This window comes from Methanobrevibacter ruminantium M1 (genome assembly GCF_000024185.1).
Taxonomy (GTDB): Archaea; Methanobacteriota; Methanobacteria; order Methanobacteriales; family Methanobacteriaceae; genus Methanobrevibacter; species Methanobrevibacter ruminantium.
Window position 1 is genome coordinate 825,172 of sequence record NC_013790.1, and the last position, 115,343, is coordinate 940,514.

Genomic DNA, 115,343 nt, shown 5'->3' on the forward strand with positions numbered 1-115,343 from the left:
AAACTTATAAAATGTTTAAACAGAATCTTAAACTCAAGGAATATGGTTAAAAGAAGAGGAAAAAAAACTTTTATTGTTGATGCGACCCCAGTGGACGTAGATATTAATTTCCACAGAAATAAAAAGACTAAAGAACATCTGGAAAAAATTAATCTCAAATGGAGTTATTCATCCTCTAAAGGTTATTATATTGGATTTAAAGCAACTGTTGTATTAGATTATGATTCTATGAATCCTGTTTGTATTTTAGTCCACTCTGGAGCTCCAAACGATGCAAAACTTTTCGAAGAAATTTTAGAAAACCTTCAAAAAAGACGAATAATCAGAAAAGGAGACACATTAATCTTTGATAAAGGATATTACAGCTAAAAAAACTATCAAATCGGAATCAGCAAATACAAAATCATTCCTTTTATTTTTCCAAAAGAAAAATTCAGCAGAACCCGATTGGATGACATTTTAACTTATCCACTAGCCGTATTTAACAAAACAAAGAGAATAATGAAAGAAAAAAGATTATACAACAGTTTAAAAATGGAATTAATGAAAAAAAAATAGATTCATGGGAAAAATTTAAACCAATAAGGGGCAAAATAGAAGATTTTTTCAAATTATTAAAACAAGGCTTGAATATGAGAGAAATCCACAAATATACTCCAAAATCAGTAGAAAAAACCGTTTATCTAAATGTATTTTTGGGAGCACTGATTATATCACAAGGATTTTACTCAAAAACGACCATACAACAATTATCTGAAAACTAAAATCGTCAGGCCCCTAAATAATTGTCTTGATTTGTTATAGGAATATCTTTTCTCTTTAATTTCTCTTTTTTTACCAACATTTTTTTATTTTTAGGCTTCTTTTAGTTTTTTCTATTTTTTTATTATTTTTTGCAGTTGAGGAAATAGTTGTGATGGGGTTAAATAGCCTATGAAAAATAGTTTGTATGCTTTATGGTGGAGTTCTATGAATAAAATAGTATCTTCACTTTTAATGGTGGTAAAAAATAAAATAAAATAAAATGTTTTTTATTCAGTTTTTTTTAACTAAATAATTTAAAAGACTTTTTTAAAGCTTTTCAATAAACATTTTATTATTATACTCATAAGCAAAAGCTTCCTGTTCCAATATTTTATTGTTCTTTTTAAACCATTTTTTAAATATTCTGTCTGGAAACTCCTGATTTTCTTTTGCTAAGCGTTCAGTTGATACAAAGATGCTTATTAAAATCTCTGTTAAGAATCTATATTTATAATATGTTTCTATATTTGTCATATATAGACTGTCATATCCGTTTTGATAGAATTCGTCTATTAATTCATCAAGAATGTCATCCATATCAATAGGGATTAATTCTTCATCTTTGTATTTATAAAGTGGAACATGAAAAACATATTTCTTATTTAATTCTATCATTTCTCCACACTCCTAAAATTTAAGCATTTTTTTTACTTTTAAGTTTTAATTAATTTTAAATCTTTTTTTAAACTTATATAAATATTATTATTCTTTTATTAATTTGTTTAAGTGTTTTCTTGATTTTATTGGTGAAATCTTATTTTTTTTTAAGAATTTTTTATGATTTTTTGATGAAATCTATTTTGAGTATTTTGTTTTTTTTTAAGGTCTAATTTATTTATTAAGTTATTTTCTTTACTTAAGCATTATTGTTCATCATCAATAACAGTAAAGCCTGTTTTCAAGTTCTTTAACTCTTCATCGCTTAAAGGCTCGCTCTTTGCACGAACGTCCATGATTTTGCTCTGTCCAAAGGGATCTTCAATAAGTAGGAGGGTTTCCAATTCTCCAGCAAGGACTTGATTTATCTTATCTAGAACTGCATTTGCATTCTTTTGGGACTCCTCATCATCAAACATTCTTAATGCACTTTCTGTGGCTTGCTTGAATCTTATAAGAACTCCTTCCACATTTGAGATGTATCCTTCGGATTTTGGGCCAGGTTCTACCTTTATTCCGATTTCTGGCAGTGAAACTGTGGCAGATTGGGATCTGACCACCCTTGAATTCAATGATTTCTTTGTAATTATCAGGCTATGCTTTGCAGGATCCTTCTGTTCGGTTGTTATAATGTCGCTATGGCGAAATCCGCATTTTTCACATTGGATTGTGGATTCCACTATCTCTCCAAAATAGGCAAGCTCGTGAGTTTGAGTGATGTAATTAGCTGTTTTATTGCCTCCGCATACTGGACAGTCCATTTTGATTATTGCTTGTTTTCCAGTTATAATATCATCCTTAGTCATTTTTTATCCTCGTAAATTATGATTTGTTCTTGTTTTGGTCTTTAATTTCTTTTTGATTTAATAAGTTTGAATTTTTTTTTAATTCTACAATCTTTTGGTTTTTTTGGTTTAATAAGTTTGAATTTTTTTTTTTAATTCTACAATCTTTTGGTTTTTTTGGTTTAATAAGTTTGAATTTTTTTTTTAATTCTACAATCTTTTGGTTTTTTTGGTTTAATAAGTTTGAAAGTTTTTCTAATTTTACATATCTTCTTTAAAGAGCAAACCTTCCTTATCAAGGTCATTTTTAATTTTTTCAATTGTTTCATTATTTATTGCACAAATGCGATATGCTCTATAGTCAGTTAAACTATAAAGTTCTTTAAGTTCTTCCTTTTTCTCTGGGAACTTATTCAGGTTCTTTATAAACTTATCATATTCCCTTATCTCGCTTACATCTATCTTTCTTATGAGAGGCTCTTTAAATCCCTTGATCGGATAGGAGATATTCTTTATGCTTCCGCTGTATCTGTCTAATATGATTTCTCCTACCTTATCCAATTCATCAACTGTGTTTTTCAGATATATTGTTTCACAGGTTTCATTAATGTAGGATAGCATCTTCTTGACGGTTGATTCAATCTCATAGCTTTTTATGATTGGAACATTATGCTTTTGAGCCTGTTCTATAAGATGGTCGTGGATTATTCTGTTTTCCTTAAAGTAGTCTAGCTGCTTTCCTCCCCTTCTTATTTCCATGGCTCTTTTTACAAATCGGTTCTTGTGGTCCTCCTCATCGGAGCTTAATATGAAGAAAAAGACCGATGCCTTGTCTGTAAACTGTTCTATGTCAATAAAGCCGGGTATTAAATGAACCCCTTCTAGTATAATGTCATCATGGTCCTTTATTGCCCTATCGATTACCCTTTCTACTGCTGGAAGCACAAATGATGCATGCTCTTCAAATCCTGCATTGATAAGCTCTGCTTGGTTTTTGTAATTTTCCTGATTTCTAAGGCTGGAATATGCATTGTAGGATGATGAGTGAAGGGCTGGAGCATATTCCTTTCCTATGATTCCTCTAACTACTTCTCTTATAAAATCGGTTTCCACCAAGTGCTTAATGTTTAATGTTTTTGCAAGTTCAGCTGCAACTGTGGATTTTCCTATCCCTGAAGCGCTTCCTATGAGAATTACATATGGTTTCATTTAATCACCTTTTTAGGCTAATTGTCATTTTTTCATTCCATTTTTTTATTATATTTATTGTTTTATTTATTTAAAACTATCTTAAATCTTTGTGCTTTGTTTGAAACTATCTTGGTTTTTTCTTCTTTGGCTTGTTTTCTTATTTAAAATTTTCATAAGAATGTTCATTTTTTCTTATTTTATCTAAGGAATTTTTAAAAAAAATTGTCCAATAATAAGAATCTTTATTAATAATAATAAATATATAATTACACTAGGATAAATTATATAATGTTGTATGTTGTATTTTTGCATTGCATTGTGTGTTTTTTAAATACGATATTAATTATTATAATTTCAAAATATTAATTTAGAATTTAATCAAAACTTATTTGATTTTAGAGATTTTAAATTAGTTTCTTTATTTGTCTAATTTAATCTTCTTTAGTCAAATCCCCTTATTGATTTTTCTTTTAATTAATATTTTAGTTTTATCTATCAATCAATTTTATTATTTATTGTTTAAGGAGTGATTACTTGTATTCTATAACTTCAGTTGAGGATCTTCAAGAACTCAATCCATATGTGATTATCGGATGTGGCGGAGGCGGAGAGAAATTCTCCAATCTTGAAGGTATTGAAACAGTTGGTTTTCTAGACGATAATCCTGAAAAGCAAGGAAAACTATTCTGTGGTTTAGAAGTAGCATCAAATTTATCTGATTTATTTGAATCAACTGATGCAAATACAGTTGCTGTCATGTTGCCTATTGGCGCTGAAGGCGCAGCATTGAAATATGCAGTTGAAGCATTGGCAAATGGCAAGAATGCAGTTGTTTCATTTAGATCATTATCTTTATGTGAAAATGAGTCTTTATTAAAATTAGCAAGTCAAAATGATGTAGTTATTAAGGAAATTAGTCCAAGATTGGATGTAGTTCGTGAAATCTGTGGTACAGCACCTGAAAAATGCTGTGAAGTGCTTCCTAAGATTTCTTATGAACCAAAAGCTAAAGTTGTCTTTGTTGGTGGAACTTCCCAAGAGTGTGGAAAGAGGACAACTACCAAGTCTCTTGGTATTGAAGCCGAAAAGAGAGGCATGAAGGCTGCTGTCATTTCCACTGATGAGATGGGATTGGAAAAGCCTACTGTATTTAACTTTAGGGCAGGAAGCTTGTCAGCTATGGATATTCCTTCTGCAATTCTCTCATCCATGAAATATGTGGAAGAAAGGGACAGTCCGGACATCATATTCATTGAAGGTCAATCCAGCTTGACTGAAGATGGAAACCCTCATCCAAGAGGATTGTCTGCTTGCATATTGATTGGAGCAAATCCTGATGCAGTCATTGTCGGACACAGGCCAAACCACCCATATCGTGAGCCAAGAGGAATCGATTATGAGGTTAAGGCTATTGAAGCTGTTGTTCCTACAACAAAAGTCGTTGGATTATCTATAAACCTTAGAAATAAGGATGAAGGCATGACTGTGGAAGACTTTGAAAAAGAGTATGGATTGCCTGCAGCAGATATGTATGATGGCGGAGCATCTAAGTTATTAGATGCTATTTTAGATTATTTAGATGAATAATTTTATTATTCTACTTTTTTTAAGAAATAACTTGTTTATTTCTTTTACTTTTTTTTAGTTTTTTTTAAGCTTTTTTTTATTTTTCTTTTTATTTACTTTTTTTAAGCTTTTTTATTATATTCTAACGTTTTTTCTATTTTTTTTAAAATAATTAATTTTAGTAATTTATTTTATCACTTGAGAAGTATAAATTCTTTTTTTGGAAATATTTAAGTTATTCAAAAAAAGGGTATTGGCTGATAAAAAAGGGGTGTGTCAATATAAAGTCATTGTTCAATAAAAAAGAGAAAATAATAAAGTTTAAGGAGTTTATTTGCATCCTTAAACTGTGTTTTGATAAAGATTGTTAAAATAGAAAAACATTTATAAAAAGAAAAATTAGAGTTTAAAGAAGTCATTAGCCCAGCTTATGTGGGATTTATAATCTTCAATTGCTATATCATATGTTTTTACAGTTAATTGAGTTTGCTCTGCTTTGGCTTCTTCTGTATTTGGAGTATCGTCTTCTAGATCTTTTTCATCTATATCATCTATGATGGATATAACCCTATCTCTGGCTTCAAAAAGCATGTCTATAGCATCACCGACACTTATGTCATGTGATTCTAGTATTTTTACTTTTTCAAGTTGTTCATCATTTAATTCAATTTCCATTTTAGTCATAATATTGCCTCTAAAATCATTAAACAAGAATAGTATTTTTTTATTTACATAAGTACTTTTCTATATGATCGTTATTTTGAAGATTAAATGTTAATTCACTTAAGAATGGAAATGTTTATGCTATTTTGCTTTGAAGAAGGGGTGTGGAACTATTTTTCTTCTAGGGGATTAAATTAATGCATTATCTTGAAATAAATGTTTATTAATATAGTAATTGCAGTTAGAGCTATTCCCATTCGTGCAATTCTTCTTTGGGATTCTAATTTTTGATTTTGAATATCGGTTTCTATCTTTGTTAGCCTAATTTCCATTTTTTTGTTTTCCTGGGAATTTCTCAATAAAAAATTATTTATATTGTTATTTAGAACATCTAATTTTTCTTCAATCTTATCGATTTTGCGGTATAATTCATCCATTCTTTTGTCTTTGAAATCGGCATCTGATTCAAGAGATTTTAATTGGAGACTATGCTCTTGGATTTTCTCTTCATTTATGCAGATATGTTCTTGAACAACCATTATTTCACCACCTTCTAACTTAAGGGGTTTTCATTTGTTTAATTCTTTTTGCAAGAAACTGGTTGAAAATATTTTAAAAGTGCTAAATCATTTTTTTTAGATTATTGTTGTTGTGAGTGTTGCTATTTCTGCTTTGCTCATTTTTGTTGCTTTTGCTATGATGTCTGGTGATACATCTAGTTCGGCTAGGCTTTTTACGATTTCTTCTCTTTCTTCTTCTCTTCCTTCTTCATAGGTTTGTTTTCGTTCTTCTTTTGTTAGGTATCCTTGGAAGACTTCTTCTTTTCCTTCTGATTGCATGCTTATCACCTTGGCTATTTTGGCTTTTTCGTTGTCGTTTAGGAGTTCTGTTGCAAGTACGAATTGTATGGATTTGATTTCAATCAACTTTTCCCTGCTTATTCTCCCATCCAACTTATTTGTCATCTCAGCTACTCTTTTTAATAACTGTCTCTGCTTTTTCTTTTTTCGAGTCATTAAAGGACTAATTTCAAGATAAACAAAATCCTCCTCTGTAAACTCTTCCTCTTCATTCTCTATTTTATTATTTGTCCTATTTAAAGCTTTATTATAATCCATATCGGTTAACGATTTGACATGTATAGTAAACCAGTAGTCTCCATACTTATTTTCAATTTTATCCCTCTTTATCGGCTCTTTTGAAACAACATAAAGATGTATGTCCTTTTTTTCTTGATGAGCTATGCTGGCCCTATAAAGCCCAAACCTTAAAATATCCTCTAGCTTTAATCTGCTGCTTTGAAATTCAATAATATAGATTCTCTTCTTATAAACTCTTATAATAATATCAGAATGCAATTCCCTAAAAAAAGCATTTATAATTTCACTATCCACAAACTCTTCAAATATTGCTCCCTTTTCCAATATCTCCAAAAACCCATTGGGATTTTTCTTAAATGAGGTTTTAAGGATCTTATCATAGGGCTTATGGACTTTTATCCTCTTGATTTTCTCTTCAAAAGAGTTGAATCCTTTATGGTTTAATATACTGTAGTCTAAAATTTTTTCACCTCCTTTATCTTTATTCATTGGGGCGATTTTCATTTGTAAATAATTATTTGGTTCTCATTATATTTAAATCTTTTTCTAAACCATTATTTTTAAATAAAACTCATTTATTGACATCAAAATTGCTTTTAAGTTGTTAAAAAATTGATTTCAAAATGTGAAATTGTTTTAATTTCGTAACAATATTGACTTGAAAATGTGAAATTGTTTTGATTTCGTAACAATATTGATGTGAAATTGTTAAAGTTATAGGTGCGGTTAAAACCATTTTATTCAGTTAAATAAGGGTGTTTTTTTAAAATATCTATTTAAATCATTTAAATGTTGAAAAAATTAGTTTTAATATCTGTATTTTTGTTGATATGGTTTATTAGAATTTTTAAAAAAATAGAAAAAATAGTTTAAATCATGAAAATATGATAATTTGGATTAAATGCTGTCTAATTTGAAAACACTGAAATTGATTTAAGTTTGATAATCTTTAAATGAATTTTTAATCTTAATTTCATTGGATTTTTTAGCTTTTCACTTCGTTAATATTACTTTAGGCAACTGAAAAGATTTAATAATGTATTAGAACCATAAAATATAATTAGATGTCTATTCCCCATTCTTTTTTTCTAGAGTATGGTTTAGAATAGATGGGCTTGTGAACTTGAGGTGAGATTATGGATTTAAAAACAACAGATATAATTTATATTATTTGCGGTTTGGCCTTATTTATTATAGGAATGTATAAAATCATAACTGGATTATTTTAGATTCTTTTTTTTTTTAATGGATTTTTCTTCTCCATATCATTAAGGAATCAAAAGATTTTATTATTAAATATGATGGAGAACAATATGCTGTTTAACTAGGAAGAGAACTTTTGCAGGAATTAGGTGCATAATTATAGAATATCTCTAATTAGTGATTATTAGGTCTATTTAAACATATGTCTGGCTTTGGAGGATAAGATGGAGTATAGATTGCCAAGGATGGAAGATGAGGATGACATAAGGGACTTCATAAGGGAGTGCTGTTATGTTGAGGAATGCTATGTCATGCTCAAGCAGGAGCTCCTTCTTTCAGATTACAGCAAATGGGTTTCTCTAATACACAGATATGCATCTTTAGGCAATGGAAAATGGGGAAGATCCTTGCTTCTTCTTGCTTATGATGGTTCTCGATTAGTCGGAATACTGCCTATCAGATATGAAATATCCGAGGACTATGCTTTTCTATATGGCAATATTGGCTATCATGTAAGACCTTCCTTAAGGAATATGGGCTATGCTACCAAGATGCTTAAGCATGGATTGGAAATCTGCAAGGAAAAAGGAATGGCTCGGGTAATCGTTGGGTGTGATAGGGATAATCTGGCATCTTCTGCTGTGATAAAGAAATGTGGCGGTGTTCGTCTTAGGACATTCAATGACTCCTATGGCGTTAACGATTATTATGGAATTTATCTCTCAAGCGAATAAGGGAGACACTCTTGCCCTTTATTATTCTGTTTTTATTAATATTTCTTATTTTAAAAGCTTATTTGAATTTTAATATTTCTATTTTTAAAAATACTGCTTATCTTTTCTTATTTTATAATTTAAAGATGCAAGTAAGCACTTACATTCGAAAAACTATTTATATGTTCTTGAATAAAATAAATATTGTGTTTGTGTTTTATTGAATTGGTAGATGGTCATTTTTACCATCTATTGATTCTTAACCATGTATGCCTATATTTTATTTGATTAGATCATATATTGTTTGTTGATTAAATTATTTGGAGGTGAAATGATGCTTTTTTTAGGAGATATGGGTATGTTTTTTCAAAAATTTGATGATTTTATAGCTGATTTATATTTTTAAATGACTTATTAAAAAATTCGCAAAGATTTTTTTGTGTGATTATGGGAATTAATTTCCTATTTGATTGCCTGTTTAGATTTGAATTCTAAACAGGAAGTTTTATGCTTTTTTTGACTATTTTTACTAGTTTTTGTACTATTTTAGAATTATTTTCGATTAATCGTTCGGATAATTCAATTATAATCTTTTTTTAAATTATTATAATCTTTTAATTGCTTGTATCCTCGAGGGCTGTCTCTTGATTTATCTTCTGTTTATATCCTCTATAAATATTTCCAATTCCACGATATTCCACTGTAAATGCCAAAATATCAGTCAATACTCCTATTATAATGCTTATCCAACCATAAGAGTGGAAATATCCATTGATAAATACTAAAATAACAACAGCCGCTACAATCTTTGTATAGTCTTCAGCATATTCCTTCCAACCGATTGTTTCAACTGTTCTTTTGATTCTTTTAAAGTCAAATGCTGCTTTTAGTGTTTCCCCATCTGCTAGTATTGCAAGAGCGATTTCCATAAAGAATATTGTTCCATAGACAATGAGAAGTCCTAATATGATAAATAGTATGAAGCTGATAGGATCATGCTCAAAAAACAATTCTATGGTCTCGTGAAGATTTAGAATCATCTCTTCCAATTCAAATTCAGGGAAATTCATTGCTAGGGAAATCAAACCTAAAAGGGAAGCTTGTATGGTCAGATAGAATGTATATACGATGGTTCCTTTCACTCCGAAATTGAGCAATTCCTTAAGGCTTATCTTAGGCAGACTGGTGCCTCCATTGATTACGTCTTGAGTAACCTTTAATCCATAGCCTAAAATAACTAAAAGGACTATCACTGAGGTGGTTTTCATTATTCCACCCACTTTATTTGTTATGCATTCAAATATTAAAAATTGGATGAATACGATTAAAAATAAGGTTTTATTTTCAGTACAATATCTGACTGAACCTTTAAGCATTTGATTTGGCATATTGTTCTCCTAAAATTAATTTATCTCATTATTCTCATCATTAAGATATTTTTCACTAATTTTAATTTTATCTGAACTGTCTAATTAAATTTTTGATAATTTCTAGTTTTAATTTATGAAATTCATAATTTCCTATCTAAATGTTTAAAAAAATGAATGTGGGATTTTGGTTTTGGTGATTTTAAAGATTAAACAATATGATTTATCCAGATTGATTTAATAAGAATTATATAATGAGTATTAACATAATATTTATATGAATTAATTCTTAATATTCAAAACGCTTATTTTAAGAATTATTTAAGAGGGATTTAATAATTTTTCTTTATTAAGGTTTATTTATTATTTAATGCCTATTTGCTTATTTCAGATTAAGTTCTATGGAGAGTTTTTATGAAGAAGACAAAAATTATAGCTAGTGTAGGTCCTGCATCTGATTCAGTTGAAGTTATGAGTGATATGGTTGAGATGGGGATGGATTGTGCCAGGATCAATCTCTCTCATGCTAATCAAGAGGATATTTTAAAGATAATAGATGTGGTTAATGAGGTGCGTAAGATATGCAATGTGCCTTTGGCAATTATGTATGACACAAAAGGGCCTGAGTTTAGGACTTCTGAATTTAAGCATGGAGGTGTGCTGCTTAATGAAGGGGACACCATTAAGATGAGCAAGACTTGCATACAAGGTAATAAAGAGGAATTTGGAGTCAATCATAAAGAAGCAATCGACTTTATAAACGTGGGCGACAAGGTTCTAATCGACAATGCTCTCTTGGAATTTGAAGTCATTGACAAGAAAGAGGATTATGTGCTATTGAAGGCTTTAGGAGATGGAAAGATTCTAAATCATAAGACCATCAATGTCCCTGGTGTTGACTTGAAGCTTGATTTTATAAGTGATGTGGATAAGGAGGACATATCCTTTGCAGCAGGGCATTCCTGTGATTATTTGGCCCTTTCTTTTGTAAATTCAGGGGAAGATGTAATTGCAGCTCGTAAAATTGTGGAGGACGCCGGAGGAGATGCCCTTATCATTTCAAAGATTGAAAGTCGCATGGGCCTTATGAATCTTGATGAGATAATTGATGAATCTGACGGAATCATGGTGGCTCGAGGGGACTTGGGGGTTGAGGTACCAATGGAACATTTGCCTATAATTCAAAAGGACATCATCAGAAAATGTCGTGAAAAGGGCAAGTTTGCCATTGTTGCAACAGAGATGCTTGCTTCAATGTATGAAAGCCCTAGACCTACCCGTGCTGAGGTTTCAGATGTTGCAAATGCCGTTTTGGATGGAACCGATTGTGTAATGCTCTCTGGAGAGACAACTATCGGTAAGCATCCGGTCCATGCAGTTGAAATGATGGATCGTATATGCAATTATGTGGAATCGACCATTGACTATAGTAAGCATACCTTTTACAAGGGAAAGGTGGCTATCAGCGATACAATCGCCAAGCTTGTCATAGGAGCTAGCGAATATTCAGACATTAAGCTAATAGTCACACCTACTTTGACTGGATTTACAGCCCGCAAAATCAGCAATTTGAGATCAAGCTCTGCAATTTTAGCTTGCTGTCCATCTAATGACATTGCAAGGAAGCTTGTTTTAAATTTTGGAGTAAAGGCTGTAATAACTGACATTTATGAGAATACTGATGAAATGATTGATAATGTGGTGGATATTGCTAAAATGGAATTTGATTTAAACAAAGGCGATCTTATAGTGGTCACAGGAGGATTCCCATTAGGTAAGACTAGAAATACTAATTCCTTAAGGATATTGGAAATCGATTGATTGCATAATGAGTATTATGCTTTTTTAGACTTTAATTTGCTATAATCACTTAGAATTCTTTTTTTCCTTTTTTTAATCAATGGAATGATAATATGGCTAATGAAAATGAATGGGGCAGCAATCTTGCATTTGTACTTGCAATGATTGGTTCTGCAGTTGGATTGGGAAATATCTGGAGATATCCATATGTGCTTTATTCAAATGGAGGCGGAGCCTTTTACATTCCTTATCTAATTGCAATTTTAGTTTTAGCCATTCCTCTCATCATTCTAGAATATGGGGTCGTCTATAACTATAAGTCCTCATTTACAAAGGCTATCGTAAAAATAAAGCCTAAATTGGAATTTTATGGTTGGATTCTTCCTGTTGTCACTTTTATTATGACAATTTACTATTCAACCATATTGGGCTGGGATGGAATCTATTTCATCCTAAGCTTCTTTAAGGGCTGGGGATCAGATCCAAATACATTTTTAACAGTTTCCCTATTGCAGTCTGCAGATTCAATAAGTGGCATTTTAAACTTCATTCCAGTCATTGCCATTTCAATGATTTTCATATGGCTCATAATATGGTTCATTTCCCATAGGAACTTGGATGAAGGCTTAGGCCGTGTTGCCCGATACTTTGTTCCAATGCTTTTTGTTATAATGATAGTGATTGTTGCTTTTTCATTGACCCTGCCTGGAGCATCCATTGGTCTTGCTGAGTTGTTTGATCCTGATTGGTCCCTTTTATACAATTATAGCATATGGATGGCTGCATTCGGTCAGATATTCTTCTCATTGAGCTTGGGAATGGGGGCTGGATTTACATTTGCAAGCTATACCAAAAGGGACATAGACTTGATTTCAAGTGGATTATGTGTTGTTTTGGCTAATAGTCTTTTTGAAAACTTTGCAGCATTAGGGGTTTTCTCAATTCTAGGATATATGTCCCTTGAGTCTGGAGTTGCTGTTTCAAAGCTTGTATCACAAGGCACAACACTGATTTTTGTTGCATATCCTAAAGTGTTTAATATTTTAGGAGGTGTCGCTTTGATTTTAGGGCCACTATTCTTTTTTACAGTTTATGTTGCAGGAGTCACAAGCATATTGTCCTCCTTTGAAGTGCTTTCAATTTCCATTCAGGACAAGTTCGCTTTTTCAAGGAAAAAGGCTACAACCGCTTTATGCATTGTTGGAGGGCTGGCTTCAATGGTCTTTGCCACTTCAGCTGGAGGTTATTTGCTTAGCATTGCAGACATATTTGTAAATAATATTATGGTTTTGTTTTCAGTGATTGTTCAAACCATCCTTTTTGCATGGGTATTCAAGGCTGAAAGGCTGGTGGACTTTTTCAATGCTAAAAGCCGATTTTTAAAACTTGGAAGATGGTGGTTAATCCTTGTTAAATATATTTGCCCAATCCTTTTAACTGTAATCTGGATTGGAGAATTATATAATCTTATAAAAATGGGTTCAACTGAATTTGTAGTGATTTTAGGAGTATTGCTTGCAATATTATTGATATTTGCATTTATATTTACAATCAGGCCAGCAAAAACTGATGAATGGTTTAAAACCGAAGAGAGGATTAAGTAAATTGGGTTAATGTATTAAATTATTTATTTCTTAATTTTAATTATTTGTCTTCTTATTTTTTTATAATATTAATTCTAATTCTTTATCTTCTTATTTTTTTATAATATTAATTCTAATTCTTTATCTTCTTATTTTTTTATAATATTAATTCTAATTCTTTATCTTCTTATTTTTTTATAATATTAATTCTAATTCTTATTCTCTATTTTAATCTATTCTATTGCTTATTTTTACTAAATCTGCTTTCTAAAGGCTTTAAACAAATCAAGTAGTAATAATTATATATAAAAAATTATTAATTATTTAATATGGGTGAAGAAGAATTAATAGACCAATATATGAAACCTCATGGCGAGGAAGGAATTAAGATAATTGAAAGCATGAACGAAGAGCATCAAAATATCTCTGAATTTGCATTTGAATGTGTCAATCTCGGTGCATATGATGATATAATTGATATTGGCTGCGGGGGCGGCGTAAACATAGAAAAATTCCTAAATGTGACTAACGGACATGTGGATGGCCTTGATTACTCTGATGTGTCTGTTAGCGAATCAATCAAAAGAAATCAGACTTCAGTAGATGGTGGAAGATGCAATGTAATCCTAGGGGATGTTACTGACATGCCAATTGGGGATGAGTCCTACGATTTGGCTACAGCATTTTCTACAATCTTTTTCTGGCCTAATCTTGTTGAAACATTTAAGGAAGTTAAAAGAATCATAAAGCCAAATGGACAATTTATGATAGCCCAAGGAACCGATGGAACAAATCCCGAAGATCAGGAATGGATTGATACCATTGCTGGAATAAATGTCTATACTGCTAATGAGCTTGAAGAATATTTGCTTGATGCGGGATTTAAAAGAGTTGATGTATTTACCAAGGAAAATACTTATCTTTTAGTTGTTATTGGGAAAAAATAGTTGTAATTAATATTGAAATAATGGATAATTTATTAGGTTTGTTTCATAGTTAGTTTTAATTAATTAATTGCACATATTAATTAAATAGGGGATAAAATGGATTTCAATAAGGAAAAATTCAAGATGGTCTTGCAGTACATCATTTACAAATGCGGAATTAAAAATACTGTTGGAAGGACAGTTCTTCATAAATTGCTATATTTTTCAGACTTTAATTATTTTGAGCTTTATAATAAGTCTTTAACCAATGAATGCTATAGAAAATTAGCTAGAGGTCCTGTGCCAGTTCATTTTGAATCTGTTGTTGAGGAATTGATTGATGAAAAGAAGATCTCTTTAAAGAACAGGAGATTGCCTTGCGGCAAGCTTATGAACAGGTATTTCTCATTGGAAAAGCCTGAGATAGACTTAAAAGAAGATGAATTAGCTGTCATTGATGAAGTCATTAAGGATTTAAGCCATATGAATGGAAAGATGATTGGAGAATACTCTCTTAAGGATATGCCTGTAAAGCAGGCTCATGATAATGGGAGTATTGACTATAATCTTGTTTTTAGCCGCAGTTTACAATATTCAAAGAGAACTGACGATTAGTTAAATAAATCCTTTAATTCCTATCTATTCATTTTATCTGATTTTAAAGGAACAGGTCTATTTTTATTTTTGTTAATTTTTTATTTTTTTTTTATTTACCCTCCTTTAAAAACTCCCCAAAGAATTGCTATTGCAAAGATTATTATCAATGGGCCTAAAACACTCATATAACATTTTAAATCATCCCATTTGCTGGACTGTCTTTTATTTGAACTGGACCCTGATGATGAATTGGACCCTGATAAGTAATGATGTTCTTTAGGAGGATGTCTTAAATTATAAAAGTCCCTATAATCTCCTTCTCTTTGATTGAATCCGAAATATTCCCAATCTCGCTCATCGATATAGTCTGCTCCAACTTCTTCTAAAGCTTTTTCATAACTGTATCCCTCTTCTTTAACTAGTTTAATGAATCTTCTAACTTGAGGGTCTTCTTTTGGTATGTCTAACATTTAAATCTCCTATTTTTAGTTCTTATTTTAATTATCTTATTGATTCTGCTTATATAATTAGTTATTTTTTCTTTTATACTTCATTAATCCTATTCTTTATTTAATTATATGATAATTTATTTTTAGGATTTATAAGTGAAATAAATATTTTGTTTTAATCAAGGTTTTATCAAGGTTTTATCATTCCTTTTGTAAAAGGATTTTCAAATTTTAAGATTTAAAAAAAATTTAGAAAAACATAAAACCAATAAAGTAAATATAAAAATTAACGAATTAACTAAATTGGTTCTTTTTTTATATTGCGCAATTAGTTTAATTCTTAAAAATTTATTAGGTGATCTTATGGATTCTAAAAAAATATTAGTTATTTTAGGTTTAACTGTTTTAGCTATTTTTTTAGCTAGTTCAGTTAGTGCTGGTGACTTGATTTCTACTGGGGGTTATAATCCAGATTCACTTATTATACTTGAAGGAGCCGATTTTAACATTCCAGATGGATTTGAAAGAATTGAGGATAAATCCATTGCAAATCAGACAAGAAATTCAGGAGTCTTTTCATCCATTTTAAATAGGGAAGTTTATGGGAATCCTAAAGGTGAGGAGATAGTAATTTCTGTTGTGGATTTTGATAATTTTGATGCAAATCTGCCAATTCTTAGCATGATTTGCAAAGGCTGCCAAAAGAAGGAATTGCTTGGCTATCCAGGTTTTATTGGCTCTGATGGAAACTCCACTAAGTTTTCTTATGTATTTGATAATAAGGTGGTGTCTATATCCGCTCCAAATGAGGATTTGATTAATCAGGTTCTAGTGGTTGAGGATGCATAGTTAATTTGGTTTTTTTATTTTTTAATTCATTTTATATATTTTTAAAATTTTAAACTATTTTTTTTATTCTACTTAGATTATATCATGTGTATTTCATTTATTAATTTTATCAAATTTTCATACATCTATTAAAATATTCATTTCTGGTTTAATTAAACAATTGTTTTGATGATTGATGGTATAAATAATTATGGCTAAAATTAATTATTCTTATAGTAAAAAGTATTGCATAATTGTTTTCATTATGATGTTTTTTATGAAAAGAAATTATTCCAAAAAGAATTATAAAATAGGAAAAACAGATATTTTATAATGTAATTCCTGAAAAAGGATTAAGAATATTTTTTAAATAATCTAGGAGGGTGGGAATATGAAAGACCTTATTGGATTTTGTGGTTTGGATTGTGAGCTATGTCAAGCTTATATTGCAACAATTAATGATGATGATGAACTCCGTGAGGAAGTTGCTAAGCACTGGAGTGAGCTCAATAATGTTGAAATCAGTCCTGAAATGATTAATTGTATGGGATGTAGAGTTGAAGGGGTAAAGACTCCATTTTGTGATTTTATGTGTCCTATACGCCAATGTGCTTTGGAGAATAATTATGATACCTGTGCAGACTGTGATAAAATGGAGGGCTGTGAAAAACTAGTGATGATCTTTGAAAACAATGATAATGCTTATAAAAATTTAAAACATCATTATTAGCTAATTTATTATCAAATTGGTATTATTTTCAAATAAGTTTTTATTTAAGAGGTATTATTTTCAAATAACTTTTTATTCAAAGGAGTATTATTTTCAAATAATTATTTTTTTTTTTTATTAAAATGGATTTTTTAAATAAGTATTTTTATTAATCACTAAATCAAAATAACTATTATTAGAATTATTAAGGGGTTTTTAATGTCTAGGAGATTTGCAGTTATCGACACTGAAACAAATTGGAATGATGAAGTAATGTCTATCGGTGTTTTAATCGCCAGATGCAAGAATTTTAAAAGAACAGACTCTCGCCATTACATATTGCCTAAGGCAGAGGCAGTAGGGGGCATGTATTCAAAATCAATGAGAGTTACAAGTCATGAGATTCTGACAAAGCATAGGAATGATGCCATTGACGATTTAAGGTATTTGCTTGATTCCAATGGTGTTGATGATTTGTTTGCATATAATGCTTCTTTTGATAATCGTCATTTGCCTGAGCTTTCTGACTTTTGTTGGCGTGATATAATGAAGGTTGCAGCTTATAAACAGCATAATCCATCCATTCCAAATCATATGCCCTGCTTCAAGACTGGAAGATTGAGAAGAGGTTATGGAGTTGAGCCAATGCTTCAGATTTTGGGAATTGAGGACTACTGTGAAAGCCATAATGCGATTATTGATGCTAGAGACGAGCTGAAGATCATGGAGCTTTTAGGATATGATATAGATTTCTATCCTGAAATCTGATTGATTATTTTATAGTCTTTTTTTTATTGTCTAAATTTCTTTTGATGGGTAAATTGATTCTTTTTCTTTTTAAGTAAAAATAGTTGTTTTTTTTTTTAAAAAAGATGGTTAAATATTCAATTGAAAAAAAAGAGAATTGATTCCATTTTTTAATGGAATCTTTGAATTTTTATTTTTTATATCTTATTTTGATTTTAAGGATTTTCCTTCTTCTTTGCTGCTTTTAATTTAGAACTATCCATAAAGGCTTATCACAGTTCCAATGGTGTATCTGGCACTGTCCTTTTCTTTAGATTTTTTGATTTGGAATTGATTTATATTATTCAAAAGAGTATCTTCAAAAGAAACAGTCTCGTATTCTTCAATCAATTCATCAAACATCTCCCCACGTCTCATCAAATCAGATTTCATGAGCATTAAAGTGTCCTTATCTGCCCATTCTTTATGTTTTTCAATATTGCTAAGAATGGTTTCAAGCAATTGGCATGCAATTCTTCTAAGTTTTCTAGCGTTTTCACAATCTTCGGAATCATCACAAGACCAAATGGAATGCATTAAAAAATTAAGTTCATTTTGGGTGTTTTCTTCTTTTCTATTAATCAGATAAGCTTTGTAGAATGGCTTTGAACGTTCTGATTTAAATTCGATTCCCTCACAGCTTTGATACTCTTCTGACTCAAGATATTCTCTTTTGATTTTAGGTTCTCTTGAGAAGTCAAATTCAGCATATCCGCAATTAGGGCATTCGTTTATGGAAATGTACATTGTGCTTCTTTGCATTTCAGCAGGTCTTAAATCCAAATCTGCATAGCCCATGGTGTTAGTGCTCATGATCACAGTCATATTGAACTCCTCTTTACAGACGGGGCATTTGATTGGTATTTCATTTATAGTGGTCAATTTATCTCTCCTTTAAGTGGTTTTTAAATATGTACCTTGATTATAGACATGCTTGCTTATAAAGTTTTCTTAATTTGATTTTTTATTATAATTAAATTAAGTTTTTATGATTTTTATGGATTAAATTTATATGGTGTGGCTTTTATTTTTTTGGGCATTATATGTAGTGGTTTTTAACTATTTTGGCTATTATAGGTGTGGCTTTTATTTTTTTGGGCATTATATGTTGTGGTTTTTAACTATTTTGGCTATTATAGGTGTGGCTTTTATTTTTTTGGGCATTATATGTTGTGGCTTTTAACTATTTGATACAATAATTTTATATACTAGGACTTATAAAATATACCTAACGAACGGTAGGTAGGTAACATGAACACTAAGGAAAAGATATTTGATGTGTCTTTAGATCTGTTTTCAAAAAGAGGATACGACTCTGTCTCACTTAGAGAAATTGCAGAAGAGGTGGGAATTAAAAAAAGCTCAATATATAGTCATTATTCCTCTAAAGAAGCAATATTAATGGATATATTTGAATATTTTACAGATCTTTTCGAATATGATGATTTAATCAACAGTAAAGAGCTTGTCTTAAGCGAAGATAATGATGTATTGATTGAAAACCCTGAATTGTTTTATCATATGGGCTCTGAAGCCATAAGGGGGATGTTTAAAGAGGAAAGAAACCTTAAGATTTGGAAGCTGATTTTTATACAAATGCATTATAATGAAAAGATAAGGAATTTCTTCCAAAAGGAAATGCTTCTTAAGCCATTGATATTTTGGGAGAACTTTTTTGCTATTCTAAAAGAAAAAGGGATAATTCGTGCAGATTCCAATCCGCAGTTACTTGCTAAGGAGTATTATAGCTTTCCAATCTTTTTGCTTTTAGAAATCTGTGCAAAGTATGATGACATTCCAGAGAGCTGTTTGGATGACTTCTTTAAGCAAGCTGAAGAGCATGCAAGGTTTCTTTTGGATTGTGTGAAGGTGAAATAATGTCTAATAAATTTATAATGAAATTGATATGTTCTCTCGAGGTGAAATAATGGAGGGCATTTTTAAAATAATTTGGAGGGAAGTTTATGGATTCTAAGTTTAACATTCAAGAATATTTGGCTAATGGGGTTGAAGTCATCTTAAAGGATGCCTTTAAAGCCACATTAAAGAATCCAAAGGAAGGCTTATATTTGGCCAAGTTTGCAAAGCACGCTAGAAAGGCCAGTGAAATCAGAAGGGAATATAGCAAAAAGGGCCAGAATATTCCAGTTTTCCTTATAGCAAGCATAACAAGTTCCTGCAATCTCCATTGTGTAGGATGTTATTCTAGAGCAAATAATTCCTGTAGTGATGAGGCTCCCTTAAATCAGCTTTCAGCTGATGATTGGGAAGATATATTTAAACAGGCAAGAGATATTGGAATAAGTTTCATAGTTCTTGCAGGTGGAGAGCCAATGATTAGGGAGGATGTTATAAAAAAAGCAAGTAAATTTCCTGAAATTTTATTTCCAATATTTACAAACGGAACCATGTTAAATGAGGATTATTTGAAATTATTGGATAAAAACAGAAACCTTGTTCCTATATTGTCTATTGAGGGGGATGAGAAGCTTACTGATTCAAGAAGGGGCTCTGGAGTCTATAAACAGTTGATGGATTCTATGGAGACAATGAAGAAAAAGAATATTGTATTTGGAGCGTCCCTTACCTTTACAAAAGGAAATATCTCTTCCCTACTTTCAAGGGACTATATTGAAAAGCTGCATGATTTGGGATGCAAGGTGGTCTTTTTCATTGAATATGTTCCAGTTAATGAGGAAACAGTTGATTTGGCTCCAAGCGACAGTGAAAGGGAATTATTGCTAAGTGAGCTTGATGAATTGCGCAGTGATTATTCAGATATGCTATTTTTATCATTCCCTGGAGATGAAAAGGAATCTGGAGGTTGCCTTGCAGCTGGAAGAGGATTTTTCCATATTAATTCCCATGGAGGGGCTGAACCTTGTCCCGCTTCACCTTATTCAGATATAAATGTGTGTGAGACTTCTCTTTTGGAAGCTTTGGAATCAAACTTGTTTAGATCCCTTAGGGATGGTGGTCTTTTGCTGGATGATCATGAAGGGGGATGCGTTCTATTTGAACATAAAGAAGAAGTAGAAAGTTTATTTGATAATTGATTAGTTTAAATTATAGTAATAAAGAAAATTTTATAAAAAAAGATTTAAGGGGAGGAGAATTTAAAACTTAAATTAAGTTTAAATTCACTTAAATCTACTGCATAAACCATTCCTGCAGTGAAGATTAGAATCATTAATAATACAATTATTCTTGAGATTTTCATAAGAAACACCATATTATAATATATTTTGTAAATATTTAAGTTAACTAAATATAATTGATTATATAAAAATAAAATGGTTTTTTTATAATTTTTGTAAGTTTTTTATATGATTAACTACATAGTCTTAATATAAACTTTAATTAATGAAAAATTTTATATTAGTTGAATTTCATAATTATTAATAATATCGTTAAAAGATTTAACTTAATTTTTTAATATTTGACAATTTAAATTTCTATTATTATTAATTTCGTTAATTCTAATTTTATTTTTAAGATTTGATATTTAAATTTATAATTTTATTTTATTAAACAAGGGAAGAGTTAAAATGAGTTTTACAGACAATTTAAAGAAAAGTTTAGGCTTTGAAGAAGGAGAATATGGTAGTGGATATACTTTTGATGAAGGTTATAATGGTGAACCGGACCCATTTTTTGAAGGAATTTTGATTCCCTATAAATTTCCAGAAACAAAGGCTTTTATGGAAATCATCTTAATTAAACCTAAATCTGTTGATGATATGGATTATATTTTTGATCAAGTTGTAGAAGAGAACAATCCTGTGATTATGGATTTAAGTTTCATGGAAAAGAAAGGTGCAGCTGAATTTAAACAAGCAGGAGAAAAATTAAAAGTTTTAAGACAACAATATAATGCTGAAGCTATCTTGCTTTCTAAATCTGATGATAAAAATTTAATTATTGTGACTCCTGCAAGAGTTAAATTGATTAGAAAAGAGTAATTGAGTTGTACTCATATTTTTTATTCTTTTCTCTTTTTTTCATTTTTTTAATAATTTTTATTGTTTTAGTTTATTTGCTGTTTTTTTATAGTTTTTATTCTTTTTAGACAATTTGCTGTTTTTTTATAGTTTTTATTCTTTTTAGACAATTTGCTGTTTTTTTATAGAATTTAGTTAATAACCAACTTTTTTTTATGAGTATTTACTCATTTTCAATAATGGGCTGCTTTTCACAAGACTATTCTTATCTTTATGGCTTTAATAAATTACAAGTTAAAAAAGCTTTCTGCATTTTTAAAAGCCACTTTATCAATTTTATCTTGTTTATATCCAAGTCTTTTCAATGTTCTTACTGTCTTTGGAACAGATAAAGGATCTGATGGTTTATTGCTTATATCACTATTTAATAAAAACTTATCAAAGTCATATTTGTCCAAAATCTCAATGGCCTCTTCAACTTCCATCTTTTGCGGTTGGACGGTTAATCCTATGGTGAAATCATCATCAATTATCTCTTCAATGGTGTTAAGGTTTATGTGGTCAATTACAACAAGCTTAGGATTGATATTTTCAAGTGCAATCTCTTTAATGTCTTTTAAAACTTCTAATTTGTTTTTTCTTGGTGTGTGGACAATTACCTTTGATTTTGTCTCTTCAGCAAGTTCTAATTGTTTTTTAAAGACTTCCTTTTCAAGCTCTGTGTTTTCATCAAGACCAATTTCTCCAATTGCTATTATGTCTTTGTTGTCTATCCATTCTTTTAATGAGTCGAATATTATTTCATTGTCTTTAATTGAGTTTGCCGGATGAATTCCTAAGGCAATCTTTAATTCAAGGCCATATTCCATGGCTCTTTTAGGTTCAAAGTTCAATATTCTATTTAAATGGTTTAAGAGTATTTCGGCATTATTTACTTTGTATGGGTAGTATGAGCAGCTTATTGCTGTATCAATTCCGCCAATAAACATTTTTTCAAAGTCTTCACTGCTTCTTGCGTCTGCATGCATATGTGTATCTATCATGGTATCCCTTTTTTTAAACTTTAATCTTAATTATTATTTTGTTTTTTATTTCTCTTAATTTTTACTGATATGTTTATTTTCTTATAGGGGATTAGTTAAATTATTTGTCATATGGCAATATTGCCTTTATTTTAGTAAATTTTGCTATCTTCACATCAATACTGAATTCATTTTAGTAAATTTTGCTATCTTTACATCAATACTGAATTCATTTTAGTAAATTTTACCATCTTTACATCAATATTAATTTAGATATGTAAAAAGTTATTACTTTCACATCAAAATTCTTTCACTTTTGTAGCAATTTTGACTCAATTAGAAAGTTTTTTATATAACTTAATGAAAATTATTAATTATGTATTTGTTTTGGAATTTTTTTTTAAAACAGTACTTTCGAACATTTGTTTTTCATCAAGTAATTTGATTTTTTATCAAACTTTAATTTTCTTAATTATTTAAAAAATTCATATTTTCACTCGCTTATATTATTAACTAAGTTAATTATTATGAGGATTTATACTTGATTAAATTTAGTTTTTGTAGGTATCTTGATTTATTTAGTATAATTTTTAATAATTTAATAAATTTAATTTAGATTATATGGATTTTATTCAATAATTTTAGATGATTCGTAATCTTAATTGTTCTAAGGCATAATAGAGGCTTTATGGCTTTTATGTGATTTTTTAGATGATTTATGATGAAGGCATTTTAATAGTTTTTGAGTTTGAAATCTTTGATTTGTTAATTTTTAGCTATCTTTTTAGTTAGGGATTTATTTAAACTTGGGTATTTTTTATATGGAGATTATTTTACTGCAAGTATTTTCTTTATTTTTTAGGAATTTATTTTATTTCTTAAAACTGTTGGCCTTTTAAAGTTTGATAAATTTTCAGATTATTTTTTGTTTTTTTTTAAAAAATTAGGGAGAAGAATTAAGATGTATTATCACGATTATGTAAAAGAGCAATTGCGATTTTTGAATAATTCAGAGATTCGATTGAGAATATTGGCTTATTTGTCTAAAAAGCCATTCAGTTTAGCAGACTTTAAAAATAGTTCCTTTGTAAGCTATAGCTCTATTTCCTCTAATGTTTATAAGCTTACGGATGAAGGATTTGTAGAGAAGATTGATAAAAATAACTTCAGATTGACAAATATTGGTAAAATTTACCTGATTTCCTTAATGGAGTTTCATGATACAATAAATACGGTAAATAATTTCTCAGACTTCTGGTTGGATCATGATGTTCGGGCATTATCCAGCAAATATTTAAAGAGGATTTCACAGCTGGAAGGTTCTAAGCTTATTCAAAGCAGACCTACAGATATCTATAAGACTCATGAGGAGTTTAGAAATCTATTTAAGGATTCAGATATTCTAAAGGTCATTTTCCCTTATTTGCATCCTGAATATCCTAGATTGATTAGAACATTGCTTTCCAATGGTTCAAAAATAGAGATATTGGTTCCAAGAGTAATCTGTCGACGATTTATCAAGAGTGTGGGAGAATCCTTGGTTAGAAGCTCGATTAAGCAGAATGCTCTTTCGATAAAGTTCATTGACGATGAGGTTAAGCTTGCTTTGGCTATTTCTAATAAATGGGTTTCTATTGGTCTCTTTAAACGAGATGGAAGCTATGACCAAAGCAGATTATTGGTTTCAGATAAAAAGGATGCCATTAAATGGGCATATAATATTTTCAAATCATATGATAAAAAAGCAGAACTTGTGGACCTTAGAAGTTTATAAAAAATCTCTTTATTCTTTTTTGGGTTTTTTTTGAGCTACTATGGTTTGGTAGTTTCTGGTTCTTTTCGGTGGTTTGGTAGTTTTTGGCACTTTTTGGCACTTTTTGGCACTTTTTGGTGGTTTGGTAGTTTTTGGCACTTTTTGGCTACTTTTTGGTTATTTTGGTGTTTTGATATTTTTTGGCACTTTTTGGTGGTTTGGTAGTTTTTGGTCTTTTACGGTGGTATGATAATGATTGGTGATATTAATTTTGAATTGGATAGTGAAAATTTTAGAATCATGCGTTTCTTATTAAGCTCTTTTATGAGAACAGATCTTTTGTTGACTTTAGTGAATTCTTCTTCTCGCTTGTGTTCCTTGAGATCGAATTTAGGAAAGAGTTCTGCTACAATCTTGCATGGAGTTAGTGAGTTGGAAGCCTTTAATTTAATTTCAAAGGATTCCAAATATTATTGTCTCTCTTCGAAAGGTTTTATTTATGGCTTGGCATTGGATAAGCTGTGTAAGAATCTATATATTTTTCAGTCAAATCCAGAATTCTGGCAGAATCATTTTATAGACGGTCTTCCAAGCGAATTTGTAGAAAATGCATATCTCATTAAGGATTCCGTTTATATATGCAGTGATAAGCTTGATATGGAAAAGCCGATTAGGGATTATTTTAAGAATATAAAGAATTCCAAAAGCATTAAGATTATTTTGCCTATATTTTCTGAATTATATTTGGAGATGATTTTAAAAACTGTTGGAAGCGATCATGACTTGGAATTGATAGTGGATGAGGAAGTTTTCACTTCAATTAAGAAATCCAGATATTATAGGAGGATTATACGTCTATCCAAAGGTGGAAAAATTATTTTGAGAAAATATATTGGGGATTTAAATTTATTTTTAACATTTAGCGATGAATTCATGTCTTTGAATCTATTTGATAAGGATGGATTCTTTGATGATTCTGAAACTATTTTCAATAATACTCCAGATGGTGTTAAATGGGCAGAAATAATGTTTGATTACTTTTTGGACAATTCTAATGTGGTTGTTTTGTAAAAATTTAAATGGCTTAGACTTGTTCAAATTCTTTAATTTCTTAAAAAGATAGTTTAAATTCTTTTAATTCTTTATTTTTCAAAAGAATAGTTCAATTGTTTTAATCGTTTATTTGCAAAAATAGTAGTTTTAAATTGTTATGGGTTAAAAAATAAAAAAAGTATAAAGTTATTGAATTTATCAATAACTTTGTATTTGTCTTATGCCTGTTTAAACTTAATTAAAGTTTTAAATTATCATAAAAACTTATAATTAAAGTTTTATAAAGTTCTTATTTAAAGACCCTAATTTTAAAGGTATTTGGTTTCAATGACTTCTTTTAAGTCTTCAATTTTTACTCTTTCTTGTTCTTCAGTGTCCCTATTTCTCACGGTAACTGTATCGTCTTCTTTTGTATCGTAGTCAACAGTTATGGCTATAGGAACACCTACTTCATCTGCACGAGCGTATCTTTTTCCAATGGTTCCTGAAGTGTCATTATCTACTGTAAATCCAGCTTCACGTAAGTTATGTGTAATTTCTGTTGCTATTTCTCCAAGGCCATCTCTATTCATCAATGGGAATACGCTGACTTGTATTGGAGCAATCTCATTAGCAAATTTAAAGTATTCCTTATCGAAACCATCTTCTTCTGTCTTGAATGAATGTAATAGTGTGCAATAAAGGATACGGTCAATACCAAATGAAGGTTCAATAACGTGAGGGATGATTCTTTCTCCTTTGACTTCCTCTTCAATGTCCTCAAACAATAGATGCTCTTTGAGGATTTCAAAGCTTTGGTCTAGCTCAAGGGTGAATTTTCCTTTGCTTTCAATTTTTTCCTTAAGTTCTATGACCTCTTCATCGCTGAGATTTTCAATATATGTCTTTATTTTAGGAGAGTCTCCCTTAAATGCAGGTCCGAATAATTTTAAATTAGGTTTTACAATGGTCTTTTTGACTAATTTTGGTTCATCATATTCAATGTAAATGCTTAACTCTTCATTACTGAACTCTGTATGTGCTTTTAAGTCATAATCTCCCCTATCTGCAATACCTATGATTTCAACCCAACCATATTGGTCAGTTAGGCATTCTACATCCCAACAATCAAGTGCATAGTGTGCCATCTCTCCAGGTAGGTGTTGTCTGAATCTTAATACTTCATCTGGAATGCCTAATTCCTTAAGGAATTTTCTTGCAAGGTATAATTGGTAGATTAATGTTTCAGAGGATACCACTCCTTGATCAAGAGCTTCTTGAGCGGTGATTTCCAAGGTTTCCTTATTGTTTATTTGAACATCTTGAGATGATAGATATAAGATTTCATCAGCAATCTGGCTGAATTTAGGATGTGTCTTGTCTCTAGGGTCTAGGAAGATTTCCGCTTCAGCTTGTGTAAATTCTCTAAGGCGGATGACTCCTTGTCTTGGTGAGATTTCATTTCTATATGCTTTACCAAGTTGGACAGCACCGAATGGAAGCTTATTTTTAAAGAATCTGGACAATCGTTTGAATAGAATGAATATTCCTTGAGCGGTTTCAGGTCTCATATATCCTACTTTGTCTCCTTTTGCTCCGATTTCGGTTTTAAACATTAAGTTATAATTCCAAATATTTGCAAGCTCTCCGCCACAGCTTGGACATTTGATATCATTTTTTCTAACGATTTCATCCATCTCTTCATTTTCAAGGCTTTCTACGTCTTCTCCAATGGCTTCTTCAATAATGTGGTCTGCTCTAAAGACTTCTCCACAGTCTTTACATTTTGTCATTGGATCTGTAAAGTTATCAACGTGTCCAGAGGCTTTTAATACCTCTTTAGGCATTACGGTAGGTCCTTCTATTTCGTGGAAGCCTTCTCCTGCAATGTATTGCTTTCTCCATTTTTGCATGATGTTGTTTTTTAGGCTTGCTCCGAGAGGTCCGTAATCGGTAAATCCAGACACTCCGGAATAGATTTCAAAGGACGGCCATAAAAATCCTCTTTTTCTTGCTATGTTTGACATTTTTTCATGATTCATTAGTATATCTCCATAAATGTGATTTTTTTATTTAATTAATAGATTTTGGCTTTTAAGTATTCTTTTTACGGTTTTTTAAAACGTTTTTTTTTATCTTTATTTTAACGTTTTTTTTTTAATGATTATTTTTTTCTGAATCTTTACGTTCAGTTGATTTTTTTTATGATTATTTTTTTTCTGAATCTTTACGTTCAGTTGATTTATTTTTCATTTAATTCATAATCAAATTTAATTCTACTGCTTTCTGGTCTTCTTTGACGCATATACTTACTGTTTCTTTCTGGATGGCCGTAAGGCAATTCAGATGGAGAAGTCATTGTCTCAAATACAAGCTGACATACTCTTTGACCCGGATATAATGCCACTGGCATTGCCCCAATATTAGAGATTTCAAGGGTGATTCTCCCTTCAAATCCTGGGTCAATAAAGCCTGCAGTCACATGCATGGTAACTCCCAGTCTTCCCATTGATGAACGCCCTTCAACTCTTGCTACAAGGTCATCTGGGATTTTTACATATTCATATGTGGTTGCAAGGGCAAATTCGTTTGGATGGATGATGAATGCATCTCCTTCTGGAACTATTGTGGATTCCATATAGGATGCAAGGTCTTCTGGGTCTTTAGGGTCAATGAAAGGTTTTCTAATAACTTTAAAGACTTTGAATTCATCCCCTAGTCTCATGTCAACAGATGACGGCTGTATTTGCTTTTCATCTTCTAAAGGGTCAATTGTTATTTTGCCTTCATTTAAGTATTTTTTAATATCTCTGTCACTTAAAATAGCCATTCTTTAGCCTCTATTAATTTTATAAGAATAATTTATTTAAGATTTTTTAATTAAAGTAAAATAAGTTTAAAAGAGAATTAATGTTTCTTATAATCAACTAATTCTCCAATTCTATTTAAAACAGAATCAACTGATTTTTGAGTATAATTTAACTCAATAGCATTGAATTTGCAGGTTTGAACACAGTGTCCGCATCCTACACATTTGTTTTGATCTATAGTTATCTTGTCGTTTTCCAAGCTGATTGCACCGCCAAAGCAAATGTCATCCCCTAAACATTTTTTGCACATTTTACAGTTGTCGCTTATTGGATGAACTTCAACGTCTTCAAGTCTCATGATCTTATCGCTAATATCATTGTCCAAGTCTGGAAGTACTTTCCATAGACAGCAGCATGGACAGCAATGGCAGATGGTCAGTAACTCTTCTTTAGGGCTTACATGCATCCATATGGTATCAATCTTATTTCTTCCAATAACGTGGCTCAATCCTTCTGCATCTGCTTTATCAACATGTGCCAATGCCTCTTCTACAGTAGCTCTTCTTCCATATTTTGAGGCTATCTTTCTGCTTGCAGGGCCTAAAAATATGCATCCCAAGTCTTGAGGATAGTCTTGACAATCATTAGAGCTTCTGCAAAGGCATTTGTTCATTATGACAATGTCTGAAGCTTCTCTAATTGCAATTTTTAATATTTCGCTTGGAACGAATTCGGAATCGTCTTTCTGGAAGCTTTGGTTGACTTCAATGTTTGCAGAGATTGTGGCAGATTTTGTTTTTTGTACTGTATTTTTGTTTGGAAGAACATAAACTTCGTCACCTTGGAAAAGAAGTCTATCTATGATTTTTTTAGCAATTTTAGATTTTTTAGTTAATCTTGAAAGGAAAAAACGAGTGTGAAATGTATGTTTCACTAAAAATGTACTGATATCTTCGTAAAATCCTTTCCTCATTGTTTAACCCCTTATAAATTACCTTGTGTTTATTATATGTCTATTATTTGCTTATATTACATTTATATTATTATATTAATTCCATTATTCTTTTTATTTCTTTTGATATATGTTATTAATCTTATTCAATTCAAGTTTTTTATTTTTTTTAATTTTTGCAGTTTTTTTTATTCAAATTTTTTATTTATTTTTTTAGTCCAAGTTCATTGCTAAAAGTATTTATTTCTCTTTTTTTAAAAATTAATATTCGTCTCCATGCTTTATTTTTAAATTTAAACGTCTTAAAATACCTATTAATGTATGGGCTTCTCTTCCTGTAATGAAAGCCCTATTTACAATGTTCTTGAATACTTTCAATCCATTTTTCTTCTTATGTTCTGGAATGTTTAAGTTATCGATGAGTTCTTCCATATCCTTGATAAGATATTCCTTCTCGATTGCTGTGCTTTCTTCCAGGCCTTGCACTGGAAACTCATTCCTGTTTTTAAAGATTTCATAAAGGATTATTGCAGCTGCATGGGAAATGTTCATAATCGGATAGCTTGGATCGGTTGGAATGCTTACAATCAAATCGCACATGTCCACTTCTGCATTGGTCAGTCCATTTCCTTCCCTTCCAAATAGAATCGCTATCTTATCATTGTAATTCATTGATTTTGCTAGCTCTTCAGGCTTCAATGGAATTCTTGAAATATTATAGCTTCCTCCGGGAGCTCCGGTAGATCCTATTATGAAGTCAATCTTTTTGTCTTTGACAAATTCCCCTACAGTGTCATAAATCATTGCATTCTCTACAGTGTCCCTTGCATGGGTGGCTTGATAATAAGCTTCTTCCTTAAGTGTGCAGGGATTGATTAGGACTAATTTATTCAATCCAAAGTTTCCCATGGTTCTTGCTAAAAATCCAACATTTCCAGGAGATTCACATTCTACAAAGACAACATAGATGTTTTCTTTAAGTCTTATAGTTTCTTCATCTTCAACTATTTCCTTTACTTTTCCTCTCTCTGATTTTTTATCTTTGTATTTCATGTTATCTTTTGGATTTTTTCTTTTGAATAAATGGGTTATAATTCTTTATTGAATCGTATCAAGATTTATGATTTGATTTTTATTGTTTTTATTGTTTTTATTGTTTTTTTTTAAAAATTTATTAAAACAGCTTATTCATCATAAGCCATTTTAAGCAATTGAATAAGATTCAATGTCTTAACATTATCAAGACCAATTGCATTTAAACCATCCTGTAAGTTTATTTGACAGAACGGACAGATTGTAGTAACATAATCTGCACCGGTAACTCTAACCATCTCTGCCTTGTCTTTAGCAAGTTCCAATGCAATGTCTGGTCTTCCGGACTTGATTCCTCCTCCTGCACCGCAGCATTGGCAAGGAAGTTCAAGCTCTTCAAACTCGACTCCTGGAATCATTTCGATTATGTCTCTAGGTTGATCTTTAATGTTCTGGCCTCTGGATAAGTGGCAAGGGTCATGCCAAGTTACTTTAGTGTTCAATGGCTTCATCTTGCTTGTATCGAGCTTATCTACAAGGAATTCGCTTATGTCCTCTACATTGAGATTTGAGCCGTATTTCGGATGGTCGTTTTTAAGTGTGGCTCCGCAGCCTGCACAGATTGTAATTACTTTATCATAATCCTTAAAGACTTCCTTATTCTTATCTACAAGCTCTTGGACAGCATCTACTTGTCCTGTTCTAAGAAGAGGTGAGCCGCAGCATACTTGGCCTTCTGGAATGTCTATTTCAATATTGTTTGCCTTTAGGACATCTATTAAGGCATATCCAACTTCCTGTGCTCTGTAGTCTACCATACAGCCAGTGAATAAGGCCACTTTTTCTTTATTTTTGTTTTCATCATTGCTTTCGTCATCAGTATAATATTTGCCTTCTTCATCCCATTTCTTATGGATTGTTTCAATGAATGGCTCTTCAGGTTTGCTTACAGACCTTCCGCTTGCTACAACATTTTCCCTAAACATTTTATGGGCATCAAGAGGTCCTAAATCCCTAGCATAAGCCATTGCTCTAAGCTTTTCTATTGCATCTCCAAAGCTGTTAATGCTTTTAGGACAGATTGAACCGCATTTGCCGCAGCTTGTACAGTTGTACATTCCGCTGTCTAATGCTTCAATAAGTCTGTCTGATTCGTCCCTTGGGTCAAAATCAAATTTAGAGAGGTATCTTAAGTAATATGGTCCGAGGAAGTCTTCCTTAAAGTGCTTTACAACAGGACAGGTTGAAAGACAGGTATAGCATTCAATGCAACTTCTGACCTTTTTAGTGTCCTTAATATCTTTAGGATTTAATTTCTCATGTGCAGTCTCATCATCGCAATTTAGGCTTAATTGCAATTGCTTTACCTTTTCATCTGCAGAGCTTCTATCTACAACTAGGTCTTTAATCACTGGGAAATCCAATGGTTCAATTAATCTATTGTCCTTTATTTGGGCCTTGCAAGCAAGTGCGCCATTTCCGTTAATCTTTACTCCACATGATCCGCATTGTCCTGCTTTGCATGAGCTTCTAAAGCTAATGTCTGCATTATATTTTCTGTTGATTTCTTCTAATGCATCTAGCACTTTCATTCCTGGGCTTTCTTCAATTTCGTAAGCTTCGATATGAGGCTCCTCATCCTTCTCGCTATCGAATCTCTTTACATAAACTGTTATCATAGCAATCCCCATGTAAATTGTCTTAAAAATTATTTTTATTTGAATCTAATTGTTTATATCACTTAATCTTAGCTATTAAGAATTTGATATTTTTTTCAAAACTATCTCTTTTTTATAAAATATAATTTATCCTATATAATATAAAATAACATTATATATATTTCTATTTATTTAATTATATAGTTTAGTATTTTTTTAGAAATTTCTAAAAATTTTATTTATTTTAATTTTTTTGGGGTCTGTCTTTTCGTTTAGAATAATTATTTTGTTTTTGTTTAGTTTTAATTTTGGATTTGACTTTTCTTTTAGAATAATTATCCAAATTTAATTATTTTTCCAAGCAAGTTAAAAAAAATGATATTATTAAATATATTAAGCAACTAATATTTTATTATGATAATTTATTAGAAATTTTTAAATTATTATAAATTTTCAGGTTATTAAATCTGAAAATCTCTTTTAAAATAAATTATATTTACAAATTATTATATTAAAAAAATGAGTTTAAAATTAGTTTTTTGCTCAATAGGTGATTTTATGGCTTATGATCAATTAGTGACTAGTGAAAAAGGAGATAAACTTTTTCTGCTTGGTAATGAAGCTGCTGTAAGAGGAGCTATAGAAGCTGGCGTATCAGTTGCAGCAACATATCCAGGAACTCCTTCTTCTGAAATTGGAAACATATTGTCAGTAGTTGCTAAAAGCGCAGACATGTATTTTGAATTCTCTGCAAACGAAAAGGTGGCTATGGAGGTTGCTGCAACAGCTGCAGCAAGTGGTCTTAGATCATTTACCTTTATGAAGCATGTAGGTTTGAATGTGGCTGCCGATTCATTCATGACTACTGCATATTCTGGAGTTAAGGGAGGAATGATTATTCTTGTAGCAGATGACCCTTCCTTGTTTTCATCTCAAAATGAACAGGATACAAGAAACTACTCCCGTTTATCTTCAATTCCAATACTTGAACCTTCAAACCCTCAAGAGATAAAGGACATGATGGTTTATGGCTTTGACTTATCCGAACAGTTTGGAATTCCAGTTATTCTCAGGACAAGCACTCGTGTGTCCCATATGAGAGGAATAGTTGAAATGGGTGAGATAAACAGTCCTAAATCAACTACAAAGGAAGTCAAGTCAGATAAGCATTGGCTTAAAGGATACTTTGTTAAAAATCCAAGGGAATTTGTCCCTGTTCCAGCAAATGCACTTGCAATGCATGAGAGATTGGTTGAAAAGATAGGAAAAATTGAAGATGAGGCCAATGAAAGCCCTGTAAATGAGGTTGTTTCATTTGAATCTGGTGTGCTTCAAGGCAAATATGGAGTAATTTCCTCTGGAGGGGCATTCAATTATGCATATGACATTGTAGCTGGAGAAAATCTTGGAATGGACATTTTAAAGATTGCATTATCCTATCCAACTCCAAAGGACTTGATTTATGACTTCTGCAAAAACCTTGAAGGTGTTTTCATCGTAGAGGAAGTTGATCCTATCCTTGAAAAGGATGTCCTTGCAGTTCTTGGTGAAAAGAATCTTGATTGTCCAGTTTATGGAAAGATCGATGGAACTTTCCCAATGGTTCATGAATTTAATCCAGATATCGTTAAGGAATCTTTCAATAAGGTAATCTCTGATTTGGCCGATGATGAGGAATTAAAGGCAGAATATAAGGATGAATTCGGCAAAGATTTAACTGGCGATTTGATTGAGACAGTCGAAAAAATGGAATTTAGCCAAAGTTTGAATGATTTGGTGGACAATATTCCAACAAGGGCTCCTACATTATGTGCAGGATGTTCCCATAGATCTGCTTACTTCGCTTCAGTAAAGGCTTATGAAGAATTAGGATACGATAAGGAAGATATGATCTTTGCATCTGATATAGGTTGCTATACATTGGGAATCAGCCCTCCTTATGAGACTGCTGACTATCTTCTTGCCATGGGCTCATCAGTTGGAGACGGTTGCGGATTTTCAATTGCAACAAATCAGCATGTCATGAGCTTTATTGGAGATTCTACATTCTTCCATAGCGGATTATCTCCTCTTGTAAATGCTGTTCACAATAAGAACAAGTTTGTTTTAACTATTTTGGATAATAGGATCACAGCAATGACTGGAGGTCAGCCAAACCCAGGAATTCCTATTGACGGAATGGGAGATGAGGCTCCTGCAATTTCCATTGAGGATATAGTTGAGGCAATTGGAGTTAAATTCCTCAAGATTGTAAATCCTCACAATATTAAAAAGACTGTAGATATCTATAAGGAAGCTCTTGAATACGATGGAGTGGCTGTTGTCATTGCAAGGTATCCATGTACCCTAATCAAGGGTCAAAAGAGAAAGCCAGTGATGGAAATCAAGGACAGTTGTGTAAAATGCTTGCATTGTGTTGAAAAGCTTGCATGTCCTGCAATATCCTATCTTGATGATAAGGTGACTGTTGACGAGGCCCTTTGTAAAGGATGTACTGTATGTATTCAGATTTGTCCAAACAAGGCAATTGGAGTAAAAAAAGGTGATTAGGATGGATAATATTAATAGTTCAAGTTCAAATTCAGATAATTCTGATGTAAATTATAGCATTTATATCTCTGGTGTAGGAGGTCAAGGAATTATTAAGACATCTGTAATCATTGGAGAAGCTGCAATGCTTGAAGGATATGATGTGGTAATGAGTGAAATTCATGGAATGAGTCAAAGAGGAGGCTCTGTGTCAACTGAACTTAAGATAGGCAATTTCAAGTCTTCAATTGTTGAGGAAAATAAGGCAGATTTGATTCTTGCATTTGAACCTATTGAAGTCTTAAGGGGCTTGGATAAGGCAAATAAGGATACCGCTCTTATATTTAACACTTTCCCGATTGTTCCTTCAACTCTCACACAGACTGGAGAGACATATCCAGATATTGGTGATATAATTAAAAATCTCAAGGATAATTTTGATTCCGTTTATCCAGTGGAAGGAAACGGCCTTGCAAAGGATGCAGGAAGCATTTTATCTTTGAACATGGTCTTATTAGGTGCATGTGTGGCAAATGACAGTTTCCCACTTTCAAAAGAAACTGTTGAAACTGCTATGAAACATAATTTAGCTCCTAAGTTCCATGAGATGAATTTAAAAGCTATTGAAAATGGTTATAATGCGATTAAAGACTCTTTGTAGTCTTTAATTTACTTTTTTTTTTTATTTTATTGGATTATTTGTGGTCTTTTATTTGCTTTTTTTATTAGTTTTTCACTTGATTTTCTAAAAATAGTTATTTCGTTAAATTTTTAAAAATCCTTTTTTAACCTTTTAATCCTTAACTAGCCGTATACCACAAATTTTACAAATGATATCTTCTTCTTTTACTTTGTTACCACAATTTGGACAGTATTTATTTAATTTAGGAGTGCTTGCTTTAATTTTCTGATTAAGAAATATGTCTTCTCTGATTCTCTTGTTTTGAATGAGGCAAGCTTTGTCCCAATCGTTTTCCATAAGGATTTTCTTCACATAATAGGCTTCAACCATTGTATTATACTTTCCAAAATGTTCCTCTCCCCTTATTACACAGAACTTTCTCTCCTTATGGTCAAAGACTATTTCTCCTTCTCTTTCCTTTTTATTGAATTTCAATCCTTTAATCTGTCCTCTTGGACGATGTTCTGGAAAAGGAGGAAGTTCCATATTCTCATACTTGTTTGGAAGGTCACATTCTACAAGTAGGTCATAGTCGAACTTGCAATAAAATAAGCAGTCCCTTTCATAGAGTGCGTCAGATAATTTGCTGAATTCTCCATAATCCTTATTGTTATGTTTTATACGATATTTTTTACCAGACTTGACTATATTTCTATAAAAATATCTTATATCAGTAGATTCTATCTTAACACCTCCATTCAAGGGGTTTTGAAAATAAATTGAATAAATATGATTTTGTTTGAAAATTGAATTTTTTAAACAATGGTTTTCATAATATTTTTAATTATTTTTATCTTTTTAAATTACTAAATTATGACTAACATTAAGATATAGATAATTTATTCTAACTAATATTTATAATTAAAAATTCTTTTATATCACGAAATTTTTTTATACCCTAATCTTAATAATCTTAAGGATTCTTATTAAATAACCTTCTATTATCTTTAAATATCAAATAAGATTATATACCTTAAAATAAATAATATTAATTAATTTCTATTAATTTTATAGTTAAAATTAATTAAATTAATAAAATTCTATAAAATTATAGGTTAAAAAATTAATATAATTAATAATTGCTTATTTAGTCTTGTGCAATTTTAAGCTTGGAGATTAGAAGATGAAAGGGAATATTCTTAAGAATATTGATGAAATAATTAAATCGGATTTTAAATCAGCATTTTCAAATCCAATTGTAGTTATTGTTCTAATAGGCATAATTATCCTTCCTTCCCTTTATGCGGTTTTAAACATTTATGCATGTTGGGATCCTTACGGAAATACTGATGAGGTAGTATTTGCCATTGCCAATTTGGATAACGGCTCCACTTTTAAGGGAGACTATATTAACATAGGAAATGAACTTGTCACTGAATTTAAAAATAATAACGATTTCAAATGGACATTTGTTTCCGAAGAGAATCTGCGGACGGGAGTTTTTAATGGAACATATTATGCAGGGATAGTCATTCCTAAAAACTTGTCGGAAAATGTGGTTTCAATTGCGACTGACAATCCTAAGCAGGCAAAATTGGAATATGTTGTGAATGTCAAGACAAATCCTGTAGCTTCTAAACTAACAGATTCTGCTGCAAACAGAATTTACATGGCATTGAATGCAAAGATAGTTAAAATAATCGATTTGGCAGCTTATGAAAAGTTGGGGGAATTGCAGAAAGGTCTTGCATCAGGTTCCCAGCAACTCTCTAGCGGAGGCTATCAGCTTCAATCAGGGTCTGCCCAAATATCTTCAGGTTCCCACCAAGTCTCATCTGGAGCTAAGCAAGTTAAGGACGGTAAACAGCAGGTTAGCACTGGAGCTGAAACAGTTAAAAGCAAGGCTTCTGATTTGGATGAAGGTGCACAAACTGTTCAAGAGGGCTCAAATTATATAAACCAGAAATCTGAAGAACTTCAGCAGGGTTCCGATGAAGTGCAGGCTGCCGCAGACCCATCGCTAATGCCTGATGGCCCTGTAAAAGACTATGTAGATGCCAGTGTTGAACTTGCAAATGGAAGTGGCGAACTGGCTAAAGGTTCTTCACAGTTAGCAAACGGTTCTGTTCAATTGGCTAACGGTTCTGTTCAATTGGCAAATGGTTCTGTTCAATTGGCTGACGGTTCTGTTCAATTGGCGGATGGTTCTGTTCAATTGGCTGACGGTTCAGTAAGTCTTGCAGCTGGAGCTCAATTGCTTTCAAGTTATGCAGTCCAGGCATTGTTTACTGCATCCTCTTCATTAGGGGCAACAGCAAATGAGCTTGGAAGCGTTACAGGCATTAACAAAACACTTCTTGGAAATTATTTGTACGCTCCAATAGCATTGGAAAGGGAAGAAATGTTTTCAGTTCCAGATTATGGTTCTGACATTGCTCCGTTCTATATCGTATTGTCAATGTGGGTAGGAGCCATTCTTACCTGTGTAATGCTTAAGACAGGCCTTAGCACCGGTACAAAATATTCCGCTCTTGAGATGTATGGAGGTAAGCTTGTGATTTTTGTAATCTTAAGCATTTTGCAGGCTTGCGTTACAATAATAGGATGTAATATTTTAGGCATTCATATTGTTAATCTGCCTCTATTCATATTCTCTTGCATCTTGGTATCGGTGGTATTTATGATATTGGTCTATTCCATCATATCTGCACTTGGACAAGTTGGAAAAGCTATTGCAGTTGTTCTTTTAGTGCTTCAGATATCTGCAACCGGGGGAATTTATCCTATTCAGATCATGCATGGATTTTTCCAAACATTATATTCATATATGCCAATGACTTATGGAATTACATTGGTTCGTGAAGCCCAATTAGGTACAGTTTGGTCTAATTATTGGCCTGCTTTAGCCATACTTTTTGCAATAGGTATTATTACAGTTATAGTTGCATTGTTGATTAAGGTAAAAGCGGATAAGGCTTCTCATTACTTTGAAAAACGTTTAGAAGAAAGTGGATTGTTCTAGTATTTGAATGATTAATCTCTTTCTTTTACTTTATTCTTTTTTTCAAGTTCTATTTTTTTAATAAGGTAGGATTTTTATTTATTTTATTATATGAATTCTATTTTTTTTAGTTATTTCATTTCTGAATTTCAATTTCAGTATCTGTTTTTTGCATTTTAGTATATTTATTCTGCTTCTTGTTTTTCTCTAATTCATTTCAGTATCTAATTTATGCATTTCATCAATCAAATCATACCTCTTGTTAATTTGGATAACTATGCATTTATATAGTATTCAACTAAGTAATATTATCTAAAAACAAATGGAATTTCATTATACTTTTAGTAAAAAATTATTTTGGTGTTAAAAGATGTATGAAGATAAATTGTATGACAAAGCAGAAAGAAGAGTAGATGAAAAAATTAAGTTTTACCGTCATTTGTACAGCTATATTGCTGTTAATGTGATCCTTGCAGTTATTAACCTTATTTTCTTTAAAGGTGACTGGTGGTTCTTATGGGTAAGCCTATTCTGGGGAATCGGTTTAGTCTCCCATTTTATTAAGACATTTGTAATCTTTAATTATTTTGATGACCATCACAGAGATTCAATGATTGAAAATGAAATGGCAAAAATGAGAAAATAGATTTTTTAATTTGTTAAATATTTCTTTTATTGTTTTAATGATTATTTTGCAGTTAAATATTTTATTAAATTGATAATTTTGCTTCGATTTTATATATTATTGTTTTTATATGATCTATTAAAAGTTTTATTTCATTGGCAAGTGCTATAAATTTCAATATTGGACAATCATTCCGATAATTTTTTAAACAATCAAGATAAAAATATCTTTACTTATTTAATATAAGATAAATTTAAGATAAGTTAAAAAATATTAAATAAATGTAAAGAGGTTTTAAAAATGGATAAGAAAATGATTGTTTCAGTGGCTTTTCTTTTATTGATTTTGGCAGTGGCTTTAGTCTCTGTATTTGATGAAAGCAATAGCTCTGAAAGTAAAGTAAACTTAATCGTTTATTCTGAAGGCCCAAAGTCCTTATCTGAACTTGTCAATGAAATTAAGACCCAAGACTATTATGAAGGATATGACAATGAGACAGTTGCCTGGATGGAGTCCTTAGGAAATAAGAAATTTTATTATGGTGACGGAATAATAGTTATTATGAGCGCAACTGATGCAAGCAAGCTTCCTTCCTTATATGTCACCGATGTAGAGCTTTTTGAGCATTTTGAATGTAACGTTTTGGAAAAACGTTCTTTAGGAAATGTAGAGTATCCTAAGGATGTCCTGTATGTCAAGAATGTAAAATACATCGGCGAGGAATATGGTAACTTTTCAGGGGCTTAATACAATGATAGTTTATAATTCTAATTGCTAAGCAAAATGGTTCATAATCCTTTAATCTTTTATTTTTTAATTTAAATTGTGGTATTGATATGAAAGTACAGTTATTCGTTTCGAAAGATCTTGAAGAGCCCTATGCTGAGATTTATACTGATAACTTAACAGATAATATTCAAAAGGCTATGGTTCTTTTGGAAAATGATGAATCAGATGATGATGTGGATGAGGGCAATTCAATCCTTGCAGTTAAGAAGGGGTCCGACATTGTCCTTTTAGACTTTGAAGACATTTTCATGATAAAGGTTGAAGACAAGCAGACTAAGGTCTTCTCTCAAAATGCAGAATACTCAATCAAGAAGCCCCTTTATCAGATTGAAGAAAGCCTTGATTCTGATTTTGTTCGCATTTCAAAATCCACAATTGTCAATTTAAGAAAGATAAAGAGAGTGGCTCCTTCATTAAGAGGAATGATGTTTATAGAATTGAAGAATGGCTTGAAGGACAATATTTCCAGAAAATATTTAACAGATTTCAAAAAGGCTTTAGACCTATGATAATGGTGATTTTATGAAAATGGAGATTATTAAAAGGATTGGGATTGGAGCATTTGTAGGATGTTTTGTAGTGATGCTTGTCATGGTGCTTGGAACATATAGCCTTGGTCCGCAGAACGTCAGCTTTTCCGGAACTGAAATCATTAATGCATTCTTCGGATCAATAGTTGTAGGATGGGCATTTGCCTTCAGCGGACTCATTTATGAAAAAGAGGACATTCCATTACCTATTCAAGTCATTTTCCAAATGGTAATCGGATTGGGAACCCTATTTGCTGTAGCAGTCTATTTAGGCTGGATGCCTATTAGCTTAGGCATAGGGCCTATAATTACTTGGATAGTTATTGCAATTGCCTTTGCTGCAGTCTTCTGGCTAGGATTTTACTTATATTACACATTCCTAGCAAGGGACATTAATAAAAAGATAGAATTATCTAATGATTTTGATTAATTCTATTTATTCTTTCTTTTTTTTTAAAGGGAGTTTTTTAACTCTTTATTTCTTTTATTTTTATTATTTTTTTATTTATTTTCTATTTTTATTTCATTGTTTTATTTTAATCATTGTTTTTTCTTTATTTTTGATTATTGCTTTATAATAGGATATTGGGAATGTTTTCATCATTCTTTTTGTTTCGATAATTATGACTGCTTTTTAAGAATTTAAATAAAAATATATAAAACTTAATTTAAATTAAATAGTATGAAGACTATAGTAAATGGTTTAATTCTAAAAGGATTAGAATTAGAAGCAAAAAAGGAAAACATCCTCATTGATGACGATGGAACTATCTTAGAAATATCTAAAGAGGTTAAAGAAGGAGAAATTATCGATGCAGATAATAAGATAGTCTGTCCTAGGTTCTTAAATGCCCATACTCATATTGGAGATAGTATAATCAAGGATGAAGGGGAAGGATTATCCCTTGATGAAGTGGTAAAGCCACCTCATGGAATCAAGCATGTCGCCCTTGAATCAGCTGATGACGATGTTTTGATTGAAGCCATGAGAGAGTCCATGTGGGATATGTACAATATGGGAGTAAGCCATTTTATCGACTACCGTGAAGGTGGATTGGATGGAGTAAAGCTTCTAAAGGAAGCTGCTAAGGACATTCCAATCACTCCAATAATACTTGCCCGAGACAGCTCCTTCTATGGGGAGGATGCAAATTATCATATGGTTAAGATGGCCCTTAAGAAATTGCTAAAGGAATCCGACGGCATAGGATTAAGCGGCTTTGGTGAAATCAGCACAACTGTTGCTGAGATTATCTGTGAAAGGTGTGAAAGGGAGGATAAGATATCTTCTATCCATGTAGCTGAAAATGAGCTCAATCAGATTGCCTCTCTTGAAAAGACTGGAAAGAGCGAGCCTCAAAGGGCATTTGAAGCTGGATTCAATCAGATAGTACATATGACCAATCCTAAAAATGATGATGTCGAATTGCTAGCAAGGTCTGATTCATCACTTACTGTATGTCCTCGCTCAAATGGAGCATTGGCTGTTGGGGTTGTTCCTCTTTATGAAATCTTAAATAAAGGAGTTCGTCCCCTCATTGGAACAGACAATATAATGATAAATTCACCAAATATGTTTAGGGAGTTGGAATTTACATTAAAGATAATGAAAGGAGTTTCTAGAAATCACATAGATGCTAGAGAAATATTAAAAATGGCTACCACTAATGCAGATTCAAGCATTTCTAATCTGCCTATTGATAAGTCATATATTGGAGAAGGCCAAAAGGCCGAACTCATGATTGTAAATAAGAAGTCAAATAACCCTTATTTGAGTTTGATCAATCGAACAGAAGCTAATGACATTGTTAAAATAATCTAATTGGCTTATTGCAATTATTTCTTTCTTATTCTCTTTTTATTTTTCTATTTTTGGGTATTTTTTTTTCTTTTCTCTCTTTTTTATTTTTCTATTTTTGGTTATTTTTTTCTTTTTTCTCTTTTTATTTAACAGTTTCAAATCAATTTTTACTTTTCCAAGTTATCATTTTGTAATATTTTTTAAAAAAATAAAACAATATTGTAAATTATTTTTTTATTTTTTTATTAAGACAATCAAAATTCCTAGTTTTTTAGAGAAATTTCAACAAAAATTTTTAAAAAAATACTAAATTATTTAAATAATGATTTATAAATTATTAATTGTTATTAATTTTATAGAAATTTTCAGATTTTTAAAACAATCTTCGTTTTATGATTTTTATAAAATTAACTATCTATTGATGAATGGCAATGAAGATTATAATAATCCTTAAAGATTATTAGTGTGGCAGGAATAAATTCATTAAGAGATTTAAATTTTCATTATTTGTAATAAAAAAAGTATTTCATTAAAAGATTTAAATTTTCATTGATAGAGATTATTAATTAATATTCAAGATTATTAAATGATTTTAACCTTAGAGGTGTTTTAGATGATTGTAAAAGATGTTGCATCTACAGATGTTATTCATGTTACAGTTCCTGGAAGCCGTGATGAAGCATTACGTATCATGAAAAAAGAAGATGTGTCTGTAGTGCCTGTTATTAAGAAAGAGACTGGAAAATTAGTCGGTATATTAACTCGTTCTGATATGATTACCAATCCAGATGAAGAGCAAATCGCTATGTTGATGACTAGAAATTTGATTACTGCAAAAATGGATGACGAATTGTCCACTGTTGCTGAAAAGATGGTAACAAACGATATCAGAAGAGTCCCTGTAATTAATGATGATGATGAATTGGTTGGAATTGTAACCAGCTTTGATATAGTTTCCCTTGCTATTGCAGATATGGGAATCAAGGACCCTGTTGAAAATTATATGATCAAGACCATTCCTTCAACATGGGATGAGACTCCTTTGAATGTCGCTTTTGAAGTCATGAAGTTCTTTGGATTAAAATCCGTCATAGGATTAAACTCCAACAACAAGATGACCGGTATCCTAACTGAAACAGATTTCATTGCAGAAAGCGAAATCATATCTGAAAGAACTGAGCACAGCTCTTCTGTAGGTACCGAAGGGGACAAATGGTCCTGGGACAGTACCAGCGTTTTATACATTGAGAAAAACCATCTTAAGTTTACTGACAAGGTATTTAAGGACGTTGCATCCGGTGATGTTGTAACTGCAAATACCAAGACAAAAGTTTCAGTATGCACTGAAAAGATGAAATCTCTTGATGTGGAACAATTGCCTGTTCTTGGAATAGAAGGAGAACTTGTCGGTTTAGTAAGGGCAAGTGATTTAATTAAAAGCTTTATTATAGGCTTTAATTTTTCTTTTTCTTTTATTTTTACTTTTTAGTTTTTTATCTTTATTTTGGTTATTTTTCAGTTAATTTTTATGGAATGCTTATTTTATTTGATTTTCATAATTGTTTTATATCTTACAAACGGTTAATCAAATTATTTATATTCTTTTTTTGTCTTAGAAACAGTTGTTCTAATTATTAATTAAAATGGTTTTGCTCTCCTTATTAAAGGCAAGATCTTAACTAAAGACTCTTTAGCATCTTCCTTGTTTTTATTATTCTCAATGCTAATCTTACCATCTCTAAATATTTTAGACTCTTTTTTATCTATTTTTAATTTTATGTATCCTATCTCTTCAATTGTTTGAATATCTGATATAAATTCATTATCTGCTTCATTGATTACTTTTCCTGTTTTGGAAATTTCAATGTCAAATGGCAGTTTCTTTCTAAGAATTAGATTTTCCTTTCCCTTTTGAAGCTCTGAATCTAAAATAAGCTCTTCCTCATCTTCAGTGAAATCAATGTTTAATAATATCTTATCATACTGTGCTTCTTTTAGCTCATTGAATATGATCTCTAGTTTTTCTTTATCCAATATCTTCTTTGAATCATTATTTCCTAATTCAATGGTGGCTATGTTCTTTTCTTCCCTAAGCTTTACTACATCAGCACCTATAGTACTTTTAATAAACCCTTCACAGTAGTCAATCCTGTTTACCTTGTCCTCTGTAACTGTTTCATTTGCCTTCACCCTAGTTGCAAGACAGGTTGTTGACTTTGAATATTCAATATCATTCTCTTCAAGGAAATCATGAATTTCATAGCTTTCAAGATTGGCATCTATGAGGGGACTTTCAATCCCATTTGCATATTTCATTAGGATGCCTGGTCTGTCGTGGATAAGGTCTGTTATATTATTTCCATCTATGATAATATCGTATCCTCTTTCATTAGCCACTTGTTTAATTGAACCATACATCAATCTTCTGCATGTTAGACATCTTTGTGGAGTATTATGTGCCACATCATATATCATTAAGAAACTATTTTCTATAATTTCGTGTTTTATTCCAAGTTCATCTGCACGTCTTTTAGCAAATTCCAAAAATCCCTCTGGAAAGATCTGGTTGTCATATGTGATTGCAAGCACATCACAGTCTGACTCTTTTGCAAGGTATGCAAGGAGGGTGCTGTCTGCACCTGCTGAGAATGCTAAGGCTATCTTTTTGTAATCTTTTAGGATCTGTTTTACTTTTTCTATTTTTGGATTGGCTTTCATAGTTTTCCTCAAATTGATTTATAAAAAAATTTTATTATTCATTTTTCCTAATCAATTTTTCTCACTGTCTTTCTTATTAATTTCTATGGGTAAATAATAAATTAACAATTGTTATATAATTTATATTATTTAAATTTTTCTATGAATTTTAAAAATTGAATATAAAAATAATCTATTCTTCTTCAGAAATGGATTTAATGTACTCTAGAGCTTCTATTGCATCCAGATATTTGATGTCCTTTTCCTTTAGGATAAAATCAATAAGCTTGGTTTTCTTTTCATCTTCCATTTCCACTTTAGAGAATATGTATTGGTATGACCTTTTTGGATAATAGATGTCCTTAGCAATATTATGGATGTATTCTTTATCCTCTTCGCTTATTATTTCCTCTTTCACAGCCAAATCAAGCTTGTAGTCAATGTTTACAAGGGCTTCGGAGATTGGCACATTTCTCTCGGGGTCAAAGCTGAGGGCCACATCATCATCTGATGTGATTTTTCCGCTTCTGTATGCTTTATAGACATATCCTATTCCAATCATTCCAAGGTCATCCAGTTCGGAAGCTCTAAGGGCACCCATACTGCTTGCTCCAACTACAGTGATTCCCATTTTCAAGGCTTTCATGATCTCCTTATGGGCAACTGCAGGGGTGTGGTGGAAGACTCCATCTATAATTCCTATTATGTCTGGCTTTTCGCTGATTGCCTTTAATATGTCTCCCCTTTTAACTGGAGTTCTATAATCCGCATCTAAGATGGTTTTAGCTTCTTCCTCTTGAATGGATAATCCTAAATAAACTATGATCTTTGTCATTAGACCAGTCCTCTACGTGCTTTTCTATCATATTCCAAGGCTCTAGTTCCTAATCTTTCCTCGTCCAATGAGTAGAGTTCTGCCTTTGGAATGATTACTCTAGCCACATTTATTCCAATCTCCTCTCTTGTAAGGTCTGTGTATAGGACCTTATCGAATCCGACCTTCTGAACCTCTTCAATGCTTGTTTCAATGTCCTTTTTGATTGAGTGTGAGCTCTTGTCTTCAATGTCTGAAAGGTCAATTGTATCTTCTTCCTTTTGGAAATAGTGTTTGTTCATCCTTTTCATGCCTTCATAGCTTGACTTTCTCATGAAATCTGCTCTTATTGTGTCTTCACGGGTTCCGTGGATTTGGGTTGCTCTGCTTTGAGCCACCTCTGTTAAGGCTCTTATCACTGCTATATTAGGGTCAAGATGGGTGCCTACACCTAATGTGAGGAGTGCCGGGTCCTTCAGTACTGTATCATCAGCGCTTGCAGCTACAGTTGTTATCTTAAGGTCTGCTGTTATGTCCATAAGCTTTATATTTATTCCTTCATTGTTGAACTTGGCTAAAAGCTCATTTATGATGTCGTTTTCTATTGTATCCTGATTTATTTCCTTCTTGTTTCTTTTTGTAAGTTCAAAAAGGCTCCATGCATCCCTTTCAACCACTTCAAAGATTCCATGGAGAACAGATTCCTCTATTATGTTTCCAGATGCCAAACCATTAGTGTTTCCTTTAAAAATAGCTAGTGGACTAGGAATTACTTCTCTGGTAGGAATATATGGGTGAAACACTGCATTTGAGGGAACATAGATTGTTTCTTCGCTAATTATGTCCTTTGATTCAATCCATTCGAGCCTTGAGTTTTCCACATTCTGTGTGGTGAAATTCTTTGGCAATAGAAGGTCTCTAGGGTCGAGGGCCTTTAGTTCTTGGCTTGATTTTATATTGTTGTAGGTGTCAACAAAGGTTCTTTCGTTGTCTATATCCTGGCGCTCTGCAGAATATCTTTCAAAGCCTTCCATCATCGCTGATGCCTTTGCTTGTTCCTTTGTTGCTCCCTTTCCAGCATATACGCTGACTCCGCCTTCCTGTGCAGTTGGACGAATTGCAGAGAACACTGGGATTTTTATTCTGTCTAAGTCTGTTATTTCAGTTAGACGGGTGATTCCTGCAGTTCTTAGCTTATTTTCATTTATTTCGATTGTTTCCTTTGGATCTCTTACTCTGTGAGTTCCTTTAAAGAATTGTATTTCAACATCTTCAAACATGATTTTATTCCTAGCTATTTTTTTATATCTTTATTTTTGATTATTATAATATTTATTTATATCATAATTTGGAGGGCTTCATTGGTTTTTTATGAATTTTTAAATTTCAATTTTTGGTAAAATAATTTAGATTAGTTTTTAAATAATAAAAATTAATATTTATTTGTTTATGTTTTATTTTACCTGGAATTCTAAAAGATGTTTAGTATATTTAAGAATTCCATATTTGTCATTTCAATAAATGATTAAGGGGCTTTTTTATGGTTTCAAGTGAAAATAAAGTTCATGATTTTCATATAAAGAATATTTTAAAGAGATTGGAAGAAAAAGACTTGGATGCAATGATGGTGGCTAATTTCAACAATATCTATTATCTTTCTGGCTACTTATCTACAAGCTTTGCATTTATGATAGTCAAGGAAAATCCTATCATATTTGTATCTGGGATGGATTTGGAAAATGCAAACAACAATTCTTCTATTGATATAATCAAATATGAGTCTGCAGATCAGATGGTTGAATATTTGAATGAAGAGGAGATTAAGGACCTTGCCATCGAGTCTGATTTGACTGCAAATGCCTACCAAAAGTTTAAGGACTTTAATCTAACTATTTCTCCAGCTATTTCCATAGAAAGGATGATAAAGACCGATGATGAAATCGATAAAATATTCAAGGCTGGCGAAATTGCACATAAGTCATTGTTGGAGCTTGATGTAAGGTCAAAGCAGGAAAAGGGTGCTGAAGAATGGGAATGTGCATATGAGTTAGGCTATCTCATGAGGAAGAATGGAGCAAGCACAGAATCATTCGATACAATTTTCGCTTCAGGTCCTGTTTCTTCACTTCCCCATTCCACACCAAGGCATCACAAGTTGGATACTCCGGTATTGGTTGATTATGGTTGTAAGTTTGAAGGATATTGCTCAGACACCACCAGAACATTTGTCTATAATGAAAAGCAGGAAGAGATTTCCAAGATTGTGCTTGAGGCTCATGACAAGGCAATAAAAGCAGTTAAGGAAGGAGTAAAATCCTGTGAAGTGGATAAGGTGGCAAGGGATATAATTACAGAATATGGCTATGGGGATAAGTTCATTCATAGCACAGGGCATAGCTTTGGATTGGATATTCATGAAAGCCCGTCACTGTCCTTAAAGGATGAGACCATTCTTGAGAAGAATATGTTTGTTACAATTGAGCCTGGAATCTATCTTGAAGGGGAATTTGGTGTCAGGATAGAAGATATGGTCTTAGTTGATAAGAAGGCTAAAATAGTTGGCAATCTGCCTCCTATCCTATAATTTTATATTTTTTTAGCCTATTAATTTGTTTTATAACATTCGAACTATTTTTATATTTGATTGAAGTGCTAATATTTGTTTAATAGATTTAAAAAGAGAGTATTTCTAAAAATAGTAATTTTGAGTTAAAAATAGCTTAAAACTTAAAGTTTAAGAATTCAAAAAATGAATTCTTAACTTTAAATTTTTCTCATCATAAAAAAACGGAGTTGAAATAACTCTTATGTAATATTATATTCTTAAGATATATAATGTTTACTTTTTTGAAGGAAAGAGTTACCCTATAAAAAATATTAAAACAATTATCCTTTTTAATTCAACAGCCGGGTTCTTGGTTATTTCAGGACCATTATGAAAATTTTTAAGATCTCTAATGAATATCCTAATATATCTTCATAATGGTTTTTAAAGATATCAAATAAATATTTGAAGAAATCTTTTAGTTGACATTTCATTTCTATGCCTCCATTTTTTTATTTTTTTGATGAGAATATTTTTTTGCAGGCACAAAAACCTTCAAATATTATTTTATTTTAATATTAAATAAATATTTTGGTTTATTTCGCATTAAAATTGATTTTAAAGTGTTAAATTGTTGTCATCTCGTAAAATTGACTTCAAAATGTAAAATTGTTGTCATTTTGTTAAATTGTTGTGGGAATGTGAAATTGATTTGAAAGTGTTAAATTGTTGTCATCTCGTAAAATTGTAGTGGGGGTGTGAAATTGATTTTAAAGTGTTAAATTGTTGTCATCTCGTAAAATTGTAGTGGGGGTGTGAAATTGATTTTAAAGTGTTAAATTGTTGTCATTTTGCTAAATTGATATGAAATGGCTAAATTGATGTGAAAAAAACTATGCCATTTATTAATAAGTAAATCTAGATATTCAACAATGTTTGTTGAAGATTTAATAAATAATTTATCAAATTTTATAGAAAGCAGATTAAGCGATAAAATATTAATTTTCTTACAGGAATATTTCTTAAAGGCAGGAATATTCACTTTGGCCTCTCAAATCATTGCTATATTGTTCATTTCAATTGTTTTTACATTGATATTGGCTTTGATGATTGCATTGTTATTTTCATTTGATATTCTTATGGCAATTCTATTGGCTATTTTCATTCCTCTTTTGTCTTTTATTCTATTTGTTTTTATAAAATCCGAGCGAAGAAGGGAAGAGCTTGAAAACTCAATTCCGGACTTTTTAAGACAATTGGCTTCAATGCTGCGGGTTGGAATGAGTCTTGAGAATGCTCTTGTTGATTTGTCAGAGCATGGAAACGGCCCATTATATGATGAGCTGCGCCGTGTGGTTGTTGAGATAAGGATGGGAAAGTCTTTTGATGAATCCTTTAGGAATATGGCGAAAAGGCTTGACTCAAAGGATCTTGAACGTAGTTTTAAGATTATCTTAAATGCTCATAAGAGTGGGGGAGGTCTTGCTGATGTTATTAGTGATGTCAGTGATGATTTAAGGGCTATGCTGATTTTAAAAAGGGAAAGAAAGTCGTCTGTAATGATGTCAATCATGTTTTTGGTTTTGGCATCTGTTGTAGCTGCTCCCTTTGCTTTGGGAATGGTTGGAGTCTATTCTTCCTTTATGATTGAATTGAACAGATCAAGTGCCATCTGTCAACTTGCCCCAACGGTTGCTCTGATCTATCTGATCATTCATTCGATTTTGGCAGGATTTCTCATAGCTCTTATTATGTATGGGGATATTAAGAAAGGTGTAAAGTTTTCTATTCCAATAACCGCATTAGCATTTTTCTTATTTTATCTTATTAATGTGTTTGGACTATCCTTTTTCGGATTCTGACTAAAGTCTAGAGAAATATTTTTAAGTTTCTTTAAATTTTCAAGGAGATGTTTAGCATTTATTTAAAAAATGATTTTAATAGATTATTCAAGGAAGATAAAGCACAGGGGTCTGTAGAATTAATTTTACTTATCGGAGGCATAATTGTAATTGTTTTGGTTTGCATGTTTGTTTATAAGTCCTATATGGGGGGATTAGGTGATGAATTGGAATCTAATGAATTAGAATCATTAAATAACTCTTTTGAAGAATTATCCTCTAAATTTGAGTGATTATCTTTAATTTATTCTCTTATAATTTTTCTAGTTGAACGGTCCTTTGATAATTGGATTAATCATTTTTTCTAGTTGAATGGTCATTTGATTATTGGATTAATCATTTTTTTCTAGTTGGACTGATATTCGATTTTTGGATAAAAAATATTAATTATAAAATTAAAAATTAATTTAAACAAAACTTTAAAAGAACTAATTATAAGAATTCTTTATTAATTAAGATAATCAGTTAAAATTAGTTAAATTAATCAAAATCAATTTTAAGGAGAGTTATGATGAAAGTATTGATTGATGGAGAGGATTTTGACAGCGGCGACCATTATGAAGTAAAAAACCCATATGATGGTGAGCTTGTAGATACTGTTCCAATTTGTTTTAGGCAAGATGTAGATAGGGCCATAGATGCAGCAAATAGGGCTAAAAAGGAATTGCAGGATATGTCTGCAAAGGAAGTGTCCAATAATCTTTATTCTGCTTATGAAGAGCTCGAATCAAGAAGCGAAGAATTGGCAAAGCTTATAGTCTTGGAGGCTGGAAAGCCAATTAAGCAGGCTATTGGAGAGCTTAACAGGTCTTGTGAGACATTGAAGTTTGCAGCAGAGGAAGCCAAAAGAATCTATGGAGAATCTGTCCCTATAGATGCTACAGGTTCTGTAGATGAGCGTTTTTTGGCATTTACAAAGAAAGTACCTTTAGGTGTCGTTGGAGCAATAACTCCATTCAATTATCCGGTTAATCTTGCATTGCATAAGATAGCTCCAGCCATTGCAGCAAAGAATGCTGTTGTGGTAAAGCCTTCCACTGAAGCTCCATTAGCTGCACTTAAATTGGTTGAAATTATTGATAATCATTTCCCAAATGGGGTGATAAACTCTGTAACTGGCTATGGAAGTGAAGTTGGAGATGCATTGGTTGTTTCAGAGGGCATTGATAAGATATCATTTACTGGAAGCATTGCCACTGGATTGTTTATCTCTTCTCGAGCAGGAATGAAGAAATTGACTTTGGAGCTTGGTGGAAACGATCCATTGGTCGTTCTTGAAGATGCAGATATTGAAAAGGCAGTTAGTGCTGCGGTGTCCGGCGCATTTCTATTCTCCGGACAGGTTTGCATAGGTGTTAAAAGAATAATATTGGATAATAAGATTGCAGATGAGTTCATTGACTTATTTGTTAAAGAGGCAAGTAAATTGAAGATGGGCAATCCTATGGATGAGTCTACAGATATCGGTCCGCTTATAAATGAAAATGCTTCAATCAATGTTGAAACTGCAGTAAACAATGCTATAAAAGATGGGGCAGAACTTATTTTGGGTGGAAACCGTAAGGACTGCTTCTATGAGCCAACAATATTGGATGGTGTCAATATGTCTATGGACCTTGTTGCAAATGAAACATTCGGACCAGTTGCACCTATCATAAGGGTAGATAGAATAGATGAGGCAATAAAAGTGGCAAATGACACCAGATACGGTCTTCAAGCAGGTGTTTTCACTGAAAATGTTCATAGTGCATTAAGATGTGCAAATGAGATAGATGCAGGTTCAGTCTTAATCAATAAGGAATCCACTTTCAGAACAGATGCCATGCCATTTGGGGGATTCAAATCAAGTGGAATGGGTAAGGAAGGAATTAAATATGCAGTTGAGGATATGTGCAAGTTTAAATTGATTGCTTTTAATTGTAGGTGATTCTTTAAACTTTTTTTAAATTTTATTTTCTTCATTTAATTCTGATTTTAAAAAACTATTAATTTAATGAAAAATAAATAAAGAAATAGTTAGGAAAAATATTTGATTTCAAAAAGTTAATTTTAATAAAATCATTATTTTTTAAAAATAAATTATCATATTCATGGAGAGATTAATTTGTGGGATACAGCTAAAGATTATAGAATTTTAGTAGCTATGCATGCTCGTGAGTTATTTTTAAGAACTGTTCAAACTGGAAGTTTTAGAGGTAACTGGAATAAGAAGGCTACAATAGAAGAAACCAAAAAGATGGAAGCTGACTTAAAATCATTGCTTTACTGTTATCTTGAAGGGGATGCTCTTGCTAATTGTGAAGATGTTCAAAAGCTTGAAGATAAGGCTGGAAGAATTATAGAGTTCCTTGGCGGTGAAGATTGGAACCATAAATTCATGCAAGGGGCTCCTAAAGACGAAAGGGAAAAGACAGAAGAGAACATTGCAAAAGTAAGATTTTTCCTAGACACTATCTTAGGCCTTAGAAACAGGTTTAAGTTCGGCCCTATTGATGATCCTATCATGGGAATCGATGTAAAGGTTGGAGAGATAATGAGTGTCAGCAAGCATCCTAAAGCCGATTCCTTAATGATATGTAATGTAAATATTGGCAAAAGGGCCTTAAAGGTCGTTACCAATGATTTAACTGTTAAGGAAGGCAATAGGGTAGGGGTTTCCCTGCTTCCTCCGGCAACATTCATGGATGTTGTGTCTGAAGGAATGTTTTTAGGAATGAATGGTAGCATATTAAAAGAAGTTCAAGGTGATTTGGGTAATATGCCTAATGGAATACCTATGGAATCTTTAAATGAGACTAAAAATATGATAACTGCCTTTTTAGACAGTTAATCTGCCTTATTTTTTTATTTAATCTTTTTTTACTTTTTCTCTTTTCTTATTTTTTTTTTACGTTATTTCTTTTTTTCATTTTTCTTTTTTCACTGTTTTTAGTTTATTCCTTTTTTAATATTCGTTCTAATCATTACGAATCATTTCATTTTTCTTTTTATTTTTATATTCGTTTCATTATTTGCGAATAATTATTCTAGTTTTTAAAAATTAACCTTGTTATTATCAATGTTATTGTCAGATTCTCCACTATTTTTTTATGGCTTTTTAGATATTACATTGATATTATCAATTTTTCAAATATTTTTTGCTGTAAAATTTTAAAATTTTTCCATTACCTCATATTTTTGGCCTTATTTATTGAATTTTCCCATATTTTCAAATGATATTATCATGTTATTATCATTTTTGAAAATTTTGATTTTTTTTATTATCTATTTTTCTTATTTTCTATTTTTCCTATATGATTTCACTTATTTTTTAATTTATTCATATGGTTTAATTTTATTTCTTTATTTTCTTTTAATTTTATTATCAAATTTTAATTTTATAAGATTATTTTTAGTTAAAAAACAATAAAGTATTTATATTAGCAAATAGACATATAATATATAATAGGCTTAATTAATGTCAATTTGTTTACTTGAAATGAAATTTTCCCTAATCTCAAGTACATAAATTCATTTTCCAAGTTAATAATTCATTAGTGTATAGGCTATGTAGATATCAAATTAAAGGATTTTTATATTGTTTTCTAGACAAGCAAAACAATTCTGTTTCGATTTATTAATGTTTAATGGTGAAAAAAATGGTGGAAGTTACCCAATTATATGATTTAGATATATATACTTTAGCTGGACAATACGTAGGTCAAGTTCATGATGTAGTTCTCAATATCAGATACGGAACCATCTCTAGACTTCAAGTAAAAGCTTTAGAACCTGAAAAAAAGAGTGCAGGTTTTAGAGACATCTTCAGAGGCGGATTCCAATTTGTACCTGAAGAAGAAGTAGGAAGAACTTATCAAGAAGGTTTGCTTAACATTGAATTTGACAGAGTAACTGCTATCGGGGACATTATGTTAATTGATCCTCAAGATTTAAAAAGACCAAAACCTCCTGTAGCAGGAGAAGAAATGTCAATTCGCCCAAGACCTGAAGCTCCAAAACAAGTTCCTCAAGAAGTTCCTCAAGAAGTCGCTCCAAAACCAAAAGAAGTAATTTAATTCAATTGCTTCTTAAAATATGTTTTTAATTATTGATTATTTTTACCATATCCTTTGATTATAGTCTATATAATAAACGTATTTCTTTGTGGAAACATATTTTAAAGTAACTTCTTTAGAACTTTTATTATTATTTTTTTATATACTATTTTTTAACAATTTTTCATTCAACTATTTTTATTTTTATAATCTTCTTAGGCTATTTTTTTCCATGATTTTTAATTTTTAAAGTTTCTTTTTCTATCTATTTTTTCAGATTTTCTATCTATTTTTTCAGATATTATTTTTAAATAAGGATAGTTATTTATTAAATAAAGATTAATAAATTATATAGATAAAAAATTTAATAATATTTTATATTTCAAGATTAAAAAAATATTATAATATATTTTTTTTAAGATTAAAAAAGTAAACTTATCTTTTAAATATATTTTTAAACTTCTAATTTGATTTAAATTTAAAAACCTTTAATCTATGGTGAGAATATGATTGTTGGAATATTAGGTTGTGGCGCAATAGCCAATACAATAGTTAACGAGTTTCTATCTGATGATGGAATAGATATTAAATATTTCTATGATACAGACATTGAAAGGGCTGAGAATCTTGCCCAGATTTCTAATGGTATAGCTGTTTTAGAGATGGATGAGATGTTGGACAATGTGGATTTGGTTTTAGAGTCTGCATCCCCTATTGCTTTAAAGGTTCATGCCTTAAACATCATTGAAAACGGAAAGGACCTAATGGTTATGAGTGTTGGAGCATTGATGGATAAGGAATTTAGACAAAAGATTCATAAGGCTGCTCAAGCAAACAATGCAAAGGTCTATGCCCCATCTGGAGCCATTGTCGGTTTGGATGGAATTAAGGCGGCATCCATTGGAAAGATTAAAAAGGCTTCCCTTACTACTAGAAAATCACCTAAGTCTCTAGGTCGTGAAGTTGAAGAGGAAGAAATATTATTTGAAGGAAAGGCCTCTGAAGCTGTAGAGAGGTTTCCGGTAAACATTAATGTGGCTGCTTCCTTAAGCATTGCCTGCAATATGGATATTGACGTTAAGATAATTGTAGATCCTAAGGTAGATAGGAATGTTCACGAGGTTCTTGTTCAAGGGGACTTTGGTGAATTTAGATCAAGTTCTGAGAATGTTCCATTTGCTGCAAACCCAAAGACCAGTATGCTAGCAGCATTTTCAGCAATTAAATTATTAAAAAGCTTTAGTGAGTGTTTCTCTGTTGGTACATAGACCACTTTTTATGGTACATAGATTAAGTTTTTATGGTGCATAGATTAAGTTATTATTAGGTGAAAAGATGAAAGATTATGAAATTTATTCAAATTTAAAGGTTCCAAAGAATTCTAATATTATTTTACGTTTGGATGGCCGTAAATTTCATAGCCTAGCTAAATATTTGGCTTTAAAAAAGCCATATGACAATAATTTTGCTAAATTGATGTCTGAGGTGTCCTTAGACATTTTTAATCAGTTTTCACCTAAATTCATTTATACATTTTCAGATGAAATCAGCATATTATTGGATGAAATTCCTTTCCTTGGCCGTGTAGAAAAGTTAAATTCAGTATTCTCATCAATAGCCTCAAGTTCATTCACCTATCACTTATTAAATGATTTTAAAGATGATTTCAATATGGATAAATTGGATGAAGATGATAGGAATGTCATTTTTCCAGTTTCATTCGATTCCAGAGTAATTCCAATTGTAAATGAAGACATTTATGATTATTTCAAATGGAGGCAGGATGAGGCATGGAGAAACTGCGTTAATGCCTATGGGATTTGGGCCTTAAAGAAGGAATTCTCACCTCAAATCGCAAATGAAAAGATTAAAGGTTTAAAATCAAGCGAAATCCATGAATTATTATTTAAAAAAGGAATCAATCTTAATGACGTTGACACTTGGAAAAAGAGAGGAATTGGTATTTATAAAATAGAAAATCAAATAGAAGGATTTAATCCGGTTAAAGAAGAAAAAACAGTTTCTTATCGCAGTGAAGTTTTTGTTGATTATGAATTGGAATTGTTTAATAAGGAATATTTTTATAGGTTTTAAAACTAATTTAGATGGAATTTATTAAATTATTTAAATTTTAATTGTTTATTGAATTGTATTTATTTAAATTTTTTAAATTTTTATCGTTTATTGACATATTTATTAAATTATTTAAATTTTTATCCTTTATTGGATTGTATTTATTAAGAGTTTATTAAACAGATCTTTATCTTTAGAGGAATTATTATGGGATTTAAAGATTTAATCTCAAAATTGAATGAAAAAAATCATTTTGAAAAGGTTTGCATAGATCAAACTGTAATTGATTCAATCATTTATTATTCAAAGAAATCATATCCTGATGAGTTTTTAGCCATGTTTGACGGTTTTGTTAAGAACGAAGTTCTTTATATCAGTGGCTTAATCTTTTTAGGAGGTGAACGTTCTCATACAAGCGCTAGCTTTAATGATTGGCTGCTTCCACCTGATCAAAAGAAATGGGGAACTGTACATTCACACCCTGGTTTAAATGCAAGGCCTTCTGGCGCTGATTTGACAACATTCTCAAAATATGGTTCTTTTCATATTATTCTTTGTGAGCCTTATTCTCTTGAAACTATGATGGCTTATGATTCTTATGGGAATATGAGAGGCTTTGAAGTTGGCAATTTTGTTGATGGTAAGGATGATGAAATCTATAAAGACCTTGAGGAATTAAGAAAAGAAATAGAAGAAGAGGACGGAGAGCTCACTCCATCTATATTTGACCTAGATCAAGACTTGTCCTTTTTTGATAGCGAAGAGGTAAAAACCAATAAGTATTCTCATGAATTAGAGGATGAATTTGGGAATTTAGCCTTAGATAATGATGGCTCTAATGATTTCGATTCAAATAATTTTTCTGAGGATATCAATTCAAATAATCCAAATTCAAATGACTTCACTTCAAACCGCTTTTATCCATCAAGAAATGTCTCAGATGAAGATTTAGGTTCTATTGACTTAAATCCGCAGGTTATTAGAATAGGTGGAGAAAAAGTAAATGGTCAAAGCCCTAAATTAGGCATTATCATTGAATTTAGGGACGGGAAACCTATTTTAAAAAGTTATACTGTGGATTCTCAAGAAAATGAAGATTCTCAAGAAAAAGAGGATTCTGATAAATAATAATTCTTTGATGGGTTTAAAATTAGACTCAATAATTTTTAAAAAGAATTATTTTCTTTAATTTTGCTTATTTTTTAAAAAAAGAAAAGAAGATTAAAACTCTTGATTATATCAAGAATTTTAATAATTAATTTTTAATTGCTTATTTTTAATTTTATTTTATTTTATTTATTTTATTTACAATCTGTCTATAATTTAAGACAGGTTGCATCACTAACATTGTCTAAGTCTTTGATTTTCTTAACAGCTTCTTTAGAAGGTCTTTCATCTAATGTAAGAATCATGATGGCTTCTCCACCAGTTGAATCTCTTCCTACTTGCATGATACCAATGTTAATGTTTTCTTCACCGAATTTAGTTCCTATTGCACCAATGCTTCCAGGAATGTCTTTGTATTTGGCAATGAACATGTTTCCTTCAGGTTTTACATCTACCCAGTATCCATTTACCTTTATGATTTTAGCTTCGTGGAGGTAGGTACCTTCAGCAGACATTTGTCCTTCCTTGGTTTTTGCTGCAACTTTAATTAAGGTGTCATATCCTTCGCTGTCATCACTTACTGCTTCTGTAATGCTGATTCCTCTTGCTTTAGCAACGGTGGTAGCGTTTACTGCATTCACTGCAGTTTCAGTGACAGGGTTTAAAATTCCTTGCAAGATGGTTCTAGTGAATAGGTCTTTGCTAGGGAGCTTGTTGATTTCACCTTTGTAGGTGATTTCCAATTTGTTGATTGGGCTGCTTGTAGCTTGGGTGATAAAGCTTCCTAATTTTTCACAGAGTTCTAAGTAATCATTGGTTTCTTCAAATTCGCTGTTGTTCATGCGAGGCATATTTATGATGTTTTTAGGCATGCCTCCTTTAAATAAGGTGATTACTTCATTTGCTACAATGATTGCTGCATCCCTTTGAGCTTCTTTGGTTGATGCTGCAATGTGAGGGGTACAGACGATATTGTCCAATTCGAATAATTTATTGTTGGTTGCAGGTTCCTTTTCATATACGTCTAAACCTGCTCCAAGGATTTCTCCGTTAACTAAAGCTTCGTATAATGCATCTTCATCAATGACTCCGCCACGTGCACAGTTGAATATGAGTGCGGTGTCTTTCATCATCTTGAACTGTTCTGTGGAGATTGAGTGTTCGGTTTCTGGAGTGAGTGGAACGTGGATGGTAATTATGTCTGCTCTGGTTAATACGTCTTCAATGTCTTCGTATAATTCCACTCCCATGTTTTTAGCAACTTCAGGAGGTAAATAAGGGTCGTATGCAATTGCATCCATTTCAAATGCCTTGCATCTGTTAACCACTTGAGAACCGATTCTTCCCATACCGATTACACCAAGAGTCTTGTTTCTAAGTTCCATACCCATAAATGCTTTTTTCTCCCATTTTCCAGCTTTAGTGGATTTATCAGCGATTGCTATCTTACGGATGGTGCTTAAGATCAATCCCATTGTGTGTTCAGCTACAGTGATTGAAGTGGATTCAGGTGCATTTACAACCATGATACCTTTTTTGGTAGCTGCATTTACATCTACATTGTCTACACCTACTCCTGCTCTTGCAATGATTTTAAGATTGTCTGCCTTTTCTATTACTTCAGCAGGCAATTTTGTTCTGCTTCTAATGAGGATAGCGTCATATTCTCCAATGGTTTCTAGTAATTCTTCAGGAGTGATGCTAGTATCTACAACAACATCACATACTTCTTTTAAATTTTCTATTCCTTTTTCGTTAATTGCATCTGCGACTAATGCTTTCATTATTTCACCATTCTTTAATTGAAATAAGTTTTTAAGTAAATTTAATTGTTAATCATTTTTTGATTCTTATCAAAACTATGATTCATAGTTTAATCTATATTTCAGATTCTTATCTACATTGGTTCATAGTTTGATAATTTGTAAAAATGTTTAAATGACATATGATATGATATGGCATTGACATATGATAAAAAATATGATTATGCATTATAAGGAACTTGGATGAAATTAAAATTGTATTTTTTCGGATTTGATTAAAACCAAGCACCTTATAATATATTAATTATATCTAACATTATATTTAAATAATTTGTAAACTAGCCTTTTTTTAATCAATTTTTTATTATAATTTTTAACTTTCATTTATTTAATAAATACCTTTTTAAGGGCCTAATTGTCCATATTTTGATTTTTTATTTTTTCTAATTAGAGAATTTTCCCATTGCTTTGTTTTTAATATTCAAATTAATTTAAAAAGATTTATATACTATATGCTTCCAATTATAAAAATAGTTATTATTCATAAAAGCCGAAATAATAATTAAAAAAATTGTGAGGTATTTAAAATGGTAAAATTTGAAGAATTCCCTATTTCCAGTGCAAATTATATTCCAGGTTATAAGGTAGTTGAAGAAAAAGGATTTGTATACGGTTTAACCGTACGTGCCCGTGGCCTTGGTGGAGACATTGGTGCAGGACTAAAAGGTATATTAGGTGGAGAAATTAAGCAATATGTTAAAATGATGGAAGAGTCCAGAGAAGAATCCATTGGCCGTTGCATTGAACATGCTAAGGAATTAGGTGCAAATGCAATCATTTCAGTTAGATTGGATTCAGACAGCATCTCCCAAAACATGCAAGAAGTTTTAGCATATGGAACTGCTGTTGTTATTGAAAAGGAATAAACTCAAGCTTTTTTGGCCTTCGGCCAAAAAACCTTGACCAAAATTCCACCTTTTACTGGCCTTCGGCCAGCAAAAGCTGGACCAAAATTTTTATCTCATTTTGCTTGAGATTTACTTTTTTTACTTCTCTTTTAACTCATTATTTTTTCTATTTTTTTGAATTTTTAGACATTTTTTTTATTTTTCATCAGTCTTTTATTTTTACTATTTTTCGATAAATTTAATAATTAATTCAATTAAATTCTTATTTAGGTTTAAGAATTTATCTTTGTAATTTTATTCATAATTTAATTAATCATTAAGTTTAGGTCGTGTTTATTATTTTTAATGAAGATTTGGAATTTAAAGGAAAAAATATATCTCGTGTGGTTTTAGGAAATGCTCCTTTTCTTGCAGATGCATATTTTGGTCATAGGACTCGTTTATATAATTTAGATCTTTTAAGAAATCCAAATAATGTAAGCAAAATCATAGAAAAGTCCTATGATTGTGGAGTGAGATCCATTAATCTTGCAAATAAGGAAAACCTACTTAAGGCATTTGGGATGGCTTGTGACAATGGAGTCGAGATGCAGGCAGTTTCCACCATTGGAAAGACAGAGATGGATTATGTAATCCCTGATTATGATGAGGCAAGGCGAGAGGCCACCTGGAAGGAGGACATTGAAAACTTGGCTCAGTTCGACAATTCCATAATGCTTGTAGATGAGTTTCTTATCGACTCCTATGATTGGGATTTTATCACTGATATATTGGATGCAATCAACGATACAGGTATTCCATCTGGAATAATCACTTCTTTTCCTTTTAAAACTTCTCTAGAGCTTATTGATTCACCATTACTTGAGGATAAAAACTTATTTGACTTTTATATGATTCCGGTAAACAAGTTAGGTTATATGATGGATGTTCCTCATTTTAAGTCTGACAAGCAGGAAGAGTTGAAGTTGATGCTTGATAAGATAGACAAAAAGATAATAATCAATAAGATATTGGCTGTTGGCATTCAAAGGCCTGAGGAAGCTTTCAATTTCCTTAATACCTTGGATTTTGCAGATATGGTTTCAGTTGGCATTGCATCAGAGAGGGAAGCTGAAGAGACCTTTGGTATTTTTAAGCAAAATTTAGATTTTTTTTAAAGAACATTTATGGAAAGTGTTTTAAATATCCTATTGTTATATTATATATTGTAGATATTTTTTAAATATTAAATTCAATATCATTTTAATTATCAATTTTTTAATTTTCAATTAAAATCTATTTTGTATTTATTTTTTTATTTTTTTAAGGTGAAAATATGGACTATTTAAAGAAGATTCCCGCTATTCGTTGGAAAGATGGAAAATACGAAGAAGTGGAAGAGAAAACAGTTAGCGATGAGAATATCTATTTTTATATTGATTTATTGCCTCCTCGTAAGTTTTCCACATATCCTGCAGATTTGGAGGACTTTGGTGTAGGGTATTGCTTAGGTGATGGTCTGGTAAACTCATACGATGATATTCTAAGCATTGATATTGACGGCAAGCATATAACAATCAAAACCAAGTTCAATCATGGCGCAGATGAGGATAATAAGGAAGCAGATGAAGAAAAGCCAGATGTGGATGCTGATGTTTTAGGCTATCAAAGCGTAATGTCTGACAGTGCAGGAGGATGGAGAAGCGAGCTTAAAAAGATTGAGCCAATCGAATCCGATCTAGTTGTAAATGCAAGTGAAATAATAGAGAATATGAAAAGGCTTACAGCTAAAGCAGAGATTTGGCAAGCCACTGGAAGTGTTCATGTTGCCCAATTGGTTTATGGTGACAAATTCATTACTCGTGAGGATGTAAGCAGACACGTTGCTGTTGATAAGGTAATTGGTGCAGCAGCTAAGGCAGGATTTGACCTATCAAAGTGTTATGTGACTTATAGTGGCAGAATGCCTGCAGATATGGTTATAAAGATGGTTAGAGTAGGTGTTCCTATTTTGGTTTCCAATGCTGCTCCTGCAGGTTCCGGCTATGAGGTTGCAGTGAAAGGAAACATTACTTTAGTTGGCTTTGTGCGCAGCAATAGGTTTAATGTTTATGCTTCTACTAGTAGGATAGATTTGGATAAATAACTCAAGCTTTTTTGAGCCTTCGGCTCAAAAAACCTTGACCAAAATTTTTATCTCATTTTGCTTGAGATTTGCTATTTTTTGCTAGTTTATTTTTTAATGCTCTTAATTTTTTCATTGCTTAATCTTATTTTTTTAGTTCCTTGCACAATTTATTTTTTAATTCTCTTTTTTGACTTTAGTTAATTTTAAATATTTTAAACAAATAAAATTTATATAACTATTGTTATAATTTTTTATAAATTATTATGCTTATTTTAATTTTTCTTAAATTTAGTCAAAAAAGAGTGGTGATTAAATGTCAGATGAGAATAAAGATAATAGAGTTTATAATCTTCTAATAACTAAAGGAACAGACCCAGAAGGCCAATATGAATTTTATAAGGAGAGAATTGATAGTCAAAAGGATTTTTTATATGCTGAATATAACACTCAAGATAACGAGCTAAATGATGATTTGTTTGAAGAAGTAGATGTTATAGTATTGCTTTATGGTCTTTATCATGATAATACGGAGATTTGCGATGAGTTAATAAAAAAATCAAAAGAATTGAGCATTCCTTTTCTTTTGGTTCGCTCTTTTGGTGTTGAATGGATATTGCAGGATTTGGAAAGTAAGGCTGATGCAGTGGTTGGATGGAATGGGCATTGCATTGTTGATGCAATTAAAACCCTTGTTGATGGTGGTGGCGAGTGGATCAAACCATGTGATATTGAAGAGGAATATTAAAATATTTCCATCTATCAATATTTTATGGTTCTCTCATTATTTCTATTTTTTAAGCTTAGTAAGGTATAAATTAGCTAGAATTACAATTATGGCAAGTATGCAAAGTCCAATAATGATTGGGTTTTTTATTCCAGTCATATAGGTCATAATAACTGCAATTATTATTGCTATGATTAAAATAATTGTGTAATGTTTTGAATTAAGTTCCATATCAATTCTCCTTTCTTTAAATTCTTTACGTGAAATTGCATGATTTTTCATGAAATCGCATGTGATGTATAATTTTGTACATTTTATTCTATTGTTTGTACATAATAAAACAACTTTTTTTCATTGGATTTTTCTATATTTATTTTTGTTTTTCTATATTTTTTCTAAGGTCATTTTTTTTTTTTTTTTTATTGTGGATTAAAGAATTCAATTATTTCTTCTTTCCTTAATCAACTTTAAAAACTCCTTGGAATTTTCAAATTCTTTCATCTCCCAAGACTTTATTACTGGAATTCCATCAATGGAATCCTTAATCTTATCGTCTGCAAGGACAAAGAACGGATCTGAAGAGGTTACAAGGGAAAGATCCTTTAAGCTTATTGCCATTTTCTTCAATGTCTTTGTATTCTGCTCATCTTGAACATTTAAATTTGCAATCAAAGGGTTGTCTTTCTTTTTGGTAGCTATTTCAGCTTTTGCAAGTGCATCAAATGGGCTCTTGTTTGTGGAAACCACACCAAATCCTAATTTAGCAAGATTTTGAGCGTTTGTTCCTTGTGTCTGATTTAGATTGCTTGTATCTGCCTTTAGCTTAATGTCTTCTTGATAAGGCTCAAAAAGGTCAATGTCAAGAGTGATCTTTGTGTTTAGAATCTCTTCAAGAAGCATTGCAGTTTCTGTATTTGCCCTCACCATGCCATTTTCGTATTTGTACATGGTAGCCCTTGAAACGTGAGCAAGGTCAGCCAAATCCTTTAATGATAGGTTATATTCCTCTCTGTATTCCTTTAGGACATTTCCATTGATTTGAACATAATATCCTCCACGGTCTGCTAGAATTTCCGGATATTCGTCATAGATAATCATATTTTTAAGAGTCTGAAGCCCAATGGCTGGAAGACCATGCCTTTCATAGACAACATCCTCTTCAAGGATGTGATTTTTGGATTTTAGCCCTACTATGATTGGGCTTGCTAGGAAAACATTGGAAATCTGCCTTATTTCTTCAACGTGAGATTCGTTAATGCTATCAATATTTACGAGGATTTTTAAAAGTAGAATGAGCAGTTTCTTTCGAGCAACTATATCAAAGCAGCTTTGATCATATATATTGGATGTTTCAAAGCCCTCCTTGTTTAGCAATTGATAAACTTCTCTTATTAATTGATTCCTATTAGTTACAGCCATAGGATTACCTCGTTTTTTTGATAGTCATTACTAATTTTTCAGATAATAATTTTTAGATAATAATAATTATTTTTTTATTTTTATACATAAACTTATTAATTTCCATAAACTTATAATTTTTAAATTAAGATAATTTTTATTAATTAGTTTAAATAAATTTTAATAATATTATTATCTTTTTAGAATAATATAAAATTGACTATTTTATCTTAGCAATATTTAAAAAATTTATTAATTTCCAATTGGAAGATATGGAAATTTTATATTTTTATTCAAGTTCAGTGATTATTATGGATTATTTTTACATAGGAATAGATGATACAGACTCTCCAGATGGAATGTGCACTACATTTTTAGCATCCTCCATTTTAAATGAGTTTGAGAGGAGCAATATTAAAATTATTGATTATCCTAGGCTTATTCGATTAAATCCTTTTGCAAGGTTTAAGACTCGTGGAAACGGCGGGGTCTCATTCAAGCTAGACATTGATGAGGATACTGATTTGGCAAAGGAGATTGTGCTAGGTTATGTAAGGGAGCTTTCCATGTTTGACTGTGACAACACAAACCCTGGAGTTGTCTTCTATGAGGGTGAAATCACTGAAGAGATGGTTGATTATGCATTTAAGGCAATTTATTCCATTATCACTATAGAGGAAGCCGAAGAATTTGCAAACCATATTGGGGCTGAAATTTATAAGTTCAAAAAGGGAAGGGGAATAATTGGCTCAATTGCAGCTATTTCCTGCCCTTTAGAGGATTACACCTATGAGCTTTTGGCGTATAGGGAACCTTCAAGATATGGGACTCTTAGAAACATTGATTATGATTCTGTTGTTAGAATGGATAAGGAAACTTACCCTGAAACCTTTGAAAATATCGATGGCAAGTATTTGGCCATAGAGCCTAAGACTCCATGTCCTGTTTTATATGGAATTAGATCAAACAGTCCTGAGGTATTGGAAAAGGCAAGGGAAATGGTCATTCCAAATGAAACCATTGCAGACAGTTGCATATTTAAGACAAATCAGCATACTGACATGCATATTCAAAATGCAGATAGGATAAGTGACATGAAGCAATATTCCTGCTATAGGATAAGGGGAACCGTCAAGGAAAGGCCACATATAATCGAAGGAGGCCATATGTTTTTCACTTTATATGATGATTCCGGCGAGATAGAGTGTGGAGCATACGAACCAACCAAGGACTTTAGAAAGATCGTTGCCAAATTAAGAGAAGGGGACGTTATTGAACTCTATGGGGGAATAGGCGAGCAAAATACATTTAATATAGAAAAATTCCAAGTCATTAAGCTAAATGAATTTGTATATAGAAACCCTGTTTGCGGATGTGGCAAAAGAATGAGCTCTGCTGGAAGAGGAAAGGGATTCAAGTGCAAAAGCTGTGGAAAACGTATAGAATCAGATGAAAAGGTGCCTGAAAAGATTGATAGAACTTTAATTAATGGCAAATTCTATGAAACTCCAGTCTCAGCAAGGAGACACTTGTCTAAACCGTTGATTCGTATGGATTTGGATTAGTTTTTTTCTAATAGTCTGATTTAATTCTTATTTTTTTTATAGTTTTTGATTATTTTCACGATATCATGGATTTTAATTTTTTTCTATAATTTTTAATCCTTTTTAAAACTTTTCCGGAATATTTTTTTCCCCAATTTCTTATTAACTGGGATTAGTTTTTTTCCCTATTTTTGGAGTAAAATAAATGCCTTTTTAGCTATTTTTTATGGATTTATCTAGAATTTTTATAAAATTTCCTAACGTTTTTTAAAATTTTTAATATTTTTTATAAAAATGAATAGTTTTAATAAAGCCATTCAGTGCCACTAATAAATTATCATTATTTATAATTTTTTAGAATAAAATAGATTAATTTATAAATAAGAAACTTAAAACTTAAATTAAAGAAAGTCTTAGTTAATTTAATATAATCATTTGAATCATGATAATTCGTGATAATTCGTGATAATTCGTGATAGTTCGTGATAATTCATTATAGATTCATATTAAATCATTAAATCATTTTTGATTATTATTTTATGAATAACTGCTTTCGATATTTATTTTTATTTAGTTTTTATACAATTATAGGTGGGATTTTATTACTGATCAATCTTCACATCCATTTAGGGAAAAAACGGATAGAGCAATTAAAAAGAGACCTCCATGGAAGGAGTATAACCTCCACATTGTTGTCTTCCTTTTGGTTGTTATCTCCATGGCTATCGGTGTAAAGGAGATTAAGATTACCGACACCATCAGTATCCTATTATTACCTTTGATTTATGCCTTGGTTTTAGGTTTAGCCCTTTATTTGGCAAAGCCTATTAAGTTTATAGGCAGAAAGCAATCTAAGGTAGCTGAAGGGGCTATGGTTCTATTTATTGGTGTATTAATTACCAAATTGGCTATTTCAAGCGGTCAAGCCATAGCCAGTATTTTCCAAGTGGGGCCTGCTCTTCTCTTGCAGCAGATAGGTAATTTAGGTACTCTTATAGCATTGCCTATAGCACTCTTTTTCGGCTTTAGAAGGGAAGTCATCGGTATGACAAGTTCCATTTGCCGTGAACCTAACTTAGGAGTCATTATCGACAAATACGGTTTTAAATCTCCAGAGACCCGCGGAGTATTGGCTGTTTTTGTTATCGGATCCATTTTAGGTACTCCATTCATCAGCTTCCTATCAAGCATAAGCGCTTCACTGATTCCTATGCACCCATATGCCTATGCAATGGCTTCAGGTGTGGGAAGCGCAAGTATGAATGCCGCTGCCCTTGCTCCTTTGATGCATATGTTTCCATCAATGGCTACTGATTTGGAGGCTTTTGCCGGATGCAGTAACCTTCTTTCATTCTGTTTCGGTATCTATATGTGTATATTTGTATCATTGCCTCTTGCAGAGCGTATGTATAAGTGGCTATCCCCTCATATAGGCCATGACAAAGAGGAAACAATTGACGATGAGTATGCAATCGAAGGGGTAAAGCATGATAAGTATGCATCTAAGGAAGAGTTAAGTTCAGGAAAGATTAAAAGATGGGCTACATTCCTTCTTATATTCTCATTCACCGTTGCTGTAGGAAATTATATAGGATATCACACTTCATTGCTGGATTCATTCATTGGAATGATCATTATTTCACTTATAACCATTCTGGGAATGTCTCTTGAAAGGATAATTCCTTGGAATATTCAATCAATCATTTATATAAGCCTGATTGGTATAATTGTGGCTATTCCAGGCATGCCAACTGCTGATTTCATTGTGCGTTATGTTTCTCAAATTGATCTGACCACAATATGTACTGCATTCCTGGCTTATGTAGGTATAGCTATAGGAAATGATTGGGAAGAGTTTAAAAAGATTGGTTGGAGAGGAATCATTATCACTCTAATTGTAATTTCTGGAACTTATTTATGTTCAGCAGGAATTGCTCATTTGACTTTAGTGGCTACTGGAATGGTATAATTAGCTTAATGGGGTCTTTAAAAATAGTTTTTGCTTTAGCTTTTTTTATATATTTTTTTATATTTTTTAATTCCAAAAATTTTTTTAAATTTTTAATTTTGACATTTTAATCTTATTTTAAAAAAAGTAAAAAGATAGAATTAAAATTCTATCTAAAATTGTTTTTCTTCTTATTTTATTTTTCAGACTTTAACTTATTCTAGTTAATTTAATCGTCCTTATTTTTTCTTCTAAATGCAAATAGAACCAATAGGATTAATGCAATTGGTATGATTAATAAAGAATAATTTATATCAAATAATTTGGTCTCATTTTCATCGATTTCCTTATTAGAACTCTCATTATTCAAATCAGTTTTTTTATCAGAATAATTCATATCCTTATTATTGGAGTTTGAATCATCATTATTTTCATTATTTTCTTTTAAATTTAAATAATCATTGTCTAAATTTGAATCAATAGAATTTAAAAGACTATTTTTCATTTTAGAATATCTTAAACCATTTTTATTATAATAATTCTTATTATTATCATTATTCTTATTGCCATTGCTTTGATGATTGTTTGGATTATTGGACTTATTGGAGTCATCTGAATCATCAGTAACATTATCTGAATTATCATTTGAATTATTCGGATTATCTGATTCATCATTGGAGTCATTTGAATCGTCTGAATCCTCGGAATCATCATCCGATTCATTGTTTTCCAAAACATCTAAGCTGACAATCTCATTATCCAAAATTGCATTTACTGTCTTTGCAAGCTTCATATCAGTTGAAGTGGAAGCTGAACCATTAACAATATTCAAATTGTACTTAATTTTACTGTCTTCGCTTACCACTTGAATACTTGATTTTAAAATAGGCAATTTATCTGGATTCTCTAATTTGAAGCTATTGTTGTTTTTATCCTTTCCATTAAGGCTTATGGTCAAATTAGAGACCTTTTTTTGCATAAGGGGGGTTGAATTGGTAAAATTCATTTCAATCCATTTGAAGTCTTCATCAATATTGAAGTTTAAGAGTTCATCAAAGTTTGGATTGTTTTCTCCCCACCAATTATTGCTTATTAATAAGTAATCTCCGCTATCATAAAGCCCATCTCCCTCTGGAGCGGAATTATCCAATATTTGGCAATACTCTATATTTGTATCTTTTCTAGAGATAATGGCTCCGCCGTAGTTTTGAGCGGTATTGTTTACTAGAACGGATCCGCTCATATAAAGCTTGCCATTATTGTCAATCGCCCCTCCGTTGTTTGTGACCTTATTGTTTGTGAAAGTGGAGTTTGTGACAGTCAAATCTCCCCCATTGTCAATTGCACCTGCACCAAATGCCTTGTTTCTGCTGAATAAGGAGTTTTGGATTGTCATGATTGCGCTATTATCAATTGCAGCACCATAACTTAAGGCATTGTTCAATAGAAACAGTGAGGAGTCTATAAATATATTCCCTTCTCTTGTAAAGATTACTCCGCCTTCATCTGCTCCGCTTGTTTGCTTAAATATGGAATCTTTAATCTTAATGTTTCCGTTTACGCTTAAGATGACTCCTGCTTTGTGGCTTACAGATTGTTTGGTAAAGTTAGAGCTCTCTATTAAAAAGTCTCCTAAGTTATAGATTCCTGCAGCTTCATAGGCTTTATTTGAATCAAAAGAGGATTTGTTTACTGTTAGGTTCTTTTGATTATAGATTGCTCCACCGTAATTGGCTTCATTTGAGTTTAGGGTGCTTTTTTCTATAATCAATTTTCCTTTATTGAATATTGCTCCTCCAGTTTCTCCAGAGTTGCCATTTAAGGTGGAATCACTTATTTTTGCTGATATGTCTCCTATGAAGACTCCGCCTCCGGAATTTCCATTATTGTCCTTTATATTAGTGTTATGGATTTCTGCAGGGTGCTTGTCAGCATAGATTCCTCCTCCATTGCTTTTAGCATTGTTGTTTATAATGGAAGAGTTATTTACAGTCAGATAAGCTTGCTTTGCATCAATTCCCCCTCCAATTTTAGCATTGTTGTTTATTATGGTGGAATTGATGACAATCAATCTGCTGTCTGCATCTGCAAAAAGGCCTCCTCCTTCATCTGCATAGTTGTTTTCTATCAGGCAATCATTTACAGTCATCTTAAATTCAAAGGTGTATAATCCTCCTCCGTACATGTCTGCAGTATTGTTTTTGATTGTGGAATTGTATATTTCACAGCTTCCCCAATTTTTAACAGTACCTCCTAATTGGCTTGCAGAGTTTAAGAACATCTCACAATCGTATATTGATAGGGTTCCATGATTATTGTAGATAACACCGCCACGAGCTCCCTTGTTAAAGGAAAAGGTGGAATTAGAGATAGTTAGCTTTCCAATATTATTGTAAATGGCTCCTCCGTCTCCATTGCATCTGTTGCCTTTGAATGTGGACTTGGATATTATTGCATTTGCATTTTCCAAATCCAAGGCTCCTCCAAGAAGTCCGCTATTGTTTTCAAAGAGACTGTTGTATATTTCAATTTCTGAGCCTTCAGAGGAGTATACTGCTCCTCCGCCAGCATTATTGTTTGAAATTGAACAGCTATCTATACTCAATAGTCCATTGTTATAGATGGCTCCTCCATCCTCATAACTTGTATTTCCATTGATAAGGCTTAATCCATAAAGATTTAATTGAATTCCCTTATTAATGATAAATATGTTTGATTTGGAGTTTCCGTCCAGTATTGTTTTTATGTCAAGATCGGATAAATTTTTATAGCCATATCCATAAATATTTAGGTTTTTATTTATGATAATTGGACTTCCATTGCCTATATATGTTTTGTCTTCTAAGAATATTGAATCTCCATCTTTATGACTATTGATCAACTCTTGTATATAGTTAAAATCATTATTTGAGTTTCCATCATTTAGTTTTTTATCATTCATTTCTAAATGATTTTGATTATCATTTGATTCTAAATGATCTAATTTTTTATCAGGTAACTCATAATAATTTGTATCATAGTCATTTTCATTGATAGAAACCTTTTCATCATTTGGAATTGTGGAGATATCAGCGTATTCTGCAATGATACCATTGTCACTTGCATTGACTGTATTCATAATTAATATTGAAAAAATTAAGGTTAAAATTAAAATTAACTTTAATTTTTCATTATTTATTATTTCACCTCCCATAAGACTTTAAATAAAATATTTAGATAAAAATTTACTCATATTTAACTATTTTAGAAGTTTTAATGAATTTAATTAAATATTTTATTTAAACGTTATTTAATTTTATATTAACGTTAATTCTTCATTTGTTTTAAATCTTATTTATACTATATTATTTGATTCTAGCAATTTTTTAATCTCAATGAATTTTTTTAATCTATTTTTTTAATCTTAATCTATCAACTTACTTTTAGACTTGGGCTTAAGTTTAAACTTAAGTTTAAAATATAAATCTTATTAAATAGTAAGAATAAAAATAAGATTATGATTATTCATGAATTGTCTAGATTTCTAATAGATTTAAAATATGATGATATTCCAAAGGAATCTATTGAAAAGGCCAAACTCTGCTTTTTAGATTATCTTTCAGTTTATTTTAGGGGATTGGAAAGTGAAAACTCTAAAATAGCCATTAAGACCATATATAAACTATTTGGAGATAATTTTAATTCCTTGAATAAGGCATTCATCAATGGAATAGCATCCCATAGCCTAGATTTGGATGATGGCCATAGATTGGCTCAATTGCATCCGGGTTCTATTGTCTTTTCAAGCCTTTTGGCACTCATAAGCGATAAGTCTTTAGATTTAGACATTTCAACAGAGAAATTCATTGAATCTATTGTGGCAGGTTATGAAGTAGCTATCGCTCTTGGAATCCTTGTTAATCCAAACCATAGAAATCAGGGATTTCATAGCACAGGAACAATAGGAACCATTGCTGCAGGTGCAGTTGCTTCAAAAATCCTTAATTTAAATCTAGAACAGACAGAGCATTGCTTAGGATTGTGCACAACCCAATCTGCAGGTCTTCTTGAGGCAGATCATGCTGGGACTATGGGTAAATCTTTCCATGTTGGAAATGCTTGTTATGGCGGAATCATCTCTGCATTCCTTGCTAAAAATGGTTTTACTGGAGGAGAATCCATAATCGATGGTAAAGAAGGATTTTTAAAGGCCATGTCCTTAAAAACTTATGAGGATTATTTGGATGCAGATAATAATGATTTAGACTATTTAAGAATTTCTAAGTTTTTAGAGGATAATTTAGGCAAGTTCCATATAAATGAGGTTTATTTGAAGAAATTCCCATTTTGCAGACATATTCACTCTTCAATTGATTCAACTCTCTATTTAAAGGAATCTATTGTTAATTCGGATGATTTTGATTCTTTAGATTCTATTGGTTTGGATTCAATTGATTCCATTGAAGTAAAAACCTACAAGATAGCAAGTGAACATGATAATTTCAATCCAAAGAATCCACAGGATTTAAAGCAGTCATTGCCTTATGCAGTGGCCATTTCTCTGGTTTTAAATGATTTAAGTTTAGATTCAATTGATGAATTAAAAGATGATGGTCTTTTTGATGAAAAGTCCAATAAGGAATATGTTTTAAAAATTAAAGAAATTATATCAAAGATAAATATTATCTATGACAAGGATTTGGATGATTTGGCTCCTCAAATGCGTCCTTCTCAAGTGACAATTAAATTCAAGGACAATTCAAGGGATAGCATTAAACATACTGTCTATTATCCTTTGGGTGAAGTGGAAAATCCATTAAGCGAAGAGGATATTTTAGAAAAGTTCAAGCTTTTAAATCCTAAGTTTAATATTGATAAATTACAAATAATTAAACATATGGAAGAATATTCAATTGATGAGCTTTTTAGGGAGCTAGATTTGATTGATTAGAATTTTTAAACAACTAGATTTGATGGATTGAATTTATAAACAGTTTAACAAATTATATTTTTATAAAATTTCATATTTCAATTATTTTCATAATTTTACAAAGTGATTATATGATGGATGAAACTAAAAATTCATTAAAAGAATTAGGCATTAATGAATTGCATGATGATTATGTGTCCCAAAAGCGATTTGAAGATGGAGGGCAATATAGGTTTGAAGTTCCAGGAATTCAAGGTCCTTCTGCACTCGAGTCTCTTTTAAATGCTTGTGATGATTTTGATTTAACCATTCACAGAGCCACTCAAACCAAAGGAATAATGTTCTTATTGGATGAAGAGATAGAAGACATGGTTGATTTGGCTGATGATGCAAATATTCAGTTATTCTTGGCTGTTGGCCCAAGGGCTCCTTATGATACAAGTGCTACCGTTCAAACAGAAGAGGGAAAAAGAATAGGCTATCGTCTTAGAGGATATAAAAACCTTGTCTATGCAATAGAGGATGTTAAAAGGGCTGTTGGCCTTGGAGTTAGAGGCATCCTATTGTATGATGAAGGCTTGCTCTTTGCCCTTTCTAAAATGAGGGAGAATGGAGAGCTTCCATCTGACCTTAAGTTTAAGCTTTCTGCACATGCTGGATGTTCCAATCCAGCTTCAGCTAAGTTATTTGAATCAATCGGATTGAATTCATTAAATCCAGTTCGTGACCTTCAAATCCCTATGTTAGCATCCCTGCGTGATGCAATAGACATTCCTATTGATGTTCATACTGAAAATCCAAAGTCTACAGGAGGTTTCATCCGCCATTATGAGGTTCCAGAAATGATTAAGGTGGCAAGCCCTATCTATCTGAAGACTGGAGGATCTGTTGCAAAGCATCATAGCTGGGATACAACAGACCAGGAGGCTCGCCAAAGAGCTAAACAGGTTGCTTTAATTAGGGACTTGATTGAAAGGTTCTATCCTGAGGCTCAAATGTCTAAATTATGAAATTTAACATTTTATTAGATTATCAGATTTTCAGATTATCGGATTATCAGATTATCAGATTATCAGATTATTTACTTATTGCAAATTGTTCTAAAGAGATGTATTTTTATGGATTTAATTAAAAAAGTTGAAGATGCAGTTGTTAAGGCAGGAAGCGGATATAGTGAAGATAGATTAACTGCATATGAAAACGCATTAAGACTGGAAGAAGAAAAGGGAAATGAAAATGCAGTTTGGGCTTTAGAACAAATGATTGAAAACTTTAAAGTAGCAAAAGAAAATAAGCTTCCCCTATGTGATGACACAGGAATCCCTCATATAATAATTGAGATAGGTTATAATAGGGAGATTCCTAAAAACTTTTTTAATGATATTAATGCAGGCATAGCAAATGGTTTGGATAAACTTCCTGGAAGGCCTATGGCAGTTAAGGGCAATGATATTGAAAGAATCGAGCAATCAAAGGGTTTATATGCCGAGTCCAATATGATGAAACCTGCCTCTTTTCTTATTGAAGAGAAGGATGATTCCACTTATGGAAGAAAAATAGGCATCGATGATGATAAGATAAGAATAAATGTCCTTCTAGAAGGTGGAGGTCCTGAAATCAGAGCTAAAACATATAGGGTTTTTCATAAGAGAGATTCAAATATCGTATTTAATGAAGCACTCAGCTGGCTAAAGGAGTCTTTGTCTATGTTGGGTTGCACTCCTTCAATTCCAGCCATTGGCATAGGAAGAAGCCACTTCGAGGCAAATTCATTGATGTTAAGGGCTATGGTTCATGGCAATCTTAATGATCAATCAGATATTGAAAAATACATTGCAGATGAGTTGAATAAGACAAATATCGGTCCTTTAGGCCTTGGCGGTGTGACAACTGTTCTTGGATCTTTTGTAAATATTGGATATCAGCGAGCTAGCGGCGTTAGGATAGTTGCAGTTAGGCCTGCCTGTTTTGTTGAACCTAGAGTTTCTAGCTTTGAATTTTAAAAATCTCTTTTTGTTTTTATCTTAAAAATTCTTTGCATATTTGCAAATTAATTTTTTTTTTTGATTTTTTGTATTTTTCTAAATTTCTTTTTTTCTAGATTTCTATTTTTTCTATTTTTATATTTTTTATTTTTTGTTCCATATCATATGAATTGTTTCAAGCAAGCAAAACTTTTTACTTCTATTGTTTGTGATGTAGCAGATAGTTCTAATCCATAAAAACTTTTCATTTGTTCTATATTGTCCTAATTGTTTATATTTAACTAAACTATTCTGTTTTATTCAATAAAAATTGTTTTATGACTATAAAATCAACTGTTTTCCATTAAATTTTTTAATACTTTCCTATATAATTATCTGCCCATATATATCTGGCTTTAATTTTTTAATAGTTTAGATAAAAATACAATTTTTATTTAATTTATCTATCATTAAATTGTAGTTAATTATAAAGATTATATTTTTTATTTTCCATATTTTCAAAAATTTTCAATTAAATTTTTCAAGCCATCAAAAATGGTTTTTTTATCAATTTCAAAAATTCATTTTTTCATTATTTTAAAAAAATTTATTATAAAGGTAAATTATATTTAATCATGTAATAAAATTTTTAAAAAAATTATCAATTCTTTTAAGTTTATTATTTTGCAAATTGATTTTTCTATATTTGACTTTTAAGTTTATTATTTTGCAAATTGATTTTTCTATATTTAACTTTTAAGTTTTCTAAATCCAAATTTGAATTTTCAAAACCTGACTATGTGATACTATGAGTGATGATCAAAAGCCTTACAAAAATGGTTTCAAGTTTCCAGAGCAAAGCATTAGAACAAAAATTACCGAAGTAAGTCCTAACCGATTATCCACTCGAGGTTTCAATCAGGAGGACCTTATTGAGAATCTTTCCTACTCTGAGAATGTTTTTTTAATATTGAGAGGAAGATTGCCTGATGAGAAGGAAGCTAAAATATTCAATCACATTCTTGTTTCCTTTTGCGACCATGGTGTCACTCCTCCAAGCACACAGTCTGCAAGGCTTATCGCCTCATCTGGAGCAAGCATAAACAATGCAGTTGCTGGAGGATTGCTGTCCTTTGGCAAAAATCATGCAGGGGCAATTGAAAAAGCCATGGCTTTGTTTCAGGAATCAATCAGTGGCTTAAATTTGGAAGAGACAGACCCTGACGATGAAAACAAGAGAATTGCCCTCTTGGCCATAGAAATCGTAAACCGCTACGAAGGCGAATCAAAAAGAGTTCCCGGTTTTGGCCATAGGTATCATGATAAGGACCCTAGGGCAGCTAAACTGATTGATTTGGCCATTCAAGAATCAGCCATTGGTCCTCATACAAAACTAGCCCTTGCAATTGAAAGCATCTTAAATGAAAAGAAAGGAATTTGCTTGAATGTTGACGGTGCAAATGCAGGTCTTTTATCTGATTTGGGCTTTGATAGTGACTTAGGATTGGGAATTTTTATGATTGGGCGTTTGCCAGGTCTCATTGCTCATGCATTTGAAGAGATGCAGGAGGAAGAGAAATTCAGACGATTCTGCGATTTGGAAAACATAGTCTATGAAGGTTTTAAAAATAAAAGGATTGATGATGGCGAAGAATGATCATATTTGTGAAATGTATTGGCTAAAATAATTTTTCTGCAATTGAATATAATTCATGGAAATTTATTAAAATGCTTGATTTTAATTAAATAATCATATACTTGATTTTAACTAATTAACTACAAATCATTATAAAAATGCTTTTAGGAGTAATTTATATGGAATTTTTTGATGTTATTGAAAAAAGATACAGTATGAGAGGTTTTGAAGACAAAGAGGTAGAGCAAGAGAAATTAGATAAGATCTTAAAGGCTGCTCAAATCGCTCCAACTGGAGTTAACTTCCAACCTTTTAAGGTAATCGTAATTGACACTAAAAAGTATAAGGAAGAATTAAATGCAATCTATCCTCCAGAATGGTTTACACAAGCGCCAATTGCTCTTTGTGTAGTTGCTTCCAAGGAAAGGGCTTGGACAAGGAAATTCGATGGCAAGAATATTGCAGACATCGATGCAACAATTGTCATGACCCATATGATTCTTGCAGCTGAAGACTTAGGCCTAAACACTTGTTTCATTGCTGCATTCAAGCCTGATGAAGCAAAGAAATTTTTGGCACTTGATGATGAATGGGAACCTGTATTGTTCACTCCTTTAGGATATGGAAATGCAGAGCCTAGAGACACTCCTAGAAAAGCAATAGAAGAATTGGTAATCTATAAAGATTAAATTAATTTAATATTTTAATTTATTGGTAATCTGTAAAGATTAAATTGTTTTAATTCTTTATTTTTATTCCTTTTTAGTTGATTGTTTGTTTAGATGATAATATGAAACCAAAGATAGTTCGTGCAAGGGACAAAGAGGTAATGAATCAATTGGCAAAGCTTTTTGAAGAGTCTAAATACACTGTCAAGTCCCAGGATAAGAATTATGTCCTTCTTAAGAAGAATAATTATGGAAATCCTTTAATTCATCTTCCATTCATATTGATTGGACTGTTCTTCAATGCATTTGCTATTCTAGTTAATGTGGCCTATTTTGCCTACAGTGTTTTTAAAAAGTCCAATGTAATCTTAATTACAACTGAAAAGAATGATGAAGATGGCAATCCCTTGGAATTCGATGACGTCGGTGAAATTGAAGTATTCTACGACCAAGAAACTTGGGATAAGGCGATAGAATTATCTAGATTGGAATAAAAATATTCTTATAATTATTTATACTTCTTTAACAAAAAGTTTAATATATAGAATTTTATGAACTTATTGAATTTATTGAATTTATTGAATTTGTTTAATTTATTCATTATAGAACTTTTTGAACTTATTTAAGTTGTTTTATTTTAAATTATTAAATTGGGGATATTAATGAAATTTACAATGAGAAAAATTATATTATTGGCTTTTTCAGCTCTTTTAATCATTTTAGGGCTTTGGAATTATATGAGTGTACCTAAACCAGGTTTAGACATTATTGCATCATCCCTTGTGCTTGTTGCAGTTGGTTGGACTCTTGCAATGTCTGTTTTTGAACCTAACTGGATTAAAGCAGCTATCTTCATTGACGGATTGGTATTTGTACTTGTATCTATCACATTCTTAGTAAGTCCTATCAATTATGTGTTCCTTCTCTTTGGAATTATTTTGGTTGCTATAGCTGTTTTAGCTTATCTTAGAAAATTACCAGACAATATATTAAGATACTTCTACAGATCTTAATATTTTTCTATTTTTTTTAACTTTAGTTTTCATTTTAGCTTTTTTTCAACTTTTTCTATTTTATTATCTTATTTTTCAAAATTTTCATAGGTGTTTTAAAAAAATTTCATTTCATATTTTACGAACTTTTTTAATAGATTCTTCAAGTTTTTCCCTGAAATTTACCTTAATTTTCCCTTAATTTTCCCTTAATTTTCCCTTCAAATTTTTATGAATATTTCTCATTCAAAGGACTAATTTTTCCTTAATTATTTTCATGCTCTTTTTCAAGTGATATTATCATGTTATTATCATATTTTAAGAATTTATAATAATTCTCTATTTTATCTAAAACAAGTTATTCAATAATTATTTTAAAAAGATAGTAAAAATATCTTTTATTTAATTTATAAAAAATATTTAAATTAATATCTAGCAAAAATAGTCCTTTTAAGAAAGATAAATTTTTTAATAAAAATCTTTGAAAAATTAATAAAAAATTAATATAAATTAACAAATACACTCGATTTCTAATATTATATAATAAAATATATATATTAACAAAAATAAAAATTTAATTACCATGGTGATTTATTATGGCAGGGATATCAGAAGCTATTACCCAAATAAAAAAGGCTGAAAGTGATGCTGATTCCTTAGTAGAACAATCAACAGTCGATGCGAAAGCAATGATTGATGAGGCTCATGTTAAAGCTAATGAAATGGTTGAAGCTGCTAAGAATGAAGCTAACGAAGAAGCTCAATCTACTGTTTTTGATGCAGAAGAAAATGCAAAGAAAGAAGCTACTTCTATATCTTCTCAAGCTGATAGCGATGTTGAAGCTATCAAGAATAAGGCTAGAAATAATATAGATGAAGCTGCTTCAATTATTGTTAAAAATATTTTATAGTGTGAGATAATGTTTAGAACTGCGAGAATGCGTAAGCTTAATGTTATAACTTTGGACAAATACGCTGGTCCTACGGTCAGTGCACTTCACGACGAGGGTATTGTCCAAATAAATGATATTTCTGAACGTATTCAGCAAGATCCTAAGCTAGCAGAACTTTTGAAACCTTCAAAAGTTACACCTTATACTGGTAAGCTGTCCTCACTTCTTATGAAGACAAGCGCACTTTCCGATCTTCTCGGAGATGCCCTTTCAGAAGGTCAGTCCCTTAAGGACACCCTTATGTCTTTCATAAGCCCCGATCTTCCAGTTCCTAAAGAAGTCGAGGATGTTGATACAGAAAGCTTTATAGCTTATGCTGAATCAACATTAAGCCAGGTTGAGGCTGAAACAAAAGGTATTGAAGATAAGTTAGCCGCACTAGACAGTGAAGAAAGTAAGCTTGAATCAAATAAAAGTTTAGCTTCTAAGCTTAAAAATCTGGATATGGATTTAGCTCTTTTAAGCGATTCAAAGTATACTTCTACCATTGTTGGTAGGATCACTGCTGAGTCAGCTCAGAAATTCAAAAGTGAATACAGTAAGATTACAGAGGATCTCTTTTACGAATTGGTTCCAGATGATGAGAAGGAGTACAATATTCTTGTTGTTGTCGTAGCCAACGAGTTTAAGGATGACATCTATACCTTACTTAGGAAAAATGAATTCGAGAAGTTTGAAACTGAGGATTTACAAGGAAGACCTGACAGTCTTATTTCCTCTTGCGAATCCAGGCTTCAGGCTATCGAAAGTGAAAGATCCCAAGCTAAAGCTGATTTGAAAGTTGTAGCAGAAAAATGGGATGATGAAGTTCTTGCTTTAAAAGAACAATTGGAAAACGAAAAAGAGAAAAATGAGGTTTTCGCAACATTTGCTGAAACCGACAAGACTGTTGTCCTTGAAGCATGGGTGCCAGAGAAAAACCTGGAGCAAGCTCAAAGCATAATTGAGACTGCTACAGATGGCCACGTGATCATGGAAACAGAAGAGGTTCCAGACAATGCTGAAGACGTACCTGTACTGCAGGAAAACTGCACATATGCAAAACCTTACGAACTATTGGTTGAAATGTACTCTCCATTGAAGTACAATGAAATCGACCCTACCTTATTCGTAGCTATTACATATCCATTCTTCTTCGGTTTCTGTTTAACCGATGCAGGATACGGTATTTTAGTTGCACTTATAGGATTCATCCTCTATAGAGGAATGGGTAAAGTCAACAGAACCATGCACGATGGTGGTCTAATCATCATTGCAAGTGGTATATGGTCCATTATTTTAGGTCTGTTTACCAACGGTTTCTTAGGGGACATGTGGACTAGGATTTTAGGTTTAGGACCTGCTCTTCCTACAGTTATCGATTCAATCAATGCATTTAAGTTCCCAGCAACAATCTTGGTTATTGCTATCGTAATCGGTATCATCTATACCAATATCGGTTTCATCTTAGGTGCAATCGACAACTTAAGATACGGAGAGAAGAAAGAAGCAATCGGTTCTCAAATCGTATGGTTTGTATTTGAGCTTGGTATTATCCTTCTCATATTAGGATTCCTTTTCCCAACATTCGGAATGATTGGAATGGCTCTTGGTGCAGTATTAATCATTGCAGCTCTTGGAATGCTCATATGGGCTAACGGCGCATATGGTCTTATGGATGTCTTTGGATTTATGGGAGATGTATTGTCATACGCTCGTCTATTGGCTCTCTGTTTAGCTACAGGTGGTATTGCTATGACCGTAAACATCTTGACCAATATGGTAAATGACATGATTCCATTTGTTGGTATCGTTTTAGCTATTATCATCTTTATTGGTGGACATATTGCAAACTTCCTTTTCCAAGTATTAGGTGCAGGAGTAAACGCTTTGCGTCTTAACTATGTAGAGTTCTTCTCTCAATTCTATATGGGTGGAAAAAACTCTTACCAAGCTTTTAAAGCGAAAAGACAATTTACTAAAGTTAAAAAATAATCAAAATCAAATTTACTAGTTATTTTATTTAGAAAAACTTTTAAAATCTGTAATATTGAAAAATTTAATTAAATTTTTAAATGAAAATAAATTCAAATGTTCTTTTAAAGGTTTAAAACTTAAAGATTTCAATATGATTTCATTCAAATTAAAATAATTATTTGGAAATGATAATTAATTTTAATTTAAATTAAGCAAATGCTTAAAATAAGAACTTTACGTTCTATTTAAAGAAATATAATTAACAATTATATTTAAATTCATTAAAATATAATTAAAAAGTTTAAATTATATTTAAAATCATTAAAAATATAATTAAAAGTCAAATTATATTTTGTTACAATTTTATTAATCAATTTATAGGAGATATATTATATGGTAGAAATTGCTTTAGGTACTGCTTTAGCAGCAATTGGTGCTGGTGTAGCAATTGGTTTTGCTGGTTTAGGTTCCGGTTTAGGACAAGGTATGGCAGCAGCTGGATCTGTTGGAGCTGTAGCAGAAGATAACGATATGTTTGCTAGAGGTATTATTTTCTCAGCATTACCAGAAACTCAGGCTATTTACGGATTCTTGATTGCTATTTTATTACTTGTATTCTCAGGATTATTAGGTGGAGGAGAAGGTCTCTCCACAACTGCAGGTATTGTAGCTATAGGTGTAGGTGCATCTATTGGATTTGCAGGTTTAGGTTCCGGTATGGGACAAGGTATGGCAGCAGCTTCCTCTGTTGGTGCTATCGTCGAAGATAACGACATGTTCGCAAGAGGTATTATCTTCTCTGCATTACCAGAAACTCAAGCTATTTACGGTTTCTTGATTGCTATCTTACTTATGGTATTCGGTGGAATCTTAGGTTAGGAGGTCAATTTAATGAGCTCTGGGGCAGATAAAATTGTCTCTAACATAATGTCTGAAGCTCAAGGCAAGGCTGATGCAAACATTGGCGAAGCTCAAGCTCAAGTCGATGCAATATTGGCAGATGGCGAAAAAAGGGCTGAAGCCACTAAGCTTAAAATCTCTGAAGACGCTGCAAAGCAAGCGGAAATGAGATATCAGCAAATCATCTCTGAAGCTAAGATGAATGCTCGTAGGGCAGAATTAGGGGCAAAAGAAGAAGTAATCGAAGAAGCTTTCAATAAAGCTACTGAAGATTTGACAAATATGGCAAATACCAACGATACTGAATATGTGGACGCTTTAATTGAAATGATTAAGGAAGCAGCTGTAGAAATCGGCGGCGGAGACTTAATCGTTTTATTGAAAAAGGAGGACATTCCTAAAATTGAAGGTAAATTAGAACATATCGTAGGTTTAATAAAATCTTTAATCAAACGTGAAAAACCTTCCGATTTAAATGTGATTGCTAAAGAAGTTTCTCGTGAAACTGATGTTGAAACTACTTTAGAAATTGGAGAACCTATCGATACCATTGGTGGAGCTATATTAAGAACAAGAAATGGTGAAATTCAAGTTAATAACACTATTGAATCCAGAATGTTAAGATTTAAAAAATCATTACGTTCAGAAGTTGCAAAAACATTATTTGATTAGGAGGATGAATTATGGCTGATGAAATTGCTACAATAATAAGTTCCTTAGGACTTTCCAATGAGGCATTTTTAGCAATAGTTCTTTTAGCGTTTGTAGTTATTGGTGCAATTATTGTAATTGTCGCAACTAGACCAATTTTAGATGTTTACCCATATCTTCATCCTAATGCAAGAGTAAGAGCAAGAAAAGGAAGATTGTTTGATGAGAAACAGATTTCAGAACTTGTTGAAGCAAACAACGTTGATGAAATCACAAACTATCTCAGAGGATCTCCTGACTATGCAGACTACTTGGATAATTATACACTTGAAAAGGCATTGGACATTCAGCTTGGTGAAACCTATGACATGGTTTCCAGAATGGCTCCTAAAGAGATTCAATCTTCATTTAAAGTAATGGCTAAAAAGTCAGACATCAATAACATTAAAAGTTTATTGACTGCTAAGCAAGCAGGATTAAACGAAGAAGCAACTGCTGACCTTTTAATTCCTACTGGTTCTTTATATGAAGATATAGAACGTTTGACCGACGCTGATGGTGTAACTGGCGTTGTTGCAGGATTAGATGGAACTGAATACGCTCCAGTATTGGAAGAAGCACTTCCAGAATATGAAAAGACTGGAATGGTCCTTCCTTTGGAATCAGCATTAGATAAGTATTACTTATCCAAATTGCTCGCTTCCTCTGAAACCCCATCTGATGAGAATAAGCAGATACTCTATTCTTATGTCGGTAATCAAGTGGATGTTGCAAATATCAAATTAATATTAAGAGCAAAGGCTGATGGATTAGACTATGAAGCTATCAGCCCATACATGATTGATAGTGGATATCAATTAAGAGAATGGAAGCTTAAGGATCTTATGGAAGCTGAAGACGTCACTGGTGTCATTTCCGGTTTGGAAGGAACCAAATACTCAGACGTCCTTGTTGAAGTGCTTCCTGAATACAATGAAACTGGATCTGTAGCTCTCTTTGAAAAGGCTTTAGACAAGTTCTTAGTCGACTCTGCAAAATCCTATTCCATGAAAAAGCCATTAGGCATTGGACCTATAATAGGATTCCTCTCACAGAAAGAGGTTGAAGTCAAGAACTTGAAGGTCATTGCAAGAGCCAAAAGAGAAGCTGACTTCCCAATATCTAAAATTAGGGAGATGTTAGTATGAGTGATGTCGCTATAATTGGGGATATCGATACTGTTACTGGTTTTAAACTTGGTGGAGTTAAAAGAGGTATTATTGTAAATAATGATGAAGAAGCTAAAGATGCTCTTGATGAGTTATTGAACGATGAAATTTCAATTATTATAATTACACAAAAGATAGCTGATAACATAAGAGAACATATTAATAGACGTCTTGGTTCTGATGTCTTACCGATGGTTATTGAGATACCAGACAAATCTGGTTCATCTGAAGGCGGTGCCGATCAAATGGCAGCTCTTATTAAGAGAGTTATCGGGGTAGAGATGGTTAAATGATTAATGAAGGAAATATTATTAAAATTGCAGGTCCTGTTATCGTCGCAGATGGGATGAGAGGAACTCAAATGTATGAAGTGGTAAGAGTAGGTGAAGCCAAGCTTATCGGAGAGATCATTGAGCTTGAAGGCGACACCGCTACCATTCAAGTTTATGAAGAAACCGCTGGGGTAAAGCCTGGCGAGAAAGTGGAAAGTACTGGAGGTCCATTGTCTGTAGAGCTTGGACCTGGTGTAATGGGTTCCATTTTTGATGGAATTCAAAGACCTTTGGAAGTAATTAAAGGAATCTCCGGAGACTACATCGCAAGAGGTATTGATGTAGACTCTATTGACAAAGAGAAAAAATGGACTTTCGAACCTATTGCTAAAGTAGGAGACAAAGTTGTAGGCGGAGACATTTTAGGACAAGTACAAGAAACATCTGCTGTTGTCCAAAAGATCATGGTCCCTCCAATGATTGAAGGTACCATAAAATCCATAGCTTCACAGGCTGAATACACAGTACTTGAAACTATTGCAGAAATAGAAACTGAAGATGGAATTGAAGAAATTCAAATGTTACAGAAATGGCCTGTACGTAAAGGTCGTCCATACAAGGAAAAATTAGACCCGGACATTCCACTTATTACCGGTCAAAGAGCACAAGACACTTTCTTCTGTTTAGCTAAAGGTGGTGCAGCAGCTATTCCTGGTCCTTTCGGTTCAGGTAAGACTGTTACCCAACAGCAATTAGCTAAATGGGCAGACGCAGACATTGTGGTATATATCGGATGTGGAGAACGTGGTAACGAAATGACTGAGGTACTTACCGAGTTCCCATTCCTTACTGACCCAAAAACCGGAAATCCTATTATGGACAGAACTGTTCTTATTGCAAACACTTCCAATATGCCGGTAGCAGCTCGTGAAGCATGTGTATACACCGGTATTACAATTGCTGAATACTTCCGTGACCAAGGTTACGACGTAGCGCTCATGGCAGACTCAACTTCCAGATGGGCAGAAGCTATGAGGGAGATTTCAGGAAGGCTCGAAGAGATGCCTGGGGAAGAAGGTTACCCTGCATATCTCGCATCCAGACTTGCACAGTTCTATGAAAGGGCTGGAAGGGTCATCACATTAGGTCAAGACCCTAAGGAATCTTCCGTTACTGTAGTAGGAGCGGTATCACCTCCTGGTGGGGACTTATCCGAACCGGTTACTCAAAACACCCTACGTATCTGTAAGGTATTTTGGGCATTGGATGCATCTCTTGCAGATAAGCGTCACTTCCCTTCCATCAACTGGTTGCAAAGCTACTCATTATATGTAGAGAGCATTACCAACTGGTGGCAAGAAAACGCTTCAGAAGAATGGAGAGCAAACAGGGACCAAGCTATGGTATTATTACAAAAAGAATCCGAGCTTGAAGAGATCGTACAATTGGTCGGTCCTGATGCATTGCCAGATTCTGAACAAGTGGTATTGGAAACTACCCGTATGTTAAGAGAAGACTTCTTGCAACAAAACGCATACGACGATGTAGACACTTACTGTTCTCCAATTAAACAAGCAGGCATGTTAGAAACCATTCTTAAGTTCCACGAAGCAGCAAGTGCAGCTGTAACTCGTGGCGCAGATGTAAAGGAAATTGCAGCTTTAACTGTTAAAGAGGACATTGCTAGAATGAAATACATCCCTGAAGATGAATTTGAAGCAAGAGTAAAAGAAATTCAAGAAAAAGTTGTAACACAATGTGCTGAGGTATAAAAATGAACGCAGATATTAAAACAAGAGAATATACAACAGTTTCTGAAGTTTCTGGTCCTTTGATGGTAGTAGAAGGTGTTGAAGGTGTAGCTTATAACGAAATCGTAGAAATTGAAGCTCCTACCGGAGAACACAGAAGAGGACAAGTATTGGAAGTTAAAGATGATGTAGCTGTTGTTCAGGTATTCGAAGGTACCACTGACTTAAACACCTTAAACACTAAAGTAAGATTCACAGGCGAAACCGCTAAAATCGGTGTTTCAAAAGACATGATGGGACGTATCTTCGACGGTACTGGTAAGCCTATTGACGGCGGTCCTGAAATTATCCCAGAACAAGAATTGGATATTAACGGTAACCCAATGAACCCTGCATCAAGAGAATTCCCTGCAGAGTTTATCCAAACTGGTATCAGTACCATTGACGGAATGAACACCCTTGTAAGGGGACAAAAATTACCTATCTTTTCAGGATCAGGTTTGCCACACAACGACTTAGCTGCTCAAATTGCAAGGCAAGCTAAAGTAGTAGGTTCCGACGACGATTTCGCAGTAATTTTCGCTGCTATGGGTATTACTCACGAAGAAGCTAACTTCTTTATGAGAGATTTCGAAAGAACTGGAGCACTTGAAAAGGTAACCGTTTTCATGAACTTGGCAGACGACCCTGCTATTGAAAGGATTCTTACTCCTAAGATGGCACTTACAACTGCTGAATACATGGCATTCGAACTTGGTATGCACGTATTGGTTATCCTTACTGACTTATCCAACTACTGTGAAGCATTAAGGGAAATTTCCGCAGCTAGGGACGAAGTGCCTGGTCGTAGAGGTTACCCTGGATACATGTACACTGACTTAGCTGGTATCTACGAACGTGCAGGACGTATTGCAGGTAAGGAAGGTTCCATTACTCAGATGCCTATTTTGGTCATGCCTCAAGACGATATTACTCACCCAATTCCTGACTTAACCGGTTATATTACCGAAGGACAAATCGTATTAAGTAGGGATATTCACAGGAAAGGTATCTATCCACCTGTAGACGTACTTCCATCCCTATCTCGTTTGATGAGTGGTGGTATCGGCGGAGACAAGACTCGTGATGACCACAGTGGTGTATCTGACCAGCTTTATTCCGCTTACGCAGAAGGACGTAACTTAAGAGACCTTGTAGCAGTAGTAGGGGAAGACGCTCTTACTGAAAGGGACCAATCTTTCTTAGCATTTGCTCAAGCTTTCGAAGATGAGTTTATCACTCAAGCTAAAGATGAAGACAGAAGCATTGTTGAAACTTTAGATCTTGGTTGGAAATTATTAACTATATTACCTAAAACAGAACTCAAAAGAGTTAAAGATGAATTTATTGAAAAATACTACCCAGAATAAGTCTGATATCTTGAATTTAGGATTAATTACTCAATTGGAGAGTTATTCTTTAGATTCAAATCAATTATTCTATTAATATTTTTCATTTTTAATAAGTTCATCATGTTTTATGTTGAAATATTATCTTTAGGAGGATAGTATGGCAGAAGAAATACTAGAAGGTATTAACCCAACCCGTATGGAGCTACTTGCTCTTAAAGATAGAGAAAAACTTGCTGTAAAGGGTCACAGTTTGCTCAAGCAAAAGAGGGACGCTTTGATTAAGGAGTTTTTCGATATCTTAGACAGAGTTAAAGGTGCTAGGGAAAACGCTGAAACTAACCTTAGTGAAGCTTACGAAGCACTTACTGAAGCTCAAATCATTATGGGTGACTTAGCTGTTCAAAAGGCAGCTTTATCTGTTAAGGAATCTGTTAAAGTAGATATTTCTTCAAGAAGTATTATGGGTGTTTCCGTACCTATTGCAGATATGGAAATGGAATCAAGAACTTTAGTTGAAAGAGGCTACGGCTTTTCAGACACTTCAATTCAATTAGACGAAGCCGCTAAAAAATTCGAAACAGCGCTTAAGTACATCATTGAATTAGGTGAAATCGAAAAGACAATCTATCTTTTAGCTGATGAGATTGAATCTACCAAGCGTAGAGTAAACTCACTTGAACATATTATGATCCCTAGATTCCAAGCAACCATCAAGTCAATCAATATGAAACTTGAAGAGATGGAAAGGGAAAACTTCGTTAGAATGAAGATGATTAGATCTACTATTGAGAAAAACGAAGCAGAAGCTTTAGCTAAAGCTCAATTAAAAGCAGCAAAAGCAGAAGAATAAAATTAAATACAAACGTTTTAAATAACAAAAAGACTTAAGAATTAAATGCAATTCATATTTTGCTTGTTAAAATAGAATATGTGTTTATTTTCTTAATTTCTCTTTTTCTTTTTTTAAATTTTTTAATATAAACTTTTTAAACTTTTTTTTACAATTTCACTATTTTTATAGTTATTTTTTATAGTTTTACCAACTTTTTAAACTTTTTTTTACAATTCACTATTTTTATAGTTATTTTTATAGTTTTACCAACTTTTTAAACTTTTTTTTACAATTCCGCTATTTTTGCAGTATTTATCCCAATCTCAATTTAAATTTGTTTTTTAGAGATTTATAAAGCATACTTTATATATTATAAAATAAAAAATATAGATTATTATATATTAAATAATTAAACCAATATTATTTAAATAATAGATTGTTAATTATTATTAAATTAAACAATAAAGGTTTAGTTATTGTAATTTTTCTAAATTATTAGAATTTTATATTTTCTTATTATGGAAACTATTAGATTCTAATTATTCTTAGAAAAATAGCAGTTGAAATTCATTTAATGGAGGATAAGTATTGAAAAATAAGATCTTAATATCCTTTTCTCTTATTCTTTTATTAATGATTAGTCTGTCTTTTGTTTCGGCTTCATATGCTCTAGACTCTAATCATTTGGGAGAAAATGATAGATCTTGTCTTAATTCTTGTTCTTCTTTAAAATATTCTTTAGGTGATAATAAAAATAATGACTTAGATAATAGTGCTGATTTGAATAGTTTAAATCCCAATAGCAATAATTGCTTAAATTCCAATAAAAATAATTGTAATTGCTATTGCAAGAATCAAACAGATCTTAATGATGATTTAAACGATTCAGATAACTGTCCTGACAGTTTTGCTAAAAAGACAAATATTAATCATGATAAGCAGTTGAATGATGGTGAGATAGATTTCTCCGAGCGCAATAATCAAATCTTCCTGATAAGTCCTGAAAACTTCAGTGTTTTCTTTGATGAAAATAACCGCTTAAAGGAAGATTATGGGGGATGCACCCTTGTATTTGAAGGGGATTTCGCTGAGCTTGGCATAATCGACATATCATATCCTTACACTCGAATCACTGCAAAGGAAAACTCATTCAAGAATACTGCATTCAAGCTTTCTGCATCTGATATCGAACTTTCCAATCTAAACATAAGTTTGGATAAGGAATTTAAAGATAACGAATATGCAGGGATTTTGGTTCTATCTGATTACATTAGCATCTACAATATTACCCTAAACTATACGGTTCCAGCCAATACAAACGGATTTTGCATCTACAGCAAAGGTGAAGGCTTTAGAAGAATCACTGATTTGTCCTTAATCAACAACACAATCACCTTTACAGGCAATAATCTAAATGAGGCTTGGGATTATGGCATTTTCCTTGATAAGACAGATAATGCCTTGGTTTATGGCAATTCACTTGGTTCATATTTGCCATTATGTGAAGACAATTGGTATAATAATGAATATGGTGCTGTCAGCAAGATGTCCAGCGCTGGCTTTGTAGCTCAAAGCTGTAATGATCTAAAGCTGTCCAGTAATGAAATCAATACCTATGTTACAGATTCCACCCAAAGCTCATTTGCTATGGATTCATGCATATTATATGATTGCAGTGACCTTACTGTCGAAAGAAACACTCTTTATCTGGAGGACATTGACAGTCAGGACGGCAAGAACAATACCTTGCATGGATTTGACTTGTATCTATGTGACGATGCGATAATTGCCTTCAACAATATCGATCTTTTCACAATGGGAGGCAATGACGGGAGAAAAATCACATCTCCATTGCAAGTGAACGGACCATCAGACAATATCAGAATTGCATATAACAATATTACAAGTTCTAATTTCGGTTCTAACTGTGGAATATATTCCCATAACTTCTATGGGGACACACACCTTGAAATTATAAGCAATTTCATTGATGTTGCAGGCTTTGCAAACTCTGGAGAATGGTCACTTCTATCTGGAATTGAAGTCCAGGATTCAGATGACGTAATCTGGAATAATACAATTATCGTAACAAATCTAGGTGATTTCAAATATAATAACAAGGTCTATGGAATAAGCTATTCACAAAATAGGAACAACTATAACTCTACATTCAATGTCCAATACAATAACATTACAACAAATGGATATTATGCTGTATATTTAGGTAAGGATGATTATCCTGTTGTAAATTCAACCGTTAAGAACAATGTATTGAACACTTATATAACCGGAGGAAATCCGGCAGTGTCAATTGCAAATGATAATAAAAACAATCCTATCGTAAACAATACAGACAATGAGTTTAAAAACATCTTTAAAAATAGCAGTTTTCCTAAATGGCTTAAAAACTTCTTGAGACAGGACACTAAAGTGGACAAGGACTTTTCATGGATTACAGATGCTATAAATCCTCAATCAAACGGCACTGGATTTTCTAATGACACTGGAAATGGCACAGGGATAATAGATAATGATGGTAGCGACACTGTAGGAAACAATTCTGAAGGCAGCGATTCTATCGTTAATGGAAGCACTTCCGCTAATGGAACAGGCAATGGAACTTCTGGAAATGCCACAGAACCACAAAATCCGATTGATGACAATCAAGGAGATAATTCTGGAGGCTCAAGTTCCAGCGACAATTCCACAGGAAGCCAAACAGATAACGAGGATTCCAATCAGAACAATACCGACCCTACTGACTCAAAACCGACAAATAATACAGATGTCCCAGTGAATCCTACAAACACTAGCGATAAGCCAGTTAACAGTACAGAACCGGTCCCCGCTAATGATACAGAGCCAGTTCCAGCAAATGATACAGAGCCAGTTCCAGCAAATGATACAGGGCCAGTTCCAGATAACAAGACTGATAATCCAGTTAACAATACAGAACCGGTTCAAGAGGATGCTAATAAAACCGATTCAGATAATACTGAACCAATCAACACTACAAAAGACAATAGCACTGAAATTATCAATAAGACAGAATCAGATGATGATACTAACCAGACTGTGTTAAAAGACGATGATTTGGATCCTAAAGAATCACACGAAAATTCTCAAGATGACAATAAGAATCCAAGTGATGATGAAGAGAAATCAACACCTGGAGATTCTGGAAATGAGTTAACAGATCCTGAAAGCAATTCAGAAAGCCCTCAAAATCAAGAGGAAAACTCAGAGAATTCGAATGATGATTCTAGTGAGCCTTCTAGTTCTACAGTCGGCGATTCACATTCAGATTCTGCTTCCAGTCCAGGTCTTAGTGATGCTTCCAGCAGCAAGAATGCATATGAATTGGATAAGCCTGTAGAGGATTTAGTTACAAAATCTGTTGATTATATCTCACTTGCGGGAATCTGCATTGTTACTTTGTTATTAATTTTATTCGGTTATAAACGTCAAAAGGATATTGAAGGAGAAGACTAGATAAAATTAATTAAAATTTTCGGGTTTAAATAGAATTTTTAGAAAAAATCTTTAATTGATTATTTATTAATTTCAAAGGAATTAATTGATTTCAATGAATATTAATTAATTTCAAAGGATGTCCATTTTAGTTTTACTTTAATTTGTAATTATTATAGTTTTTCTAAAATAATTCTTTTAATCCTTCTTTTATTTTTTTAAATACTTGTTTTTGTTCTGTTTTTGTTTTTCAAATCATATTTAAGTAATTTTTTTATAGATGTATTTTAAATTAATAGTTTTAGTTCTTGATAGTTTTACTTAATATTAATAATCATTGAGTAATTCATTGATTTATTTAAAAATATTAATTTAAAATATGTTTTTTTTACAAGTGAACATATCTATTTTATTTAATCAAAATTTTTATATTCTAAGGAGGTTTAATTTTTATGGTTGACGTGGGTGGAGGAATTCTAACTTATATCTTAGACACTCTTAGTCAAAGTTTACAGATTCCAGTAATCATATTCTTACTTATATTCGCTGTTGGAGCAATCATCCTTTTAGGAGGCCTAATCAGAGAATATAGTCATAGAAAGACCATCTCAGATGCTGAAATGAGAAATATTATTGATGCAATCAACAAGGCTAATGACAAATCTGAGATTTTATCCATTGTAGACTCTTCAGATATTCCAAACTCTCAAAAGACTGTTTTAAGAGAGATTACAGATTCTGACTGGGACAATGAATCAAGAGTGGGCCTTGCTAAAAAGCTTATAAGTTCAAGAGAAAAGAGACTCGAAAAGCGCTTGTCATACACTGACATAATCACTCGTATCGGTCCTACATTAGGGCTTATGGGAACACTCATTCCAATGGGTCCAGGACTTGCTGCACTTGGTACAGGAGACGTTGTAACTTTGTCAAATGCAATTATTGTAGCATTTGATACAACTGTGGTAGGTATCGGTTCAGGTGCTCTTGCATATGTCATAAGCAAGATAAGGCGAAGATGGTATAGCGAATACATTAACAATATTGATGTTTTAACTGATGTGGTATTGAATAAGCTTAATAAATTATAATATTTGTTTAGTTGGCTTTATTAGTTAGGTGTTTTTATGGTTAAGATTAGTCGTAAAAATAGTTTTGATGAAAGCAGTGAAGAAGACCCTATGTCAGGTGTTGCCAATCTTGTGGATGCCATGTTGGTTATTGCAGTTGGATTGCTGGTGTTTTTAGTCATTAGCTGGAATATGCAATCTATCATATTCAATGAGGATCTATCTCCCCAGCAAAAGCAAGAGGCTATTGATGCCATGAATCAGGTTATTGAAGTGGATCAGGGGCAACAATTAAATGAGACTCCAGATATAAGCAATTCTTCAGGTGAAGGCTATACCGAAATGGGTAAGGTTTATCAGGACCCTAAGACGGGTAAGCTGATAATGATTGAAAATTAGCTGTTTTTTTAATCCCTTTTTCAATCATTTTTTATTTTATTTTCTTTACGAGAAAAGTTTAAACTTGAAGATTTTTTTTCAGAATTTGAAATTTTAGTTAAGTTTATATATAATGTTTTACATATTATAATATGTTGTATAGTCCCGTGGGGTAGTGGTAATCCTTCTAGGCTTTGGACCCGGAGACGGCGGTTCGACTCCGCTCGGGACTATTTTTTTATCCAAGACTATTATAACACTGTTATATTTTACTTTTTTTCACAGATTTTATTGATTTTATTAATTTGATTTTTTTATATTTGCATTTTAATTAGTCCATTCTTTGTTTTACTTATGTCAATTTTTCATTATTCTATTTTTAAATCTTTATAAAACTTTTATTCCCTAAATCAATTCTATAATGAGTTTTTTTAAATTTTATCAAAACAATTTATATATAATTTTATACAAAATAATAATATACTTAATTTTAAAAGTTTTATTCCAATTCAAAAAGTTATTTTTATGGAGGCATTTTAATTTTAACTTCAAAACTAGCTATCCTTATGGGAAAATTATCATTTTCAGTAGCTCAAAGGTTCGGCAAAAAGGGCACAGCCCTTCCAGGTAAGGTTGCATTGAAATTCAATCCTAATCTGCTTGAAGAACTATCCAAAAAATGTGATAAGATAGTCTTTATCACAGGAACCAATGGAAAGACAACATCAAACAACCTTTCAACACACGTTCTAAAAGGAGGGTTCAATGATGTCCTCTCAAATCTGAATGGTTCAAATATGATTCAAGGAGTTTTAACCCCTTTCATTACAGATTATAAGGATTCCTATGACGTAGGTATTTTTGAAGTTGATGAAGGCTCTGTTCCGGTAGTTAGCCAATTCATGAAGCCTGATTATTTCATAATAACCAATTTCTTCAGAGATCAGCTAGACCGATACGGTGAAGTTGAAACCACAATAAAGATGGTTCATGATTCAATCACTCCTGAAACTGTTCTAATAATTAACTCAGATGAGCCATCCTTGCTTAGATTCGATGACCTTCCAAATAAGAAGGTATACTATGGAATAAACAAGACAAAGTTTGCACAAGATGATATTGATGTTGCAGAGTCCATTTTCTGCCCTAAATGCGGAAACAGGCTAAGTTATGAGTATATCTATTATGGAAATGTTGGAAAATACCACTGTGACAAGTGCGGCATAGAAAACCATCCTGCAGACTATTTCATTGAATCTGCAGACCTAATCAATGGCTCCTATAATTTTACAGTATTAAACGACAACAAAAGAGAGGAATACACTCTCAATCTGATGGGCCTCTATAATCTATACAATTCCTTGGGAGTGATAAGCCTTGCTAAGGAGATAGGCCTTGACTACAATCTAATTAAGGAAAGAATAAACAATTTCGAATACAGATTGGGAAGAATGGAAACTTTCCACTTTAAAAATAAGGACCTTGTTTTGGTCCTCTCTAAAAACCCTGTAGGCCTTTCTGAAGTATTCAATACAATAACCTATGATGAAAGCCAAAAATCAGTTATGTTTATCTTAAACGACTATGCTCCAGACGGAAAGGACGTATCATGGATTTGGGATGCAAATTTCGATCCAGTTAATCACATCCCTAATATGGATGCATTCTATTGTGTCGGAACAAGAGCAGAAGACCTTGCATTGAGATTAAAGTATGCAGGAGTGGATGAAAGCCTTTTAAAGATATATCCGGCAAAAGACCAGTTTGACATAAACGAGGCAGTCGATACAATATCAAAGGAAAGCACAAAGGCTTATGTGATAGGAACATTCACAGCAATGCCTGAAGCTCGTAAAATCCTAGTAAAAAAAGAACAAGAAGGTTTTTAAACATTTATAAATAGTTTCATGTGATTTTTGAATCAAAAATGTGTAATTTGAATCAAAATTCAAATGTATAATTTGAATCAAATTCAATCAATCTTTTAAAGATAATTTCATTTTATTCTTAAAATAGGTAATTATTATGGATAACTTAGAATTAACAGTAATGAATATGTACTCCGATATTTTAAATACATACGGAGACATAGGAAACTTTAGATGCATCAATCAAAGAATCAGATGGAGAGACATCTCTTTAAACATTCAGGAATGTACAATCGACAAGGATGATGACTTTGAATGGGAAGACATCGACATAATCCTAATAGGTGGAGGCTCAGATAATAACCAATCCATTGTATCTAACCACCTTCTAGAGCAAAGAAAAGATCTTGTCGAGTTTATTGAAAATGGAGGAGTCCTTCTGGCCATTTGCGGAAGCTATCAAATGTTCGGAAACAAATACCTAGATGTAGACGGCAAGGACATACCTTGCCTTGAAGTCTTTGACATAGAAACCACAAGCCGTCCTGATAGACTAATAGGGGATATTGTAATATCCAATGCCATCCCAGATTCAAATAATGTATTAAACAAGGATTTTGATTTCAAATTGAAGGATATGGTTGGATTTGAAAACCATGGAGGCAGAACCTATCACAACCACGACCCTTTAGGCCATGTAAAGGTCGGATTCGGCAATAATGGTGAAGACAAAGGGGAAGGAATGGTATATAAAAACTTCCTAGCAAGCTATTTGCATGGTCCTTTCTTGCCAAAGAACCCACACATTGCAGATTATATGATATTCAATGCTTTAAATAGAAAGTACTCAATTACAGAGATAAAAGACCTAAATGACACTATTGAAATTAGGGCACATGAAAGAATGTTAAAACGTTTATTGAACGATAAATAGACATATTTTATAGAAACGGTCTATTTAGTGATATAAGCATATTATAAAAAAAGTTATAATTAGTTGTATGGTGATTATATGAGAAGAGACCCTTACAGTCAGTTTATTAAAGATCCAGACAATAAAGCAAAGGTATTCATGCTGATTACTGCTGTGATGATAATGACCACTTTTTTTAGTTGTCATAGGCACTATAATCTTTATTTTAACTCTGGTGGGAATTATACACTTTTAGCAAACTTTTATCAAACTTTAAAAAAGTTTAGATCAAAATTTTTATTTTTATCTGCTTTTAACTGCTAATTTTATTCTTTTTCTAGAGATTTTCTATCTTTATCTATTTTTACTTAGCTTTTTACTTATTTTCTTACATATTTTCTTACTTATTTTATATTATTATTTATATCTAATAGATATTTTTATAAACCAACTCTTCTGCAGTATTTATATTCCCAATTGCAGTTTTCAAATCCTTATTTGAATCAATCAAAGTAACAATAGGCTGATTTGCCTCTATCTTAACTCCTTCATAAGGGACATCATAGACATTTGATAAACTCAAATTACCAATTTTAACCTGTTTGGATGAATAAATAATCTTTTTAATCCCATATCTGCCATTAAGTTTAGGAACTTCCACCAATTCTCCTTCGCATGCCTTTATGTGTGCATCAAGAAGATTCAAGTCCATTATCTCTTCACATAATTCATAAGTTCCCTGAAGTCTTGGATTGATTTCAATGACCTTTAGATTGTTTTCCCTATCTAAAATAAAGTCAACTCCATTAGATCCAATCAATCGGAATTGCCTAATCAGGTCTTCGGAAATCTCTTTCATCTCTTTGTTTAATTGCTTTGAATCAATCCCCAATCCTTTAAAAGATTCATTAAAACAGTTAAAGCTATTCACATCCAATGGCACAATGTTTCCACTATATGCAAAATTATCATTTCCTAAATCATTTTCTGTAACTAGTCTTGAATTAAAGAGATTAACGCAATCATCATTAGTTCCAAGAACTGAAGATGATATGCTTGTGCCCTCAATATACTCCTGCAATATGTAGTCATCAAATGAAATATTTTCCAAAGGATTATTGCTATTATTTAATTCATTTAAGCTATCATAATCTATAAGGAAAATTCCTAAACCACCATTTCCTTTAAGGGGTTTTAAAATAAATTGATTGTTATTGTATTGTTTAAGAATATCTCTTAGTTCATCTACATCACTTAGTTTAAAAGTTAGAGGAACATCAAATTTGTTCTTTGTTTTTTGATAGAATCTAAATTTATCATCAAGATCCTTTGTATTTATGTTTCCTCTAATCTTGGTCTTGAATCTGGAAAATTCCCCTTTAAAGTCATCAGCATGTATTCCAGTTATAAGTACGATTTTATCGATTTCATCGATATCTTCATTATTTTCATTATCTTGCTTTTTTGAATTGTGTTCTTTAGATAAGTCGAATAGATATTCCCTGGATAAATCCAATAGCTTTTGAGGAGAGTAGTTCCTTTCAAAGAATCCGCAGGAGTCTACAGATTCCTGGTCTAAAACATGCCTTTCATTATATGGGCTAACGAAATCATAAGTCTTAAAATAACTTACTGAATATGTTCTATAATCCAATTTCAATGCAGAATTAACCATTGGTCTTGTATTAATTCCCATAATAAGTAAATTTTCCATATTATCACAAAAATAAGCTTTAACAAATAAATTTAAATTAAATTAATGATTTAATTATTATAATTTTAAATTTAACTATTCATTTCGAAATCTACTCTCTTGCATGATCATATACGGATTTTATTGTATCCATATCTACGTTTGTATAAATCTGAGTGGTGGAAAGGCTGGAGTGTCCCAATAGTTGCTGAATGACCCTTATATCAACTCCATTCTTTAGAAGATGTGTTGCAAATGAATGCCTTAAGACATGGGGGGTTACTTTCTTTTTGATTCCCGCTTTTTCTGCATACTCCTTTATCATCATCTGGACATATCTTGGAGTTAGCTTTCTGCCGTTCTTGTTGATGAATAGATATTCTGACTTCTGGTTTTGTGTTTCTATATAATTATCTATCAAATCTCTCGTATTTTCGTCAAAAAGAACTATTCTATCCTTTTCTCCCTTACCTCTTACCCTTATTGTCCTCTCATCAAAGTCAATATCTTTTTTTTGCAGCTTGACAAGCTCTGAAATACGAAGTCCTGTAGAGTATAGGAATTCAAGAATGACCTTGTCTCTCATTTTGGCTTTTTTCTTAAGTTCGCTGTCCTCATCGGTGATTTGAACTGCATCGATAAGTGATTTCACTTCCTTTTCAGTCAGGGATTTAGGGAGTGACTTTGTTCTTTTAGGGTTTTGAACATCCTCTAAAAAATAGATGTCATTGAATTCAAGGAACTTCTTGCAGACCACTGTGTTTAGGTATATGTAGTTTTGTGAAACGTCTTGGTCTTTCTTTAGGTCTCTTATATACTTTTTAAAGCATGCTAGGAATTTTCTTCCATCGTAGACTCCTTCCTCTGAGCTCATATAATCTATCATGCTTCTTATGATGGAGCTGTATGTCTTTACAGTGTTTTCGGAATAGTTTCTAATTTCCATTTCGATGATGTAGTTTTCCAGCATCTCTTCAAAATCGAATACGTCCTTGATATGGAGCTTGTCTCCATATTCGTTGTATGAAGGCAGCAGTACTGGAGAGTCTTTTCTAGTGCCATAATATGTTTCTTCAGTTGAAAATATGTTCATTTTAATCCCTTTAGATTTTTAACCCATTATCTATTATTTTGGATGAAATAAGTTTATATGGTGATTTTTAGGTATTTTTAGAAGTTTGATTATAAACTTATTTATTTTTAATTTTCTACTTCGTTATACCTTCCTACTTCGTTATACCTATTTTACTTCCTTATGCCTTATAAATTTTTTTACTTCGTTATACATTGAATGTTGCTTTTGATAAAAGTAGTTTTGTAAATTATAATAATTTGTTAAATTGCTTTATTGTAAAAATATTATTCAATAAATATTTATTTATTGAAATTAGGATTGAATTATCTTTATTTTAAAAAATAGTAGTTAAACTGAAAGAATAAATAAATAAAATAATATAAAATGAAAAAATAATAAAATAAGAAAAATAATAAATAAGAAAAAATAATAAAAAAAGAAAAAGTTATAGAAATAAGTAATTATTTCTATTTTAAGTTTAATTTAATAAACAGATTCAGTTTTTAACCAGTTTAGTTTAAAGTAATTAATTTGAGCTTGTCAGGTCTTTTAATTACTCTGCTGGATTTAAAAGCAACTAATGTTTTAACTCCTTTTGAATGAGCAATATCCACTAATCTTTGGCTGATTACTCCATCGAAGATAATTGTATCAGCATCTGGGATGTCTTCTTTTAAGTCTTCATAAAGGGTTTCGACTTTAGTTTCTTTTAAGAGGTTTAAAGAATCATCTAAGATTTCACTGTTTCCAGTTCCTTCTAAGTCTCTTAACATGTTCTTTAATAACTTCATTCTGCTTTCAGGAATTCTGTCGCCTCTGTCTCTGCGACCTCTAGAATTTCTGTCTTTTCCTCTGCGATCGTTTTTTCCGTTTTTGTCTTTTCTGTCATTGAATTTGTCTTTACGATCGTTTCTTTTATTTCCATGGAACTTGTCAGATTTATTGAAGTTTTTTGCTCTTCTGTCTGTTCTGTTTACTTTGTTTTTTGGAGTTTTTGCTTGAGTGTCTAGATTGAAGTCAAGATTATTGATTACCTGTTCGGTTGGAGCTTTGTCTCTTAAAGCCACTAAGACTTCTTCTTTTTCCAAGTCTTCAACTTCTTTGCCTCTTGGAGCTCTGGTAATGTAATCTACTTCTCCCACTTGCAAGAGTTCTTTTAAGATTAACTCTCCGCCACGGTCTCCATCAACAAATGCTGTAACAGTTCTTTTTTTAGTAAGCTCTGCAACGCTTGTTGGAATGTTTACTCCTTCAACTGCTACAGTGTTTTTGATTCCATATTTTAATAAGTTTAAAACGTCATTTCTTCCTTCAACGACAATGATTGCATCGGAAGTATGTACATTTGGACCTGCTGGAAGTCTTTCCTCTCCAAATTCAGAGATCTCATGAACTCTCATTGATTCTCTGATTTCTTCAATCATTTTCATGCTTTCAGGAGAGACAGTTTCCATCATGCCCATATAAATTTCTTTTGCACGATTGATAACTTGTTGTCTTTTCACAGCTCTTACGTCTTCTACCCTAAGAACTTCTATGGAAGCTTCACAAGGACCTACACGGTTAATGGTCTCAAGAGATGCTGCAAGGATAGCGGTTTCGATTCTATCTAAGCTGGATGGAATTACAATTTCACCTTTTGCACGTCCGCCGTTAGAATGAATGATAACTTGGATTCTTCCTATCCTTCCGGTTCTTTGAAGTTCCCTAAGGTCTAAATCGTTACTTAAAAGCCCTTCGGTCTGTCCGAAAACAGCACCTACAACATCAGGCTTTTCTACGATTCCGTTGGCATTAATTTGAGCGTGAATAAGATATTTAGTTGTAGTTAATTCTACTCCTTTTCCCATATTAAGCCTCCTTTGAGCTTTAATTAGGATAATTTAAGGCTAGTCATTCGTAGAATTGTCATCATGTTAATATCTTATTTTAATCATAATAGATTTCTTTTATAAATAATTCTCCTTATTTGAATAATAGGTTAAGCATAATTGGTCTAATATTTATTAATTTGACCAAGCGTAAGGTCTTTTTTAAATAATTATATTTATTTGAATTTTAGATCTTATCTCTCATTATTTAATAATGGATTTTTTATAAAATACTAGATTTAATCTATTTATAGATTCTAATTATTAATTTTACTCCATATTTTTTTTTAATAGCTTAAAATTAATTATTTTAATTAAGATTTAGCATAATAACAAATTTACTACTAGCTTAATTATAATTAATTTTAATTAATGAATAAATTATAATTGATTATAATTTTTTTTAAATTATACTGTAAATTTTAATAAGTTAATTGATAAATTTTAATTAAAATGTTGAATAAAACATTTTTAAAATGTAAATTATTAAACTAAGTCTTCTGGATTATTTTTCATGTTTTTATAGTTCCAATTGTGATTGGAATTAACATAATCAATCCAAAGGGAGTTTAATTTTAATTAAAATTAGATACTGCATAAAAAATCAATAAATAAATAACTAATTCATTGAAGTTTATTAGTCATAAGAAAAAAAGATATTTAGTATTTTTATTAAATAAAAATATATATTAAAAATTAAGTTATTTAAACATTACTTATAGCTTTTTTGATTAATTAAATATTAAATCGCTTTTTAATTAATTAAAATATTTAATCAATTCTAGTTTCATCTTTTAGATTTTTATAAACTATTTAGCTTTATTTGGCCTTATAACATTTAAATGGTTTTTAAATAATTTTACGATAAATATTTGAATTATTTTTTTAAAACAGGTAAATTTTATTAGAATAATAGATCTTTGCTTTGTTTAATTAAATCTTCTTTAATATTTTATTTAATTAAATCATTAATCTATAGATTTCTCTTTTTATTAGAATTATTCCTTTGTTTTCAGTCTATAATCTTTTTATCGGCTTTTGAATAATTTTAATCTTAAGAAATCTTTATTTTTACCTTTCTCCTTTAATTTTTAATAATAATGTAATAATTGTGAATAATAATTTGTAAATATCATTTTTTAAATATGATTTTAGTATCCACATAATATTATCTTTATCATTGTATATAAACTATTTTATATTTTTTTCATAAGCCTAATTTTTCCAGATTTTTATGTCATATAGTTTTATATGGTAAACTGAAACTTTGATTTTTTAATTAAAAAGCGTTAGGAATCAGACAATAATAGAAAAAGTATTGATGATTATATGATAATTAGAAAAAGTTTTTAAATTTCATTTAAATAATAAAAAACAGCATTTGTATATTTTACGATTGATTATGAATCTCTATTCTATTTTTCAATAGATTAGAGATTAAATCATCGTTCAATATCCTATTGTAAGATTCTCTTACAATATCCCGATGGATATTGAAACCAAAAACAAACTAAGTCGGAATTAAAAAATTCATAGTGAATTTTTTTAATTTCTATTAATGATTATGCAAAAAATATTATATATAGTTTTTCATAAATATAGATTAAGGGATGTGACAATTAGAAGCTAAACGGAACTCAAATAACGGGAATTATTGGAAACTAAATACTTCTAATTATGGTTGGTTCCCTTAATCTATGAAGGAGGAAAAGGATGTCTTTATAATAGCTTAGCCAGAGCCATTATAATGAGACAGTAAATACACCCCAAATAAATGAAGTATAAGACTATCCCAATCCAAATTTTCATTTGGATAGACATAACTTCTCCTCCTGTCTTGTTTTTGGTCATGTGAGACTTTATTCTGAAAAATCAAAATATCACCTCCCATGTTAGGAGTTACCGTTTGACTAAATGTATATAATTTCTAATATTTATACTTTATTTTCGATATAACGATTTATAAATTCTTATTTTAATCTAAAATTGATTTAAAATTGTTAAATTGATGTGAGAGTGTGAAATTGATTTAAGATTGTTAAATTGATGTGGGAGTGTGAAATTGATTTGATGATGTGAAAGTTGTATGATTTTGAAATATTTATTTTATATCCCTTATTTTTAAATCAGACTTTATTTAAAGCGTTTTCTAAAATATAAATTCTTGTTTTGAAATATTATTTTTAATTCAATTAGAAAATTTTATTAAATATCTTTTAGATAGTTTAAGTATCAAATACTTAATTAATTCAAACAAATATTTTTATTTTTATCGATTATTTTTACTTGGAAGGTGTTATTTTGGCAAAGATTAAACCTAATGATTTATTGAAAAAACCATCAAAGATAGAAAAAATGGAACTGGATCAGATTGACATAAGCAAATACCAATTTTCAATAGATGATTTGGAGGGTAAGGACAGTTCCAATTACATTTTACTCAAGAAGATTCTTGATTCAAGCTCTTCATGTCAAGTTTCCGATGCATATGCCTCTGTATCCGGACGCAGCGGAGTACTTGATGGATTAAAGCCAATGAATAGAAACAAGGTCTATGGTAGGGTTTTTACAGCTAAGACCAATACAAACGATTGGGGAACTTCCTTGATGGCTATGGACAATGCGAGCCAAGGAGAGGTTCTATTCATCTACAGCTATGGAGATAAGGCCTCTGTTTGGGGAGAGCTTGCTTCCACATGTGCAGGTGAGAAAGGAATTGCTGGAACAATTCTTTATGGTTATGCAAGGGATATGGATGCTCTAATCGACTTGGATTATCCAGTATACGCTCTTGACTATTGTCCTAATGCAGGTAAGGCTTTAGGGCTTGGAAAGGTTGATATAGTGCTTGAAATTGGTGAAGACATAATAAAGCCAGGTGATTTTGTATTTGCAGATGAGAATGGTGTTGTATTGATTCCTCAAGAGCTCTTTGGAGAGACTATGGTGGCAACATTCAATGTAAAGGTCAAAGAGAGCTTTATTATTAAGGAGCTTAAAAAAGGCAGATTATTGTCTGAAATTATTGGATTGGAAAGATAGCGGATTTTTTAAAGAGCAAATCCCTTTGCCAATCTTTATTCTATTTTTTTTATCAATTATTCTAGGATTTTTTACAAACCTTTATATATGACCACTATTTATCATATTGTAATGTTAAATATTGATAATTTTTCATTAAAATTTTTCATATTATTTAAAATTTAAAAAAATATTTTTACAGTCTAATAATTTTTTATTTTATTATCTAAAAACGATTTTAATTTAATTTTATCCAAATTTGACATTAAACAGTTTATTAATTTTTTAATTATTTTTTCTATTTTGTTTATTTTAAAAAATTAATAAAATTGCTTTTTAAATATATTTGTGTTTTGGATTTTTTAGAAATGCTTTTTAATAAAGAAATTTTTTATATATAAATGCATCGAAACATTTATATATTATGAAATCATTATACTACTATGTACACCATTTATTTTTAAGATGATTTTATGAAATTTTTAGGAAATATATCACACCTTGCAAATTCTGGAAAGCTTATCGCCAAGTCAAGCCAGACTCCACCTGCTGGAGCTTTTGTTTTTACTAATGATAAACAGAAAATAGGTAAGGTATATAATATCTTTGGCCCAGTGAAGAATCCATATATCTCTATTAATCTTTACAGGTCAGTAAATAAAAGAGATCTTGAAAGTAGACAAGGTGAAAAGCTTTTTGTTTCTACAAAAAGAGAGATGGAAAAAGATAAGAAAAAGAAAAGAAGCAATAAATCTAAAAAAGGCAAATATTCTAAAGGCAAAAACAAGTCTAAACCATCTAAGAAAAAGAGATCCAATAAAAAATCTCGCAGATAACTTTAAGTTATCTTTTTATTTATTCAAATCAAATAATTTATTTTTTTATTTTAAGAAACAAAAAGCAGTACAATATAATTTTTAAAGGAGAGGAGAGTACGACAGGTCCAAAAAGTCAATTAACAAAAGAGGATATTGAAAACTCTAAAAGAAGAGCTAGCAGAAGACAAGCAGATGAAAATGCTGAACCTGAAACAACTAATGTATGTCCTCAATGTGGATCCACTGATTTAGTTGCAGACTATGAAAGGGCAGAAGTAACCTGCGCTAACTGTGGTTTGGTAGTAGACGACAACCTAGTAGATATGGGTCCTGAATGGAGAGCATTTGACCATGAACAAAGAGACAAACGTACAAGGGTAGGCGCTCCAATTACTTACACAATTCACGATAAAGGATTAAGTACCATGATCGATTGGAGGAATAAGGACATCTATGGTAGAGATATTCCTGCAAGAAACAGAGCTCAATGGTATCGTTTAAGAAAATGGCAAAGGAAAATCAGAATTTCCGGTGCTACCGAACGTAACTTGGCTTTTGCTTTAAGTGAGTTAGACAGAGACTCTTCCAGATTAGGTCTTCCAAGAAGCGTAAGGGAAGCTGCATCTGTTATTTACAGAAGTGCAGTTGAAAACAAGCTCATTCGTGGTAGAAGTATTGAAGGTGTTGTAGCAGCTTCTTTATATGCTGCATGCAGACAATGTAAAGTCCCTCGTACTTTAGATGAGATTGCAGAGGTTTCAAGGGTAAGCAAGAAGGAAGTTGGAAGAACTTACAGATTCTTGACAAGAGAATTACACATTAAATTGCCTCCAACATCTCCAGTGGACTATGTTCCTAGATTTGCTAGTGAATTAGGCTTATCCGGGGAAGTTCAATCCCGTTCCATTGAAATCATTGAAAAGGCAATGGAAAAAGGTCTTACTTCAGGAAGAGGCCCTACCGGTGTAGCAGCAGCTGCATTATACATTGCATCTGTGCTCCTTGGAGAAAGAAAGACTCAAAGGGACGTTGCTGATGTTGCAGGAGTAACTGAAGTAACTATAAGAAACAGGTATAAAGAGCTAACTGAACAGCTTGAGACGGGAGTTACTTTATAGCTCAAGCTTTTTTGGCCTTCGGCCAAAAACCTTGACCAAAATTTTTATCACTAGTTGGGTCAAACCAACTAATTTTTTCTATTTTTTAACTTAATTATTTTTTAAAGTGTTATTTTTACTTATTTTATTAATTAAACACTAATCTAATCATAATTTATCTACGGTTTAATCATTTCATAGTATACGAACTATTTATCCTTTTAAAAAAATATAAGAATTAGATTAATAATTCTTCTTTGCATACATTTCAATGCTTAAATCAAGATCTTCTAGAATTGCAGTATTATCCCACTTTTCAACCTTATTCAAGTTGTTCTGATAGGTATCAAGATTATCCAGGAACTTCTCTATCTTCTTAACATCAAGGTCCTCATGTGACTCTCCATAACCTAACTTTTCAACATAAAAGCCGTTTAGAATCTGCTCAAAGTTCTTATGTGCTGGTGTGCTGTAGATTGGCTTTTTAAGATAAATGGCTTCTGAAATCATGGTGAATCCACCATTTACTATGATTGCCTTGGCTGTTCTCATGTCTTCATAGATCTTGTCTTCATTGAAGGCTCTATAAGTCAGATTCTCATCAGTCCCATCCTTGTTGAAGCCATAGACAATGAACTCTTCATCTAACTTTTTAAGTTCGTCCATAAGGTTTATGCTAGACTCTGCAGTCTGATAGACAAGAACATGGTCTCCAGATTCACTTTCTAAATCCATTATCTCTTTTCTTAGGACTGGCGGATAAAGGGCAGTCATTTTAGGATGTTTCAATGGTGGGAAGAAGAAACTGGTTATTATATGCCTTTTTGGACGTAATATATATGATTTTGTAACTGCCTTTGCAGTAAGCATGTCTGCCTTGTGGTGAGGCGGATAGTCATAATCGCATTGGGTTATCATATGGATATTGTCAAGGCTGATAAGAGGAATGTTCATAAGCTTGCTTAGCATGCTGGAGTAGTTTTCAAAGTCGGATATGATTATATTAGGCTTAACCTTTTTGCATTCCTTATAGAGCACGTTATATCCTTCCTTAAGGTTTGTAGGATTTGCCTTCATTGCCTTGAAGAATGTCTTTTTAGTCCGCACCACATTGTTTTCATAGACTGTATTGAATCCTCCGATCTCATATACATTGTCGAATTTTTCAGATAGGAACTTATAGGCACGTTCGCTTGAGAATATATAAACGTCATGATGCTTGGTTAGATGTTCTAGGATAACGCTGCTTCGGATGGCATGTCCCATTCCCTCTCCACAGATGGAATAGAATATCTTCTTTCGGCTGTCAAGGCCAACTGCCTCATGTTTTATATGGCCTGATTCATCCTCATATTCGATAAGCTCGTTGGTTTCAAATTCCTTGTCCTTAAACTCATTGAGCCTTCTTTTAAATGAACTTTGCTTTCTGTTTTTGGACTTTTCTGCAATCCTCTCCATATCTGTGCTGTCAAGAGCAGTTATTGGATAGTGGTCACTTTCAATGTCTATTTCATCTTCAAGACTTGGAGAGTTATCTTCTATTTGAGAACTTATATCTGCACTGCTTTCAAGTTTTGGAACTGATTCCTGCACGCCGTTTTCAAGTTTTGGAACTGATTCCTGCACACCACTTTCAAGCTTAGAGCTTGATTCATGTCCAAATTCATATCCTAAATCTTCAGCGCTTGTTCTTTTGCCCCTAAAATCATTTACAGTGCTTTTTCCATATTGCTTAAGGAGGGTATAAAGTCCTTCCTCTTCAAGCCTTCTTGTGGAAACTCCTATTTTAGCATTTCTAAGGACTTTAAACTGACTTATCTCAGCCACTCTTTCAATATAATCTGTATCCTCTCCAAATGTCAGGTTTTCATCAAATCCTCCACATTCGTCGTGGAGCTCCTTTCTGGATATGATTCCATAGCATCCTGCACCATGTGGCTTGATGTTTTCTACAGCTATCATAAACCAATTGGCTAAGTTATGAAGATAGATGTCCCTTTTCTTTTGGGAGAGGGGGGTCATCTGGGTGATTGCAATTCCCAAATCTTCCTCTTCAAATTCTTCTATGACATTTTCAAGATAATGTTCGGTCAATTCCAAGTCAGAGTCTAAAAATAGCAGTATCTCTCCTTTAGCAACTGCAGCGCCCCTATTTCTTCCGATTGCTGGAAGCCCTCCATCTACGACAATGCATCCGTAAGCTTCAGCTATCTCTCTGGTGTTATCATTGCTGTCTGCATCTGCAACAATGACTTCATAATCTGTAAACTCTTGAGATCTTATGCTTTCAATCAGTTTAGGAAGATATTCCTCTTCATTGTATGTAGGTATGATAATACTAAGCTTCATTTTATCATCTCGAAGATAAAGGTCATTTGGGGCTTTTTAGTTTAATTTGATTAATTTAGAATTATTTTGATAGAATAAACATAATTTACATATTTAAAAATCATTTAGTGGAATAAACATAAGCATATTTAATTATTAAGAATATTTTTAATTTTTTAAAAACTTATATTTATCTAAATCTTTCAGGATAAAAATAATATCTGCTTTAATTCGTTTTTAGCTGTGTTTAAAGATAAGAATAGATATTCCAGCTTAATGAATACCAATCGCATTTTCTATCTAAGCTAACAGCCAAATCATTTAAAAAGTTCCATCTCATTATATTGATTGGAAAGATGAACAACAGTCCTATCTCCATTTTCTGATATATTTAATGTATCATATTCATCTAAATCAAGATCGTGGCCATTAGATATAATCAATTCATAAGAATCTGGACATGCACCATAGAATGCAACAGAGAACCTTAAGATGATTATTAGAATCAATGCAATATGAGGCAAGGCAATCTTCAAATATTTCTTTATATTTTTATTGTTAAAGATTGACTTAATCGCCCTTAATTCCTCATTTAATTTCTCTTTTATTCCATCTCTTTTGTCTTTTTCAGTTATAAAGTCTGAAATTCCATCTAAAATCTCTTCATTGTACATCAATATAAGGATTCCATAGATTCCTCCGATTGCAGGAGTTGCAAAGAGGCCTCCGTCAATCAATCCGATTATTCCAAGAGTGCTTGTAAAGGCTAAAAGTATTCTAGAAGCTGCCTTTCGCCTTTGATTAGATAGAACCATAGAAATATAAGTTATTGGAATCAATATAAAGAGCAGGCTTATCACACTTGGGGCATAGCTACTTAATGAGCTTCCTGTATGGATTCCTGCTGGAATATGGCTTAAGAAGATTCCAAGGATAATTCCAAATATTGATTTATATAAATGGGAATGGAGAAAGCTTGTGCTTGTAAGGCTAGGATTCATGATTACAAGTATTGTATTCCAGTTAAGCCCAAGAGATGCTCTTAAGTACAATTCTACAGCTAATCCTGATATTGCTGTTATTAAAAACAAGATCAAGGAGAGCTTTAAATAAAAGTCCTTGTCCTTAAGCTTTTCTGGAATTGATAGATTCATAAGATAGTTATGAATCCTCTCATTATCTCCAATGGAGGACAAGATGATTGTTATTCCAAATAGAACAAAGAATAGTATGTCCTTACCCTTTGAGGAGCCCATTAGAATAGGTTGGGTAAATGGTCTTATGAATTGGTCTATGCCACTTAAGAAGTATAAAGACCCTCCAAGTATGATTAATATTATTCCAAATGGAATATATTTGTTTATTTTTAAATTCATAAGACTCTCCTCATTAAAAAGACATTTCAATAGTTTAATAAGTTTTTTTTTATCTAAAAATCATTTTCTAATTCTTTTATCTAAAATCCTTTGCTATTCTGATTTTACATCCTATTTTTTTTAAATATTTATTTAAAAGATAAAATTCAATATTAATATAAGTTTATAGTAAGTTTATTTTAATAAGTTTATTTTAATAAGTTTATTATAATAATTTTTATCGATTATATGATTTATAAATTTTTATTGGAAGGTATTAGATGTTTCCCCTTAGTTTTTATATAGGATTGGTTTTAATCGGAATCTTTGCAGGATTTGCTTCAGGACTCCTTGGAGTTGGAGGAGGCTTCCTTATGGTTCCATTGCAGTTTTTCCTATTCACTTCAGTTGGAGTTGACCCTTCCCTTGCCATGATGGTCTCTCTTGGAACCAGCCTTGCCATCATTATTCCAACGGCGTCCTCTGGAGCCTATCAGCATCAGAAGAAGAACAAGTCCATTGTCAGACCAGGAATAAGATTAGCTGTTTTTGGAATTATTGGGGGATTCTGCGGAGGTCTTTTAGCAAATATGGTTCCTACAAGAATCCTGCAGATGATATTTGCCTGTCTATTGATTTTTGTAGCTTTGGATATGCTATTTGGCTCCAGGTCCGATGGGGAAAAGGCATTAATCGATTTCAATTTGTTAAATGGAGGTATCGTTGGATTTTCCATAGGAATCATCTCTGGATTGCTTGGCGTTGGCGGAGGAGTCTTTTTGATTCCATCACTTTGCATACTGTTTGGATTCAGCTTGATTGAAGCTATTGGAACATCCTCTGTATTCATTGCATTTACAGCCATTGGGGGGCTTATATCTTATATTTACACAGGTTTTGGAGTAAATCCAATGCCTTATTGCTTAGGATATGTTAGCTTGATAAACTTTGTAGTGATTGTATTGTTTTCAGTTCCGATGGCGACTATAGGAGCTAAATTAGTTTATAAATTGCCTGAGAAAAGATTAAAACAAATCTTTGCAATAATTTTGATTTATATGGCAATTAAAATGCTTGGATTCGATCCAATTAGCATCTTGTTAGGTCTATAAAAATAGTTTAAATATTTAGTTTATAAAAATAGTTTTTTTGTTTTAACCTTTAATTAGGTGTAAAAAAAATAGTTTTTAGTTTTAATCCTTTTTATTATGCTTATAAAAATAGTCTAGTTTTTAATAGTCTTTATCAAATAAAAAAATAGTTTAAATAGCTTTAACAGCCATTTAATTTATTAATTGTTTCTAAAAAGGAAAATTAATATTCCTCTTCCTCTTTTTCAATAACAATACCAGTTCCTCTCATAACCACTTGTGCAATGTGGTCTCCCTTTTCTGTCCCTAGGGTTTCATAAGTGGTATGCAAATGCATCAGACCATTGCATCCGTCGGCTTTAACCTCTTTAATCAATTTAACTAATGTCTTATCTCTTGCAAGCTTTACTCTATTTATGACTTCTTCTTCCAAGGAGTCTTCAAGTCCGGATTTTATATCTTCCTTCTGTTTGGAACCGAAAATATGTCTGGTTTCATATATTCCCTTTTGCTCTATGATATTTAATTCTTTAGGAGGATACTCCAGTGTCATTATAAGAACTCCTAAACTATTTATATCCAGATTTTCATCATAGAATGCATGCACTTGGCTTGCTTGCTTCTGATAGTATCTTTCAGCTCTTTTTGGCTCTCTCTTAAATATTTTCTTATATCCCTTATATAAGGCAGAATGTAACTTCTTTAAGAAACCTGTTACATAAGTTAGGATTCCCACTCCTACTGCAAGCAGGAGATAGTTTGTAGCTGTAGGCATAGCTGCTTGAATAATTACCACTGCGCTTCCTGCTGTAATTATATTGAATCCTAAGGTAGAGTTGGATATGAAGAATCCGTAGACTACAGTAATTATGAAAAGAATGAATGCGCTTATTGCACCTGTGCTCTCATTAAGGATCTTTTTAGCAAGAATGCTTTCAGCGTATCCTGCAGTGAGAGGGGATAATGCCAATCCAATATTCCATCCGAATATTGCAAGATTAAAGTATAAGCAGAAGGCATATGTGGCTACACCTACCACTGTTCCAATAGCTATACAAAATATTTGCTTGAAGAATTTGTCTCTTCCTTCCTTTGTTTTAAGGCTTTCATTAAATTCTTTCACTTTTTCAGATGGCATTTATTCACTCTTGAATTTCTTATTTTTTTATCTTTAAAACTTATAGGTCTCTTTACTTGCTCGCTTTAAGCTTTAGTCTTCATAAGTTACGGCAGTTCCATAAACGGTTACTAAAATGGTGTTTCCCATGGTTCCGCCAAGGTTGTTATAGGATATTTTCAATCCTATGATTCCATTTGCACCATATTCCTTAGCCTTTTCTTCCATGGTTGCAATTGCTTCATTTCTTGCATTGTCAAGTTCTTCAGCATAAGTTGAAGTCCTTCCTTCCACAACATCTCTGACTCCAGAGAAGAGATCCTTATAGATGTTGGCACCGATTAATGATTCGCCGCTAACCAATCCATGGTATTTTAGTATGGTTTTGCTTTCTAAAGTACTTGTAGAAGATAATAACATTTTATCACTCTAAATTGATAATTAAAAAAAAATAAAACTTTGATATTATTTTTTGAGTCTTAGTCCTTTTATACGTTTTTAGTCATTTATAAATCTTTAAATTCTTTTTAAGTCATTTATAAATCTTTAAATTCTTTTAAGTCATTTAAATCTTTTAGTTTAATTTATTCACATTATTTATTTAAAGAACATGAAATATGCCCATACGAGAATAAAGACAACAATCACAGCAAATAACATGATTCTGCTTTTTCTAATGTTTTTCTGATTCATTTCTAATACTTTCTCACAGTCTGGAGAGCATACTCTTTCTTTCATTGGTATTGGACTACCGCATACTGGACAATGTTTGTGTGGTTCTACCATTTTTTCACCTTTTTATTCGTTTTTGTAAATTTATTTAATTTTTAATAATTATTAATACATTATTCTATTATTTGTTTAATATTATATAAATGTTGATTTTGATATAAATCTTAAAAAAGTCTTTTCTGATATGATAAGTTTTATTTAGTTCATATCTTGAAAAACTCTCTTGTTGTCTTGCTTACAGCCTCACCTAGCTCTGCGCTATCACATTCCTTATACTCTGCAATTGTATTTAGGATATGAGGCAAATATTCCGGCTTGTTCTTATTTGATTTAGGCTTTTTTGGAAAGTTCCTTGGAATAAGAAACGGAGCATCAGTCTCAATCATCATCTTTTCAGGTGGAATGACTGTAACAGCTTCCTGAAGTGACTGTCCTCTTCTCTCATCGCAGATCCAGCCGGTAACTCCAATATAACATCCCAATTCAAGGTACTTTTCTGCCTCTTCCTTTGTTCCGGTAAAGCAGTGAACGCAAGCCTTCTCGCACATCTCAGGATATTTTGATAAAATCTTAACCATATCCTCATGGGCTTCCCTTTCATGGAGAAACAATGGCATGTCAAGCTCTTGGGCTAATTTCACCTGATTTTCAAACCATTCCCTTTGAACATCCTGTGGAGAGTAGTTTCTGTTATAGTCAAGTCCACATTCTCCAATGGCTACAACGCAATCGTTTTTAGCAAATTCCTTCAATGCATCAAGGGTTTTCTCATTGCAGGTCTTTGCATCATGAGGGTGTACCCCTGCAGTTGAAAAGAGTATTCCATTCCATTTCTCATCCTTTGCATAGTTTAAGGCAATCTTGCTTGATTTAACGCTTGTTCCAGTTATTACAAACTGGCTCACTCCATTGGATATTGCATTATTGATAATCTCTTCCCTGTTTTTATCAAATGATCTGTGCATCAAATTAAGGCCTATGTCAATTAATCCGGTCATTTCAATCACTAAAATAAGTTTAATTAAGTAAATAAATAATATTAATTAATATAAGTTAATATAGGATAATATAAACTAATATAAACTAATATAAATTAATATAAGCAAATATAAATAAGTTAATTTAAACAATAAAAATTAAGATAATTAAAAAAAAGACAAATAATTTTTCTTTAAGTTAAAAATAAATATTTTAAGTTCATTTATAAAAAACGAACTTATTTTTTTATCTAATCAGATATGACTCTTGTTCCTATCTTTTCACCATTAATCGCTTTGATTAGGTTTTGAGGTTCGAATCCATTGGCTATTACAGTCTCTAGATTGGAACGCTTTATCATTTGAATTGCAGTAAAGTCAAAGAATTCATATGTTCCGGCCTTTACATCCTGGTTTCTAATGAAATCCATCATGTCTGTAGCTGTAATCTCTGAAATGAGCTCTGCATCATCGAATTTATTAGGGTCCTTGGTATACATTCCGTCAACTGAAGTTAGGTTGATAAGCATGTCGGCTTGAACGAATTCGGCTAATATTGCAGATACTGCATCTGTACTGTGTGCAGGTTCGGTTCCTCCCATAACAACTATCTTTCCGCTTGCAGAGTATTCCTGAGCTTCATTAAAGTTATGAGGAACCTTTTGATAAGCATAGTCTCCAAGAGCAAGCAATAGAAGCTTAGCATTGACTCTTGTGACTTCTATTCCAAGGTCATCGCATTTTGCCTCTCCGGCTCCAAGATCACGTGCAACTCCAATATACTCCCTTGCAGGTTTTCCTCCCCCTACTACAATGAATATCTCATGTTCATTGCTTAAGTCCTTTAGAATGTCTGAATACTCTTGAAATCTTTGTGCATCATAAGTCTTTAATAGTATGGATCCGCCAATAGCCACTACAATTCTCATATATTCACCTTTAATTAAAATATCCTTTTTAAGATAAAATCAATTAATTTGATTAATCTCGTTTATTATATTTATTTATCTTTTTTATTTTATTTAAATTTACTTTTAAATTCCCTATTTTTTAATTTTAAAGTTAATTTATATTATTTCATTTTTTAAATTTTCTTAATTTTTTTTTAAAGCTAGAAAACTATTTTTTAATATTTTTTTATTTTTTCAATTAAATAAATATAAAAATTTTTTGGGGTGTTAAGTATTATATTTAATTATTTTTTGAAAATGTATTTATTAGATTTTATATAAGCAAAAAATTTTTTATAAATAAGTTATATATTAAAATTATAAATTTAGAAGTATCATTTTGTTTTAATAATATTTTTTTAGGTGTTTTCAGTGAGTTTAAATAAACTTAAGATTGGTAGAGTTTTTATTTGTCTTTTTATTTTAGTTTTTATTTCTTGTTCAATTAATTGTGTTTTTGCAGTTGATGATTTAGCTTTCAATGATACATATTATTCTGATTTAGATTCTGTTAATGGGGATTATTCAGGTTTTCTTAGTGAAGGAGACTTTAATGGAGGCTCTTCTGTGGTTGTTGATGGTGAAATTGACTCCTCTCCAATTGCCAATAATAAAAAGAATTCTTCATTTGCCCTTACTAGCAAAAAGGATTCATCTTCACCTTCTATTTCCACATCATCAAAAAACAATAAAAACAATAAAAACACTTCTTCTTTAAAGGAAAACAAGACCGCCGCCCCATCTTCACAACGTGTATTTTATGACCGCGACATAGTGTCTGATGAAGATGTAATCGGACCTGGTCATGAAAACTTGGACTGGATTAACCTAACACATGTCGACGACAGCCTATTTTCAGATAATTCAAAGGAAGATGGAGCAAAAGGCAGCAAGATTGCCACCACCATTGTCGCAAGCAACCTAGTTAAATATTATCTCAATGCCAGCCAACTAAATGTCGGCTTGAAAGACTCCAACGGCAATTACCTCTCCGGAAAAACAATCAATTTCACAGTAGGCAGCGCTTCATACATACGCACCACCAACTCATCAGGCAGATGCTCCCTAACAATCAACCTAATGCCTGGCGTCTATACTTTCACAATCAGATTCCTAGGAGACTCCTCATATTCCCCAAGCAGCAAAAATGTCAACGTCACAGTCCTAAAGATGCCCACAAGCATCACAGCAAGCAACCTGGTGAAATACTATCACAATTCAAGCAGCCTAATCGCCACATTAAAGGACACACATGGCAACCCCCTATCCAACATGACAGTAACATTCAAAATGGGATCAAACAACTATAACCGCACCACCAACACAAACGGAAAAGCCACACTAGCACTAAATATGATCCCAGGAAACTTCTCCGTAAAAATAAGCTTCACCCACCCAAGATACATAACATCCAGCAAAAACGTAACCGTCACAGTCTTAAGCATGCCTACCAGCATAAGCGCAAGCAACCTAAACATGACCTATGGAGACGGCAGCTACCTAAACGCCACATTAAAGGACGCCCATAACAACCCATTATCAAACAAAACAATCCATTACAAACTAAACAACACCATATATAACCGAACTACCAATAATAACGGTCAAACATCCCTAATAATCAACATAAACCCTGGAACTTACCAATTCAATATCTATTTCAACGAAAACTATTACCAAAACTCCAATAAAACAGCCACAGTAACAGTCAACGGCATACCCAACAGCATAATCGCCAGCAACCTAGTGGCATATGTCAACGAATCACCAACTATAGTCGCAACCTTAAAGGACGCAAACAACAACCCTTTATCAAATAAGAATCTGACATTTAACAGAACAGGCACACTAACAAACATCTTAACCAATGCCAACGGCCAAGCCACATACAACCTAAACGGCTGCACAGGCAATTTCAACATAAAAATCACATTCAATACAACCGGCTACGCATTCAGCAGTAAAACAGTAAATGTAAACATAAAATTCTGGCCATCCACAATCACTGCCAATGGTGCCACAACATACTTTACAGACACAGTACAGCT

General features: G+C 32.0%; 97 protein-coding genes, 1 tRNA gene and 1 pseudogene (2 of these 99 only partly in view). 66 read left to right on the top strand and 33 right to left on the bottom strand.

Annotated elements, in window-relative coordinates:
• A pseudogene (locus tag MRU_RS03185) lies at nucleotides 1–764 on the top strand (IS5-like element ISMru1 family transposase); it begins 297 nt to the left of the window's first position.
• Between the two features lie 307 nt (nucleotides 765–1,071).
• Here the strand turns inward: MRU_RS03185 and MRU_RS03190 are convergent.
• The 3 genes from MRU_RS03190 to MRU_RS03200 form a co-directional block, all read right to left on the bottom strand.
• Entirely contained in the window at nucleotides 1,072–1,419 is a 348-nt protein-coding gene (locus MRU_RS03190; RefSeq protein ID WP_012955428.1) for a hypothetical protein, read from the bottom strand.
• A 248-nt stretch (nucleotides 1,420–1,667) separates the two neighbouring features.
• On the bottom strand, nucleotides 1,668–2,267 hold the full coding sequence (locus MRU_RS03195; protein ID WP_012955429.1) for a ZPR1 zinc finger domain-containing protein: 600 nt from the start codon (nucleotides 2,265–2,267) through the stop codon (nucleotides 1,668–1,670).
• A 240-nt stretch (nucleotides 2,268–2,507) separates the two neighbouring features.
• Nucleotides 2,508–3,455, bottom strand: coding sequence for a 3H domain-containing protein (locus MRU_RS03200; protein WP_012955430.1), 948 nt, complete (start codon nucleotides 3,453–3,455; stop codon nucleotides 2,508–2,510).
• 516 nt (nucleotides 3,456–3,971) lie between these two features.
• Between MRU_RS03200 and MRU_RS03205 the strand changes: the two genes are divergently transcribed.
• Nucleotides 3,972–5,024, top strand: a complete 1,053-nt coding sequence (locus tag MRU_RS03205) for a DUF1611 domain-containing protein (RefSeq protein ID WP_012955431.1) — start codon at nucleotides 3,972–3,974, stop codon at nucleotides 5,022–5,024.
• Between the two features lie 378 nt (nucleotides 5,025–5,402).
• Here MRU_RS03205 and MRU_RS03210 read toward each other — a convergent pair whose 3' ends face one another.
• From MRU_RS03210 to MRU_RS03220, 3 genes are all read right to left on the bottom strand, one after another.
• Nucleotides 5,403–5,687, bottom strand: a complete 285-nt coding sequence (locus MRU_RS03210) for a hypothetical protein (protein ID WP_012955432.1) — start codon at nucleotides 5,685–5,687, stop codon at nucleotides 5,403–5,405.
• A gap of 173 nt (nucleotides 5,688–5,860) precedes the next feature.
• Entirely contained in the window at nucleotides 5,861–6,205 is a 345-nt protein-coding gene (locus MRU_RS03215) for a hypothetical protein (RefSeq protein WP_012955433.1), read from the bottom strand.
• Nucleotides 6,206–6,301: 96 nt separating this feature from the next.
• Complete coding sequence (locus MRU_RS03220; protein ID WP_048812397.1) at nucleotides 6,302–7,255, bottom strand: hypothetical protein; 954 nt, start codon at nucleotides 7,253–7,255, stop codon at nucleotides 6,302–6,304.
• A 938-nt stretch (nucleotides 7,256–8,193) separates the two neighbouring features.
• Here MRU_RS03220 and MRU_RS03225 point away from each other — a divergent pair.
• A complete protein-coding gene (locus tag MRU_RS03225; RefSeq protein WP_012955435.1) occupies nucleotides 8,194–8,703 on the top strand; it encodes a GNAT family N-acetyltransferase in 510 nt (169 codons plus the stop codon).
• Nucleotides 8,704–9,296: 593 nt separating this feature from the next.
• Here the strand turns inward: MRU_RS03225 and MRU_RS03230 are convergent.
• The gene (locus MRU_RS03230) at nucleotides 9,297–10,070 is read right to left on the bottom strand and encodes a DUF4013 domain-containing protein (RefSeq protein WP_048812398.1); all 774 of its coding nucleotides are present in this window, start codon (nucleotides 10,068–10,070) and stop codon (nucleotides 9,297–9,299) included.
• A 393-nt stretch (nucleotides 10,071–10,463) separates the two neighbouring features.
• On the opposite strand from MRU_RS03230, the gene pyk reads away from it, so the two are divergent.
• From pyk to MRU_RS03250, 4 genes are all read left to right on the top strand, one after another.
• Nucleotides 10,464–11,870 carry a pyruvate kinase gene (pyk, locus tag MRU_RS03235; RefSeq protein WP_012955437.1) on the top strand — a complete coding sequence of 469 codons (1,407 nt, stop codon included), beginning with the start codon at nucleotides 10,464–10,466 and terminating at the stop codon, nucleotides 11,868–11,870.
• Between the two features lie 92 nt (nucleotides 11,871–11,962).
• Nucleotides 11,963–13,453, top strand: a complete 1,491-nt coding sequence (locus tag MRU_RS03240; protein ID WP_012955438.1) for a sodium-dependent transporter — start codon at nucleotides 11,963–11,965, stop codon at nucleotides 13,451–13,453.
• Between the two features lie 308 nt (nucleotides 13,454–13,761).
• Nucleotides 13,762–14,379, top strand: a complete 618-nt coding sequence (locus tag MRU_RS03245; RefSeq protein WP_012955439.1) for a class I SAM-dependent methyltransferase — start codon at nucleotides 13,762–13,764, stop codon at nucleotides 14,377–14,379.
• Nucleotides 14,380–14,475: 96 nt separating this feature from the next.
• On the top strand, nucleotides 14,476–14,973 hold the full coding sequence (locus MRU_RS03250; RefSeq protein ID WP_012955440.1) for a Panacea domain-containing protein: 498 nt from the start codon (nucleotides 14,476–14,478) through the stop codon (nucleotides 14,971–14,973).
• Between the two features lie 95 nt (nucleotides 14,974–15,068).
• On the opposite strand, the gene MRU_RS03255 is transcribed toward MRU_RS03250, so the two are convergent.
• Nucleotides 15,069–15,425, bottom strand: a complete 357-nt coding sequence (locus MRU_RS03255; RefSeq protein WP_012955441.1) for a hypothetical protein — start codon at nucleotides 15,423–15,425, stop codon at nucleotides 15,069–15,071.
• 342 nt (nucleotides 15,426–15,767) lie between these two features.
• Between MRU_RS03255 and MRU_RS03260 the strand changes: the two genes are divergently transcribed.
• From MRU_RS03260 to MRU_RS03270, 3 genes are all read left to right on the top strand, one after another.
• Nucleotides 15,768–16,253: a hypothetical protein gene (locus MRU_RS03260; protein ID WP_012955442.1), complete on the top strand. Its 486-nt coding sequence runs from the start codon at nucleotides 15,768–15,770 to the stop codon at nucleotides 16,251–16,253.
• 370 nt (nucleotides 16,254–16,623) lie between these two features.
• Complete coding sequence (locus MRU_RS03265; RefSeq protein ID WP_012955444.1) at nucleotides 16,624–16,962, top strand: DUF3795 domain-containing protein; 339 nt, start codon at nucleotides 16,624–16,626, stop codon at nucleotides 16,960–16,962.
• 198 nt (nucleotides 16,963–17,160) lie between these two features.
• Nucleotides 17,161–17,709 (top strand): hypothetical protein, encoded by a 549-nt coding sequence (locus tag MRU_RS03270; protein WP_012955445.1) that lies wholly within the window; start codon nucleotides 17,161–17,163, stop codon nucleotides 17,707–17,709.
• A gap of 234 nt (nucleotides 17,710–17,943) precedes the next feature.
• On the opposite strand, the gene MRU_RS03275 is transcribed toward MRU_RS03270, so the two are convergent.
• Nucleotides 17,944–18,609, bottom strand: coding sequence for a DUF2225 domain-containing protein (locus MRU_RS03275; RefSeq protein ID WP_143714294.1), 666 nt, complete (start codon nucleotides 18,607–18,609; stop codon nucleotides 17,944–17,946).
• A gap of 369 nt (nucleotides 18,610–18,978) precedes the next feature.
• Between MRU_RS03275 and MRU_RS03280 the strand changes: the two genes are divergently transcribed.
• From MRU_RS03280 to MRU_RS03290, 3 genes are all read left to right on the top strand, one after another.
• Nucleotides 18,979–19,605 carry a TetR/AcrR family transcriptional regulator gene (locus MRU_RS03280; RefSeq protein WP_012955447.1) on the top strand — a complete coding sequence of 209 codons (627 nt, stop codon included), beginning with the start codon at nucleotides 18,979–18,981 and terminating at the stop codon, nucleotides 19,603–19,605.
• Between the two features lie 86 nt (nucleotides 19,606–19,691).
• Nucleotides 19,692–20,783 (top strand): radical SAM/SPASM domain-containing protein, encoded by a 1,092-nt coding sequence (locus tag MRU_RS03285; RefSeq protein WP_012955448.1) that lies wholly within the window; start codon nucleotides 19,692–19,694, stop codon nucleotides 20,781–20,783.
• 492 nt (nucleotides 20,784–21,275) lie between these two features.
• A complete protein-coding gene (locus MRU_RS03290) occupies nucleotides 21,276–21,689 on the top strand; it encodes a cell division protein SepF (protein WP_012955449.1) in 414 nt (137 codons plus the stop codon).
• Nucleotides 21,690–21,955: 266 nt separating this feature from the next.
• Here the strand turns inward: MRU_RS03290 and MRU_RS03295 are convergent, their stop codons facing one another.
• Nucleotides 21,956–22,711, bottom strand: coding sequence for a TatD family hydrolase (locus MRU_RS03295; protein WP_012955450.1), 756 nt, complete (start codon nucleotides 22,709–22,711; stop codon nucleotides 21,956–21,958).
• Nucleotides 22,712–23,651: 940 nt separating this feature from the next.
• On the opposite strand from MRU_RS03295, the gene MRU_RS03300 reads away from it, so the two are divergent.
• Nucleotides 23,652–24,464 (top strand): helix-turn-helix transcriptional regulator, encoded by an 813-nt coding sequence (locus tag MRU_RS03300; RefSeq protein ID WP_012955451.1) that lies wholly within the window; start codon nucleotides 23,652–23,654, stop codon nucleotides 24,462–24,464.
• A gap of 231 nt (nucleotides 24,465–24,695) precedes the next feature.
• Nucleotides 24,696–25,514: a helix-turn-helix transcriptional regulator gene (locus tag MRU_RS03305; protein ID WP_012955452.1), complete on the top strand. Its 819-nt coding sequence runs from the start codon at nucleotides 24,696–24,698 to the stop codon at nucleotides 25,512–25,514.
• Between the two features lie 290 nt (nucleotides 25,515–25,804).
• Here MRU_RS03305 and glyS read toward each other — a convergent pair whose 3' ends face one another.
• The 5 genes from glyS to tfrB all read right to left on the bottom strand — a co-directional run bounded on the left by glyS (nucleotide 25,805) and on the right by tfrB (nucleotide 31,948).
• Nucleotides 25,805–27,517: a glycine--tRNA ligase gene (gene glyS / locus MRU_RS03310; protein WP_012955453.1), complete on the bottom strand. Its 1,713-nt coding sequence runs from the start codon at nucleotides 27,515–27,517 to the stop codon at nucleotides 25,805–25,807.
• A 200-nt stretch (nucleotides 27,518–27,717) separates the two neighbouring features.
• A complete protein-coding gene (dcd, locus tag MRU_RS03315) occupies nucleotides 27,718–28,305 on the bottom strand; it encodes a dCTP deaminase (protein ID WP_012955454.1) in 588 nt (195 codons plus the stop codon).
• A 77-nt stretch (nucleotides 28,306–28,382) separates the two neighbouring features.
• Nucleotides 28,383–29,258, bottom strand: coding sequence for a DUF362 domain-containing protein (locus tag MRU_RS03320; RefSeq protein ID WP_012955455.1), 876 nt, complete (start codon nucleotides 29,256–29,258; stop codon nucleotides 28,383–28,385).
• Between the two features lie 240 nt (nucleotides 29,259–29,498).
• Nucleotides 29,499–30,290 carry an RNA methyltransferase gene (locus MRU_RS03325; RefSeq protein ID WP_012955456.1) on the bottom strand — a complete coding sequence of 264 codons (792 nt, stop codon included), beginning with the start codon at nucleotides 30,288–30,290 and terminating at the stop codon, nucleotides 29,499–29,501.
• Between the two features lie 131 nt (nucleotides 30,291–30,421).
• A complete protein-coding gene (tfrB, locus tag MRU_RS03330; protein WP_012955457.1) occupies nucleotides 30,422–31,948 on the bottom strand; it encodes a fumarate reductase (CoM/CoB) subunit TfrB in 1,527 nt (508 codons plus the stop codon).
• A gap of 537 nt (nucleotides 31,949–32,485) precedes the next feature.
• On the opposite strand from tfrB, the gene iorA reads away from it, so the two are divergent.
• Both iorA and MRU_RS03340 read left to right on the top strand, forming a co-directional pair.
• On the top strand, nucleotides 32,486–34,477 hold the full coding sequence (gene iorA, locus MRU_RS03335; RefSeq protein WP_012955458.1) for an indolepyruvate ferredoxin oxidoreductase subunit alpha: 1,992 nt from the start codon (nucleotides 32,486–32,488) through the stop codon (nucleotides 34,475–34,477).
• A gap of 1 nt (nucleotide 34,478) precedes the next feature.
• Nucleotides 34,479–35,117 (top strand): indolepyruvate oxidoreductase subunit beta, encoded by a 639-nt coding sequence (locus MRU_RS03340; protein WP_012955459.1) that lies wholly within the window; start codon nucleotides 34,479–34,481, stop codon nucleotides 35,115–35,117.
• Nucleotides 35,118–35,249: 132 nt separating this feature from the next.
• Here MRU_RS03340 and MRU_RS03345 read toward each other — a convergent pair whose 3' ends face one another.
• Nucleotides 35,250–35,840, bottom strand: a complete 591-nt coding sequence (locus MRU_RS03345; protein WP_012955460.1) for a zinc ribbon domain-containing protein — start codon at nucleotides 35,838–35,840, stop codon at nucleotides 35,250–35,252.
• A 421-nt stretch (nucleotides 35,841–36,261) separates the two neighbouring features.
• On the opposite strand from MRU_RS03345, the gene MRU_RS03350 reads away from it, so the two are divergent.
• The 7 genes from MRU_RS03350 to MRU_RS03380 all read left to right on the top strand — a co-directional run bounded on the left by MRU_RS03350 (nucleotide 36,262) and on the right by MRU_RS03380 (nucleotide 43,313).
• A complete protein-coding gene (locus MRU_RS03350; protein WP_012955461.1) occupies nucleotides 36,262–38,100 on the top strand; it encodes a YhgE/Pip domain-containing protein in 1,839 nt (612 codons plus the stop codon).
• Between the two features lie 349 nt (nucleotides 38,101–38,449).
• Nucleotides 38,450–38,725: a 2TM domain-containing protein gene (locus tag MRU_RS03355; RefSeq protein WP_012955462.1), complete on the top strand. Its 276-nt coding sequence runs from the start codon at nucleotides 38,450–38,452 to the stop codon at nucleotides 38,723–38,725.
• A gap of 279 nt (nucleotides 38,726–39,004) precedes the next feature.
• A complete protein-coding gene (locus tag MRU_RS03360) occupies nucleotides 39,005–39,451 on the top strand; it encodes a hypothetical protein (RefSeq protein WP_012955463.1) in 447 nt (148 codons plus the stop codon).
• An 89-nt stretch (nucleotides 39,452–39,540) separates the two neighbouring features.
• The gene (locus MRU_RS03365; protein ID WP_012955464.1) at nucleotides 39,541–40,002 is read left to right on the top strand and encodes a LytTR family DNA-binding domain-containing protein; all 462 of its coding nucleotides are present in this window, start codon (nucleotides 39,541–39,543) and stop codon (nucleotides 40,000–40,002) included.
• Between the two features lie 13 nt (nucleotides 40,003–40,015).
• Nucleotides 40,016–40,453, top strand: a complete 438-nt coding sequence (locus MRU_RS03370; RefSeq protein ID WP_048812399.1) for a DUF3021 domain-containing protein — start codon at nucleotides 40,016–40,018, stop codon at nucleotides 40,451–40,453.
• Between the two features lie 252 nt (nucleotides 40,454–40,705).
• Nucleotides 40,706–41,845 carry an amidohydrolase family protein gene (locus MRU_RS03375; protein WP_012955466.1) on the top strand — a complete coding sequence of 380 codons (1,140 nt, stop codon included), beginning with the start codon at nucleotides 40,706–40,708 and terminating at the stop codon, nucleotides 41,843–41,845.
• Between the two features lie 592 nt (nucleotides 41,846–42,437).
• Complete coding sequence (locus tag MRU_RS03380; RefSeq protein ID WP_012955467.1) at nucleotides 42,438–43,313, top strand: CBS domain-containing protein; 876 nt, start codon at nucleotides 42,438–42,440, stop codon at nucleotides 43,311–43,313.
• A 149-nt stretch (nucleotides 43,314–43,462) separates the two neighbouring features.
• On the opposite strand, the gene larE is transcribed toward MRU_RS03380, so the two are convergent.
• The 3 genes from larE to MRU_RS03395 form a co-directional block, all read right to left on the bottom strand.
• The gene (larE, locus tag MRU_RS03385) at nucleotides 43,463–44,542 is read right to left on the bottom strand and encodes an ATP-dependent sacrificial sulfur transferase LarE (protein ID WP_012955468.1); all 1,080 of its coding nucleotides are present in this window, start codon (nucleotides 44,540–44,542) and stop codon (nucleotides 43,463–43,465) included.
• Nucleotides 44,543–44,714: 172 nt separating this feature from the next.
• Nucleotides 44,715–45,356, bottom strand: coding sequence for a TfuA-related McrA-glycine thioamidation protein (locus tag MRU_RS03390; protein WP_012955469.1), 642 nt, complete (start codon nucleotides 45,354–45,356; stop codon nucleotides 44,715–44,717).
• Nucleotides 45,356–46,615, bottom strand: a complete 1,260-nt coding sequence (locus MRU_RS03395) for a YcaO-related McrA-glycine thioamidation protein (protein WP_012955470.1) — start codon at nucleotides 46,613–46,615, stop codon at nucleotides 45,356–45,358. The genes MRU_RS03390 and MRU_RS03395 overlap by 1 nt, the downstream gene beginning before the upstream one ends.
• 260 nt (nucleotides 46,616–46,875) lie before the next feature.
• Here MRU_RS03395 and MRU_RS03400 point away from each other — a divergent pair, with 260 nt between their 5' ends.
• The 9 genes from MRU_RS03400 (at nucleotide 46,876) to MRU_RS03440 (ending at nucleotide 57,016) form a co-directional block, all read left to right on the top strand.
• Nucleotides 46,876–47,919, top strand: coding sequence for a M24 family metallopeptidase (locus tag MRU_RS03400; protein ID WP_012955471.1), 1,044 nt, complete (start codon nucleotides 46,876–46,878; stop codon nucleotides 47,917–47,919).
• An 893-nt stretch (nucleotides 47,920–48,812) separates the two neighbouring features.
• Entirely contained in the window at nucleotides 48,813–49,742 is a 930-nt protein-coding gene (locus tag MRU_RS03405; protein ID WP_012955472.1) for a type II secretion system F family protein, read from the top strand.
• A gap of 47 nt (nucleotides 49,743–49,789) precedes the next feature.
• Entirely contained in the window at nucleotides 49,790–50,014 is a 225-nt protein-coding gene (locus tag MRU_RS03410; protein ID WP_012955473.1) for a class III signal peptide-containing protein, read from the top strand.
• 278 nt (nucleotides 50,015–50,292) lie between these two features.
• Entirely contained in the window at nucleotides 50,293–51,708 is a 1,416-nt protein-coding gene (locus tag MRU_RS03415) for a lactaldehyde dehydrogenase (RefSeq protein ID WP_012955474.1), read from the top strand.
• A gap of 177 nt (nucleotides 51,709–51,885) precedes the next feature.
• Nucleotides 51,886–52,611 carry a tRNA-binding protein gene (locus MRU_RS03420; protein WP_012955475.1) on the top strand — a complete coding sequence of 242 codons (726 nt, stop codon included), beginning with the start codon at nucleotides 51,886–51,888 and terminating at the stop codon, nucleotides 52,609–52,611.
• A gap of 808 nt (nucleotides 52,612–53,419) precedes the next feature.
• Nucleotides 53,420–53,836, top strand: coding sequence for a PRC-barrel domain-containing protein (locus MRU_RS03425; protein WP_012955476.1), 417 nt, complete (start codon nucleotides 53,420–53,422; stop codon nucleotides 53,834–53,836).
• A gap of 485 nt (nucleotides 53,837–54,321) precedes the next feature.
• Nucleotides 54,322–55,083, top strand: coding sequence for an aspartate dehydrogenase (locus MRU_RS03430; RefSeq protein ID WP_012955477.1), 762 nt, complete (start codon nucleotides 54,322–54,324; stop codon nucleotides 55,081–55,083).
• Between the two features lie 67 nt (nucleotides 55,084–55,150).
• Entirely contained in the window at nucleotides 55,151–55,909 is a 759-nt protein-coding gene (locus MRU_RS03435) for a tRNA(His) guanylyltransferase Thg1 family protein (RefSeq protein WP_012955478.1), read from the top strand.
• 186 nt (nucleotides 55,910–56,095) lie between these two features.
• Complete coding sequence (locus MRU_RS03440) at nucleotides 56,096–57,016, top strand: Mov34/MPN/PAD-1 family protein (RefSeq protein WP_012955479.1); 921 nt, start codon at nucleotides 56,096–56,098, stop codon at nucleotides 57,014–57,016.
• A gap of 188 nt (nucleotides 57,017–57,204) precedes the next feature.
• Here the strand turns inward: MRU_RS03440 and serA are convergent, their stop codons facing one another.
• On the bottom strand, nucleotides 57,205–58,779 hold the full coding sequence (gene serA / locus MRU_RS03445) for a phosphoglycerate dehydrogenase (protein WP_012955480.1): 1,575 nt from the start codon (nucleotides 58,777–58,779) through the stop codon (nucleotides 57,205–57,207).
• A 566-nt stretch (nucleotides 58,780–59,345) separates the two neighbouring features.
• Between serA and MRU_RS03450 the strand changes: the two genes are divergently transcribed.
• The 4 genes from MRU_RS03450 to MRU_RS03465 all read left to right on the top strand — a co-directional run bounded on the left by MRU_RS03450 (nucleotide 59,346) and on the right by MRU_RS03465 (nucleotide 62,518).
• Complete coding sequence (locus MRU_RS03450) at nucleotides 59,346–59,684, top strand: heavy metal-binding domain-containing protein (RefSeq protein WP_012955481.1); 339 nt, start codon at nucleotides 59,346–59,348, stop codon at nucleotides 59,682–59,684.
• A 335-nt stretch (nucleotides 59,685–60,019) separates the two neighbouring features.
• A complete protein-coding gene (locus MRU_RS03455) occupies nucleotides 60,020–60,823 on the top strand; it encodes a hypothetical protein (protein WP_227717048.1) in 804 nt (267 codons plus the stop codon).
• A gap of 158 nt (nucleotides 60,824–60,981) precedes the next feature.
• Nucleotides 60,982–61,791, top strand: a complete 810-nt coding sequence (fdhD, locus tag MRU_RS03460; RefSeq protein WP_012955483.1) for a formate dehydrogenase accessory sulfurtransferase FdhD — start codon at nucleotides 60,982–60,984, stop codon at nucleotides 61,789–61,791.
• Between the two features lie 295 nt (nucleotides 61,792–62,086).
• The gene (locus tag MRU_RS03465) at nucleotides 62,087–62,518 is read left to right on the top strand and encodes a hypothetical protein (protein ID WP_012955484.1); all 432 of its coding nucleotides are present in this window, start codon (nucleotides 62,087–62,089) and stop codon (nucleotides 62,516–62,518) included.
• Nucleotides 62,519–62,560: 42 nt separating this feature from the next.
• On the opposite strand, the gene MRU_RS11660 is transcribed toward MRU_RS03465, so the two are convergent.
• Together MRU_RS11660 and MRU_RS03470 are read right to left on the bottom strand one after the other, a co-directional pair.
• Nucleotides 62,561–62,779 (bottom strand): hypothetical protein, encoded by a 219-nt coding sequence (locus MRU_RS11660; RefSeq protein WP_143714296.1) that lies wholly within the window; start codon nucleotides 62,777–62,779, stop codon nucleotides 62,561–62,563.
• A 156-nt stretch (nucleotides 62,780–62,935) separates the two neighbouring features.
• Nucleotides 62,936–63,916: a transcriptional regulator gene (locus tag MRU_RS03470; protein ID WP_012955486.1), complete on the bottom strand. Its 981-nt coding sequence runs from the start codon at nucleotides 63,914–63,916 to the stop codon at nucleotides 62,936–62,938.
• Nucleotides 63,917–64,206: 290 nt separating this feature from the next.
• Between MRU_RS03470 and MRU_RS03475 the strand changes: the two genes are divergently transcribed.
• A complete protein-coding gene (locus tag MRU_RS03475; RefSeq protein ID WP_394296003.1) occupies nucleotides 64,207–65,460 on the top strand; it encodes a TiaS agmantine-binding domain-containing protein in 1,254 nt (417 codons plus the stop codon).
• 697 nt (nucleotides 65,461–66,157) lie between these two features.
• Nucleotides 66,158–67,408, top strand: coding sequence for a DUF3100 domain-containing protein (locus MRU_RS03480; protein ID WP_012955488.1), 1,251 nt, complete (start codon nucleotides 66,158–66,160; stop codon nucleotides 67,406–67,408).
• Between the two features lie 208 nt (nucleotides 67,409–67,616).
• Here the strand turns inward: MRU_RS03480 and MRU_RS03485 are convergent, their stop codons facing one another.
• Nucleotides 67,617–70,505 (bottom strand): right-handed parallel beta-helix repeat-containing protein, encoded by a 2,889-nt coding sequence (locus tag MRU_RS03485; protein ID WP_143714297.1) that lies wholly within the window; start codon nucleotides 70,503–70,505, stop codon nucleotides 67,617–67,619.
• Between the two features lie 378 nt (nucleotides 70,506–70,883).
• Here MRU_RS03485 and MRU_RS03490 point away from each other — a divergent pair, with 378 nt between their 5' ends.
• From MRU_RS03490 to MRU_RS03595, 22 genes are all read left to right on the top strand, one after another.
• The gene (locus MRU_RS03490) at nucleotides 70,884–72,317 is read left to right on the top strand and encodes an MmgE/PrpD family protein (protein ID WP_012955490.1); all 1,434 of its coding nucleotides are present in this window, start codon (nucleotides 70,884–70,886) and stop codon (nucleotides 72,315–72,317) included.
• A 113-nt stretch (nucleotides 72,318–72,430) separates the two neighbouring features.
• Nucleotides 72,431–73,306: a peptidase gene (locus tag MRU_RS03495; RefSeq protein ID WP_012955491.1), complete on the top strand. Its 876-nt coding sequence runs from the start codon at nucleotides 72,431–72,433 to the stop codon at nucleotides 73,304–73,306.
• Between the two features lie 108 nt (nucleotides 73,307–73,414).
• Entirely contained in the window at nucleotides 73,415–74,299 is an 885-nt protein-coding gene (locus MRU_RS03500; protein ID WP_012955492.1) for a fumarate hydratase, read from the top strand.
• Nucleotides 74,300–75,068: 769 nt separating this feature from the next.
• A complete protein-coding gene (locus MRU_RS03505; protein ID WP_012955493.1) occupies nucleotides 75,069–75,917 on the top strand; it encodes a citryl-CoA lyase in 849 nt (282 codons plus the stop codon).
• Nucleotides 75,918–76,075: 158 nt separating this feature from the next.
• Nucleotides 76,076–76,585, top strand: a complete 510-nt coding sequence (locus MRU_RS03510) for a nitroreductase family protein (RefSeq protein ID WP_012955494.1) — start codon at nucleotides 76,076–76,078, stop codon at nucleotides 76,583–76,585.
• A gap of 101 nt (nucleotides 76,586–76,686) precedes the next feature.
• Nucleotides 76,687–77,058, top strand: coding sequence for a hypothetical protein (locus tag MRU_RS03515; protein WP_012955495.1), 372 nt, complete (start codon nucleotides 76,687–76,689; stop codon nucleotides 77,056–77,058).
• A gap of 168 nt (nucleotides 77,059–77,226) precedes the next feature.
• A complete protein-coding gene (locus MRU_RS03520) occupies nucleotides 77,227–77,577 on the top strand; it encodes a hypothetical protein (RefSeq protein ID WP_048812401.1) in 351 nt (116 codons plus the stop codon).
• A gap of 575 nt (nucleotides 77,578–78,152) precedes the next feature.
• Nucleotides 78,153–78,467, top strand: coding sequence for an ATP synthase archaeal subunit H (gene ahaH / locus MRU_RS03525; RefSeq protein WP_012955497.1), 315 nt, complete (start codon nucleotides 78,153–78,155; stop codon nucleotides 78,465–78,467).
• 9 nt (nucleotides 78,468–78,476) lie between these two features.
• Nucleotides 78,477–80,483, top strand: a complete 2,007-nt coding sequence (locus tag MRU_RS03530) for a V-type ATP synthase subunit I (RefSeq protein ID WP_012955498.1) — start codon at nucleotides 78,477–78,479, stop codon at nucleotides 80,481–80,483.
• 375 nt (nucleotides 80,484–80,858) lie between these two features.
• Nucleotides 80,859–81,344: an ATP synthase subunit K gene (locus MRU_RS03535; RefSeq protein ID WP_012955499.1), complete on the top strand. Its 486-nt coding sequence runs from the start codon at nucleotides 80,859–80,861 to the stop codon at nucleotides 81,342–81,344.
• Nucleotides 81,345–81,356: 12 nt separating this feature from the next.
• The gene (locus MRU_RS03540) at nucleotides 81,357–82,037 is read left to right on the top strand and encodes a V-type proton ATPase subunit E (protein ID WP_012955500.1); all 681 of its coding nucleotides are present in this window, start codon (nucleotides 81,357–81,359) and stop codon (nucleotides 82,035–82,037) included.
• An 11-nt stretch (nucleotides 82,038–82,048) separates the two neighbouring features.
• Entirely contained in the window at nucleotides 82,049–83,203 is a 1,155-nt protein-coding gene (locus tag MRU_RS03545; RefSeq protein ID WP_012955501.1) for a V-type ATP synthase subunit C, read from the top strand.
• On the top strand, nucleotides 83,200–83,517 hold the full coding sequence (locus tag MRU_RS03550; protein ID WP_012955502.1) for a V-type ATP synthase subunit F: 318 nt from the start codon (nucleotides 83,200–83,202) through the stop codon (nucleotides 83,515–83,517). Before MRU_RS03545 ends, MRU_RS03550 begins: the two co-directional genes overlap by 4 nt.
• On the top strand, nucleotides 83,514–85,268 hold the full coding sequence (locus MRU_RS03555; protein WP_012955503.1) for an ATP synthase subunit A: 1,755 nt from the start codon (nucleotides 83,514–83,516) through the stop codon (nucleotides 85,266–85,268). The genes MRU_RS03550 and MRU_RS03555 overlap by 4 nt, the downstream gene beginning before the upstream one ends.
• A 2-nt stretch (nucleotides 85,269–85,270) precedes the next feature.
• Nucleotides 85,271–86,656 (top strand): ATP synthase subunit B, encoded by a 1,386-nt coding sequence (locus MRU_RS03560; RefSeq protein ID WP_012955504.1) that lies wholly within the window; start codon nucleotides 85,271–85,273, stop codon nucleotides 86,654–86,656.
• Nucleotides 86,657–86,795: 139 nt separating this feature from the next.
• Nucleotides 86,796–87,488 (top strand): V-type ATP synthase subunit D, encoded by a 693-nt coding sequence (locus tag MRU_RS03565; protein WP_012955505.1) that lies wholly within the window; start codon nucleotides 86,796–86,798, stop codon nucleotides 87,486–87,488.
• Between the two features lie 570 nt (nucleotides 87,489–88,058).
• On the top strand, nucleotides 88,059–90,962 hold the full coding sequence (locus tag MRU_RS03570; protein WP_048812402.1) for an MSCRAMM family adhesin SdrC: 2,904 nt from the start codon (nucleotides 88,059–88,061) through the stop codon (nucleotides 90,960–90,962).
• Between the two features lie 431 nt (nucleotides 90,963–91,393).
• The gene (locus MRU_RS03575) at nucleotides 91,394–92,032 is read left to right on the top strand and encodes a MotA/TolQ/ExbB proton channel family protein (RefSeq protein ID WP_012955507.1); all 639 of its coding nucleotides are present in this window, start codon (nucleotides 91,394–91,396) and stop codon (nucleotides 92,030–92,032) included.
• Between the two features lie 36 nt (nucleotides 92,033–92,068).
• Nucleotides 92,069–92,410 (top strand): DUF2149 domain-containing protein, encoded by a 342-nt coding sequence (locus MRU_RS03580; RefSeq protein WP_012955508.1) that lies wholly within the window; start codon nucleotides 92,069–92,071, stop codon nucleotides 92,408–92,410.
• A gap of 140 nt (nucleotides 92,411–92,550) precedes the next feature.
• Nucleotides 92,551–92,622, top strand: a tRNA-Gln gene (locus MRU_RS03585).
• Nucleotides 92,623–92,955: 333 nt separating this feature from the next.
• Nucleotides 92,956–94,278 carry a MurT ligase domain-containing protein gene (locus MRU_RS03590; protein ID WP_012955509.1) on the top strand — a complete coding sequence of 441 codons (1,323 nt, stop codon included), beginning with the start codon at nucleotides 92,956–92,958 and terminating at the stop codon, nucleotides 94,276–94,278.
• 136 nt (nucleotides 94,279–94,414) lie between these two features.
• Nucleotides 94,415–95,191, top strand: a complete 777-nt coding sequence (locus MRU_RS03595) for a type 1 glutamine amidotransferase (protein WP_012955510.1) — start codon at nucleotides 94,415–94,417, stop codon at nucleotides 95,189–95,191.
• A gap of 406 nt (nucleotides 95,192–95,597) precedes the next feature.
• Here the strand turns inward: MRU_RS03595 and MRU_RS03600 are convergent, their stop codons facing one another.
• The 3 genes from MRU_RS03600 to dnaG all read right to left on the bottom strand — a co-directional run bounded on the left by MRU_RS03600 (nucleotide 95,598) and on the right by dnaG (nucleotide 99,788).
• The gene (locus tag MRU_RS03600) at nucleotides 95,598–96,884 is read right to left on the bottom strand and encodes an ATP-grasp domain-containing protein (RefSeq protein ID WP_012955511.1); all 1,287 of its coding nucleotides are present in this window, start codon (nucleotides 96,882–96,884) and stop codon (nucleotides 95,598–95,600) included.
• A gap of 91 nt (nucleotides 96,885–96,975) precedes the next feature.
• A complete protein-coding gene (xerA, locus tag MRU_RS03605; RefSeq protein ID WP_012955512.1) occupies nucleotides 96,976–97,956 on the bottom strand; it encodes a site-specific tyrosine recombinase/integron integrase in 981 nt (326 codons plus the stop codon).
• Nucleotides 97,957–98,450: 494 nt separating this feature from the next.
• Nucleotides 98,451–99,788 carry a DNA primase DnaG gene (dnaG, locus tag MRU_RS03610; RefSeq protein WP_012955513.1) on the bottom strand — a complete coding sequence of 446 codons (1,338 nt, stop codon included), beginning with the start codon at nucleotides 99,786–99,788 and terminating at the stop codon, nucleotides 98,451–98,453.
• 2,322 nt (nucleotides 99,789–102,110) lie between these two features.
• Here dnaG and MRU_RS03615 point away from each other — a divergent pair.
• From MRU_RS03615 to MRU_RS03625, 3 genes are all read left to right on the top strand, one after another.
• A complete protein-coding gene (locus tag MRU_RS03615; RefSeq protein ID WP_227717049.1) occupies nucleotides 102,111–102,851 on the top strand; it encodes an RraA family protein in 741 nt (246 codons plus the stop codon).
• Between the two features lie 452 nt (nucleotides 102,852–103,303).
• Complete coding sequence (locus tag MRU_RS03620) at nucleotides 103,304–103,666, top strand: Gar1/Naf1 family protein (RefSeq protein WP_012955515.1); 363 nt, start codon at nucleotides 103,304–103,306, stop codon at nucleotides 103,664–103,666.
• 134 nt (nucleotides 103,667–103,800) lie between these two features.
• Complete coding sequence (locus tag MRU_RS03625) at nucleotides 103,801–104,766, top strand: transcription initiation factor IIB (protein ID WP_048812403.1); 966 nt, start codon at nucleotides 103,801–103,803, stop codon at nucleotides 104,764–104,766.
• A gap of 222 nt (nucleotides 104,767–104,988) precedes the next feature.
• On the opposite strand, the gene MRU_RS12045 is transcribed toward MRU_RS03625, so the two are convergent.
• Complete coding sequence (locus MRU_RS12045) at nucleotides 104,989–107,094, bottom strand: MJ1255/VC2487 family glycosyltransferase (protein WP_012955517.1); 2,106 nt, start codon at nucleotides 107,092–107,094, stop codon at nucleotides 104,989–104,991.
• A gap of 296 nt (nucleotides 107,095–107,390) precedes the next feature.
• A complete protein-coding gene (locus MRU_RS03635; RefSeq protein WP_012955518.1) occupies nucleotides 107,391–108,449 on the bottom strand; it encodes a hypothetical protein in 1,059 nt (352 codons plus the stop codon).
• 260 nt (nucleotides 108,450–108,709) lie between these two features.
• On the opposite strand from MRU_RS03635, the gene MRU_RS03640 reads away from it, so the two are divergent.
• Nucleotides 108,710–109,540, top strand: a complete 831-nt coding sequence (locus MRU_RS03640; RefSeq protein WP_048812404.1) for a sulfite exporter TauE/SafE family protein — start codon at nucleotides 108,710–108,712, stop codon at nucleotides 109,538–109,540.
• A gap of 202 nt (nucleotides 109,541–109,742) precedes the next feature.
• On the opposite strand, the gene MRU_RS03645 is transcribed toward MRU_RS03640, so the two are convergent.
• The 5 genes from MRU_RS03645 to pyrH form a co-directional block, all read right to left on the bottom strand.
• Nucleotides 109,743–110,657: a hypothetical protein gene (locus MRU_RS03645; RefSeq protein WP_012955520.1), complete on the bottom strand. Its 915-nt coding sequence runs from the start codon at nucleotides 110,655–110,657 to the stop codon at nucleotides 109,743–109,745.
• Between the two features lie 72 nt (nucleotides 110,658–110,729).
• Nucleotides 110,730–111,056: a YbjQ family protein gene (locus tag MRU_RS03650; protein WP_012955521.1), complete on the bottom strand. Its 327-nt coding sequence runs from the start codon at nucleotides 111,054–111,056 to the stop codon at nucleotides 110,730–110,732.
• 177 nt (nucleotides 111,057–111,233) lie between these two features.
• Nucleotides 111,234–111,422 carry a DUF2116 family Zn-ribbon domain-containing protein gene (locus MRU_RS03655; RefSeq protein ID WP_012955522.1) on the bottom strand — a complete coding sequence of 63 codons (189 nt, stop codon included), beginning with the start codon at nucleotides 111,420–111,422 and terminating at the stop codon, nucleotides 111,234–111,236.
• A 149-nt stretch (nucleotides 111,423–111,571) separates the two neighbouring features.
• Nucleotides 111,572–112,366, bottom strand: coding sequence for a TatD family hydrolase (locus MRU_RS03660; protein ID WP_012955523.1), 795 nt, complete (start codon nucleotides 112,364–112,366; stop codon nucleotides 111,572–111,574).
• 230 nt (nucleotides 112,367–112,596) lie between these two features.
• On the bottom strand, nucleotides 112,597–113,274 hold the full coding sequence (gene pyrH / locus MRU_RS03665; protein WP_012955524.1) for a UMP kinase: 678 nt from the start codon (nucleotides 113,272–113,274) through the stop codon (nucleotides 112,597–112,599).
• A gap of 393 nt (nucleotides 113,275–113,667) precedes the next feature.
• Between pyrH and MRU_RS03670 the strand changes: the two genes are divergently transcribed.
• Nucleotides 113,668–115,343, top strand: partial view of a chitobiase/beta-hexosaminidase C-terminal domain-containing protein gene (locus tag MRU_RS03670; RefSeq protein WP_012955525.1) — the 5' portion only. Its footprint extends 6,052 nt past the window's final position; only the first 1,676 of its 7,728 coding nucleotides appear in the window; its start codon is at nucleotides 113,668–113,670; the stop codon falls past the right edge of the window.

What these genes read in the sequence shown, in the direction of transcription:
- MRU_RS03190 (WP_012955428.1), bottom strand. Translation starts at nt 1,419, where the DNA reads ATGATAGAATTAAATAAGAAATATGTTTTTCATGTTCCACTTTATAAA.
- MRU_RS03195 (WP_012955429.1), bottom strand. Translation starts at nt 2,267, where the DNA reads ATGACTAAGGATGATATTATAACTGGAAAACAAGCAATAATCAAAATG.
- MRU_RS03200 (WP_012955430.1), bottom strand. Translation starts at nt 3,455, where the DNA reads ATGAAACCATATGTAATTCTCATAGGAAGCGCTTCAGGGATAGGAAAA.
- MRU_RS03210 (WP_012955432.1), bottom strand. Translation starts at nt 5,687, where the DNA reads ATGACTAAAATGGAAATTGAATTAAATGATGAACAACTTGAAAAAGTA.
- MRU_RS03215 (WP_012955433.1), bottom strand. Translation starts at nt 6,205, where the DNA reads ATGGTTGTTCAAGAACATATCTGCATAAATGAAGAGAAAATCCAAGAG.
- MRU_RS03220 (WP_048812397.1), bottom strand. Translation starts at nt 7,255, where the DNA reads ATGAATAAAGATAAAGGAGGTGAAAAAATTTTAGACTACAGTATATTA.
- MRU_RS03225 (WP_012955435.1), top strand. Translation starts at nt 8,194, where the DNA reads ATGGAGTATAGATTGCCAAGGATGGAAGATGAGGATGACATAAGGGAC.
- MRU_RS03230 (WP_048812398.1), bottom strand. Translation starts at nt 10,070, where the DNA reads ATGCCAAATCAAATGCTTAAAGGTTCAGTCAGATATTGTACTGAAAAT.
- pyk (WP_012955437.1), top strand. Translation starts at nt 10,464, where the DNA reads ATGAAGAAGACAAAAATTATAGCTAGTGTAGGTCCTGCATCTGATTCA.
- MRU_RS03240 (WP_012955438.1), top strand. Translation starts at nt 11,963, where the DNA reads ATGGCTAATGAAAATGAATGGGGCAGCAATCTTGCATTTGTACTTGCA.
- MRU_RS03245 (WP_012955439.1), top strand. Translation starts at nt 13,762, where the DNA reads ATGGGTGAAGAAGAATTAATAGACCAATATATGAAACCTCATGGCGAG.
- MRU_RS03250 (WP_012955440.1), top strand. Translation starts at nt 14,476, where the DNA reads ATGGATTTCAATAAGGAAAAATTCAAGATGGTCTTGCAGTACATCATT.
- MRU_RS03255 (WP_012955441.1), bottom strand. Translation starts at nt 15,425, where the DNA reads ATGTTAGACATACCAAAAGAAGACCCTCAAGTTAGAAGATTCATTAAA.
- MRU_RS03260 (WP_012955442.1), top strand. Translation starts at nt 15,768, where the DNA reads ATGGATTCTAAAAAAATATTAGTTATTTTAGGTTTAACTGTTTTAGCT.
- MRU_RS03265 (WP_012955444.1), top strand. Translation starts at nt 16,624, where the DNA reads ATGAAAGACCTTATTGGATTTTGTGGTTTGGATTGTGAGCTATGTCAA.
- MRU_RS03270 (WP_012955445.1), top strand. Translation starts at nt 17,161, where the DNA reads ATGTCTAGGAGATTTGCAGTTATCGACACTGAAACAAATTGGAATGAT.
- MRU_RS03280 (WP_012955447.1), top strand. Translation starts at nt 18,979, where the DNA reads ATGAACACTAAGGAAAAGATATTTGATGTGTCTTTAGATCTGTTTTCA.
- MRU_RS03285 (WP_012955448.1), top strand. Translation starts at nt 19,692, where the DNA reads ATGGATTCTAAGTTTAACATTCAAGAATATTTGGCTAATGGGGTTGAA.
- MRU_RS03290 (WP_012955449.1), top strand. Translation starts at nt 21,276, where the DNA reads ATGAGTTTTACAGACAATTTAAAGAAAAGTTTAGGCTTTGAAGAAGGA.
- MRU_RS03295 (WP_012955450.1), bottom strand. Translation starts at nt 22,711, where the DNA reads ATGATAGATACACATATGCATGCAGACGCAAGAAGCAGTGAAGACTTT.
- MRU_RS03300 (WP_012955451.1), top strand. Translation starts at nt 23,652, where the DNA reads ATGTATTATCACGATTATGTAAAAGAGCAATTGCGATTTTTGAATAAT.
- MRU_RS03305 (WP_012955452.1), top strand. Translation starts at nt 24,696, where the DNA reads ATGATTGGTGATATTAATTTTGAATTGGATAGTGAAAATTTTAGAATC.
- glyS (WP_012955453.1), bottom strand. Translation starts at nt 27,517, where the DNA reads ATGAATCATGAAAAAATGTCAAACATAGCAAGAAAAAGAGGATTTTTA.
- dcd (WP_012955454.1), bottom strand. Translation starts at nt 28,305, where the DNA reads ATGGCTATTTTAAGTGACAGAGATATTAAAAAATACTTAAATGAAGGC.
- MRU_RS03320 (WP_012955455.1), bottom strand. Translation starts at nt 29,258, where the DNA reads ATGAGGAAAGGATTTTACGAAGATATCAGTACATTTTTAGTGAAACAT.
- MRU_RS03325 (WP_012955456.1), bottom strand. Translation starts at nt 30,290, where the DNA reads ATGAAATACAAAGATAAAAAATCAGAGAGAGGAAAAGTAAAGGAAATA.
- tfrB (WP_012955457.1), bottom strand. Translation starts at nt 31,948, where the DNA reads ATGATAACAGTTTATGTAAAGAGATTCGATAGCGAGAAGGATGAGGAG.
- iorA (WP_012955458.1), top strand. Translation starts at nt 32,486, where the DNA reads ATGGCTTATGATCAATTAGTGACTAGTGAAAAAGGAGATAAACTTTTT.
- MRU_RS03340 (WP_012955459.1), top strand. Translation starts at nt 34,479, where the DNA reads ATGGATAATATTAATAGTTCAAGTTCAAATTCAGATAATTCTGATGTA.
- MRU_RS03350 (WP_012955461.1), top strand. Translation starts at nt 36,262, where the DNA reads ATGAAAGGGAATATTCTTAAGAATATTGATGAAATAATTAAATCGGAT.
- MRU_RS03355 (WP_012955462.1), top strand. Translation starts at nt 38,450, where the DNA reads ATGTATGAAGATAAATTGTATGACAAAGCAGAAAGAAGAGTAGATGAA.
- MRU_RS03360 (WP_012955463.1), top strand. Translation starts at nt 39,005, where the DNA reads ATGGATAAGAAAATGATTGTTTCAGTGGCTTTTCTTTTATTGATTTTG.
- MRU_RS03365 (WP_012955464.1), top strand. Translation starts at nt 39,541, where the DNA reads ATGAAAGTACAGTTATTCGTTTCGAAAGATCTTGAAGAGCCCTATGCT.
- MRU_RS03370 (WP_048812399.1), top strand. Translation starts at nt 40,016, where the DNA reads ATGAAAATGGAGATTATTAAAAGGATTGGGATTGGAGCATTTGTAGGA.
- MRU_RS03375 (WP_012955466.1), top strand. Translation starts at nt 40,706, where the DNA reads ATGAAGACTATAGTAAATGGTTTAATTCTAAAAGGATTAGAATTAGAA.
- MRU_RS03380 (WP_012955467.1), top strand. Translation starts at nt 42,438, where the DNA reads ATGATTGTAAAAGATGTTGCATCTACAGATGTTATTCATGTTACAGTT.
- larE (WP_012955468.1), bottom strand. Translation starts at nt 44,542, where the DNA reads ATGAAAGCCAATCCAAAAATAGAAAAAGTAAAACAGATCCTAAAAGAT.
- MRU_RS03390 (WP_012955469.1), bottom strand. Translation starts at nt 45,356, where the DNA reads ATGACAAAGATCATAGTTTATTTAGGATTATCCATTCAAGAGGAAGAA.
- MRU_RS03395 (WP_012955470.1), bottom strand. Translation starts at nt 46,615, where the DNA reads ATGTTTGAAGATGTTGAAATACAATTCTTTAAAGGAACTCACAGAGTA.
- MRU_RS03400 (WP_012955471.1), top strand. Translation starts at nt 46,876, where the DNA reads ATGGTTTCAAGTGAAAATAAAGTTCATGATTTTCATATAAAGAATATT.
- MRU_RS03405 (WP_012955472.1), top strand. Translation starts at nt 48,813, where the DNA reads ATGTTTGTTGAAGATTTAATAAATAATTTATCAAATTTTATAGAAAGC.
- MRU_RS03410 (WP_012955473.1), top strand. Translation starts at nt 49,790, where the DNA reads ATGTTTAGCATTTATTTAAAAAATGATTTTAATAGATTATTCAAGGAA.
- MRU_RS03415 (WP_012955474.1), top strand. Translation starts at nt 50,293, where the DNA reads ATGAAAGTATTGATTGATGGAGAGGATTTTGACAGCGGCGACCATTAT.
- MRU_RS03425 (WP_012955476.1), top strand. Translation starts at nt 53,420, where the DNA reads ATGGTGGAAGTTACCCAATTATATGATTTAGATATATATACTTTAGCT.
- MRU_RS03430 (WP_012955477.1), top strand. Translation starts at nt 54,322, where the DNA reads ATGATTGTTGGAATATTAGGTTGTGGCGCAATAGCCAATACAATAGTT.
- MRU_RS03435 (WP_012955478.1), top strand. Translation starts at nt 55,151, where the DNA reads ATGAAAGATTATGAAATTTATTCAAATTTAAAGGTTCCAAAGAATTCT.
- MRU_RS03440 (WP_012955479.1), top strand. Translation starts at nt 56,096, where the DNA reads ATGGGATTTAAAGATTTAATCTCAAAATTGAATGAAAAAAATCATTTT.
- serA (WP_012955480.1), bottom strand. Translation starts at nt 58,779, where the DNA reads ATGAAAGCATTAGTCGCAGATGCAATTAACGAAAAAGGAATAGAAAAT.
- MRU_RS03450 (WP_012955481.1), top strand. Translation starts at nt 59,346, where the DNA reads ATGGTAAAATTTGAAGAATTCCCTATTTCCAGTGCAAATTATATTCCA.
- fdhD (WP_012955483.1), top strand. Translation starts at nt 60,982, where the DNA reads ATGGACTATTTAAAGAAGATTCCCGCTATTCGTTGGAAAGATGGAAAA.
- MRU_RS03465 (WP_012955484.1), top strand. Translation starts at nt 62,087, where the DNA reads ATGTCAGATGAGAATAAAGATAATAGAGTTTATAATCTTCTAATAACT.
- MRU_RS11660 (WP_143714296.1), bottom strand. Translation starts at nt 62,779, where the DNA reads ATGAAAAATCATGCAATTTCACGTAAAGAATTTAAAGAAAGGAGAATT.
- MRU_RS03470 (WP_012955486.1), bottom strand. Translation starts at nt 63,916, where the DNA reads ATGGCTGTAACTAATAGGAATCAATTAATAAGAGAAGTTTATCAATTG.
- MRU_RS03475 (WP_394296003.1), top strand. Translation starts at nt 64,207, where the DNA reads ATGGATTATTTTTACATAGGAATAGATGATACAGACTCTCCAGATGGA.
- MRU_RS03480 (WP_012955488.1), top strand. Translation starts at nt 66,158, where the DNA reads ATGGCTATCGGTGTAAAGGAGATTAAGATTACCGACACCATCAGTATC.
- MRU_RS03485 (WP_143714297.1), bottom strand. Translation starts at nt 70,505, where the DNA reads ATGAATACAGTCAATGCAAGTGACAATGGTATCATTGCAGAATACGCT.
- MRU_RS03490 (WP_012955490.1), top strand. Translation starts at nt 70,884, where the DNA reads ATGATTATTCATGAATTGTCTAGATTTCTAATAGATTTAAAATATGAT.
- MRU_RS03495 (WP_012955491.1), top strand. Translation starts at nt 72,431, where the DNA reads ATGGATGAAACTAAAAATTCATTAAAAGAATTAGGCATTAATGAATTG.
- MRU_RS03500 (WP_012955492.1), top strand. Translation starts at nt 73,415, where the DNA reads ATGGATTTAATTAAAAAAGTTGAAGATGCAGTTGTTAAGGCAGGAAGC.
- MRU_RS03505 (WP_012955493.1), top strand. Translation starts at nt 75,069, where the DNA reads ATGAGTGATGATCAAAAGCCTTACAAAAATGGTTTCAAGTTTCCAGAG.
- MRU_RS03510 (WP_012955494.1), top strand. Translation starts at nt 76,076, where the DNA reads ATGGAATTTTTTGATGTTATTGAAAAAAGATACAGTATGAGAGGTTTT.
- MRU_RS03515 (WP_012955495.1), top strand. Translation starts at nt 76,687, where the DNA reads ATGAAACCAAAGATAGTTCGTGCAAGGGACAAAGAGGTAATGAATCAA.
- MRU_RS03520 (WP_048812401.1), top strand. Translation starts at nt 77,227, where the DNA reads ATGAAATTTACAATGAGAAAAATTATATTATTGGCTTTTTCAGCTCTT.
- ahaH (WP_012955497.1), top strand. Translation starts at nt 78,153, where the DNA reads ATGGCAGGGATATCAGAAGCTATTACCCAAATAAAAAAGGCTGAAAGT.
- MRU_RS03530 (WP_012955498.1), top strand. Translation starts at nt 78,477, where the DNA reads ATGTTTAGAACTGCGAGAATGCGTAAGCTTAATGTTATAACTTTGGAC.
- MRU_RS03535 (WP_012955499.1), top strand. Translation starts at nt 80,859, where the DNA reads ATGGTAGAAATTGCTTTAGGTACTGCTTTAGCAGCAATTGGTGCTGGT.
- MRU_RS03540 (WP_012955500.1), top strand. Translation starts at nt 81,357, where the DNA reads ATGAGCTCTGGGGCAGATAAAATTGTCTCTAACATAATGTCTGAAGCT.
- MRU_RS03545 (WP_012955501.1), top strand. Translation starts at nt 82,049, where the DNA reads ATGGCTGATGAAATTGCTACAATAATAAGTTCCTTAGGACTTTCCAAT.
- MRU_RS03550 (WP_012955502.1), top strand. Translation starts at nt 83,200, where the DNA reads ATGAGTGATGTCGCTATAATTGGGGATATCGATACTGTTACTGGTTTT.
- MRU_RS03555 (WP_012955503.1), top strand. Translation starts at nt 83,514, where the DNA reads ATGATTAATGAAGGAAATATTATTAAAATTGCAGGTCCTGTTATCGTC.
- MRU_RS03560 (WP_012955504.1), top strand. Translation starts at nt 85,271, where the DNA reads ATGAACGCAGATATTAAAACAAGAGAATATACAACAGTTTCTGAAGTT.
- MRU_RS03565 (WP_012955505.1), top strand. Translation starts at nt 86,796, where the DNA reads ATGGCAGAAGAAATACTAGAAGGTATTAACCCAACCCGTATGGAGCTA.
- MRU_RS03575 (WP_012955507.1), top strand. Translation starts at nt 91,394, where the DNA reads ATGGTTGACGTGGGTGGAGGAATTCTAACTTATATCTTAGACACTCTT.
- MRU_RS03580 (WP_012955508.1), top strand. Translation starts at nt 92,069, where the DNA reads ATGGTTAAGATTAGTCGTAAAAATAGTTTTGATGAAAGCAGTGAAGAA.
- MRU_RS03590 (WP_012955509.1), top strand. Translation starts at nt 92,956, where the DNA reads ATGGGAAAATTATCATTTTCAGTAGCTCAAAGGTTCGGCAAAAAGGGC.
- MRU_RS03595 (WP_012955510.1), top strand. Translation starts at nt 94,415, where the DNA reads ATGGATAACTTAGAATTAACAGTAATGAATATGTACTCCGATATTTTA.
- MRU_RS03600 (WP_012955511.1), bottom strand. Translation starts at nt 96,884, where the DNA reads ATGGAAAATTTACTTATTATGGGAATTAATACAAGACCAATGGTTAAT.
- xerA (WP_012955512.1), bottom strand. Translation starts at nt 97,956, where the DNA reads ATGAACATATTTTCAACTGAAGAAACATATTATGGCACTAGAAAAGAC.
- dnaG (WP_012955513.1), bottom strand. Translation starts at nt 99,788, where the DNA reads ATGGGAAAAGGAGTAGAATTAACTACAACTAAATATCTTATTCACGCT.
- MRU_RS03620 (WP_012955515.1), top strand. Translation starts at nt 103,304, where the DNA reads ATGAAATTTTTAGGAAATATATCACACCTTGCAAATTCTGGAAAGCTT.
- MRU_RS12045 (WP_012955517.1), bottom strand. Translation starts at nt 107,094, where the DNA reads ATGAAGCTTAGTATTATCATACCTACATACAATGAAGAGGAATATCTT.
- MRU_RS03635 (WP_012955518.1), bottom strand. Translation starts at nt 108,449, where the DNA reads ATGAATTTAAAAATAAACAAATATATTCCATTTGGAATAATATTAATC.
- MRU_RS03640 (WP_048812404.1), top strand. Translation starts at nt 108,710, where the DNA reads ATGTTTCCCCTTAGTTTTTATATAGGATTGGTTTTAATCGGAATCTTT.
- MRU_RS03645 (WP_012955520.1), bottom strand. Translation starts at nt 110,657, where the DNA reads ATGCCATCTGAAAAAGTGAAAGAATTTAATGAAAGCCTTAAAACAAAG.
- MRU_RS03650 (WP_012955521.1), bottom strand. Translation starts at nt 111,056, where the DNA reads ATGTTATTATCTTCTACAAGTACTTTAGAAAGCAAAACCATACTAAAA.
- MRU_RS03655 (WP_012955522.1), bottom strand. Translation starts at nt 111,422, where the DNA reads ATGGTAGAACCACACAAACATTGTCCAGTATGCGGTAGTCCAATACCA.
- MRU_RS03660 (WP_012955523.1), bottom strand. Translation starts at nt 112,366, where the DNA reads ATGACCGGATTAATTGACATAGGCCTTAATTTGATGCACAGATCATTT.
- pyrH (WP_012955524.1), bottom strand. Translation starts at nt 113,274, where the DNA reads ATGAGAATTGTAGTGGCTATTGGCGGATCCATACTATTAAAGACTTAT.